At 35.8% G+C, this 115,343-nt stretch carries 100 protein-coding genes, 4 pseudogenes and 1 riboswitch (1 of these 105 running past the window's edge); of the genes and pseudogenes, 61 read left to right on the top strand and 43 right to left on the bottom strand.

Annotation, left to right across the window (positions count from 1 at the left end):
* Positions 1-246 precede the first annotated feature (246 nt).
* Positions 247-675: pseudogene (gene hpaR, locus ACG916_RS04355) on the top strand (homoprotocatechuate degradation operon regulator HpaR).
* 141 nt (positions 676-816) lie between these two features.
* Here hpaR and dsbG read toward each other — a convergent pair.
* From dsbG to ACG916_RS04375, 4 genes are all read right to left on the bottom strand, one after another.
* Positions 817-1,566: a thiol:disulfide interchange protein DsbG gene (dsbG, locus tag ACG916_RS04360; protein WP_419327315.1), complete on the bottom strand. Its 750-nt coding sequence runs from the start codon at positions 1,564-1,566 to the stop codon at positions 817-819.
* A 57-nt stretch (positions 1,567-1,623) separates the two neighbouring features.
* Positions 1,624-2,454, bottom strand: coding sequence for a prolipoprotein diacylglyceryl transferase family protein (locus ACG916_RS04365; RefSeq protein WP_336950902.1), 831 nt, complete (start codon positions 2,452-2,454; stop codon positions 1,624-1,626).
* Positions 2,455-2,464: 10 nt separating this feature from the next.
* On the bottom strand, positions 2,465-4,498 hold the full coding sequence (gene dsbD / locus ACG916_RS04370; RefSeq protein ID WP_419368150.1) for a protein-disulfide reductase DsbD: 2,034 nt from the start codon (positions 4,496-4,498) through the stop codon (positions 2,465-2,467).
* Positions 4,499-4,566: 68 nt separating this feature from the next.
* The gene (locus ACG916_RS04375) at positions 4,567-4,998 is read right to left on the bottom strand and encodes a hypothetical protein (protein ID WP_419327313.1); all 432 of its coding nucleotides are present in this window, start codon (positions 4,996-4,998) and stop codon (positions 4,567-4,569) included.
* Between the two features lie 303 nt (positions 4,999-5,301).
* Here ACG916_RS04375 and pepN point away from each other — a divergent pair, with 303 nt between their 5' ends.
* Complete coding sequence (gene pepN, locus ACG916_RS04380; protein ID WP_419330661.1) at positions 5,302-7,911, top strand: aminopeptidase N; 2,610 nt, start codon at positions 5,302-5,304, stop codon at positions 7,909-7,911.
* A 107-nt stretch (positions 7,912-8,018) separates the two neighbouring features.
* Here the strand turns inward: pepN and xseB are convergent, their stop codons facing one another.
* Positions 8,019-8,213, bottom strand: coding sequence for an exodeoxyribonuclease VII small subunit (gene xseB / locus ACG916_RS04385; protein WP_034615548.1), 195 nt, complete (start codon positions 8,211-8,213; stop codon positions 8,019-8,021).
* Positions 8,206-9,468, bottom strand: a complete 1,263-nt coding sequence (gene xseA, locus ACG916_RS04390; protein ID WP_419327311.1) for an exodeoxyribonuclease VII large subunit — start codon at positions 9,466-9,468, stop codon at positions 8,206-8,208. The genes xseB and xseA overlap by 8 nt, the downstream gene beginning before the upstream one ends.
* A 493-nt stretch (positions 9,469-9,961) precedes the next feature.
* Between xseA and ACG916_RS04395 the strand changes: the two genes are divergently transcribed.
* Entirely contained in the window at positions 9,962-10,363 is a 402-nt protein-coding gene (locus ACG916_RS04395) for a hypothetical protein (protein WP_419327310.1), read from the top strand.
* Positions 10,364-10,456: 93 nt separating this feature from the next.
* Here ACG916_RS04395 and ACG916_RS04400 read toward each other — a convergent pair whose 3' ends face one another.
* Positions 10,457-10,921, bottom strand: a complete 465-nt coding sequence (locus ACG916_RS04400; RefSeq protein ID WP_419327309.1) for a DoxX family protein — start codon at positions 10,919-10,921, stop codon at positions 10,457-10,459.
* 210 nt (positions 10,922-11,131) lie between these two features.
* Between ACG916_RS04400 and ACG916_RS04405 the strand changes: the two genes are divergently transcribed.
* The 3 genes from ACG916_RS04405 (at position 11,132) to ACG916_RS04415 (ending at position 13,747) form a co-directional block, all read left to right on the top strand.
* Positions 11,132-11,257: a hypothetical protein gene (locus ACG916_RS04405; protein WP_004821939.1), complete on the top strand. Its 126-nt coding sequence runs from the start codon at positions 11,132-11,134 to the stop codon at positions 11,255-11,257.
* Positions 11,258-11,823: 566 nt separating this feature from the next.
* Complete coding sequence (locus ACG916_RS04410; RefSeq protein ID WP_336950909.1) at positions 11,824-12,204, top strand: MliC family protein; 381 nt, start codon at positions 11,824-11,826, stop codon at positions 12,202-12,204.
* A 316-nt stretch (positions 12,205-12,520) separates the two neighbouring features.
* Complete coding sequence (locus ACG916_RS04415; RefSeq protein ID WP_336950910.1) at positions 12,521-13,747, top strand: acetamidase/formamidase family protein; 1,227 nt, start codon at positions 12,521-12,523, stop codon at positions 13,745-13,747.
* 259 nt (positions 13,748-14,006) lie between these two features.
* Here the strand turns inward: ACG916_RS04415 and ACG916_RS04420 are convergent, their stop codons facing one another.
* The gene (locus tag ACG916_RS04420) at positions 14,007-14,288 is read right to left on the bottom strand and encodes a hypothetical protein (RefSeq protein ID WP_336950911.1); all 282 of its coding nucleotides are present in this window, start codon (positions 14,286-14,288) and stop codon (positions 14,007-14,009) included.
* A 338-nt stretch (positions 14,289-14,626) separates the two neighbouring features.
* On the opposite strand from ACG916_RS04420, the gene ACG916_RS04425 reads away from it, so the two are divergent.
* From ACG916_RS04425 to ACG916_RS04445, 5 genes and pseudogenes are all read left to right on the top strand, one after another.
* Entirely contained in the window at positions 14,627-14,842 is a 216-nt protein-coding gene (locus tag ACG916_RS04425) for a hypothetical protein (protein WP_336950913.1), read from the top strand.
* A 131-nt stretch (positions 14,843-14,973) separates the two neighbouring features.
* Positions 14,974-15,907, top strand: a pseudogene (locus ACG916_RS04430) (alpha/beta hydrolase).
* Between the two features lie 128 nt (positions 15,908-16,035).
* On the top strand, positions 16,036-16,260 hold the full coding sequence (locus ACG916_RS04435) for a hypothetical protein (protein WP_004719860.1): 225 nt from the start codon (positions 16,036-16,038) through the stop codon (positions 16,258-16,260).
* 910 nt (positions 16,261-17,170) lie between these two features.
* Positions 17,171-17,515 (top strand): DMT family transporter, encoded by a 345-nt coding sequence (locus tag ACG916_RS04440; RefSeq protein ID WP_336950915.1) that lies wholly within the window; start codon positions 17,171-17,173, stop codon positions 17,513-17,515.
* Between the two features lie 29 nt (positions 17,516-17,544).
* Positions 17,545-18,111, top strand: a complete 567-nt coding sequence (locus ACG916_RS04445) for a TetR/AcrR family transcriptional regulator (protein ID WP_336950916.1) — start codon at positions 17,545-17,547, stop codon at positions 18,109-18,111.
* 126 nt (positions 18,112-18,237) lie between these two features.
* On the opposite strand, the gene putA is transcribed toward ACG916_RS04445, so the two are convergent.
* Positions 18,238-21,993 carry a trifunctional transcriptional regulator/proline dehydrogenase/L-glutamate gamma-semialdehyde dehydrogenase gene (gene putA, locus ACG916_RS04450; RefSeq protein ID WP_419327308.1) on the bottom strand — a complete coding sequence of 1,252 codons (3,756 nt, stop codon included), beginning with the start codon at positions 21,991-21,993 and terminating at the stop codon, positions 18,238-18,240.
* 120 nt (positions 21,994-22,113) lie between these two features.
* On the opposite strand from putA, the gene ACG916_RS04455 reads away from it, so the two are divergent.
* Positions 22,114-22,611 carry an Lrp/AsnC ligand binding domain-containing protein gene (locus ACG916_RS04455; RefSeq protein ID WP_336950918.1) on the top strand — a complete coding sequence of 166 codons (498 nt, stop codon included), beginning with the start codon at positions 22,114-22,116 and terminating at the stop codon, positions 22,609-22,611.
* A gap of 50 nt (positions 22,612-22,661) precedes the next feature.
* On the opposite strand, the gene putP is transcribed toward ACG916_RS04455, so the two are convergent.
* On the bottom strand, positions 22,662-24,167 hold the full coding sequence (gene putP / locus ACG916_RS04460) for a sodium/proline symporter PutP (protein WP_336950920.1): 1,506 nt from the start codon (positions 24,165-24,167) through the stop codon (positions 22,662-22,664).
* Positions 24,168-24,541: 374 nt separating this feature from the next.
* On the opposite strand from putP, the pseudogene aspA reads away from it, so the two are divergent.
* Both aspA and ACG916_RS04470 read left to right on the top strand, forming a co-directional pair.
* Positions 24,542-25,993, top strand: a pseudogene (gene aspA, locus ACG916_RS04465) (aspartate ammonia-lyase).
* Positions 25,994-26,137: 144 nt separating this feature from the next.
* Positions 26,138-27,139, top strand: a complete 1,002-nt coding sequence (locus ACG916_RS04470; protein ID WP_336950922.1) for a hypothetical protein — start codon at positions 26,138-26,140, stop codon at positions 27,137-27,139.
* 54 nt (positions 27,140-27,193) lie between these two features.
* Here ACG916_RS04470 and ACG916_RS04475 read toward each other — a convergent pair whose 3' ends face one another.
* The gene (locus tag ACG916_RS04475; protein ID WP_419327307.1) at positions 27,194-27,895 is read right to left on the bottom strand and encodes an SIR2 family NAD-dependent protein deacylase; all 702 of its coding nucleotides are present in this window, start codon (positions 27,893-27,895) and stop codon (positions 27,194-27,196) included.
* A gap of 171 nt (positions 27,896-28,066) precedes the next feature.
* Between ACG916_RS04475 and ACG916_RS04480 the strand changes: the two genes are divergently transcribed.
* On the top strand, positions 28,067-29,962 hold the full coding sequence (locus ACG916_RS04480; RefSeq protein WP_419327306.1) for a cytoplasmic protein: 1,896 nt from the start codon (positions 28,067-28,069) through the stop codon (positions 29,960-29,962).
* Positions 29,959-31,989 (top strand): DUF4034 domain-containing protein, encoded by a 2,031-nt coding sequence (locus tag ACG916_RS04485; protein ID WP_419327305.1) that lies wholly within the window; start codon positions 29,959-29,961, stop codon positions 31,987-31,989. The genes ACG916_RS04480 and ACG916_RS04485 overlap by 4 nt, the downstream gene beginning before the upstream one ends.
* Positions 31,990-32,133: 144 nt before the next feature.
* Here ACG916_RS04485 and ACG916_RS04490 read toward each other — a convergent pair whose 3' ends face one another.
* Positions 32,134-32,469, bottom strand: a complete 336-nt coding sequence (locus ACG916_RS04490) for a hypothetical protein (RefSeq protein WP_419330663.1) — start codon at positions 32,467-32,469, stop codon at positions 32,134-32,136.
* Between the two features lie 108 nt (positions 32,470-32,577).
* Positions 32,578-33,876, bottom strand: a complete 1,299-nt coding sequence (locus tag ACG916_RS04495) for an MFS transporter (RefSeq protein WP_336950927.1) — start codon at positions 33,874-33,876, stop codon at positions 32,578-32,580.
* 588 nt (positions 33,877-34,464) lie between these two features.
* On the opposite strand from ACG916_RS04495, the gene ACG916_RS04500 reads away from it, so the two are divergent.
* From ACG916_RS04500 to ACG916_RS04510, 3 genes are read left to right on the top strand one after another with little or no spacing between them, the layout of a single operon-like run.
* Entirely contained in the window at positions 34,465-37,293 is a 2,829-nt protein-coding gene (locus ACG916_RS04500) for a type VI secretion system Vgr family protein (RefSeq protein WP_419327304.1), read from the top strand.
* Positions 37,294-37,306: 13 nt separating this feature from the next.
* Positions 37,307-38,839, top strand: a complete 1,533-nt coding sequence (locus tag ACG916_RS04505) for a hypothetical protein (protein WP_419327303.1) — start codon at positions 37,307-37,309, stop codon at positions 38,837-38,839.
* Positions 38,840-38,866: 27 nt separating this feature from the next.
* Complete coding sequence (locus tag ACG916_RS04510) at positions 38,867-39,817, top strand: hypothetical protein (RefSeq protein WP_419327302.1); 951 nt, start codon at positions 38,867-38,869, stop codon at positions 39,815-39,817.
* Between the two features lie 136 nt (positions 39,818-39,953).
* On the opposite strand, the gene benE is transcribed toward ACG916_RS04510, so the two are convergent.
* From benE to catA, 6 genes are all read right to left on the bottom strand, one after another.
* Positions 39,954-41,180: a benzoate/H(+) symporter BenE gene (gene benE / locus ACG916_RS04515; protein WP_336950933.1), complete on the bottom strand. Its 1,227-nt coding sequence runs from the start codon at positions 41,178-41,180 to the stop codon at positions 39,954-39,956.
* A gap of 58 nt (positions 41,181-41,238) precedes the next feature.
* Entirely contained in the window at positions 41,239-42,024 is a 786-nt protein-coding gene (gene benD, locus ACG916_RS04520; RefSeq protein WP_419330665.1) for a benzoate diol dehydrogenase BenD, read from the bottom strand.
* A 27-nt stretch (positions 42,025-42,051) separates the two neighbouring features.
* Positions 42,052-43,068, bottom strand: a complete 1,017-nt coding sequence (gene benC, locus ACG916_RS04525) for a benzoate 1,2-dioxygenase electron transfer component BenC (protein WP_004719894.1) — start codon at positions 43,066-43,068, stop codon at positions 42,052-42,054.
* A 106-nt stretch (positions 43,069-43,174) separates the two neighbouring features.
* Positions 43,175-43,684, bottom strand: a complete 510-nt coding sequence (gene benB, locus ACG916_RS04530; RefSeq protein ID WP_336950936.1) for a benzoate 1,2-dioxygenase small subunit — start codon at positions 43,682-43,684, stop codon at positions 43,175-43,177.
* On the bottom strand, positions 43,681-45,081 hold the full coding sequence (benA, locus tag ACG916_RS04535) for a benzoate 1,2-dioxygenase large subunit (RefSeq protein ID WP_336950937.1): 1,401 nt from the start codon (positions 45,079-45,081) through the stop codon (positions 43,681-43,683). Before benA ends, benB begins: the two co-directional genes overlap by 4 nt.
* Positions 45,082-45,163: 82 nt before the next feature.
* Entirely contained in the window at positions 45,164-46,084 is a 921-nt protein-coding gene (gene catA / locus ACG916_RS04540) for a catechol 1,2-dioxygenase (RefSeq protein WP_419327300.1), read from the bottom strand.
* A 281-nt stretch (positions 46,085-46,365) separates the two neighbouring features.
* Between catA and ACG916_RS04545 the strand changes: the two genes are divergently transcribed.
* From ACG916_RS04545 to ACG916_RS04555, 3 genes are all read left to right on the top strand, one after another.
* Positions 46,366-47,292: a LysR substrate-binding domain-containing protein gene (locus ACG916_RS04545; protein WP_336950939.1), complete on the top strand. Its 927-nt coding sequence runs from the start codon at positions 46,366-46,368 to the stop codon at positions 47,290-47,292.
* Between the two features lie 461 nt (positions 47,293-47,753).
* Positions 47,754-49,127 carry an MFS transporter gene (locus ACG916_RS04550; RefSeq protein ID WP_419327299.1) on the top strand — a complete coding sequence of 458 codons (1,374 nt, stop codon included), beginning with the start codon at positions 47,754-47,756 and terminating at the stop codon, positions 49,125-49,127.
* A 108-nt stretch (positions 49,128-49,235) separates the two neighbouring features.
* On the top strand, positions 49,236-50,501 hold the full coding sequence (locus ACG916_RS04555; RefSeq protein WP_419327298.1) for a DcaP family trimeric outer membrane transporter: 1,266 nt from the start codon (positions 49,236-49,238) through the stop codon (positions 50,499-50,501).
* Positions 50,502-50,958: 457 nt separating this feature from the next.
* Here the strand turns inward: ACG916_RS04555 and ACG916_RS04560 are convergent, their stop codons facing one another.
* Positions 50,959-51,870, bottom strand: coding sequence for an alpha/beta fold hydrolase (locus tag ACG916_RS04560; RefSeq protein WP_419303713.1), 912 nt, complete (start codon positions 51,868-51,870; stop codon positions 50,959-50,961).
* Between the two features lie 8 nt (positions 51,871-51,878).
* Entirely contained in the window at positions 51,879-52,430 is a 552-nt protein-coding gene (locus ACG916_RS04565; protein ID WP_004719902.1) for a PadR family transcriptional regulator, read from the bottom strand.
* A gap of 168 nt (positions 52,431-52,598) precedes the next feature.
* Here ACG916_RS04565 and ACG916_RS04570 point away from each other — a divergent pair, with 168 nt between their 5' ends.
* From ACG916_RS04570 to ACG916_RS04580, 3 genes are all read left to right on the top strand, one after another.
* Positions 52,599-54,623 carry an NADPH-dependent 2,4-dienoyl-CoA reductase gene (locus tag ACG916_RS04570; RefSeq protein ID WP_209826061.1) on the top strand — a complete coding sequence of 675 codons (2,025 nt, stop codon included), beginning with the start codon at positions 52,599-52,601 and terminating at the stop codon, positions 54,621-54,623.
* Positions 54,624-54,766: 143 nt separating this feature from the next.
* Positions 54,767-55,177 (top strand): nuclear transport factor 2 family protein, encoded by a 411-nt coding sequence (locus tag ACG916_RS04575; RefSeq protein ID WP_336950945.1) that lies wholly within the window; start codon positions 54,767-54,769, stop codon positions 55,175-55,177.
* 90 nt (positions 55,178-55,267) lie between these two features.
* Positions 55,268-56,350, top strand: coding sequence for a YheT family hydrolase (locus ACG916_RS04580; protein ID WP_419327297.1), 1,083 nt, complete (start codon positions 55,268-55,270; stop codon positions 56,348-56,350).
* Between the two features lie 294 nt (positions 56,351-56,644).
* Here ACG916_RS04580 and ACG916_RS04585 read toward each other — a convergent pair whose 3' ends face one another.
* Positions 56,645-57,520 carry a LysR substrate-binding domain-containing protein gene (locus ACG916_RS04585; protein ID WP_419327296.1) on the bottom strand — a complete coding sequence of 292 codons (876 nt, stop codon included), beginning with the start codon at positions 57,518-57,520 and terminating at the stop codon, positions 56,645-56,647.
* Between the two features lie 145 nt (positions 57,521-57,665).
* Here ACG916_RS04585 and ACG916_RS04590 point away from each other — a divergent pair, with 145 nt between their 5' ends.
* On the top strand, positions 57,666-59,084 hold the full coding sequence (locus tag ACG916_RS04590; RefSeq protein WP_336950948.1) for an aspartate ammonia-lyase: 1,419 nt from the start codon (positions 57,666-57,668) through the stop codon (positions 59,082-59,084).
* A 142-nt stretch (positions 59,085-59,226) separates the two neighbouring features.
* Here ACG916_RS04590 and ACG916_RS04595 read toward each other — a convergent pair whose 3' ends face one another.
* On the bottom strand, positions 59,227-59,691 hold the full coding sequence (locus ACG916_RS04595) for an internalin (RefSeq protein ID WP_419327295.1): 465 nt from the start codon (positions 59,689-59,691) through the stop codon (positions 59,227-59,229).
* A 229-nt stretch (positions 59,692-59,920) separates the two neighbouring features.
* On the opposite strand from ACG916_RS04595, the gene pyrG reads away from it, so the two are divergent.
* From pyrG to ACG916_RS04640, 9 genes are all read left to right on the top strand, one after another.
* On the top strand, positions 59,921-61,561 hold the full coding sequence (pyrG, locus tag ACG916_RS04600; RefSeq protein ID WP_336950949.1) for a CTP synthase: 1,641 nt from the start codon (positions 59,921-59,923) through the stop codon (positions 61,559-61,561).
* A 30-nt stretch (positions 61,562-61,591) separates the two neighbouring features.
* Positions 61,592-62,449, top strand: coding sequence for a 3-deoxy-8-phosphooctulonate synthase (gene kdsA, locus ACG916_RS04605; protein ID WP_419327294.1), 858 nt, complete (start codon positions 61,592-61,594; stop codon positions 62,447-62,449).
* A 45-nt stretch (positions 62,450-62,494) separates the two neighbouring features.
* A complete protein-coding gene (gene eno / locus ACG916_RS04610) occupies positions 62,495-63,784 on the top strand; it encodes a phosphopyruvate hydratase (RefSeq protein WP_004719930.1) in 1,290 nt (429 codons plus the stop codon).
* 399 nt (positions 63,785-64,183) lie between these two features.
* Positions 64,184-64,570, top strand: a complete 387-nt coding sequence (ftsB, locus tag ACG916_RS04615; protein WP_336950951.1) for a cell division protein FtsB — start codon at positions 64,184-64,186, stop codon at positions 64,568-64,570.
* Positions 64,533-65,252, top strand: coding sequence for a 2-C-methyl-D-erythritol 4-phosphate cytidylyltransferase (gene ispD, locus ACG916_RS04620; protein ID WP_419327293.1), 720 nt, complete (start codon positions 64,533-64,535; stop codon positions 65,250-65,252). The genes ftsB and ispD overlap by 38 nt, the downstream gene beginning before the upstream one ends.
* Positions 65,253-65,351: 99 nt before the next feature.
* Positions 65,352-66,488 carry a rod shape-determining protein RodA gene (gene rodA / locus ACG916_RS04625; RefSeq protein WP_336950953.1) on the top strand — a complete coding sequence of 379 codons (1,137 nt, stop codon included), beginning with the start codon at positions 65,352-65,354 and terminating at the stop codon, positions 66,486-66,488.
* 723 nt (positions 66,489-67,211) lie between these two features.
* The gene (locus tag ACG916_RS04630; RefSeq protein ID WP_419327292.1) at positions 67,212-68,480 is read left to right on the top strand and encodes a D-amino acid dehydrogenase; all 1,269 of its coding nucleotides are present in this window, start codon (positions 67,212-67,214) and stop codon (positions 68,478-68,480) included.
* A 292-nt stretch (positions 68,481-68,772) separates the two neighbouring features.
* Positions 68,773-68,861: riboswitch (glycine riboswitch) on the top strand.
* A gap of 172 nt (positions 68,862-69,033) precedes the next feature.
* The gene (locus tag ACG916_RS04635) at positions 69,034-70,278 is read left to right on the top strand and encodes a D-amino acid dehydrogenase (RefSeq protein ID WP_419327362.1); all 1,245 of its coding nucleotides are present in this window, start codon (positions 69,034-69,036) and stop codon (positions 70,276-70,278) included.
* A gap of 82 nt (positions 70,279-70,360) precedes the next feature.
* Entirely contained in the window at positions 70,361-70,969 is a 609-nt protein-coding gene (locus tag ACG916_RS04640; protein WP_419327291.1) for a DUF4303 domain-containing protein, read from the top strand.
* A gap of 80 nt (positions 70,970-71,049) precedes the next feature.
* Here ACG916_RS04640 and nfsB read toward each other — a convergent pair whose 3' ends face one another.
* The 3 genes from nfsB to ACG916_RS04655 form a co-directional block, all read right to left on the bottom strand.
* Positions 71,050-71,703, bottom strand: coding sequence for an oxygen-insensitive NAD(P)H nitroreductase (gene nfsB, locus ACG916_RS04645; protein WP_336950956.1), 654 nt, complete (start codon positions 71,701-71,703; stop codon positions 71,050-71,052).
* Between the two features lie 592 nt (positions 71,704-72,295).
* Positions 72,296-73,018, bottom strand: coding sequence for a UDP-2,3-diacylglucosamine diphosphatase (locus ACG916_RS04650; protein ID WP_336950957.1), 723 nt, complete (start codon positions 73,016-73,018; stop codon positions 72,296-72,298).
* Positions 73,019-73,110: 92 nt separating this feature from the next.
* A complete protein-coding gene (locus ACG916_RS04655; RefSeq protein WP_105712525.1) occupies positions 73,111-73,620 on the bottom strand; it encodes a peptidylprolyl isomerase in 510 nt (169 codons plus the stop codon).
* Positions 73,621-73,788: 168 nt separating this feature from the next.
* Between ACG916_RS04655 and ACG916_RS04660 the strand changes: the two genes are divergently transcribed.
* Both ACG916_RS04660 and ACG916_RS04665 read left to right on the top strand, forming a co-directional pair.
* Positions 73,789-75,510, top strand: coding sequence for a glutamine--tRNA ligase/YqeY domain fusion protein (locus tag ACG916_RS04660; protein ID WP_419327290.1), 1,722 nt, complete (start codon positions 73,789-73,791; stop codon positions 75,508-75,510).
* Between the two features lie 136 nt (positions 75,511-75,646).
* The gene (locus tag ACG916_RS04665; protein ID WP_419327289.1) at positions 75,647-75,967 is read left to right on the top strand and encodes a pyrimidine/purine nucleoside phosphorylase; all 321 of its coding nucleotides are present in this window, start codon (positions 75,647-75,649) and stop codon (positions 75,965-75,967) included.
* A gap of 24 nt (positions 75,968-75,991) precedes the next feature.
* Here the strand turns inward: ACG916_RS04665 and ACG916_RS04670 are convergent, their stop codons facing one another.
* Positions 75,992-76,888, bottom strand: coding sequence for a LysR family transcriptional regulator (locus ACG916_RS04670; RefSeq protein WP_419327288.1), 897 nt, complete (start codon positions 76,886-76,888; stop codon positions 75,992-75,994).
* 104 nt (positions 76,889-76,992) lie between these two features.
* Between ACG916_RS04670 and ACG916_RS04675 the strand changes: the two genes are divergently transcribed.
* The gene (locus ACG916_RS04675) at positions 76,993-78,045 is read left to right on the top strand and encodes an aldo/keto reductase (RefSeq protein WP_419327287.1); all 1,053 of its coding nucleotides are present in this window, start codon (positions 76,993-76,995) and stop codon (positions 78,043-78,045) included.
* Positions 78,046-78,153: 108 nt separating this feature from the next.
* Positions 78,154-78,597: an SRPBCC domain-containing protein gene (locus ACG916_RS04680; RefSeq protein ID WP_336950962.1), complete on the top strand. Its 444-nt coding sequence runs from the start codon at positions 78,154-78,156 to the stop codon at positions 78,595-78,597.
* A gap of 57 nt (positions 78,598-78,654) precedes the next feature.
* Here ACG916_RS04680 and ACG916_RS04685 read toward each other — a convergent pair whose 3' ends face one another.
* Positions 78,655-79,191, bottom strand: coding sequence for a lecithin retinol acyltransferase family protein (locus tag ACG916_RS04685; RefSeq protein ID WP_209826074.1), 537 nt, complete (start codon positions 79,189-79,191; stop codon positions 78,655-78,657).
* 189 nt (positions 79,192-79,380) lie between these two features.
* On the opposite strand from ACG916_RS04685, the gene ACG916_RS04690 reads away from it, so the two are divergent.
* Entirely contained in the window at positions 79,381-80,139 is a 759-nt protein-coding gene (locus ACG916_RS04690) for a phosphodiester glycosidase family protein (protein WP_419327286.1), read from the top strand.
* An 89-nt stretch (positions 80,140-80,228) separates the two neighbouring features.
* Here ACG916_RS04690 and ACG916_RS04695 read toward each other — a convergent pair whose 3' ends face one another.
* Complete coding sequence (locus ACG916_RS04695; protein ID WP_004719975.1) at positions 80,229-80,474, bottom strand: hypothetical protein; 246 nt, start codon at positions 80,472-80,474, stop codon at positions 80,229-80,231.
* A 191-nt stretch (positions 80,475-80,665) separates the two neighbouring features.
* Entirely contained in the window at positions 80,666-81,907 is a 1,242-nt protein-coding gene (locus ACG916_RS04700) for a transporter (RefSeq protein ID WP_419327285.1), read from the bottom strand.
* A 515-nt stretch (positions 81,908-82,422) separates the two neighbouring features.
* On the opposite strand from ACG916_RS04700, the gene ACG916_RS04705 reads away from it, so the two are divergent.
* Together ACG916_RS04705 and ACG916_RS04710 are read left to right on the top strand one after the other, a co-directional pair.
* Positions 82,423-83,052, top strand: coding sequence for a TetR/AcrR family transcriptional regulator (locus tag ACG916_RS04705; RefSeq protein ID WP_056511474.1), 630 nt, complete (start codon positions 82,423-82,425; stop codon positions 83,050-83,052).
* Between the two features lie 29 nt (positions 83,053-83,081).
* Positions 83,082-83,762, top strand: a complete 681-nt coding sequence (locus ACG916_RS04710; RefSeq protein WP_419327284.1) for a class I SAM-dependent methyltransferase — start codon at positions 83,082-83,084, stop codon at positions 83,760-83,762.
* Positions 83,763-83,907: 145 nt separating this feature from the next.
* On the opposite strand, the gene plsB is transcribed toward ACG916_RS04710, so the two are convergent.
* Positions 83,908-86,109, bottom strand: coding sequence for a glycerol-3-phosphate 1-O-acyltransferase PlsB (plsB, locus tag ACG916_RS04715; RefSeq protein WP_419327283.1), 2,202 nt, complete (start codon positions 86,107-86,109; stop codon positions 83,908-83,910).
* Positions 86,110-86,341: 232 nt separating this feature from the next.
* On the opposite strand from plsB, the gene cysK reads away from it, so the two are divergent.
* On the top strand, positions 86,342-87,340 hold the full coding sequence (gene cysK, locus ACG916_RS04720) for a cysteine synthase A (RefSeq protein WP_336950968.1): 999 nt from the start codon (positions 86,342-86,344) through the stop codon (positions 87,338-87,340).
* Positions 87,341-87,461: 121 nt separating this feature from the next.
* Here the strand turns inward: cysK and ACG916_RS04725 are convergent, their stop codons facing one another.
* Complete coding sequence (locus ACG916_RS04725; RefSeq protein ID WP_336950969.1) at positions 87,462-87,998, bottom strand: lytic transglycosylase domain-containing protein; 537 nt, start codon at positions 87,996-87,998, stop codon at positions 87,462-87,464.
* A gap of 260 nt (positions 87,999-88,258) precedes the next feature.
* On the opposite strand from ACG916_RS04725, the gene ACG916_RS04730 reads away from it, so the two are divergent.
* The 11 genes from ACG916_RS04730 to ACG916_RS04780 all read left to right on the top strand — a co-directional run bounded on the left by ACG916_RS04730 (position 88,259) and on the right by ACG916_RS04780 (position 99,834).
* Positions 88,259-89,203, top strand: a complete 945-nt coding sequence (locus ACG916_RS04730) for a hypothetical protein (RefSeq protein ID WP_419330351.1) — start codon at positions 88,259-88,261, stop codon at positions 89,201-89,203.
* 83 nt (positions 89,204-89,286) lie between these two features.
* The gene (locus ACG916_RS04735) at positions 89,287-91,911 is read left to right on the top strand and encodes a type VI secretion system Vgr family protein (RefSeq protein WP_419327281.1); all 2,625 of its coding nucleotides are present in this window, start codon (positions 89,287-89,289) and stop codon (positions 91,909-91,911) included.
* Entirely contained in the window at positions 91,908-92,855 is a 948-nt protein-coding gene (locus tag ACG916_RS04740; protein ID WP_419327280.1) for a hypothetical protein, read from the top strand. Before ACG916_RS04735 ends, ACG916_RS04740 begins: the two co-directional genes overlap by 4 nt.
* A gap of 10 nt (positions 92,856-92,865) precedes the next feature.
* Entirely contained in the window at positions 92,866-93,990 is a 1,125-nt protein-coding gene (locus ACG916_RS04745) for a T6SS effector BTH_I2691 family protein (protein ID WP_419327279.1), read from the top strand.
* A 17-nt stretch (positions 93,991-94,007) separates the two neighbouring features.
* A complete protein-coding gene (locus ACG916_RS04750) occupies positions 94,008-95,723 on the top strand; it encodes a T6SS effector BTH_I2691 family protein (RefSeq protein ID WP_419327278.1) in 1,716 nt (571 codons plus the stop codon).
* 15 nt (positions 95,724-95,738) lie between these two features.
* Positions 95,739-96,560, top strand: a complete 822-nt coding sequence (locus ACG916_RS04755) for a putative type VI secretion system effector (protein ID WP_419327277.1) — start codon at positions 95,739-95,741, stop codon at positions 96,558-96,560.
* Positions 96,557-97,375 carry a putative type VI secretion system effector gene (locus ACG916_RS04760; RefSeq protein ID WP_419327276.1) on the top strand — a complete coding sequence of 273 codons (819 nt, stop codon included), beginning with the start codon at positions 96,557-96,559 and terminating at the stop codon, positions 97,373-97,375. Before ACG916_RS04755 ends, ACG916_RS04760 begins: the two co-directional genes overlap by 4 nt.
* Entirely contained in the window at positions 97,372-98,199 is an 828-nt protein-coding gene (locus ACG916_RS04765; RefSeq protein ID WP_419327275.1) for a putative type VI secretion system effector, read from the top strand. Before ACG916_RS04760 ends, ACG916_RS04765 begins: the two co-directional genes overlap by 4 nt.
* Positions 98,196-99,029, top strand: coding sequence for a putative type VI secretion system effector (locus ACG916_RS04770; RefSeq protein WP_419327274.1), 834 nt, complete (start codon positions 98,196-98,198; stop codon positions 99,027-99,029). The genes ACG916_RS04765 and ACG916_RS04770 overlap by 4 nt, the downstream gene beginning before the upstream one ends.
* Entirely contained in the window at positions 99,026-99,622 is a 597-nt protein-coding gene (locus ACG916_RS04775; protein WP_419378803.1) for a putative type VI secretion system effector, read from the top strand. Before ACG916_RS04770 ends, ACG916_RS04775 begins: the two co-directional genes overlap by 4 nt.
* 65 nt (positions 99,623-99,687) lie before the next feature.
* Positions 99,688-99,834, top strand: coding sequence for a hypothetical protein (locus ACG916_RS04780; protein WP_262775000.1), 147 nt, complete (start codon positions 99,688-99,690; stop codon positions 99,832-99,834).
* A 96-nt stretch (positions 99,835-99,930) separates the two neighbouring features.
* On the opposite strand, the gene ACG916_RS04785 is transcribed toward ACG916_RS04780, so the two are convergent.
* The 6 genes from ACG916_RS04785 to ACG916_RS04810 form a co-directional block, all read right to left on the bottom strand.
* Entirely contained in the window at positions 99,931-100,875 is a 945-nt protein-coding gene (locus ACG916_RS04785) for a phosphatidate cytidylyltransferase (protein ID WP_004719987.1), read from the bottom strand.
* Positions 100,872-101,612, bottom strand: a complete 741-nt coding sequence (locus tag ACG916_RS04790; protein ID WP_419330356.1) for a lysophospholipid acyltransferase family protein — start codon at positions 101,610-101,612, stop codon at positions 100,872-100,874. Before ACG916_RS04790 ends, ACG916_RS04785 begins: the two co-directional genes overlap by 4 nt.
* Before the next feature lie 314 nt (positions 101,613-101,926).
* Positions 101,927-102,355 carry a hypothetical protein gene (locus tag ACG916_RS04795; RefSeq protein ID WP_336950977.1) on the bottom strand — a complete coding sequence of 143 codons (429 nt, stop codon included), beginning with the start codon at positions 102,353-102,355 and terminating at the stop codon, positions 101,927-101,929.
* Entirely contained in the window at positions 102,352-103,707 is a 1,356-nt protein-coding gene (locus ACG916_RS04800; RefSeq protein WP_419327272.1) for a phosphatase PAP2/dual specificity phosphatase family protein, read from the bottom strand. The genes ACG916_RS04795 and ACG916_RS04800 overlap by 4 nt, the downstream gene beginning before the upstream one ends.
* A gap of 93 nt (positions 103,708-103,800) precedes the next feature.
* Entirely contained in the window at positions 103,801-105,549 is a 1,749-nt protein-coding gene (locus ACG916_RS04805) for a bifunctional alpha/beta hydrolase/class I SAM-dependent methyltransferase (protein ID WP_419327271.1), read from the bottom strand.
* Between the two features lie 28 nt (positions 105,550-105,577).
* Complete coding sequence (locus tag ACG916_RS04810) at positions 105,578-106,213, bottom strand: CDP-alcohol phosphatidyltransferase family protein (protein ID WP_419327270.1); 636 nt, start codon at positions 106,211-106,213, stop codon at positions 105,578-105,580.
* A 492-nt stretch (positions 106,214-106,705) separates the two neighbouring features.
* On the opposite strand from ACG916_RS04810, the gene ybaK reads away from it, so the two are divergent.
* The gene (ybaK, locus tag ACG916_RS04815; protein ID WP_419327269.1) at positions 106,706-107,173 is read left to right on the top strand and encodes a Cys-tRNA(Pro) deacylase; all 468 of its coding nucleotides are present in this window, start codon (positions 106,706-106,708) and stop codon (positions 107,171-107,173) included.
* A 57-nt stretch (positions 107,174-107,230) separates the two neighbouring features.
* Here the strand turns inward: ybaK and ACG916_RS04820 are convergent, their stop codons facing one another.
* Positions 107,231-107,524, bottom strand: coding sequence for a hypothetical protein (locus tag ACG916_RS04820; RefSeq protein WP_419327268.1), 294 nt, complete (start codon positions 107,522-107,524; stop codon positions 107,231-107,233).
* A 462-nt stretch (positions 107,525-107,986) separates the two neighbouring features.
* Between ACG916_RS04820 and ACG916_RS04825 the strand changes: the two genes are divergently transcribed.
* The 4 genes and pseudogenes from ACG916_RS04825 to ACG916_RS04835 all read left to right on the top strand — a co-directional run bounded on the left by ACG916_RS04825 (position 107,987) and on the right by ACG916_RS04835 (position 110,747).
* The gene (locus ACG916_RS04825) at positions 107,987-108,328 is read left to right on the top strand and encodes a hypothetical protein (RefSeq protein WP_419327267.1); all 342 of its coding nucleotides are present in this window, start codon (positions 107,987-107,989) and stop codon (positions 108,326-108,328) included.
* A 483-nt stretch (positions 108,329-108,811) separates the two neighbouring features.
* On the top strand, positions 108,812-109,048 hold the full coding sequence (locus ACG916_RS04830; RefSeq protein WP_419327266.1) for a hypothetical protein: 237 nt from the start codon (positions 108,812-108,814) through the stop codon (positions 109,046-109,048).
* Between the two features lie 498 nt (positions 109,049-109,546).
* Positions 109,547-109,642: pseudogene (locus ACG916_RS21760) on the top strand (DUF2280 domain-containing protein); the annotation flags it as partial.
* A gap of 712 nt (positions 109,643-110,354) precedes the next feature.
* On the top strand, positions 110,355-110,747 hold the full coding sequence (locus ACG916_RS04835; protein WP_419327265.1) for a GNAT family N-acetyltransferase: 393 nt from the start codon (positions 110,355-110,357) through the stop codon (positions 110,745-110,747).
* 140 nt (positions 110,748-110,887) lie between these two features.
* Here ACG916_RS04835 and ACG916_RS04840 read toward each other — a convergent pair whose 3' ends face one another.
* From ACG916_RS04840 to ACG916_RS04850, 3 genes are all read right to left on the bottom strand, one after another.
* A complete protein-coding gene (locus ACG916_RS04840) occupies positions 110,888-111,082 on the bottom strand; it encodes a hypothetical protein (RefSeq protein WP_336950987.1) in 195 nt (64 codons plus the stop codon).
* Positions 111,083-111,222: 140 nt separating this feature from the next.
* Positions 111,223-111,627 carry a hypothetical protein gene (locus tag ACG916_RS04845; RefSeq protein WP_419327264.1) on the bottom strand — a complete coding sequence of 135 codons (405 nt, stop codon included), beginning with the start codon at positions 111,625-111,627 and terminating at the stop codon, positions 111,223-111,225.
* Between the two features lie 315 nt (positions 111,628-111,942).
* Positions 111,943-112,332: a hypothetical protein gene (locus ACG916_RS04850; protein WP_419330358.1), complete on the bottom strand. Its 390-nt coding sequence runs from the start codon at positions 112,330-112,332 to the stop codon at positions 111,943-111,945.
* Between the two features lie 1,089 nt (positions 112,333-113,421).
* On the opposite strand from ACG916_RS04850, the gene ACG916_RS04855 reads away from it, so the two are divergent.
* Together ACG916_RS04855 and ACG916_RS04860 are read left to right on the top strand one after the other, a co-directional pair.
* Positions 113,422-114,033 carry an NAD(P)-dependent oxidoreductase gene (locus ACG916_RS04855; protein WP_419327263.1) on the top strand — a complete coding sequence of 204 codons (612 nt, stop codon included), beginning with the start codon at positions 113,422-113,424 and terminating at the stop codon, positions 114,031-114,033.
* A 349-nt stretch (positions 114,034-114,382) separates the two neighbouring features.
* On the top strand, positions 114,383-114,568 hold the full coding sequence (locus tag ACG916_RS04860) for a hypothetical protein (protein WP_419327262.1): 186 nt from the start codon (positions 114,383-114,385) through the stop codon (positions 114,566-114,568).
* 273 nt (positions 114,569-114,841) lie between these two features.
* Here the strand turns inward: ACG916_RS04860 and ACG916_RS04865 are convergent, their stop codons facing one another.
* Positions 114,842-115,343, bottom strand: the end of a protein-coding gene (locus ACG916_RS04865; protein ID WP_419327261.1) for an NAD(P)/FAD-dependent oxidoreductase. The gene runs 818 nt beyond the window's last position; only the last 502 of its 1,320 coding nucleotides appear in the window; its start codon lies off the right edge, out of view; the stop codon is at positions 114,842-114,844.

Raw genomic sequence — 115,343 nt, forward strand, 5'->3', positions numbered from 1 at the left:
GTGCCATAAAATACTCCATATATTGATGTTTATAACATCATTTGGGGAGCAAAATATCACTTATAAGTGTTGTTCAAATTTCCTGATCCACCTCTTTTTATTATCACTTTCTAGTAAAGAAAATATGGGTTTATATGTATAAATTTATCAGTAAAAGTGTGATGTCGTTGCTGATATGTATTGAATAAATTCTTTAATTAATCAAGTGATTAATCTATCTGTTAATTTTTTATTTAAAGGGTTTTTATGAAATCTATCCGTTTATCGCCATCGTTTACTTTAGCATTGTTACAAGCCCGAGAAGCAACAATGACTCCTTTTAGATCAGTATTAAATGAAATGGATTTTAACTGAGCAGAAATGGCGGGTGATTGCTGTACTTTATCAATATGATGAGCTTGAAAATAACCATTTGGCTGATTTGGTGTGTATTTCAAAGCCCAGTTTAACGGGAATCTTAAGTCGTATGCTTGATCGAAACTTGATTAAGAAATGCAAAATCTCCATGATCAACGGGTGAGTTTGATTCGGCTTAGTGAAGAGGGTAAACAATACTTTGAAACGCAAGCGAATAAAATGGAAGAAATTTATATAGATATTCAAATGCAATATGGTACAGAGAATATCCAACAACTTATGGGATTGTTAAATGATCTTTCGAAAATAAAACCATGATAAATTTTAAATTATCAGATCGCAAGTGAAACAATGGTTTAGGGATTAAAATAAAACTGCATGTCACTCAATTCATTTTAAATATGCAAAACACTTTAATCAAAAATGAGTGGGTTTTAATCACTCATTTTTTATCATTGCTTAATCAAATAACTTTTTAATGTCTTTCGGTGAGCCTTGCTGGCTTTGAATTTCACCTTTTGCATCTTTCCATACCATTGCTGGGGTAGCGTAAAAGCCGTATTTATCCATCAGTTTGGTATTTACATCTAACTTTTCAGATAATGCATTAGGAATACTTTTCATTTCCACCAATTTATTCTTACCGTTGCTTAAATTGTATTGTTTGAAAATTTCCGCAGGATTGGTGTGATTTAAAATCGTTGCGGCTTGTCCTTTACTGCTTGGACGAATTACCCCAACCATAATATGTCGTAATTGAACTTTTCCTGAATCTACAAAAGGACGCGCTTGTTGCCAAAAGGTATGACAGTAGGGGCAGTTTGGGTCGTTAAATACATAAACCACTTTAGGAGCATTGCTATCGCCGTCTTGAATCCAAGTCGATTTTTCGAGGCTCTTCCAAATTTCATCTAATACTGCACCTTTAACATGGGTATTAATTGCTTCTTCAGTTAAGTTTTTACCTGAAGCATTAAATAGATCACCAACGATATAGTGCTTTTGATCTTTTGAAATAAATATCGTAGATGGATATTCATCTTTATAACCTGTCCAACCCTCTAAACCTTCGGGTGCACTTATTTGCTTAACAAAGTTATAACCTTCTTTTTCCAATTTATTTTTAAGGAAATTTGCATCAGCAGCAAACAAAGAGCCACTTAACACCAAACCAAGCGAATAAATACCGAGTGTTTTTAAATCAATCATCAATATGACTCCTTAAGTTAAAAGCAATATTTCTTCAATCAATACCAATGAAATACATTATTCTGAAACTATCCTTTGAACTTTTTGGTGAAGCGCAGCATGGGTAAGTTCCCCCATATGTGTATCGATTAATTTGCCTTGTGCATTAAAAAATAAGGTGCTGGGTAAGCCAAACATTCCCATTTTATGTGCCGTTACACCGTCAAAGTCTAGTAGAACCCAATGCAAATTAAGTTTGTGTTGTTGCAAATACGTTTGCACTGCTTTGGCATCTTCATTTTGATTAATAAAGACAAATTGCACATTGGGATATCGTTGTTGCGCATCATTCAACACTGGCATTTCACGTCTGCATGGCGGACACCAACTGGCCCAAAGATTAATTACTGTGGGTTTGCCGAGGAATTGAGTCAGCTCAACATGCTCTTGTTGAAGACTCACTAAATTGACTTGAGGAAATTGTTGGTATTGCAATTGTACTTGTTGATAGAAATATTGACCTGAAATGAAAAACAGGGCAAAAGCCGCAAAAAATAGTGCAATAAAGCTTTTCTTCAGAGATCTGTTTTTCCAAATCATCCACAGGCCAGCACAAGCAATTCCCACATAAAGATGAAAACCTTTATCTTGAATCTTCCATATTTCAACTGGATGCTCTAAATAAACATCTAAGTTAAGTAAGACAAACCCAAGTCGTGCAGATAGCAGGCCAACCAAGAATGCAGACCAAATCGAGTCTTTAAACGCAGACCATTGTAAATTTGATACAGCAAAATATTGAAAGCAAAATTTTCCAATCACCACACTCATCAGTATCGCAAGCATGAGGATGGTTAATCCCCATGGCAACATAATCGGTCCTAAATGAATTGCCTGTGCAGTGATCATGGAAGTTTGTTTAACGTCCTGTGTGTATTTTTTCAGTTTGTTGAATAAGTTGTGGTGCTGAGAAGGTTCCAGTAAAGCGCAATTCACGGATTTCTTGCGCATTACTATTTAAAAACAACATGGTGGGTGGACCTAAAATTTCACGTTGTTTTAAAATAATATCTTGTGAGGCGTTGTATTGCGTTAAGTCTAATTGGATGAGCGTGAAGTTTTTCAATGCATCTTGTACATCTGTACGCGGGAATACTTCTTTTTCAATTGGTTGACACGCCACACACCAGTCTGCATAGACATCAATAATGATTGGTTTGTCTTGCTGTTTTGCATTGACCAATGCCAGTTCTAATTGTTCAGCGGTGGTCACTTTATTCCAAACTAAATGTTCTGCTTGGCTATGTTGAATTTGATAAGCAGAATAACTTTGTTGAATATTCCAAAAACCAGCAACTAAACTGGCTATTGCGATGATGGCTAGAATAACTTTATTGACTATTTTTTCACTGTCGCGTAGAGCAAAAAAGAGATAGATTGACAATGCGATACATAGCATGGCAAAAATTGCAGCGTACATAGTCGAAGGAAGCATTGGACGAATGAAATACAATGCAACCATCAACATAATAAAGCCGAAACTGACTTTAATCCGATCCATCCATTTACCTGGTTTTGGTAATAATTTAGAACCAAATACACTGGCAATAAATAAAGGTAAACCGATACCTAGACCTAGAATAAATAAGTACAAGCCACCTAATACAGCACTTTGAGTTTGTGAAACAAATAATAATGCGCCAGCAAGCGGGGCACTCATACATGGGCCAACAATGAGCGCTGATAATGCACCCATAACCACAGCACCGAGTACTGTCCCAGCTTTTTGATTATTTTGCAGATGACTTAATTTATTGGTAATAAATTGTGGTAAGTTTAATTGATATAAACCAAATAAATTTAAAGCCAGAACAACAAATAAAACTGCAAACAACGAAACAATCCAAGGGCTTTGGAACCAACGCTGAAAGCTATAACCAATTTCAGCCACCACAACACCCATAATCGCGTAAACTACAGCCATACTGATCACAAAGCATAAGGCAATCACAACAGCTTTATAACCTTTAGCACGTTGAATGATGATCCCTGAGAGAATAGGAATAAGCGGAAGCGAGCAGGGCAAAAAAGCCAATAAAATACCTAAACCAAAGAATACCAATAAGTTTAAAAACAGAGAGTCTTTAGATAATAGCTTAAAGAATGATTGATCATCATTCCATTGTAATGACGATGTAGTGTTTTTAGTGTCAATATTACTGTGTAAACCAGTAGAATTTTCTTTATCTGTAATGACATTACCGCTTGCAGCAGAAGCGTTGAAATTGTTTGGATTTACAGTGTTGTCTGCTTCATTAGTAGTTTTTTGTCCCAGCTCAGTGGTTTGTTCATCCAATACTTTGTCTAAACCTGTTTTTCCAACAGTTGAATTTACTTTAGTCTCAGCATTTTCTTTGATTTTTGTATCTAGAGCTGCGACTGCGGTATCAGATTGATTGAGTAATGAGCTAGTAGGATTGTTATTGAAAAGGCGTTTTGAAGATGTATTACTTTGCGGTAATAAGCCATCTGCATCAGTTGCAATGGTTTTTCTTTGTAATGGATAACATAAGCCATCTGCAGAACAACCTTGATACATCACTAAATATTGTGAATTAGGTTTAACCTGAATTTGTGTTGTCACATTTTCATAATGAACTTCAGTTTTCCCAAAAGTTGGATCATCTTTGATATGACCTTTGGGAAGACTTAAAGGTACAGCTTTATTGTTAATTGTTACTTTAAACTGATCATGATAGAGGTAATAGTGAGGTGCAACTGTCCATTTCAATTGTGCTTTATTTTCTGAAATTGATTCGGCAGAGAATTGAAAAGCTTGATCTGGTGGGAGAAACTCAGGATTGGCGTGGCTGATTGTACTTAGACTCAACAAAGTAAAACAACATACACTGAGCAATGTTCGCAACTTCATAATTCCATATCTTGATTTCATTTAAAGCCATTATCCATAATTTCAGATAAAGAAGGCATAATTCTAAGTTTTTCTTTGTAAAAATATCGTTAAAAACATTCAACTCCATTTTGCTTAAGTTTTTGAAAAATTTGTTCATCGTCATGATAGAGTCTGTCGAATTGAGTCATTTTCTTAGTTTTTTTACTGGTGTAATTGACATTGTAAAGCACAGCACCTTGATAAACGATTTCATAAGTTCCTGTTTCTTTCTGATTGATTATTTCTTTATAGAAATTGTGAAATTCACTCGGTCTACCTTGTGCTGTATCAACAGCATCATAGTGAGTAAATTTTAGCGAGATTTTTTTCATATAAGGATAATATTTTACTGTTTTGACTTTTGGAAATTCTTCCTCAGAAATAAGCAGAATATTATTGTTTTGACTTTCCTTAAAGCAAAAATATGGGGCAGTTTGCTTTGCATAAACAGACAAAGGGAGAAGACACATTACCGTTGTAAATAGCCTAAGCGATTTCATATATTTTCCCATTCTTGAATATCTTCAAGACGATCTTGTTTGAGTTTATCTAAAAATGTTAAAAAATCTTGTTTGCTTTTTATTGCATTAATTTTCATAAGCATCATTTCTGATTTACAGGATAAATTGTTGTATAAAGATAGGCCATCTCGCACGTTTTTTGCATTCTAACAATTGAAATTAATTTCAACTAGACCCATATAGAAATTAATCAACAGTACAGAACAGACACTTTGTGAAATTTGATTGATGATCAAGCTCACGATAACAAGTCGAAGCTCAACAATAGGATTAGGACATCATATGAATATCGCGGCAAACCCAGTAGTTGAAGCAGATCAAACTATATATTTAAAAGATTATCAAAAACCTTCATATGTTGTAGATTCAATCAATCTCGATATCCAAGTTTATGATGACCATACCAACGTAAACAGCAAATTAGTCATGAAACGTCAAGCAGCTGGAGATATGGTATTGCTTGGACGCGATCTTGAACTTAAATCAATTTCTATTAATGGTAAAAAACTGACTGAAAGTGAATATAGGCTTGATTCTGAGCAGTTGGTGATTGCCAATGCGCCAGATGAATCCATCGTTGAAACATCTGTAGTCATTCATCCTGAAACAAATACACAACTCGAAGGATTATATCTTGCGGGGAGTGATCTATTTGTCACTCAAAATGAGCCAGAAGGTTTCCGTAAAATCACTTTCTACCCTGATCGCCCAGATGTATTATCCGTGTTCACCACTCGTGTAGAAGCCGATAACAAATACCCTGTGCTTTTGGCAAATGGGAACTTGATTGAAGCTGGTAAAACTGGTGATGAGCGCCACTATACCATTTGGGAAGATCCAACCAAAAAACCAGCTTATTTATTTGCCTGCGTAATTGGTGATTTAGCGGTTTTAAAAGACCGTTATACCACTACAGAAGGTCGTGATGTGGCATTAGAAATTTATGCAGAAGAAAAAGATATCCCAAAATGTCATATTGCGATGGAAGCGTTAAAGCATTCTATGCGTTGGGATGAAGAACACTATGGACGTGCATATGATCTAGACAATTATATGATTGTGGCAACCAGTCAGTTCAATATGGGCGCAATGGAAAATAAAGGCTTAAATATTTTCAATACATCATGTGTGCTTGCTGATGAAGAATATACCACTGATGCAGCAATCATGCGTGTACAGTCTGTGATTGCTCATGAATATTTCCATAACTGGACAGGTAACCGTATTACTTGCCGTGATTGGTTCCAATTGTGTTTAAAAGAAGGCTTAACGGTTTTCCGTGATCAGTCTTTTTCAGAAGATCTACAATCAGCAGCAGTACAACGTATTGACGATGTTGCGGTTCTTAAAGCGCATCAATTCCCAGAAGATGCAGGCCCATTATCGCATCCGCCACGTCCAGATCATTTTGTCGAAATCAACAATTTCTATACTGCGACAGTGTATGAGAAAGGTGCGGAAATTAACCGCATGATGTCAACCTTATTGGGCAAGGAAAAATTCCGTAAGGGAACCGATGAATATTTTCAACGTCATGATGGCCAAGCTGTCACTGTTGAAGATTGGGTTGCTGCTTTAACTGCGGGTTCAGGTGTCGATTTATCTGCATTTTTAATCTGGTATAACCAACCAGGAACGCCAAAGCTTGAAGCGAAAGGTGAATATGATGAGAGTGCTCACACTTATCGTTTGAGTTTTAAACAAAGTTTAAAAACCCATCCTAAATATCCAAATTTAAAAGCTGTACCTATTCCTGTGGCTTTAGCATTGTTTAATGCAGAAACAGGTGAGCAGTACACCTTACATTCTGAGGCTTTATTTGAAAATGGGGTAAAAGATGGGGTGTATTTGTTTGATCAAACAGAAGCGACCATTGAATTTACAGGCGTGACCGAAAAGCCTGTAGCATCTTTATTACGGAATTTCTCAGCACCGGTAAATCTTGAATTTAATTATTCAGATGAAGAACTTGCCTTCTTGCTACAATATGAAACCAATGGTTTTAATCAGTGGCAAGCAACACAGACTTTACTTGAGCGTATTTTGCTTAATGGTCATGATGCTCAAATTTATGTAGAGGCAATTAAACAGACCTTACCAAGTGTAATTGAAAAAGATCCACTCTTGGCATCACGCTTATTTGATGTACCAAGTGAAGGTTATTTGGGTAGTCGTATCGACCAAGATTATAATCCTTTGATTGTAAATGAAGCACGTGAAGCTTTGTTGAATCAATTGGCAAAAGTACTGGATGACTTTGTTAAAGAAACATATTTATCACTTGATCCAGATTCACAAAATGAATTTTCACAAGCAATGGGTGTTCGTGCTCTGAAAAATATTATGTTGAGTTTTATGGCACGTCAGGGGGATACCGCAGTATTTGATTTGGCTTATGCACAGTATGAAAATTCTGTGAATATGTCTGAGCGACTTGGCGCACTTAAAGTATTGGTATGGAATGATGCTCCACAAGCAAAAGCAGCCTTAGAGGACTTCTATAAGCGCTTTAAGGATGAAGCATTGTCATTAGATCAATGGTTTATGATTCAAGCAGCGCATCCGAAAGCAACCGCTGAAACGATTCAGTATTTAACTTCACATGCTGATTATGATTTAGGTACACCTAACCGTATTCGTTCAGTAAGTGGTGGTTTAAATGCCAATCCTGTCAATGCATGGAGTTTTGGTGTTCGGCATTTTGTCGATTTGGCGAAGTATTTGGATGAGAAAAATCCAATTGTTGGGTCTCGTTTACTTCAAGTCCTCACCCGCTGGTATACATTAGCTGAGCCACAACGAAGTGAAGTAAAAGCCGCACTTGATGGATTAAAATCTCAAGTGAAATCAAAAAATGTCAGTGAAACCTTAAATAGTATGTTAAGTGTTTAATGGCTTATAATTTTTTGATTTAATTATATTTGTAATGCTATTTCTCTTATTTTTATAGGGGAAATAGCATATTTATAAGTTCTTAAACATTCAGATTTATTATTTATCTATTCCTTAAAAGTCTCATTTAAAGCTTGTTGCACCGCATCTACACGTGACTTACAGGCTTTATATGCAGACATAGATTCTTCAACAATCTTCATTAAATTATCAATATCAGGTTCTTCTTGAGATTCTAATAATTCTGCATTTTTCTTTAGAACGTCATAACCTTCTTTAAATGTTAAATCTTGTTTAGCCATTGCTTAATACCTGTGTCACATTTGCGTTGATCGTGCCATCCAGTAACTCTACTTGGATGCGATCAGTTGAAATTTGTTGAATAGAACGAATGGCTTTACCATCACTACGGACAATAGCATAACCTTTGGCCATGACATGACGTGGATTTTGCAAAAGCGTTTCACGCATGAGTGATTCAACTTGATTGGATGCCAATTTAATCAGTTGCTGTGCCAAATACTGAACAGTACCTTTCATCAAATCTAAGCTTTTATTTGCCTCATTGATCTGCCCTTGAGAAAGCGTTTTAATGACTTTGATGTATTGATCATTTTGGCTTTGGTAAGCAGTGATTTGATGTTGAGATAACAGTTTAATCTTCTGTAGAGAATCTAGCACATCTTGGGTTCGCTCTACGATTAGATTTCGAATCCCTGCAATCACTTTACTCGGTGTATCAAAAGAACGGTTCGCTACTTCATCTAAAATGGTTCTATCTTTTTCATGACCTATACCTACCCAGATTGGAACAGAGCGTTTGCAAAGTAGCGCAGCGAGATTGTAATCATTGAGATAGGCCAGATCATTGACTGCACCTCCACCACGAATAATCACAATAAGATCTGGTGGGGTGTTGAGGTCTTTCGCCCATTGTCGTAATCCATTTGCTAAAGCTTCAGAAATACTTGTAGCCGCAGTGTTCCCCTGAAACGTTGCTGTATGATAGACAAAATGACAAACGCCAGCTTGATCGAGAGCATCTGCATCTTTCTTAAAGTCACCCAAGCCAGCAGCATTTTCAGGAGCAATGACGAGCACATTCTCAATATCAAATGGGGTAGGCAGTAATTTATTTTTATTCAGTAAACCTTCGCTGGTCAGTCTCTCTAAAATTTGTTGATAACGCCGTGCAAGATCACCTAAGGTATAACTTGAATCTATTGCTTCAATATTGACTGAAAAACCATATTGGGGATTAAATACAGCTTTCACTTTAATCAGTACATTGAGATCACGAGAGAGTTCAATGCCACTTTCACGCTCAAACTTTAACACCATTTTGGCAGCAGAGAATTTCCAGATTGTTGCCTTACAACTGGCAATGACTTTATCTGAATCTTCCTCCTTTTCTGCAAGTTCTAAGTAGTAGTGGCCGCCCTTGATGCTTAGATTTCTAATCTCAGCTTTTACCCATATTGGTTCATCAAAAGTTACACGTATAACTTCTTGAACAGTTGCAAGGTATTCGCTTAAGGAAAGCTGTAAGTCAGACATACAAAGGCAATTACGGTAAATTTATCTAAAATAGTATATAACATGGTGGCTCAAGGCGGTGAAGATATATTGATCTTATACATCGGGTATGGCATATTTTTATGATGTTGATGGGCGTTATCGACATCTACTTAAACCAAATTATTTTTTAGTCTTTAAAGTAAAAACACAAGTGAAATCATTAATATTTATTAGCTTTTTTATTGGTATTTTGTACCAGCTATGATTTAGAAAGTAATCATGCGCATTGTATGGGATATGGAGCAGATGTCAGTAACGTTACATCAACAATGAGTGATTATGATCGCTTTAGATATCAGAGTCAGAATGGGATGAGTATGCTTAACAGTAATGCACTCTCACCGAAAATGCGAACCGATTGTTATAAAATTGACCCGAAACAAACCAAATAACTTCAAAGCTCATCAATAGATGGGCTTTAATTTTATGTAAACTAAACTTCTTTTATAGAGCATTCAAAAAATTATAAATTATGAAAAAAATCCTTTTTTTATTTATTTTATGGATATCACAGCTTTGTTATGCAGATCCAATAATGCCAATTTTTGATAAAAAATTAAATATAGAGAAATTCAAAGAACATTTTGATCGTGATCATACTCGGTATCCTGAAAATGATAAATTAATCGCAGAACGAGAAACAGCTTTGGATCAACCTAAATATAAAGTGATTGTGACGAGAATAATATTTGGTAGAGAATATGAGCTTCAAACTTATATCAAAATGATTGGTTATCACGACTGCGAAGCTAGAAAAATTTTCTTATATTCAGGATATTATGATTACAATGCAGATCTTACTGAAACTTATAGAACTGTGACTAAATTTCCACAGGGTAGTAAGTTGATTGAAGATGCTTGTTTAGATAAATAAATTTTAAAATTTCATTTAAAGATAAATTCTCATACATCATAATCAACTAATATATTATTTTAATAACCCATTTCCCCAAAAAGTGGGTAATTTCTAAAAGTATTTTTTGAAAAAAAGTTTATCTAGCGTGAAAGAATCTGGCTTGTTTGTAAAAATAAAAAGTAAAATGAAAATATAAAGCAAATCATGGGTATAAAAAAACCAGCTTATCCAAGTGATCAAATTAAGACCCGGTGGAATTGTATAAATACCAACGGTTACGAGTGCTACAAAGCAAATAAAGAGCAATATAAGGCTGGTTAACTGAGTAAATAATCCTAGGGTTAGCAATAGCCCGAATGCAAATTCAAATAAAGAAACAATGATAGCTGTGACTTCTGGAAAAGGTATACCAGCAGAAACAATCGTTTCCAACATGATTTGTTGATTTTTCTCTACAAATAATTTGTTATAACCCGTTGTTAAGAAAAATAAACCGATTGAAACTCTGGTTAATATTAAGGCGAACTGACTAAATTTTGGCGAATTAAATGGATTTTTAAAGAGAAAACCAAGCATGTGTCTATAATTCTGAAAATTAAAAAATATCTTAATAATCTGAGTAGACTTTTTAAATGTAAGCATTGTTGGTGAGTGTATATAATTTGTCATTTATACAGATTTAAAATTTTGCAAGTCAGTTCGAAATGTTACCTAAGTTTCATAAAATACACATTATGAAGTTCATACTTTGATATGGTATATTTTTTAAGCAAAATTGAGCGAACTATGAAAATCTTTTCAATTTTAAGTTTAGCTATGCTGATCGGTTTAACAGCGTGTCAAAAAAGAGATACAGATACACAAAAGCAAGATCAAACAACAACGCCACATTCAGTGGATAAGGACAGTTAATCCAACGCCCACTGATACAGTGGGCTGATTGATATGATGCATTGGTCGAAATCGAAATCATGTTTATGATAAGACGCTTAAAGCGTTTTTTTATTGTAAAAATAAAGTCTTGTTTGAGATTAGACAAACATTTTATAGATAGATCTTTGATTCTTTAGGCTCGATTTCACAATTAAAAGATATCGAAAAGTGGGAGGATTATTAAATTATAAAGCAAAGTTTTATTTAGATATTTTATATCTAATTCATGTAATTTTTAGGCTTTCTCTATAAGAATTCATACTAGAGGTATAAGCTATGATAGCCGAGTAATTTTCTGTAATGATATAAAACTACCTCGTCCTAATCGGCAATGACAGCACTTGTCTGAGCTCAATACATCTTGCTAATTGATTAAAAAATAAATTTAAATATATAAATTAAAAGAAATTCAAGCTTAAAATGTATAGGGTTCTAAATGATTTTTATGATTTGTGTAGATAACAAGTAGTAATTCGCAATTAGTGGTTGGATTGCTCTAAAGCGCTATGTTAGAACTTAACTTCCATATTTATTCGAGATTAAACATGAAAAAATTATTATTAATTTCATCTTTTTTAGCTGTTGTTTTTGTTGCTGGGTGTAATGCAAAAGACAAAGATAAAGCGACATCTCCTGATAATGAGGTAAGTAGCAGCGCAGTTGCTGTTGATACAAATGAGTCAGCTGAAAAAACGGTAAAGTATGAAACAGCTGATAAGAAACAATTTACGCTGAAGACCAGTGATAATTTTGTTACAGCAACATTAACTGATAATGATGGAAATAATTACTCCTTGAAAGAGGTTCCTGCTGGAAGTGGTATGCGTCTTGAGGGGGAAAATGGTGTTTCAATTCATTCTAAAGGCGATGAAGGAACCATTGAACTTGCAAAAGATAAATCTTTTACAGTGAAAGAAGTAAAATAGAGTTGTAACTTCAACAGCCTCACCATCTGGTGGGGTTTTTTATTGTCAATCAATAATGAAATTAATATGGTATGTTCAAGTGATTTGTAGAAAGTAGAGTGCAAACCATAATTTAGAATAGACATCTTTAAAATTCAATTGAAATAAGATATTTAAGCATACTTCCTCATTTATGCACTTGATTAGAACGCACAGATGAAAATAATTAGCGCACTTTTCATTGAAATGCTTAAATTAATGTAATTTTACCGTGGCATGAAATTTGCTGAAGCTCCTTTGCAATATTTTTATTTTTCAATTGTTAAAGGTATTTTTTATGTTTAAGCAGACGGTTCTTTCACTGTTTATTTGCAGTGCTATCAGTACTTCAGCAGTTAATGCTGAAAGTTTTAATGTCCTTAAGCAATTATCCAACAAGCCTGTTCAATTAAAAGACGGTGAATACAAAGGTAATTATTATGTACCATCAACTTTAAACACGATTACTTGGGGTTACTTACCGAATAAAGAAGCAAAGCCAGTGATAACTGTTCCATCGGGAAGTGTTGTGACTTTCGATACAGTTTCACATGAGGGGTTACTTGAAGATCAAGGACGAGATGCAGAAAAATTCTTTAAATCCAAAGGGGTACGGGATGAATATATTTTAGATGAAGCAAAAAATATTACCAAATCTTCGCTAAAACATGATTTTCATAAAGATGGTCCTCATATTGTGACTGGTCCAATAGCAATTCAAGGTGCGCAACCAGGTGATATTTTAAAAGTAGAAGTCATTAAAGTAGAGCCTCGTGTTCCATATGGCGTCATTTCGAATCGTCATGGTAAAGGTGCATTAGTGGGTGAGTATCCTAAAAGACCACAACAAGAAAATGCTTCGGCTGAACATCCTGAGCGATATGGGAATGTTTCAGTATTTACTCCAATAGAAAAAAATGCAAAGGGTGAATATGAGGGGGTATTAAAAACAGAATCGGGTAAATCGATTCGTTTCCCACTGAGCCCTTTCATGGGGATCATGGGAGTCGCGCCGAATACATCAGAACCAGTGCATTCAGTTCCACCCGCGATGTATGGTGGCAATATTGATATAAATGAGTTAGGTGCTGGATCAACTGCATATTACCCAGTACAAGTGCCAGGTGCATTGTTTTATACAGGTGATAGTCATTTTGCCCAAGGTGATGGCGAAGTTGCTTTAACTGCATTAGAAGCCTCAGCAAGAGCAACACTCAAGTTCACTTTATTAAAAACAGGCAAAGATAAAATCCCAGGTAAAGAAATCGTACAGCCATTAGCCGAAAATGCTGAATTTTGGATCACACCCGGATTAGATCAAGATTTAGATGAAGCAATGAAAAAATCTACACGTGAAGCGATCCGTTTTTTAAACCAAGAATATGGTATTGATGAAGCGATTGCTTATGCCTACCTCAGTGCTGCTACTGATTTTGAAGTATCGCAAGTGGTAGATAAGACCAAGGGAATTCATGCCAAAATACGTAAAGCTGACTTTAAAGAGTTTGTTGAAGACCATAAATAAAATTAAAGCTGCTTAATTAAATATCCTTGAAAGTACCGCCGTGATGTAATTTCAAGGATTTATGATTAGATCTAAAATAATATATAATCCATAAAACGATAATTTAAACGTTATGCATTCATTTCCTTCAATTCAATCATTTATGCTTTGAAACTACATTTTATTGTGATTCTGACTCTCAACAGGAAAGGCATGACTTTTGAAACATGATCAATCGGGTTGGTTTAAACTTTGGTCATGTCCATTCAGAACGCAAAATTTAAACATGAATCATACTTTTACTATTTATATCCTCTATCCAGTCATTTAAATCTAAATCATTGGTAAAAGAATGTTCACCATCGATCTTAAAGACTAACAATGAGTCATGAATACTAATAATATTCGCTAAATGCTGGCGAATGATGTTGGCTTCATAAGTTGTATTGATCAGCCAAGTGGTAGGATTTACTCGAATTGAAGCATCATAGTCACAAATGAGCTTATGCATTTCATCAAAATGGTGTGCCTGTGATGAATTTAAAATAATCAAATAATTCATATTAACAACCTCCATAAAAGAGATTTAGATAAAATAACTTTTATTATGAAATGTGATAAGTATCACGATTTTTTCAATCTAACATCAAAGTATTTTGATCAGGTGAAAAAATGTCGGACAATCTAAAGCTGATTTTTGATGATGTGTTAAATTTTTTTATTGTATTGTTCAAGAAAATTATTAGTGGATATTCCTTTTGTTACATAATAAATAATCAAAAATTTTAAATACTGGCTAAATTGAAGTATGATTAAGTTTAAAATATTTAAACAATAAGCTCATCAAAAGATGGGCTTTTTTGTCTTACTCTCTCTGTGTTATAAAGTTTGAGGCTTAAAATGCTGGTTAAAATAGAAGATGGTTTTTACCTAAATTCACTGCATATTATCGCGATACATGTTTCTAAAAATATGATTACGCAGAATTTTTCTATAAATATAGAATATACCCCGCACAATCAAAATGCCAATGGCCTATATCATAAAATGTGTCAAACCAAAGCTGAAGCGGATTTATTTTTGCAAAGTCTACATCAACAAATCGCGCAAATATAAATTAAAATTTTTAGTTGTTTTTAGCATTGAAATTAAAAGTAAAAAACTTCATTTTTTAGACTATGTTTGGGTCAAAATTGAAGTTATCGATAATGTGAAAATCACAATGATCGAACATTTTGAAGATCAAAATGTGTAAACTGAAAATTCTTATTTGTATAATTTCACTATTCACATTATCAGCTTGCCAAAATATGCAAAAAAATAACAAAATCCTTGCTAAGGTGATTGATACTTGAACACTATTTGATAGATAAACATGCACCAAAGAATGTCATTGTTAGAAATAACATTCGTTATCAAGAACAGCTAAAACTCAGTTTAGATCTCTAGCAGTCAAAAGATATTCAACACCTTGATAAAACGTCCAAGCGTGATTTGGATTCATGGTGGTGGTTGGATTTCAGGTGCTAAAGATAATGCTAAAGGATATTTTAAGCTGCTTGCAGCATAAAGTTATAATGTTGTTTTGGTGCGATAGCAATTTGCAGCACAAGCAACTTATCCAACGCAATTGTATCAAATCAATATCGCACTGCAATTTATCCAGCAAAATGCAAAAAAAACCATATAAATGCAGATCAATTATTTTTAGCAGGGGATTTAGCTGGGATTAATTCAGCCAGTCCTTATGTAGTGCTTCTCACGAGCCCTAATATCTCCATGCAATCTGGATTTATAGCTACGATAGAAGCTTCACAACTTAAGGAATTGATCTTGTAATGTGGGATCTATGATATGAATGCTTTTATCCATACAGCACCAGATGAAATCAAACTGATTGAGTGAGGGTAAATAAGCTTGTCCAAGTTTATATAGCTAATCAAAAAGATAATCCTGAATATTTAAAACTTTGATCACCTCTACAGCTTTTTACCAAAAACTATCCGCCTCTTTTTTATCAGTGGGGGAAATAAAGATTTTTTGACTGATACGAAATCCATTCCTTTTGTAAAAGCTTTGCAAGAAAAGCAAAATCCTCGTTCAAGCTATTTCCTACCCCGAATCAAAAGAATGGTTGGTCCATGAGTATCGATTTTCTTAGGTAAAAAAGCGAGTCAATAAATATTTAATCAAACTATTATGTTTTTGAAGAAAAATGTTGCTGCAAAATAAACTCAAAAAATAATGATTTAAACGGTATTGTCATAAAAGCATGTTATAAAAAATGAAATTGTAGCGAGAAATGAAAAATGGAAATTAGTGTAAAGCAAATCAACAAGCGAATAGATGAATTTCAAGAATCTAGTAAAAAAGCATCAACTTTAGAAATTGGCTATAAAACTTATGCGAAGTTAATGAATGAAGATAAATTTGCAGATGCACTGAAAAAAGATCCAAATAACACAATGGTCCGCTACTACAAAGATATAAAAATTAAATTGGTCACAGAAAAACATCATTTTGAGGTGAAGTAAGTTTTTTACTGAAAAGAATAATAAAATTATCATTTATTAAAAAATTTACAACTCAAGGAATGAGTGTGAATTTTTTATCATATTGCATGAGAAAAGTAATATATCTTTAGAGCCCTTACTTGATCCAGCAGGGATCACTCTTTGCTTTTAAAAATCTAAATTTATCACATTTAGAATATTGACATCCGCGACCATTGTTAAACACAACTTGTAACACTTTTTTATTAATTCTTCATTTTTTATCCACTTTTTTTGGATGATGTATCTAAATATTTCTTTTTTTTGATTTTTTTACCATGCGGTTAATGCATTAATAATATTATTTATTAAGAAAAACTAATGAGTTTGAATATTTTTTAAACAGCAGGGTGCTGCAATAATTATTGTGATATAGGTATCAAAACCTGCATAATAACTGAATAAAAACAAATATGTGAGAATATTTATCATTTATAATAAATCTTTTTAATATCTATTCATGCCGTAAAAGTAGCCAGTTAGACTTATTTTTAAGTGTTTTTTAATTTAATTAGGCTTAATTATCTTACAAATTGTGACAAAATATATTAAAATAAATACTGGTTTATTTTGTGACGAAAAATAATGGAAATTTTAAACTTTATAAAGAGTTTCAACACGGTAAACACGTATTTAATTTTGGCGATAATTGCCTTGTTGTTTATAATTTCATTTTTCTACTTTATCCATCCAACCTGATTAGGTGGGAAATTGAAAAAAAGAGGTGAGTATCATATTGATAACTCACCTTTTTTTATAAAACTAGTTTTTATCAAAGTGATGTTGCTTTTTATTCATAAAATTTAATGGCTGAGATTACAAATAGCTAAAGATTGTATTGTAAATTGAATTTATATAACATACCAACCAACTGGTATCTTTTGATGAATTTATGAATTCTATACTTTTTGCCTATAGTTTATTGGCTATCGCTATCCTCGCTGAAGTAACTGGTTCAACTTTCTTAGTGAAATCCCAAGGCTTCACAAAGTTAGTCCCAAGTTTACTGGTGGTGTTTTTTTATGTGATTTCTTTCTATTTACTTTCTCAAGTGATTAAAACAATTCCATTAGGTATTGCTTATGCAATTTGGGCTGGTGTTGGTATTATTCTCACTGCTTTGGTGGGTTACTTCATTTTCAAACAAAGCTTAGACTTTGCTGCAATTGCAGGTATTGGATTAATTATTTCAGGTGTATTGGTGATTAATTTATTTTCAACATCAGCAGGACATTGATAAAAGCACGAAGCGGGTAAGATTTGAGTATGGATAAAATTGTTGGAAATGCTTATCAACGTAAAAAAGATCCTGAAGGTGTTAAAAAATTAATTTTAGCCAACACGATGAATTTAGTTGCTGAACACGGTGTAAATGGTGTGTCGATTCAAAGTATTGCAACTCATTCAGGTGTAACTAAAGGTGGTATATTTCATCATTTTGCCAATAAACAAGTTTTAATTGAGGCAATGTTGGAAGAGTTAATCCAACAATTGGACCAGCAAGTCAGCCTAGCAATTGAAAAAGATCCAGTCACTTATGGCTGCTTTACTCGCGCATATATTGATGTCACCTTAAGTTCTTCATTTGGAGTCAACACTATATGGAGTGCTTTAAGCATGACATTGATGACAGATAAATCTTACAGTGAGAAGTGGGATCAATGGCTAACACGACGGTTATCTCAACATGCTGAAACTGATTATTCTGTCACATTAAAAATATTACGTTATGCTGCCGATGGGGTATGGTTTGTAGAAAGTCTATCCCCAAAAATACAGGATAATTATGAGAAAATTAAACAGGAATTATTGTTAAGGAGTTATCCTGAATAGTGATTCATTTGCTCAGATTTTTAAGCAAAATCAATATCTACAAACTAAAATAAAAATTCTAAAAAAAACCAAGCCAATTGATTTTGGCTTGGAATGGAAAAATTATTTAAATCATTGCTTTATGGTTTATTCACTCCCTAAAGTCATTAAACTTGCATTTCCGCCTGCAGCCGCAGTATTGATACTGATCGCACGCTCAATGAGTAATGGTGCAAGTGGAACAATTGTATTGGCATCCGTTAAGTGAGTTATGCCGACAATTGCACCTTGACGTTGCGCAATCTGGGTCTGTAATTCTTTTAGCCCCGCACCTTGATGTAAAACTGCATCAAATTCTCCAGCAACAACATCCTTGATCATCGAAAATTTTTGTTGCAATACTTTTGGCATCGCTTGAATCATTTTTAAAGCAATCGCATCATCACTTAAAATACAGACTTGCGTATTGAGAGACAAAATTGCATTAAATTGATTCAGCAAAGCCTGTTCTTGCTCTGCGATTGCCAATATCCGATGACGTGATACAACATGATATTGATTCAATTCACCTGTTGGGCCCGGGAGCTCATATAAGGCAATCGGTGATTGATACTGATGCAAAGTCCATTGTGAATAATGCTGTTTTGCCCAAGTGTGAAATTCTCTTTGAATCTCAGATGGTTTTAGATTGAGCTGTTCAGAGATATTTTTTACAGTACCAAAAGGATGCTTTGGTAGGGCTGTATGCTGCATTAATTTATATAAATAAATCGGACCGCCAGCTTTAGGCCCTGTTCCTGATAAGCCTTCACCACCGAAAGGTTGTACGCCAACAACAGCCCCTACAATATTACGGTTAATATATAAGTTACCCACTTCCGCATGTTCAATGGTAGTTTGAATAGTTTCATCGATACGTGTATGTAAACCCATGGTTAAGCCATATCCTTTTGCATTGATATGTTCTAACAATTGCTTTAATTCACCATATTTATAGGTAATGACATGCAATACAGGTCCAAAAACTTCACGTTTTAAATCATTAAGATTTGGAAGTTCAATCACCGTCGGAACAATAAATGTGCCTGCATTTAAATCAGATGTTGGTGTTTCATAAGCAAGTTGATGTATTGCATAACCCTTGCTACGCATCATTTCGATATGCTTTTCAATATTCTGTTGCGCTTCAGAATCAATCACTGGACCTATATCTGTTTTAAGCAAAATAGGTTGCCCAATGTTGAGCTGTTGCATGGCGCCTTTAAGCATCTTAATTAAGGTTGCTGCATTGTCTTCTTGAACGCACAATACACGCAGGGCAGAACAACGTTGACCAGCACTATCAAATGCTGAGTTTACTGCATCGATTACGACTTGTTCTGTCAGTGCAGAAGAATCTACGATCATCGCATTTTGACCACCTGTTTCAGCAATTAGCGGAATCGGTTGACCTGTTGGACTCAGACGTTGTGCTACGGTTTTTTGTAAAATCTTAGCAACTTCAGTGGAACCTGTGAACATAATGCCTTGAATACGCTCATCTTGGCTGAGTTTTGCTCCAACTGTTTCACCACGACCAGGAAGTAATTGTACAACTGATTTTGGAACTCCTGCTTCCCATAAGATTTGAATTGCTTGTGCTGCAATTAATGGGGTTTGTTCAGCAGGTTTAGCAATTACGGTATTTCCTGCAACAAGTGCTGCCGAAATTTGTCCAGTAAAAATTGCAAGTGGGAAGTTCCAAGGGCTGATGCATAAAATTGTACCCAGTGGGCTGAGTGTCCCATTTTCCTCAATGCTTTGCATTTGTGCTGCATAGTATCTGAGGAAATCAACAGCTTCACGTACTTCAGCAATACCATTACTATAGGTTTTACCACTTTCACGGCATAGTAAAACCATTAGCTCCTGAATACGCGACTCCATAATCGAAGCAGCTTTGAGCAATAACTCTGCACGAAAATCTTGAGATGCATTTTTCCAATTTTCAAAAGCTTGATGAGCGTTATCTAAGGCCAAATCCACTTGTGTTGTTTCTGCTTCGATCACATAACCAACTAGATCTGCATGATCAGCTGGATTACGGATTTCTTGCGAATTTATTTCTGATAAGTCTCGTAAATCAAGCTGATCGACAAGGCTATAACTGTTCCATTGGTGTTTTAAATAGTACTGAACAGTTTGATTTAAATCCTTTAATTTACTGTCATCGGCTAGGTCTAAACCTTGAGAGTTTTGGCGTATGCCTTGATATAAATTATGAGGAAGTGGAATAGCAGGGTGTTTTAGCCCAATTGCATGTTCTTTTTCTGCAGTATGTAAAATCTCTTGAACTGGGTTTTCAATCAAGTCTGCAATTTTAATATTTTTATCAGCAATACGGTTAACAAATGAGGTATTAGCACCATTTTCCAATAAACGTCGAACTAGATAGGCCAATAAGGTTTCGTGATTACCGACAGGCGCATAAATACGACATGGAATCCCTAATTTTTGATCTAAAACCTTGCCTACTACTTGTTCATAGAGTGGTTCACCCATGCCATGTAAGCATTGGAATTCGTATTGACCAAGATAATATTTTTGTGGATCTGCTAACTCATAAATTGTGGCAAGCGTTTGTGCATTATGTGTCGCAAATTGCGGATACACTTGATCAGGTGCAGCCAATAATTTTTTTGCACAAGCAATATAAGACAAATCTGTATGCACTTTACGGGTAAACACTGGATAGTCAGACATACCGTCAATTTGTGCTTTTTTGATTTCACTGTCCCAGTAAGCACCTTTGACCAGACGAATCATTAAACGTTTTTGACTGCGTTTTGCCAGATCAATAATATAATCCACCACATAGAAACAACGCTTTTGATAGGCTTGGATCACAAAGCCAATACCTTTCCAGTTTGCTAGTTGTGGCTCAAAGCATAAACGCTCAAGTAATTCTAAAGACAGCTCTAACCGATCCGCTTCTTCTGCATCAATATTGAGGCCAATATCATAAGTCTTTGCTAAAAGTGCTAAATTTAAAATACGAGGATAAAGTTCATGATGCACACGTTCGGTTTGAGAACGTTGATAACGTGGATGTAAAGCCGAAAGTTTAATAGAAATTCCTGGACCAGTATAAACATCTTTACCTTCAGACGCTTTACCTATGGCATGAATCGCTTGTGTATAGTCTTCGAAATAGCGATCTGCATCGTGTTCAGTCAGTGCAGCTTCACCAAGCATGTCATAAGAATAACGGAAACCTTTGTCTTCAAGGGTTTTGGCATTGTCCAAAGCCTCTTCGATGGTTTCACCAGTAACAAATTGCTCACCCATCATACGCATTGCTGCATCAACTGCTTTACGGATGATGCCTTTACCTGTACGTGCTAAAAGCGAAGTGAGGATCCCAGAAAGGCTAGTCTGTTTAGGTGTTTCCATCAGTTTGCCAGTCAGCATGAGTCCCCATGCAGCAGCATTGACAAACATGAGATTACTTTGGCCTAAATGATCTTTCCAGTTACCTTGATTAATTTTATCGCGAATCAATAAGTCTCGGGTCGCACTATCAGGAATACGCAATAAGGCTTCAGCTAGGCACATCAATGCAATGCCTTCTTGTGAAGACAATGAAAATTCTTGTAGCAGTCCTTGTACAATCCCTGCTTTGCCTGATGAACTTTTACGGTCACGTAAGCTATGCGCTAAATTAAATGCAATGTCATAGATTTTCTGATTCATCTCTTCAGAAATTTGACTGTGCTCAAGTAAGTTTTCAACACATTCCGACTCAGCAAGACGCCATGCATGATTGATTTTTTCTTCAAAATCAGTTTTGTCTTTAAATTCGGTAATGTAATCCAAACTTGGCAGTAGGTTTGCGTTTAAAACTTGAGGTGAATCCATATTCATTGTCAACGTCCTGTGACTAGCAAATATTTTTGTTGAGCAGATGGGTTTATATAATTTATGATTACAGAATATTTAGTGAATAACTCACTATAATTTGAATAATATTTAGAGAATTATTCTATGGAAAGCGCATATTTAAACTTGGATCGTATAGATATTCGAATTTTGGATATTTTGCAAAAAGATGGGAAAATTTCCAATATTAAGCTGGCTGAAAAAGTCAATTTATCGCCTACAGCTGCGCTTGCTCGAGTACAGAAATTGACAGGAGAAGGGTTTATTTTAGGCTATGAAGCAAAACTAAATCCAAAAATGTTAGGCGCTAATTTTGTTGTATTTGTTGAGATTCTTTTAGATAAAACCACACCCAATGCTTTAGATGCGTTTTCAGATGCAATCGTACAATATCCAGAAATTATGGCATGTCATATGATCAGTGGTGGTTTTGATTTTTTGGTAAAGATTCGATGTGCTGATATGGAAGAGTTTCGTCGTATTTCAGGGCAGGTGCTATGGCAATTGCCTGGGGTAAAAGAAACGCGTAGTTATCCAGTAATGGAAGTGATTAAAGACAGCTCACAATTACATTTAAATTTTAAAGCGAAAGTAAAGAAATAGAAAAGGGGCATCAATGCCCCAACTCTAATGATTTATTCAAGCACATGAATTTACATGTTTTTCATTTCACGATTATAAATTTGTTCAGCATTTTCAAAACGATCAATCACATCTTTTTCAGGCGCTTTGTCCATTAAACTAACCACAATGATACTGATGAAAGACAGGATAAAGCCTGGAACGATTTCATATAAACCGGTATGTACCATCGTGTTTTTCCAAACAATTACTGTTGCAGCACCGACAATGATACCGATTATTGCACCATTCAAAGTCATACGTTTCCAGAACACAGACAATAAAATAAGTGGACCAAATGCTGCACCAAAACCAGCCCATGCATAAGCGACTAAACCAAGTACCTTACTTTCTGGGTTAAATGCCAAAATGATAGCCAGTACTGAAATGGCTAAAACCATTAAACGACCGACCCAAACCAACTCATTTTGTGAGGCTTTTTTGCGAAGAAAAGATTTATATAAATCTTCAGTCAAGGTGCTTGAGCATACCAAAAGCTGACAGCTTAATGTACTCATTACAGCAGCTAAAATAGCGGCTAAAACAACACCTGCAACCCATGGATTAAATAAAATTTTGGTCAATTCCATAAACACTGTTTCTGGATTTTTTGCCACAATTGCAGCAGACGGAATGTCCGGATGTGCTTGGAAATAAGCAATACCAACATAACCGACAGCAACAGCACCTGCTAAACATAGAATCATCCACGCCATACCAATACGACGAGCATTGGGAATAGTTTTCACTGAATCTGCTGCCATAAAACGGACTAGAATATGTGGTTGTCCAAAATAGCCTAAGCCCCATGCCATTGATGAAATGATGGCGATAAAACTAACTCCTTGGAACATATTTGCGGCATGGGGGCGTGCGGTTTCAATCAATTGATTGACATGTTGTAAATCACCAACTGCCAAGAAAGTCATAATTGGCGCCAAAAGCAATGCAAAAATCATCAAGCCCGCTTGAAATGTATCCGTCCAACTGATCGCAAGGAAGCCACCGATACACACATAGCTGATGGTTGCAATCGCACTGACCCAAAGAGCAGTGGTGTAGTTCATAGCAAAAATACTTTCAAATAAACGTGCACCTGCCACCATGCCTGAAGCACAGTAAATACCAAAGAAGATTAAAATGACCAGTGCAGAAATGATACGTATCACTTTCTTTTTATCACCAAAACGGCTGGTGAAATAATCTGGTAATGTTAATGCATTATTTTGTATTTCAGTATGGACACGTAAACGGCCTGCGACCAAGTACCAATTGAGCCAAGCACCAATAATAAGCCCGATTGCGATCCATGATTCAGATAATCCAGTCAGGTAAATTGCACCCGGTAGTCCCATGAGTAGCCAACCACTCATATCCGATGCACCCGCTGAAAGTGCGGTGACAAAACTCCCTAAACTTCGACCTCCCAAAATATAATCTGAGAAATCGGTGGTTTTTCTATAGGCATATAAGCCAATACAAACCATTGCAATAATATAAAAGATAAACGTTACAACTGTGGGGTTGAGTGAGTCCATATTTAATTCAGTCCTTGTGGAGTAAATCTCCAAGTTTTATTTTTTATCGCATAAGTTTCACGAGCGAATTCTTTCACACAACTAAAAAATATCGCTGTGATTTTTATAAGGTGATTGTGCAAGATTTATGTATCCGATTGTAACTTTAGATACAAATGCAAATAATCAGCAATTTATATCTAAAAAATTCTACTGGGAGTGTTTAAGTGACTGTGGGATTATACTTTACGTAAAGTTACATTGTTAACATTTAATTGATAGTTACATAAAATTGTTTATCGAAATGACATCTTTTGCTAGTACAAAAGCAGATGAGAAGGAATATTATTATCACTGCACAACTATAGTGCATAAATACATAATGAGCAGATCACATGGAAACGGTTCAACTTGAAGTTACAAGAATAGAAAAAGATTTGTTAGGAAGTAAAGAAGTTCCTATAAACAGTTATTATGGCATTCACACAATCCGAGCTTTAGAAAATTTTAATATTTCTAAACATACCGTTGGAGAGCAAAACTTTTTTATTCGTGCTTTGGCTCAGGTCAAAAAGGCCTCGGCACAAACTAATTTGCAATTTAATACGATCTCTGAAGAAATCAGTGTAGCAATTCAAAAAGCCAGTGATGAACTGATTGAAAATCCGCAAAATTGGAAAGATGAATTTCCAACAGATGTATACCAAGGTGGCGCGGGTACATCGATTAATATGAATACCAATGAAGTTATTGCCAATATTGCGTTAGAGTCTTTAGGTTATGCGAAAGGACGTTATGACATCATCCATCCAAATGACCATGTTAATAAATCTCAATCGACCAATGATGTCTATCCCACAGCATTACGTTTAGCAACTTACTATTCACTGGATTTGTTATTTGAAAAAATCAATAACTTGATTAGTTCACTGACATTGAAATCTGCTGAGTTTCAATATGTGTTAAAAATGGGACGAACACAGTTACAAGATGCTGTCCCAATGACATTAGGGCAAGAGTTTCATGCCTTTGCTACATTACTCAAAGAAGATGTTCGTTTAATTAAAAAAACCCGTGAACTTTTATTAGAAATTAATTTAGGCGCTACTGCGATTGGTACAGGCGTAAATACGCCTCATGGTTATGCTACCCAGGTCAATGAAAATTTAAAAGCCTTAACAGGATTAAACTTAAGTGGTGCAGAAGATTATGTTGAAGCGACCAGTGATTGCGGTGTATTTATTATCCTTTCAAGCACCTTAAAACGTTTGGCTGTAAAACTCTCTAAAATTTGTAATGACTTACGTCTATTAAGTTCTGGCCCAAGAACAGGTTTATGGGAAATTCGCTTACCTGAATTACAAGCTGGTTCATCGATCATGCCAGCGAAAGTCAATCCAGTGATTCCCGAGGTGGTCAATCAAATTGCATTTAAAGTGATTGGTAATGATTTAACCATTACCTTTGCAGCAGAAGCAGGCCAATTACAGTTAAATGTTATGGAACCTGTGATTGCACTTACCATGAATGAGTCAATTGAGTTACTAATCCATGCAATCCAAACCTTGGATGAGAAGTGTATTCAAGGTGTGGTTGCCAATGAAAAAACCTGTTTTGATGCTGTGATGCGTAGTGTCGGAATAATTACCTTACTTGATCCAATTTTAGGTCATGCGAAGTGTGATGAAATTGGGAAGCAATGTATTGCTGAAAATAAAACCATTTAAGAGGTTGTACTTGAACAAGGTTTATTGAGCCAAGAACGTCTAGATGAAATTTTCTCTTTTGAAAATATGATTGCAGAAATTGCAGTACAGCCATATGAAGAAATCGGTAAAGCAGGCTAATTGTTTGAATTACGGCTATTGATCCGTGTAAAAAAGATCTGATAGATACAGCATTTGGGTGCTGTATTTTTATGCATGGTAAAAAAAGTAAAGTTTCTTTATAATTCAACAAAATTTAAAATCACCAACAAAAGTCAATAATCTATGAATAATAAACATTTAATTCTCGCCTTAAGCTTGGTACTTCTTTCTGGATGCGCGAAAAAATCGGAACAAGCTGCTGAAACTTCAGCAGCTGCTCAAGATGCACAAGTCGTTGCTCAGGATGCTGTTCAAGCGGCTGATGCCGCAGAAAAAAGTACTGAGCAAGCTAGTGAAAATTCTGTTGATACTACACCTCTGACTGAACAAAAACCTGAAACTATTTTAAGTACCGATGTCAGCCAAGCAGAAAAAGCACGTCGTATGGTGCGAGAAGCACAGGTTAATTTCACAGCCAAAGATGTGGTGAAAACTGCTTTAGAAATTGATAAGCTCACTTTTCAAGCGGGTGGCTTTATAGAGCAGAAAAATATCAGTTTTGATGTACTCGATGTAAAAACACAAAAAATTGCGGATGGTAAAATCCGAGTTTTTGAAAAAGTTGATCCGCATGCTGAGATCATTGTCAGAGTACCGAGTGATAAAGCTGCGATATATGTCAATCAGTTATTGCCATTGATGTACTTTTTAAATCAACAACAATATTCTGCTAAGCGTTTTGAGTTAAAGCTTTTAGAAGAAAAAATTGGACAAACTCAAAGCGTTCCAAGTGATACCAAACCATCACAGCTGAATGAAATTTCCCGTTTAACCCAACTTGAAGTTCAAGATCGTGTGCGTTTTAGCACGATTAGTATTGCCATTAAGCAACCTGCGATGGTGAGAGAAAGTCTGGATGTTGATGTTGCTGCTGTGGCACGCTTAAACGGTGATAGTTTTTGGAAGCGTGCTTGGGAAGGTGTTCAATATGGCTGGCAATTTATTTTGGATTTATTGGTTATTTTAGTCACCATTTGGCCTCTTTATTTACTGGTATTTATTGGCTTGATTATTTATCGAGTGATTAAACCTGTAATGAATAAATTATTTAATGATTCATCATCGACTAAAGCGCCTAAAGATGTAACAAAAGATCAGATGAATTCTACAGATGAAAATGAATAATTTTGCTTAGTGCTATGCTGTAATTTTTAAAACCAGTGCAATTGCACTGGTTTTTTAATGTGTTGTCAGTTTTTCAAAAAGCTGTTGCATCCCTTCAGTCGCACTCATTTTTAAACATTGATATTGTTGGGGAACACGCTCATAACTGGCTTGTGGATCAATATAATATGCATCACAGTGTTCTGGAATCTCGTGTATCAAACTTGCCACAGGGTAAACGGTTAATGTGGAGCCGATAACAATAAAAATATCAGCATCAAGGATTATCTGTACTGCTTCTTCATAAGCAGGAACTGCTTCACCAAACCAAACCACATGGGGGCGAAGTGGATATCCTTCAGGACATTTATGTTGTTCTAGATCCAATTGCCAACCATCTATAGGATAAAACTGAGTTGTGTACTGCGAATTGGGTTTAGAACTTTTAGCAAGGCGAATATTGCCATGTAAATGAATAACTTGTTGGCTTCCAGCACGTTCATGAAGATCATCAATATTTTGAGTAATTACAATGACATCAAAATGTTGTTCGAATTGAGCAATGATATTGTGTGCTTGATTAGGGTGGGCTTGGAGAATATGTTGACGTCGTTCATTATAAAAACGTTGCACCAATGCAGGATTACGCTCCCAAGCTTCAGGTGTAGCCACCTCTTGAATATCATAATTCTCCCATAAGCCATTACTATCTCGGAAAGTGCTGATTCCACTTTCCGCACTCATTCCCGCACCTGAGAAAACTACAATTTTTTTCATAGGATAAACAATTAAAATTTTTAAAATGCTAACATAAATATTGTGAAATATGACTGAAACGTTTTTTATTGGAATTAATTTGTTATAAAATAATAGTCAGTCATACTTCGATCATTTCGAATATTTTTTATAAAAATCAAATGTACTAGAAATAAGTTAAATTGGAACAGCATGGAAACACGTGATATTGTCAATGCCCCTGAAGTAAAAAAGACAATTGTAGAGCGTAGTCAACGCCGGAAAGATGATCCAGAAATTACCCAATGGTTTGAAAAGAAATTCTTTGAATATGTGATTAAACAATTTAATCCAGTTTTTCATGTAAATTCGGTCTCTGCTTGGAAAATTTGTCAACTTCCGCAGCCCATTCCTACATGGTTTTTGAACAAGCTTGAACAACAGCCAGAACATCAGATGTTGTATGTTGATCCTTTAAATGAACAGATTTTGGAGCTGGAAAAGCCCATTTTAGAGTTTTTTAATTCGCGTTTAAAAAGCAATTTAAAAGGCAAATTCATGAAAATGACCTATGAGCAAGTGTTAGAAGCTTGGCATAAAGATCATGAAGCAATGAAAAAGCGTTTAGAAAAAGGGCAATGGGACAGCAGTGAGCAGGCAATTGATGAAGTTTTAACTGTAAATACAGGCAAGTTTATTGAAATTACGGCAACAGGAATGTTGTTACGTAAGGAAATGGCATTTGAATCACGTTATATGCAGCACTGTTTAGGGCAGTTTAGCAACCTGATTGAATTGAAAGATGGCTATGGTGAATACTATGTGACGCAAAAAGAGCAGGGGATATTTCGTTATTTTAGCTTAAGGGATTCAAGCAATAAGCCCCATGTAACCATCAGTTTAGAATGGGATGGTGAAGCCTGGTGTATTGAGCAGATTAAGGGTAAGCAGAATCAAGCACCAGTTAAGAAATATGCAGATGATGTCTTATTATTTTTAAATCATATTCAACCAAATAATAATCACAATCCTGATTGTTTAAGCATGGGAATAGTCTATCAACCTGAGATAAATGAAGATTTAACCAATCATGTCAATCAAGCCTTATATTTCTATTTTCATGAATTAGATGATCCTTGTAAAATTGAAACGCTGTTGATGAAAAATCATCATCTATTGGAACAATATGATCATCAAACCAATGTGATTCAGCATCTTTTACTGGGACTAAATCGTCCAGAACATATCAGGCACCCATCAGAAAAATATATAGAAGAAATCCTTGCTTATACAAATCAAAAGCAAACTGAGAAAAAATTTGATTTAAAGGTTGAGTTAAGTCAAGCAAAGTCAAAGAAATCGCTGTGGAGCGTGATCTTTAAGCCTTATTTCTGGTTGCTTCAGACTTTATATGGTTTAAGCAAGATTCCATTGCTTGGTTGGATGATTAAAATTATCGTCTATATCATTGCTTTGCCTTGGATGCTGTTAAATTTAAAGCAGGACAATCGTAAGCAATGGATGCTTGCAACTGGTGATCTGATTTATTTTCGTAATCATATTCAATGGTATCAGGTGGATAGCTTAACGTTAGCGCATTTTGAACAGCATCCAGAAATATATAAAAACCATTTAAATCAATTGTTAAATATCAAACAGAAAAAAGCAGGTTCTAAAGAGAAACAGATTCGTTATTTTTTAAATCAATATTTTCAAATCGCTCAATTAGAAAATCTTTATTCAAGTAGTGAATTTGGTACTGCAAGTTATTTAAGAGATATTTTGGTGTTTAGCCATATTCAAAAAATATTTACTATACGGTTATTGGTGCAGTTCTATGAATTACAGGAATATGATGCATGGCAATACATTGTTGCTTCATCGAATATTATTCAAGACTGTTGTTCTAGCTGGCAGGATATGGGCGAGAAATATGTCGCAGGGCGTGAGCTGTATTTGATGTTTAAACATTCAGATTTTGAAAATTATGATCGCTCTGCAAAGCAAGACTTACACTTATATCAATCCATATATCCCAATAATTGGTCACTTTATTCATGGAATATTGATTTATTCTCAACCCATAATAAAAACAAAGTAGCTGAATGATGATTAAATCTGAATATACCCATGAAGTATTTCGTAAAGATATCCATTGTCCGCAAGGTTTATTGGAAAGTAAAAACTATGCAGAATTGGAAGATTTTTTCAATGTGTTATGGCAAAGTCGAAGTCATAAATCGCCGCAGCTTTGGGAAAATGAATGGTTTGATCAGCCCAAACAAATGTTTAAGGACATATTCTTAAATCATGGCGTAACTGCGTTAAAACATATCAATGAATGGCATTTGGCTTTTCCAGAAAGTTTTTTTCCTTATATTGTTCGTGTGCGTTATTGGGCTTTTTGGGCAGCGGAATATCGTGGGCAAGAATGGTCAAGCAATGTTACAGATGAAATGTGGGATTGTGCAAGAGAGGCGCAAAAGCAGTTGTATGCTTCCGCAATGCAAGCTTTTGCATTTAGTTCGGATACATGGACAATTGCGCTGCATCTATTAAATTCGGCAGTTCACTTGGATGAACCCGAGTGGTTTTCTGAGTGGATGCTTAGGCGTCGATATCCTTCAAATTTAGTGCATAAAATAAATGCTTCAGCCCAAGCAATGGCGCAGAAAAGTGGCTTAAATCAAGATTTAAAAATTGATCTACCCCAAGATGTACCTCAACTTTTACTAAAATATCTAAATTTGAAAGAAGAAATTGATTTACCTCAAGCTGATGCCGCTTTTTGGTTAAAAATATTTATTGAAGAATCAGGTTTTGGCTTGCTTGCGGTAAGAGATTATTGTTGGTATCTATTGCCAAGATGGGGACACGATCATCAGGCCATTATTGATTTTGCTCAGTCGGATTGGTGTCAACATTTTAGTGAAATCGAAAAAAGTGAATTAAATTATATCGTATGGTTTGATACGCTTGATACAAGTTTTGATAAAGATCAAACACTTGAAATTAAAAAATATATCCAAAAAGCCCAAGCAATATTAAAACGCCCCTTAACCGAACGTAATCGAGCAGTTATCTATTTAAAATTGGCGTATTTTTATTATCTGTTAGATGAAAATGATCCAAGAATTTTATCTTGTTATCAAAACGCCGCAGATTATCCTGTATTTGATGAGTATGATCTTGATCGTGCAATTTATTTTTGGCGACATAATGCTCAAGATTCAGATTTTCTAGGCCGAATCGCATTGTCCAATCGAAAGCGTCTTGCCAGTGCTGCTGTTCTTTATGGTTTTCTATGTCAACATGGTTGGTCTAGTGTTGAAAAAAATCCATTGGTTGCTCAATCTTGGTATGAACAGGCAAAATTATTGGAAGCACCCAAAGCTTATCCTGAAGGGCGTTACTGTTGTTTTTTTCGTGTCGCAAACAACTTTGATGATGATCACGGATATATTTTTATTATAGATTTATTACATCAAGGTGCAGATTTAGGCTTTGTGTATTGTTGCTTTAGTGCTGGTTATATTCACTCTTTGGCTGAACATGCCTTATATGATGTGAAACAAGAACTGTATTATGCAAAAAAAGCAGCAGATCAAGGTCATTATATTGCCATGTATAATATGGGTATACATTATCTAAATTTAAGTATGGATGAAAATCAATCTCAACCTAAAGAATATTTAAAAAAGAGTTTAGGGTATTTTGAACAGAGCCGATTAGGTTTAGAAAAGTCGCAACAAGACCATCGTTATATTAATTCTGATTTGCTGAATGATCTAATTGATATTTATGTCACCCGCTTATTTAATTTTAGCTATTATCCTGAAATTGCAGAGCAAATGATTGCAGTTTTAAAAACAAAAGCACATAAACGCCATATTGCTGCAATGTGTGCGATCGCAAGACTGCATTTTGACCCTAAAAATCGACCTCATTATTATGACTATGTTGAAGCAGTTACATGGTGTCAGGCGGCTTATTTACAAGCTCCAGAGCAGGAGCTTGTAAAAGAAGTTTTATATGAAATTATGGGAAAAACCAAGCGCAGTATCAAAAAGTATAATCAAACAATTGCCAGTATCGCCGCTTCAGACATACCTGGGCGTCAAGATGTTTTAATTTAGTTGGTTTCTGAGGAGTGAAATATGAAGCTAAAATATTTTAAAATTGAAAATTAAGTCCATAATATAGAACATAATGCTTTTGACCTTAAGATCATGACATTAAAAAAGAATGAAAGGCTTCTAATTTCATGATTTATTTTTAAATTATTCAATAAATTTAATTTGATTAATAAAATAAAAGGACTCATCAGCACTTGGACCCATGACTCGATCTGCATTCTTTTCAAACTGAATATCTGCTTGGATTTTTTTTTCAATATATTCCTTTTTTAAAATTTGTCCGCTTGTTTCTTCATCATGGTCAAACCATTGCCCGCACTTTTGATTGCAATTTGCATAAATAGTTTTACCTTGGATGTTTTTCAACAGTAAACCATTATCATCAATTCCACCACCATTGACCAATATATAGTTTTGAGTTTGAGCATTGGCAAAATGACTATACGAAATACAGATAAGAATAAGCAATATCTTTTTCATCTTTTCCTCAAGGTTTAATACGACTTTATTGTATATACGCGGATATTTTACAATAAAAGGCGTGTATTAAAAGAAAAGGTCTGTAAAACAGACCTTAAAATGCAGAGGCTAATGATCATGGTGTAAATATTTCGGCTGTTTAGGTAATTGCATGCTACAGAACAGACAAATAATCAGCATGACAATCACATAAACAAAAAAGCTATTTTCATGACCGAGGTCTTTTAACTTTAATGCAACTGCAGGGGCAGAACCACCAAAGATTGCATTACCGACTGCATAAGCAAAACCAACCCCAAGGGCTCGAATATGTGGTGGAAACATTTCTGCTTTAACTAAACCACTGATAGAGGTATAGAAACTGAGCAACATCATTAAGAAGATCAGTAACAAAGTCACAATAAACGCTGAACCACTAAAATATGGCATCGCAATGACCATTACAGGGTAGATAAAAATAGCACAGCTGGTACTGAAGAGCATCATTGAAGCACGACGACCAATTCGATCTGCCAGCATTCCGAACAAAGGTTGCGCACACATAAATACAAATAGGGCAATGGTCATCATATAGCCGACGGTTTTGTCTGCAAATCCAAGGCTGGTGATATAGGTTTTTGAATATACGGTGATGATGTAAAAACATAAAGAACCCGCTGAGGTATAACCAACCACCAGCAGAAAGGTATTCCAGTTCTTGCTGAGTAATTCTTTTAAACTGCCTGAACCCTCTTTCGCACTATCATTTTCAGATAAAGTTTCTTTTAAATGTCGTCGTGCAAAGAATGAAAGAATGGCAACAACACCACCAATAATAAATGGAATACGCCAGCCTCCATCCATTAACTGTTCTTTGGACATGAGTGCCAACATGATTACACCCAAAAGGCTTGCTAAAAGTTGTCCGCCAGACAACGTCACATACTGAAAAGAGGAATAAAAACCACGTTGACCTTTTAATGCAACTTCACTCATATAGGTTGCAACAGTACCATACTCACCACCTACTGAAAGTCCTTGTAGAAGTCGTACAGCCAATAATAGAAATGGTGCTGCCATACCGACTTGATCATAAGTAGGGAGTGCTGCAAATAAAAATGAACTGATTGCCATTAAGGTAATAGAAATGATCATGGATTTTTTACGTCCATAGGTATCGCCAATCCAGCCAAAGAGCCAACTGCCTATGGGCCGCATGAAAAAACTAGCAGCAAAGACACCCCACACATAAATTGCTTTTGTAGAGTCATCCATATCTGGAGCGGTTAATGCGTGGGTGAAATAGGTTGCGAATGCTGCATAAATATAGAAATCAAACCATTCCACCAAGTTACCAGAAGCAGCCCCAACGATAGCCATGACACGATTACGTTTTTCATGTGGCTGATATATATGTGTTTCAGTCATAAAATATCCTTATTATGCTGCTGCGATTTTTATGCTTTAAAATGTGAAAAATTAATTTTTTTGCATTTCAAACCATTTAGATTTTGCATTTCGATTTTAAAATTAAACGATTATACAAATACGGTATTGGTACAAAAAATACACAGCTTTATACAGCTATATCTATAAATTAATGCAAGAATGTTCTTGTTTTAATTTGCATAATATGAGAATTTATTGATTAATTGCATATTGTGAAAATGAAAAAAATAAATAATTATCAGAAAAGATTAATAGATAAATCTAGTGACTATTTAAATTAAATAGTTTTGGACGGGAAGTATATAAAAATATCACACAATAAGATCAGCTTTTTTTGAAAGGAAATAATGGATCGAACTTTTGTTTTATTAAATTTATATAAAAATAATTTTAAATTATATTATAGCATTTATGCAAAAGTTGAATTTCATAATATGTACTCTAAATTATAAAATATTATAAAAAAATCAATAAATTGAAATTCACATGAAAAGTCTCCTATGGTAGACAAAATATTATTTTTTATTATAAAGTAATATACAACTTAAAAAAACTACACAATAGATTATGTTGAATAATATTTATTTTGCTTTAGAAAAATTGGGGCTAACAGCACAGAATCGTACGATCCATGTTCTATTTTCAAATTCATCTTTAAATGATCAAGTGTTCCTGCAACGTATTGATGGGACACATGCACTTAACTTAGGCATTAACCTACAATTAACTTGTCTATCTACATCAGCAAGCATTGCTCTAAAAAGCTTTGTTGGTAGTCAAGTGGCCGTGGATATTGTTAATGACAAATCTGAGCTGAATCGAATTTCAGGGATCGTAACCAAAGCCGATGTAGGTGCCAGTGACGGTTCTCTTACAATTTATCGCCTTACAGTAGAAGACCCCACAGCGCTTTGGAAATATCGCAGAAACTCCAGAGTGTTTGTGAATAAATCTGTTGTTCAAGTTGTGGAGGTTCTATTTCAAGAATGGCGAGAGCGAAGTCCATTGTTTGCCTCAAGCCTGACTTTGGATAAAACTGGTTTAACCAAAGACTATGATGTCCGACCATTCATCATGCAGAGCAATGAGCTCGATTTTGACTTCATTCAACGGTTGTTGGCTTCTGAAGGGATAAGCATCTTAGTCGATGAAGCGCAGCATAAAGTTTCTAGTTCTTCAGAGCAGATTCAACTACAGATACTACGTCTAATCGATCATAATGCACAATACAAAGCACTAGATCGCCGTAGTATCCGTTTTCACCGTAGCAGTGCTGTAGAAAGACAAGATAGCATAACGGCATTTACTGGTTTACGTTCTATTCAGCCTACGGCTGTACATGTACAAAGATGGCAAGCGGATGCTTTAGAACAAGAAGAAGGTGCAGGTTCAGTTCTTAGCAAGCATAAGCATTCAGCCAATCAGAATGTGGCAAGTTTAGCTTTAGAACAGGCATTTCATGTCAGTCCTGCATGGATACAGGACTTAAAAGGTGAAGATGGTGTAACCAAATCTGGTCATGTCCAAATTGAAAAGCTCAATGAAAACTTGAGTAAATATTTCGATCTACAAGCCAAAAAATTTATTGCTATTTCTACAGTAAGAGATGCATATGTGGGGTATTGGTTTGAATTTAATGAACATCCTGAAATAGATCAGCATTCAGGTGCAGACAAAGAGTTTTTGATCACCTCAAAGACATTCTATAATCAGAACAACTTGCCTAAAGACCTGAATGATCAAGTGACAGCATTACTTAAACAAAGTCATTGGCAATTGAACAATATCATCACCAATAACAAAGATGAACGTCAAGCCAATCAGCTTGTATTGCAACGTCGAAACATCGACGTCGTTCCTGAATATAACCTACTGCAACAACGACCTATAACACATCCACAACGAGCAAAAGTTGTCGGGATGGATGGGGAGGAAATTCATGTCGATGAATGGGGACGTATCAAAGTACGCTTCTTGTTCACTCGAAATGAAGACCACACCCATGATGGTGGTGCAGGTTCAAATGACAATGATACAGATTCGGCTTGGGTCGATGTACTGACGCCTTGGGCAGGAGAAGGCTATGGGGCACTATTTTTACCGAGGGTTGGAGAGATCGTCATGATCTCTTTCAGTAATGGTGACATTGACAGACCCTTTGTGGTGGGACGAATTCATGAAGGGTGTCGTTATCCGACTAAGTTTGATGACAAAGGCAAGTTGCCTGACACAAAAAAATTAGCAGGGATTAAAACTAAGGAATATCAGGGCAGTGGCTACAATCAACTTCGCTTTGATGATACGACCAACCAAATAAGCAGTCAATTACAGAGTAGTCATGCGACAAGCCAACTCAACTTGGGTAATCTCAGCCACCCAAAAGAAACTGAGCCCAGTGAAGGGCGAGGAGAAGGTTTTGAGTTAAGAACTGACCAATGGGGTGCGGTGCGTGCAGGGCGAGGTTTATTGCTATCAACCTATCAACAAGTGCAGGCCAAAGGTAATCATCTTGATGCATCAGAAGCCAAATTACAGCTTGAATCTGGTTTGAATAATTCAAAAGCGTTAAGTGAAGTCGCTAAAAATCAACAAACTGACCCTTTAGAAATTCTAGATGATCTTAAGCAGTTTATTGAACAAATCGAACAGCAAAGTGAAACTAAGGCAAAAGCATTTAAACAAGCTTTGATGATTTTGACTTCATCCGATTCAATCGCTCTTGCAAGCAATGAAGATGTACATCTTTCAGCAGATGGTCAAATTAGTCACAGTGCAGGCGAAAGTATTAACCTAAGTACTCAAAAGAATTTATTAGCTCATGCGCAAAGTAAAATCAGTTTGTTTGCAGCACAGGAAGGTGCCAGATTCTATGCAGGTAAAGGCAAGGTCGAAATACAAGCTCAAGGAGATGGGGCTGATTTGATTGCACGTAAAGGGATTCAAATCATTTCAACTGAAGATGCAATCTATATTACGAGTCCTAAAGAGATTAGATTAGTTGCAGATACCTCAGAATTAAGAATCAATGGCTTAGGTGTGTTTACCACTACAGGCGGTTTGTTTGAGAGTAAGGCGGGGCAGCATAAGTTTGTGAGTGGATCGAAAGTTTCACTGAATTTACCAACTCTCCCATTATCTGATAGAAAAAACTGGATTGCTTTAGAACATTTGGATGCAGACAATCAACCATTTGCTAATTTAGGTTATAAAATATTTTTTGAAGGCAATCAAATTATAGAAGGCAAGCTAGATGATCATGGGAAAGCTCATCATGATAATGTGCCTGAAAAGGCGATTAAAGTAGAGTACGAACAATCCGATTATAAAGATGATCCTTGGGATCTATATGATTTAGTTTTAGATCAATTGAATCAATTGAATCAATTAAAAAAATAAGAGAATAAATAAAATGACAGATTTTTTACCATCTAAGCAAGACCTACTCAATGCAATGGCAGCTATAGCAGCCCCAGTGAATAAAGCACTTAAGAAAGGACAAGAAACTCTTGCTGATATTGCAGATTGGCTTTGGGTTGTTATTCAGGGGGATTTTGCTAAAGAACAGACTACTGCTCAAATTGTTACTGGAACGGTAATTTCAATGATCCCGTTTGTTGATCAAATATGTGATGTACGGGATATCTGCGCGAACTGTTCTAAAATTAAAGAAGATAATAGTAATCCATGGCATTGGATTGGTTTAATTTTAACTTTAATTGGATTGTTTCCAGTTTTGGGCTCTGTATTCAAAGGAATATTTAAAGTTATATTAGCGCCAGTACGCCGTTTTATGCTGAGACCTACAGCGAAGCTGGCACAGTTAACAGGTTCTAATATTTATAAAATAGCTGAACCAGCAATAGAAAGTGGTATAAAGGAGTTGAATAAATTTTTGGCACGTCCAGCCGTTAAAAAAGCATTAAAGGACGCTAAAATTACGAATGTCTATAAGGCCACATCTGCAAAAATTCGTGAAGTTAAAGGAGTATTAACAACCAAAGCATTGCTGGAAGTGTTTGATAAACTCGTCAAATATTTGAAAGAAACAGTTAATTTTATAGATAAGTATGCGAGTAAAGGGATTGGACTAAAAGCTAAAAATTTATTAAATATAGTAATTGAAGTTAGAAACGCGGCCAATAAAAAACTGGGAGAATTTTTAAAACCAGTCCAAGATTTTTTAGAAAAGTTGGCGGTTCGTATAGATAAAGAAGGTGATGCAGCATTTAAAGCAACAACCAATGTAAAAAATTTAACTCAATTAAGACGAATTTCAGATGCAGAAGAATTAGAAGCCTTTAGAAAGAACAAGCCTAATTGGGTTCATGTAATTCCAAAAAATAAAGTATTACCTTTTCCTGAAGCTATAGTTGATCCAAAAACATCAAAAACACCCTTACATCCAAGTTTAGGAGGAACTCAATTAGCAATGAAAAGTGGATATGGCCATCCTCTAAGAGATGCTTACAAGACATTTGCTAGGGTGGGAATAAAAGCTCAGACTTTTAATGAAGGTGAAGTATTGGTTCGCGTTTTAGCACCAGGAAGTTTGGACAATAGTATTTGTTGGATGCGTAAGGTGGAATTTGATAAACTTAAAAATCGTGAGGATTGGCGTGATAAATTTGCTGTATGGGCAAGTTGGAATAGTAATGGTGAATATTTGGAATACACTGTTCCAAAAGGTAAAAAATTATACGCTTGGGAAGGCCCAGCAGCATCTCAGAAACGTGGCGAATTTTATTTAAAGGGTGGTGGTATACAAGTTGTAGTAGACCCTAAAGATTTAATTCCATCGGGTCTAAGTAAGCGTAAGTTAACAGGTTGGGGCTATGGGACTGATACAACAATAGGGGAATTTTCCGTGGTAGGTGTTCCAACTTTAAAAACTCAAACGGGTGATTTTTCTTTGGCTCCTCGTTTGGAACATAAATCAAAATAAAATTATTGACGATATATTGAGAATGACATGAATTATAAAATTAATCCTAAAGCCGCTTATTTATTGGAACAATTCAGTTCTTTGAGTTTTTTTGAAATTATGATGGAAAACTATAAGAAATTCTTAAATGAATTAGAAGAGTTATTTGAAATATATATGCATAATCCTCCTTATAATCTAAGAGATTTACCTTTGCCAGAACAGGCTGATATTAATTGGGGGGGCACTGTTTTACCTAATTTAAGAGAAACAATGGATCGCATAGATTATGCTTATGCAAAAATAAAATCAGGAGAGTTTACTTATCTTAATTATGTTGGTGAAATTAGTTCTGATCAGAAAGGTATAAGCGAGTTTTCCCCTCATTGGATGGATGATTTACCCTATGATAAAGTTAAAAAATGTTGGGATTATCATTCAATAGCAACAAGTTATGCTTCAGTTATAGGACAAACATATCCAACCTATTGGGATATGGATACGCTTATTTATGATTTTAAAAAAATCGATATATTTAATAATATTATCCTTGATTTGCCAAACAGTTATCCAATTTATCGTATAAATCCAGAAATAATGGTTAAGTCTAATGAAAAGTTAGAAAAAACAGGCATCTATTTGTGTGAAGAAATAGGGGATCGGATCGAATTTATGGCAGCAAGCGAAGAAGAAGATAATGGTGTAGCAAGCGTTCTTGCTGTTGGGCACGATCCAGACACATATGAAACATTGTATGCTGAAGCGAATTGGATATTAATTGAAAGAATTGCAGATGATGGTGGTTCTGCAGAAATGATACAAACTGACAGTTTAAAAGGCTTTGCAGAACAAAGTTGCCCAAGATCAGGATATTGGTGGAGTCCAGCAAACAAATCTCAATCTCGTTATTTTGAACAAGGAGAAATTTTTCCAAAAATTGAAAATAGTGATTGGGGTGAAACGATTTGGTATTTAGAAATCACTAATGAACTACAGTGAAATATTTAAAGATTAAACTGCAAGAAATGGCGCTTTCATAAAGCGAAACTTGGTTATATTCCAGAACGCGTTATTACATAAAAATCCCATCGAACTGCGTGGGATTTTATGTTGATTGTTAAGTGAATATGCTGGTTTATTGACTTTGCGTTGAGTCTTGTACTGGAGTTGGAATGGTAGCCTTTGATTGTTGTTGAGTTAAAATCAAGTGTGCGATCATGCCAATACAAATTCCCCAGAAAACCGAACTAAATCCTAAAAAATGCATACCCGAAACAGTGGCGAGAAAAGTAATAATGGCAGCATCTCGTTGTGTTTCATCTTTCATTGCAATACCAAGATTGGTGGTAATTGCTCCGAGTAAGGCCAATCCAGCAAGCGCTGCAATCAGCTCTTTGGGAAGTATGCTAAATAGCATCACCAAACTCCCTGCAAACAATCCTCCTAAAATATAGAAAATACCATTGGCAATACCTGCGATGTAGCGTTTTTCTTTCAGTTCATGTGAATCTTTACCCGTGCAAAGTGCAGCAGTAATCGCTGCTAACACAATCGTGATTCCACCAGTAAAAGCCACAGCAATTGAAGTGATACTGGCTATGCTTAAAATCGGTTTAGCAGGTGTGTCGTAATGATTAATTTTGAGAATTGCCATACCTGGCAAGAACTGACCCGTTAAACTGACAATTGTAAGTGGAATTGCAAGGTTTAGTGTAGAAGACCATGTCCATTCTGGACTGATCAGAACAGGAACTGCCAATGAAAAATCCATTGGTACTGGATTGATTTTTCCAAAGATAAAACTGAGCGCAATACCTGAAAATAATACCCAAATTATGGCATAGCGAGGTGAAAAGCGTTTTGCCAGTAAAAAACAGATCAGCATACCAAAAACCACATAGGGCATTGTGTCAGTAGCTTTAAACAGACCTAAACCAAACTGGAACAGAATTCCAGCCATCATTCCTGCTGCCAGCCCTTGTGGTATCCATTTTAAAAGTTTGTCAAAAGAACCAGTAATCCCAATGATAAAAATAATGATTGCAGAAGTAATATAGGCTGCAACAACTTCATGGAGAGAAATATGCGGAAATAGAGCCACCAAGAGCGCCGTTCCCGGTGCTGACCATGCAGTAATAATCGGCGTTTTAAACTTAATGGATAAAATTATTCCAGTGATTGCCGCACCAATAGAGCTCCCCCAGATCCATGATGCCATCATGGTTGAGGAAACATTGGCTTGTTGAGCGGCCTGAAAAAAAATGATCATTGGCCCTGCATAAGAAATCAGTACAGCTAAAAATCCTGCAACTGTCGCTGATAAAGACCAATCTTGTTTTAACGTTTTGAACAGGGATGCCATTGGGCAAAGCCTCCATGCATTGAATTTCAATGATCCTGCTATATAAAAAAGACCAGCTTTAACCCTGATCGCCACCACCTACAGGAACGATTGAACCTGTCATATAAGAGGATTCATCAGACGCAAGAAATAATATTGCATTGACCTGTTCCTGAATCGAACCATAACGGCCCATAAAAGTGCGATCAATGGTTTGATCTACCACATCTTGCATCCATTGTTTTTCATTTTCGGTCAATGCCGTAGTATTGCGTAGGACTTTACGTGGAGGTGCTTCTGTACCACCAGTCGCAACAGCATTAACCCGGATACCATCTTTGGCATGTTCAAATGCAAGTGCTGTGGTTAGACCATTTACACCACCTTTTGAGGCTGAATAGGGCACTCGATGAATACCGCATGTTGCAATAGAGGATACATTAACAATGGTACCTTTTTGATTTTTGATCATTTCGGGCAGGACTGCTCGACAACACCATAGAGTTGGAAATAACGAGCGATGCACTTCTTTGATAATTTCCTCTTCAGAAAACTCTTGAAACGGTTTCATCCAAATTGCACCACCGACATTGTTAATCAGAATGTCAACACGGTTATAGCTTTCAATAGCATTAGCAACGACAGCTTGAGCACCCGCTAAAGTTTCCAAATCTGCATGGACGGTGATTGCATCACCGCCATTTTTGTTAATTTCAACAAGCACGTCTTCGACATATTCTGAACGATCGGCCATAACCACATGCGCACCTTCCGCTGCCACTTGTAAGGCGACACCACGTCCAATACCTTGTGCTGCACCAGTAACAATGACAACTTTATTTTTGAATCTTAGGCGATCTGACATTCTTCTCAGCTCCTGAACAGTACGATTTTAGTTTGCAGAGAATTTCTCAAATAAGAAGTTTGCAGGTTTAATCCCTTCAGTATCCAACCAGCCTCGAACAGCTTCCACCATAGGTACAGGACCACATAAATAAACATCGACGTCACCGCCATTTAACCAGTCATTGTCAATATGACCTGTCACATAACCTTTGCGTTCATGTGTTGATTCAGCATGTGCAACGACTGTACGGTATTCAAACCATGGCAGTTTATTTTGCAGTTCATTGAGCTTTTCAAGTGCCACAAGGTCAAAGTCATTGGTTACTCCAAATACTAAGCGTACAGGGTGTTGTGAGCCTTTGTCTTCAAGCACTTGTAACATCGACATAAACGGTGCAATACCTGTCCCGCCTGCCAACATAACGACAGGACGAACTACATTACGAAGGTAAAAACTTCCAAATGGACCAGTAAAGGTCATTTTGTCACCCGCTTTGGCATTGGCACTTAAAAAGTCACTCATCTTTCCATTTGGAACATTACGTACCACAAAGCCTGTTAAGCGATTTCCGGGTTTAGAACTGAAGGAATAAGAACGCGTTTCAGTAGTTTGTGGAATTGCCACATTGACATACTGACCTGCAAGAAAATGAATATCGGGCTGACCTTCATCTAATTGAATATCGAAAGTGATGGTGGAATCAGAGAGTTTTTCCACACGAGATAATGTGCCTTGAAATGCATGAATTTCGGTTTTGCATACTTCAGATGAAGCTTGAATCTGGAATACTGCGTCAGAAGAAGGTCTGCATTGGCAGGCCAAGATATAGCCTTGTTCAGCCTCTTCTGGTGTTAAAGCATCTTCAATATAACTTTCTTCAGGCATGTCAAACGAACCCGATTCACAAAAAGCACGACATGTACCGCAAGCACCATCACGGCAATCTAAAGGAATATTGATTTTCTGGCGATATGCTGCATCAGATAAAGTTTCACCTTGTGTAACTGAGATAAAACGCGTTACGCCATCTTCAAATTGAAGAGCAACATTGTGGTTTGACATGGCTGAAAATCCTATAAAAATCTTTAAAACTTTTGAGTGCTTTAGCCAACTTTCCATTTGACTAAAGCAAACACCTCATATTTTTTACATCATTCGAGATAAAAAATTAGAGGTGGTAAATATCGATGACTTGATTGATGTAGTCATTTTTTAACACCACATATTTATTGAGAATCTGTGGTTGTGTAGCAGAAAAGTCGATGACATAACGAGACATACCAAAGTAGCTATAACTGTTTTTGTAACGAAAGCTCAGCGTATTCCAGTTAAAGCGGACTGTGACTTTGTCACCATCTCTTTCGATAATTTCAATATTGCTAATATTGTGGCAAGTGCGTGTATCAGGCATGGTTGCTGAAGAACGCTCAGTTTTAATCCGGAAAACACGGTCTTCCAAACCTTGACGGTCTGGGTAATAAATCAAGGAAATTTCAGACTGAGGATCTTCGGTTAAACGATCATCATCATCCCACGCAGGCATCCAAAAACATGCCGAGGGTGAGTAGCAGGCCAGCCATTGATCCCATTGTTCATCATCTAAAAAACGAGCTTCGCGGTAGAGAAATTGCGCAATATTTTCTAAAGAAATTTGATCGATGTTTGCAGTTGCATTCATGCTGTTGCTCCTTGCTGAGATGTTTCTTGTTGAGCAAGATTTTTTTCAGATTGAATGGCATGTTTCATCATTTCTAACCAGTATTGATGTTGGGCGAGATATAAGCCTTCATCTTCTGTTTTAATACCACTCAGTTTAGGTTTTAAACCAATTTCATTGGCCGCATCATCTGGGCCTTGAATCCAGTGTTTTGACCCACGACACATGTCATTCCATTCAAGCTCAATACCAGCATAACCCGCTTGACAAGCACGGAATTCTTCAAGGTCATCAGGAGTTGCCATGCCCGAAGCATTAAAGAAATCTTCGTATTGGCGAATACGGCGTGCACGTGCTTCAGGGCTTTCACCGACGGGTGCAATACAGTAAATCGTCACTTCAGTTTTATTGACTGAAATTGGACGTAATACACGAATTTGTGAACCAAATTGATCCATGAAATAGACATTTGGGTAAAGGCATAAGTTACGTGAACGTTCGATCATCCATTTCGACATTGGCGCACCGAATTTTTCAGTATACTCATCTGCTTTTGGATAATTAGGACGATCTTCAGGATTTGCCCATTGAGTCCATAACAGCATATGTCCATGTTCGAAACCGTATGAGCCACCCCCTTGTTTGCCCCAAGCACCTGCACTCATTGCACGTACATTGTCATTTTCTTGCTGTTTTTCTTTACGTTGCTGAGTGGTCGCAGCGTAGTTCCAATGTACAGCTGAAACATGATAACCATCTGCACCATTTTCAGCAGTCAGTTTCCAGTTGCCTTCATAGGTATAGGTTGAAGCACCACGTAAAACCTCTAAGCCTTGCTCAGATTGATCTACAATCATGTCAATGATTTTGGTTGTTTCACCTAAAAATTCTTCTAAACTTGGCACATCTGGATTTAAACTGCCAAATAAAAAACCTTTATAGCTTTCAAAACGTGCTACTTTTTTCAGGTCGTGTGAACCTTCTTTATTGAAGCAGTCCGAATACCCTGCATCACTTGGATCTTTAACCTTGAGTAATTTCCCAGAGTTATTAAATGTCCATCCATGGAATGGGCATGTATAAGTCGCTTTATTACCACGCTTATGCCGGCAAAGCTGTGCGCCACGGTGTGAACACGCATTGATCATGGCATTTAATTCACCATTGCGATTACGCGCAATCATAATGGGCTGACGACCCATATTCGTGGTGTAATAATCGTTGTTATTTGGAATTTGGCTTTCATGTGCCAAGTAAACCCAGTTGCCTTCAAAGATGTATTTCATTTCTAGGTCAAAAAGGGCTTGGTCTGTGAAAACAGAACGATGAAGTTTAAATTCACCCGTTTCAAAATTATCGACTAAGAGTTCGTCAATCCGATCAAGATGGCTGGTGTTTATAACAGGAATACGTGGCATATGGGTTCTCCGACTTTCCAAATGAGAGGAAGTCCCCGAAGTGCTGCAATAGTGCAAACATTTCGGTTCCGTGCGTGTGGGTTTAAGCGCTTGCGCGACGACGATCTACTTCTGTAGATGGTGCTTTAGATTGTTCTTTTACTAGTACTACATTGAATAAAATGCGTTTAAAGGGTTTGTTGAGACCACGATGGGCAATTTCAGCTTCATCACTGATATCAATAGCTGTCGCCACTAAGCCATCACGTGTTGCAAAAGCAAAATCATCCCAAAGGTATTGATCACCTTCGATGTTGAATTGTGTGGTTAATTTACGATAGCCGGGTGCAGATACGAAATAATGCACATGAGATGGACGGTTACCATGGCGACCTAATTTGTTCAGTACAAACTGAGTCGTCCCTTGCGGTGGACAACCATAGCCAACGGGCATAGTTGTTTCTGCAACATACTGACCATTGCTATCAGTCAATATGCTACGGCGGAGATTAAAATCTGACTGTGATTTATCGAAGAAAGAATAATTACCTAAACTGTTGGCATGCCAAATTTCAACTTTAGCATTTGGAATAATATTGCCATCTGTATCAGTTACCGTACCTTCAATAAATAGGGTCTCGATTTTATCGCTTTCTGATCCATCATCCATACGAGAAAAGCCGACAGATTCAGGCGCACCAGCGACATATAATGGACCTTCAATAGTACGGGGTGTACCACTTGTAATTCCAGCTTTAGCATCTGCTTCATCAGCACGTAAATCTAGATAATGTTCCAAACCTAAACCCGCTGCTAAAAGACCAAGTTCATTGGCTTGACCTGCATCGGTAAAATATTCTAGGCCTTTCCATAATTCGCTTTGTGAAATGTCTAAATCTTCAATGGCCTGGAATAAGTCAGCTAATAAACGTACCACCACTTGTTGTACGCGTGTATCAACTGAACCTATTGCAGTGTCTACATTCATTTGTTTGACCAAAGTGTCGATTTCTTGACGGTTCATACCAGATCTCCTGCAGTATGCGTGGTTTGGCATTGCATACGAAAAATTCGCTTGAAACTTTGCTGTCCACTTTCCATGTTCTTCATGCGCGAAACTTAAAGCTTAAACTGTTGAAAGTGATTCATTGGGCTAACAGAATGTGATTCTTTGGCTGGCTGTGAATATCAAAAGTTTTACAGTCTTGCTTTACATCTTGCTTTTGATATACCTTAAAAGAATGGATGATCGCTGTCTAAGATCAAATTTGCATTTTTTTATATCTTAAAGGTATGGAGTTTGAGATGGAACTCAGGCATTTGCGCTATTTTGTTGCTGTTGTAGAAGAACAAAGTTTTACTAAAGCAGCAGAGAAGCTTTATATTGCTCAGCCCCCACTGAGTAGACAGATTCAAAACCTTGAAGGTGAATTGGGTATAGCGCTTTTTGAACGAGGAAGCCGTCCTTTAAAAACCACAGAAGCTGGGCATTTTTTTTATCAACACGCTGTTAAACTTTTGTCTAATGCCGAAGAAGTAAAGTCCATGACTAAGCGAATTGGCTTAATTGAAAAAACGGTGACTATGGGTTTTGTGGGTTCTTTACTGTATGGATTATTACCCAAAATCGTTTATATGTTTCGCCAACAGCAACCACATTTAAAAATTGAGCTGATTGAAATGAGTACCAAAGACCAAATTCAGGCGCTTAAAGAGGGACGTATTGATGTTGGATTTGGACGTTTAAGAATTTCTGATCCTGCCATTAGGCGAGTTTTATTACGAGAGGAGCCGTTAATGTTGGCTGTTCATATCAGTCACCATCTCGCTACAGATTCTAAAGGCACTTATTTTGCCGATATTGCAGATGAGAACTTATTTCTTTACCCAAGTCATCCTAAGCCCAATTTTTCCACTCAAGTTCGTCATTTATTTTCTGAACATGGGCTAGATCCTAAAAATTTAAAAGAAGTTCGAGAAATTCAACTGGCTTTGGGATTGGTCGCTGCGGGTGAAGGCGTTTGTATTGTGCCTGAGAGTGCAAAAACCATTCAATTGCCGAATTTAATCTATATCCCATTGTTAGATAGCTCTGCAAAAAGTCCAATTTTTATGGCAATACGCTGTATGGATGAAAGCGAAAATATTCGGTCTTTATTTGATTGTATTTATCAGGTTTATGATTTAGAGGGTTTTCAATATGATCGTGCGAGCTTTACGACGATATATTAGGCTTCTTTCCTAAGTTCTTTTTTAAATCATAAATCAACATAAAATCCCCCTCATCCTAGCCTTCTCCCCCAAGGGAGAGGGGACTTTCAATACCAATTTTATTCACACCATATGATCATTTTTTCGATTTATGAAAAATCCATTCAGTCCAATCATTGAATGAAAAGTCATTTATAGATGTTATTTTACGTGAAAAGTAACATATTGAAAAATCAGAAAAAGTCGATTGATTTGTTCTAATACTCTAAAAATATCGAGATAATCATTAAAATAAAAAATAAATCATTGAAAATATAAAGCCCGATTTCTTTATTAATTCTTTTTAATCACTTGTTTATTCAATAAAAAATATTAAACCGACTTTTAAGGTATGGATATATATGCAATCGGTTTTGGACAAAAAATAACAGCTGCCTCATTGTTTGAAAAAATTTCATAGCGTTTCACCGCAGGAGGCAAAAGTGCAAACGAACAAACTAAATATTAATCGCATCGTGGATGAAGCAAAATTCAGCCCTTTTCATTGGGGTGTTCTATTATGGTGTTTATTAATTATTATTTTTGATGGTTATGATTTGGTTATTTATGGCGTAGCTTTACCTTTATTGATGCAGGAGTGGAGCTTAACTGCTGTACAAGCAGGCTTGCTGGCCAGCACAGCACTTTTTGGCATGATGTTTGGTGCAATGAGTTTTGGGACTTTATCTGATAAATTGGGCCGTAAAAAAACCATCATGATTTGTGTGGCTATTTTTAGTGGATTTACTTTTCTTGGTGCATTTGCATCAACCCCCGTTGAATTTGGGATTCTCAGATTTTTAGCAGGACTTGGTATTGGTGGTGTGATGCCGAACGTGGTGGCTTTAATGACTGAGTATGCGCCTAAACGTATACGTAGCACACTGGTCGCTGTTATGTTTAGTGGCTATGCCATTGGTGGTATGACCTCTGCCTTGCTGGGTGCTTGGCTGGTGGTCGATTATGGTTGGAAAATCATGTTTTATATCGCGATTATCCCATTCTTGGCTTTACCACTTATTTGGAAGTTTTTACCTGAATCATTGATGTTTCTAACTCACCAAGGCAAGACCGATCAAGTACGAGAAGTGGTACAGAAAATTGCACCACAGCAACAGATTCATGCATCGACTCAATTTGAATTAAATGAAGTCACTGCTGGTGATGAAGCACCGTTACGTGCATTGTTTCAGCAAGGTCGTCGATCAAGCACAGTAATGTTCTGGATTGCTTTCTTTATGTGTTTATTGATGGTTTATGCACTCGGAAGTTGGTTGCCTAAATTAATGATCCAAGCAGGCTATTCACTAGGTGCAAGTATGATCTTCTTATTTGCATTAAATATTGGTGGCATGGTTGGTGCAATTGGTGGTGGTGCTTTGGCGGATAAATTTCATATTAAACCCGTATTGACCATCATGTTTACAGTTGGTGCGATTGCGCTCATTTTCCTTGGTTTTAAAAGCCCACAATTCATTCTCTATACCTTGATTGCAATTGCTGGTGCAGCAACCATTGGTTCACAAATTTTACTCTATACCTTTGTTGCACAATTTTATCCTGCAACAGTACGTTCTACAGGTATGGGGTGGGCATCAGGCATTGGACGAATTGGTGCCATTGTTGGACCAGTCTTAACAGGTGCATTGCTGACCTTAGAGTTACCTCACCAAATGAATTTTCTTGTTATCGCTGTTCCTGGATTTATTGCAGCACTGGCAATATTCTTTGTGAATTTAAATGCTTCAGTGGAAAAAACTCAAACGGCCGAAGCACCAACAACTCAACAAAATATTGTTGGAAATACAATTAACTAAGTTAGTAAACCAAACTCACGCACAAACTGACTTGGTATTTCAGCCTGAATCATGAGGATTAAGGCTGGTTCAAAATAATCAATCGTAGAGAATAGGATGCTTTCTACAATGAAAAAATTTAACTACAACATTATTTTGGTGTCAATGGGATTACTTAGCCTAAATATGGCACATGCAGATTCGATGACAGAAGTTGAACAGTTACGTAATGAAGTTAAACAATTACGTGAAATGATTGAACAACAGCAACAGGTGCAAAATAAGCAAATTGTGGCATTGGAAAATAATGTTAAAGCAGCACAGGTTGTATCGCAGGCAAAGGATCAAAGCTTTGCACGAACAAAAGCAGGTGCAGAAGTAACACTATATGGGAATATACGTGCGGATCTATTGTATCAGTCGGAAGGTGGAAGTGCCGATCGACTGTATAATCAGATCAATACCGTACCGCTTAAAGGCCATAATGAAAGTAGTGATCAATTAAAATCGACACTTGCCGCGACTCGTTTAGGTTTAGATTTTAAAACTGCTGACAAAGATATTTCTGGAAAAATAGAAGTTGATTTCTTGGGCGCGAATGATGGACTTAGAATTCGCCATGCCTATTTTAATTATGGTCAGTGGTTGATTGGTCAAACATGGTCTAACTTTGCAGTGCCTGATTATATGCCAGAAACAATTGATGCTTTGGGTTATGTGGGGGGCGCTGTTAAACGTGATGCACAAATTCGTTATACCCATAAATTTAATGCAGAAACACAGCTGGTAACGGCTTTGGAAGATTCCAAAGATGCCTTATCGAATATGCGGATCCCGGTTTTATCAACTCGATTAAATCAATCATTTGCTGATCGAGCGGGTGCATTGAGTTTGCGAGGCATGGTTAGTGAAAAGAGAACAGTTGCTGATAATGAACTCGCTTGGGGTGTTGGACTTGGAGCAAAATACGATATTTCTGCAAAAACCACACTTAAAGCAGATTATTATCATGTTAAAGGTGACTCCAGTTTAGTGTCATGGACGAACCAAGGCTTTACCATAGATGCCAATAAAAACATCATGGCGCTGAATCAATTTGACTCAATCACTGTTGGAGTGACGCAACAGTTTAACTCACAATGGCGAGGAACATTGGGATATGGCTATATGAAAGCGGATGAAAATCAGGAGTATATTCGATATTTAAGTGATCCAACCAAAGCCAATAAAACACTTTGGCAAGCTTGGGCCAATGTATTTTATAGCCCGAAAAAGCCATTAAGTTTTGGTCTGGAGTATGTTTATGGTGAGCGTAAAGCCTTTGTTGCAGCGCCTAATGGACAGGATACAGGTGAGGACAATCGTTTTAATGCGGTTGCGATGTATAATTTTTGATAAACATTTCTATTAGTCTTCTTACGAAAATAGGCTTTTAGAGGATATTAAAATGAGGTTAAGTCTTTAAAAAATATCAAACTTATATCATTCTATAAATGTTAATTCATATGGTGATAAAGTTTGTACGGCCATACCTTGCATTTAAAGTTTAAATATATTTGCGTAGGCGATGCCTCCCTTTTCAGGGATGAAAAGGGACAAAAATTCTATGTTGGGTGAGAGGTACGTCCTGTACCCCCACCCAACAGCGACATCCATGTCGCCTCACGATAGAATGACCATGTATGATTCAATAATGTAAAAAGTTGTTTAATTTATATGATGATCAATTTATGGATTGGTATTAAATAACGACTTTAAAAGCATTTTTTAAAAATAACATGAGTAATTTGATGAAAAACCTCTTTTAATTTGATTTAAATGAGGTTTTTATATTGTTCGTTATTCGTTTAAATTAAGCGGATTCTTTTAAAAATAAACGGATTGCCTGACTAAATTTCACAGGTTCTGTAATAAGCGGCGTATGCCCTGAACGTTTAAAAATAATATTTTTTGCATTGGCTAAACTGTCGGAAATTTGCATTTGACCTTCAGCAGGATAGAGTGATGACTTTTCCCCAATAAAGAATGTAGTTGGACATTCCAATTGTGAAATTGCCTGACGATAATCTTCATCATGGTTTAGATAATTATCGATATACCATGTTAAATAATCCATTCGACGGATAGGCAATAAATGTTTTTGTAATTGTGGATGTTTAAGCGCCAAATTAAACATAAATGGGCTTAATTTATTACTGCCTTGAATTTTAATAAAATTTAACCAAATTTGAATCAGTTCAGTTCGTGGTTCAATCGGTAATTCATCGACAAAGCGATAGTTTGAATATTGATGTAAAAAATCAGAGAAGTCTTTTAGCAATCTTTTAATTTTAAAATACTTTTTCCCAAATAAACCAAATTCCCATGTTTCATCCGTTGGAATTTTAGGGGTTTGGTCAATGTGTAGATAAGCTTTGAGTTTTTCAGCCAAATTGCCATATTGCATCCCATGCATGGCAGTGGTTGCTCCCATGGAATAACCCATAAGAATAAAATTATTTAAATTCAGTTGATCAATTAAGCTGTCAAGGTCACGCCAATGGTTGCTAATCGCATCGATTTCTTGAGGGATCTTACAGGTTCTAGAGCCACCAAATCCGCGCCAGTCTGGGATATAAAATTTATAATGTTTAATATTAGGCAGTAAAAAGGGAAGCCATTGCCAACTATGCATACCTAAACCAGACAGAACCAGTACAGGTTCACCCTGACCAATTTCACGAACAAATAATTTTTCGCCATCTGGCATTGTATAGTGTGGCATGCAGTTTCCTATGAATTCTCTTTATTCTCAAACGCTTTAAGCTGTGGAATGACTTGGTCGAGCCAATTGATCCAGCCCATTTCTAAGTCTATACCCAATTGTAAAATCATTTTGTGAATATATAAAGTTCGATCCAGTTGCTCGATTTGTTCAAAATCTTTGGAAAAAATCTGGCGGTATAGTTTTAAATTTTCACGATGTAATTCTAAATGACGCTCAAGTTCAGGTAAAACAGTATTTCCACCAAATTGTGCTTCTGCCCGTAAGCGAACCATAATTTCTTCGCGAAGCTGGGCAGGTTGGCCTTGTTTGACCATCCAGTCTGCCAGTTCGACGCGTCCAAGTTGCTCAACTTGATAGGTTTTTTTACGGCCATGGTCAGACTGATCTTCAAGCGTGGAAATCCAGCCTTTCTTTTGCATGCCGTTAAGTTCACGGTAGATTTGTTGATGCGTTGCATTCCAGAAGAATCCCATAGATCGGTCAAAGCGTCGCGCCAATTCAAAACCTGTACTTGGCTTCTCTATCAGACTGGTCAATAAAACATGGGCTAATGACATTGTGTAATATCACATCAACAAAATGAATATAAAGTCATTATGCAACATGTTGCATAAAAATCAAATCTCGATTATAAATACTCAAACTATGCAACTTGTTGCATTAAACAGATATGAAGTGTCATTTAACAGATTGATAGCTAGCGAGAGCACGCCAAGGGAGTTCACATGTCTAATTATCCGCATTTACTTGCGCCTTTAGATTTAGGCTTTACCACATTAAAAAACCGTGTATTGATGGGTTCAATGCATGTTGGACTAGAAGAAGTCCAAGGTGGATATGAACGTATGGCTGCATTTTATGCAGAACGTGCAGCAGGTGGTGTTGGCTTAATTGTGACGGGTGGTATCTCGCCCAATGATCATGGGGTAACATTCTTTGGTGGTTCAAAACTGGATCATTTAGAAGAAGCAGAAAAACATAAGGTCATTACCAAAGCTGTGCATGATGCTGGCGGTAAAATAGCACTGCAAATTTTACATACAGGTCGTTACTCATATCAGCCTGAAAATGTTGCACCATCTGCGATACAAGCGCCAATCAATCCAACTAAACCGCATGCTTTAACTTCAGCAGAAGTTCATCAAACCATTGCAGACTTTGCCAATTGTGCAAAATTGTCACAAATCGCAGGTTATGATGGTGTGGAAATCATGGGATCAGAAGGTTATCTGATCAATGAGTTTATTGCTGCACGTACCAATCATCGTGATGATGAATGGGGCGGAAGTTATGAAAATCGTATCCGTTTCCCGATTGAAATTGTCAGAAGAACACGTCAGGAAGTCGGCGAAAACTTCATCATTATCTATCGTTTATCTATGCTGGATTTGGTTGAAGGCGGCTCTACACTTGAGGAAGTGATTCAACTTGCGAAAGAAATTGAAAAAGCCGGTGCAACCATTATCAATACTGGAATTGGCTGGCATGAAGCACGTATTCCAACCATTGCCACCAAAGTACCGCGTGCCGCATTTACTTGGGTGACTAAAAAATTAAAAGGTTCCGTCAAAGTTCCTTTAATTACCTCGAACCGTATCAATACGCCTGAAATGGCTGAGCATGTCTTGGCTCAAGGCGATGCTGATATTATTTCGATGGCGCGCCCAATGCTTGCAGATTCGCATTTTGTATTGAAAGCTGAACAAGGTCGTGCTGATGAGATCAATACCTGTATCGGTTGTAACCAAGCTTGCTTAGATCATATTTTTTCAATGAAAATTGCAACGTGTTTGGTCAATCCACGTGCATGTTATGAAACTGAACTTATTTTTAAAGAATCGCCAGTAGCTAAAAATATTGCTGTGATTGGGGCAGGTCCAGCAGGACTTAGTTTTGCAACATATGCAGCTGATCGTGGACACAAAGTCACAATCTTTGAAGCATCTAATCAGATTGGTGGTCAGTTTAATATTGCAAAAACCATTCCTGGCAAAGAAGAGTTCTATGAAACTTTACGTTATTTTAAACGTAAAATTGAATTACAACCGAATATCAAACTGGTACTTAACCACACTGCAAGCTATGAAGAATTAGCGACAGGTGACTTTGATGATGTTGTGGTTGCTACAGGTGTAACGCCTCGTCATTTAAATATTGAAGGTATTGATCATCCAAAAGTTTTGTCATATATCGAGGTTTTACGTGAGCGTAAACCTGTCGGTAAAAAAGTAGCAATTATTGGTGCAGGCGGTATTGGTTTTGATACTGCTGAATATCTTTCTCATGAAGGTGAAAGTGGCAGCTTAAATCCACAAAAATTCTATGATGAATGGGGAATTGATACATCATATGAACATGTGGGTGGCTTGAAACAACCTGAGATCGAACAATCTCCTCGTGAAATATATTTACTGCAACGTAAAGCCAAATCTGTTGGTGCTGGTTTAGGCAAAACAACAGGTTGGATTCATCGTACAGGTTTAAAACATCGTCATGTCAATATGATTCCTGGCGCAAGTTACGACAAGATTGATGATCAGGGCTTACATATTACGGTTGGCGACAAAACCATGATTTTAGATGTCGACAATGTGGTGATTTGTGCAGGCCAAGAACCTTATACAGCGATGTTTGATCAACTCCAAGCTGATGGAAAATCTGTACATTTGATTGGTGGTGCAAAAGAAGCGGGCGAGTTAGATGCGAAGCGTGCAATTCGCCAAGGTGCTGAATTGGCAGCTGTGATTTAAAAGAATAAACCCTGTTTGAACTCCTTCTCTTTAAATCATGTGTAGTGTGAAGCATGCTGCGAGAGAAGGGACTTCATGACTGGATTTTTAAGAAAATGACTGGAAACGAATTCAAATTATTTCAAATCAAAGGGATATAAAAAATGAGTTATACAAATACCAAGCCTGCAATCAAAAAATGGCACAACATGCTGGAAAGTCGAGACATGAGTCTTTTAAATGAATTACTGGCAGACGATGTGGTTTTTCGTTCACCTGTGGCTTATAACCCCTATGAAGGTAAGCAAGTGGTCTTTTTCATTTTAAGTAATGTGATTCAAATTTTTGAAAACTTTACATATCATCGAGAATTTTTTACAGAAGATGAGCAAAGTGTAGTTTTAGAATTTTCTGCCAATGTGGGTGAAAAAAAATTAAAAGGGATTGATATGATTCGTTTTAATGAACAAGGTCAAATTGTTGATTTTGAAGTGATGATTCGACCAAAAAGTGGTTTGGAAGCATTGGCAGCTCAAATGGGGCAACGTATGGCCAGCTTTATACCTAAAGCCTAATTACGTATATACTGCAATAAATAAAATTAAGCGTGAAAAATTTCTTAATTTTTAAAATGATGATGAGTGATAAAAGAGTTGAGGTGGAAAATGTCTGTATTACATAAGTTTACTGAGATTAGCCAAGATTTATTGGATCAAGTGACAGGTGCTGAATTACCAAAGCTTTATTTTAATCAGCAAGGAAAAATGTCTGAGATCATTAAGAAACTCCCTCAACTACAAAATAAATATCGTCCTACACCATGGCTCAGCAATACCCATGCTCACCTGTTATATTTTGATTTAATTAAGAAAAAATCCGTTAAGCTGGACTATGATCGAATTGATCAGCTGACCATGCAAGATGGCGGTATCACGGCTATTGCTTGGTATGGCTACGATTTACCACAAGAAACCCCAACTATCGTGATTATGCATACGATTACAGGCACACCTGACAGTATGCGTGAATTGGTCAAAGATCTCCATGAGTATACGGGATGGCGTATTGCATTATGTCTACGCCGTGGGCATGCGGGCTTACCCATGCCTGTTCCTCGCATGTCAATTTTTGGTTCAACTTCTGATTTAAAAGAACAATTGGCTTCGATTCAAAACACATTTCCACAATCTGATCTTTATGCAGTAGGTTCTTCCGCTGGTACAGGCCTACTTGTGCGTTATCTTGGTGAACAAGGCCTAGATACACCTTTTAAAGCTGCTTTTGCCATGTGCCCTGGTTATGATACCGAGCTTGGGTTTCAAAATGTCCATCCTTTCTATACCAAAGTCATGACCAAAAAATTGTTTAAGGCATTTATTAAGCCTTATGAGCAAACATGGACACCATTACATTCAGTACAAAATGTTCTACAAACGAAAACCCTACAAGAGTTTCAGACTGAATATTTTGAAATGGCTGGTTTTTCAGATTATGAAAGCTACTCAAAAGCCACCAATCCAATTTATGTATTTGAAAATGTTAAAATTCCATTAATGATTCTAAACTCAGAAGATGATCCTGTATGTTCAATCAAGAATTTAGAACCGTTTAAAGAAACCATTCAAAATATGGATAATGTTGTGGTAGTGACAACTAAAAAGGGCAGTCATTGTGGTTTTTATGAAGGACTCAATACAAAATCTTGGGCTTCTCGTTTAATGGCTGATTTTTTAAAACAGTATTCATGATATGCAATACCAATAAATATCTATTCAAGTTAAAAAACTGACAGATCAAACTATTATTATTATTATTTGATCCGTCAGTTTTAATTGCTCAACTATGGTGTTTGATCGATGCTAAGTTCTAAGCTAAGGTAAATATTAGACTTCTTTTATAAGTCGATGTTAAAACATAGATCAACATAAAATCACACCCATCCTAGCCTTCTTCCAGTGAGAAAAAGCACTTTTCAATATCAATAGATTCACGTTATATGATCATTTTTTGAAGTAAGAAAGATCTTTATTTAAAATAAAGGCCTATTTAAGTGCTAAATAATTCCAAACAAAATTTATCTTTTGTGAGTAAATAATATTGCTACGAACGATATAAATATCTTGAAAGAAACTATAACCATCAAGTATTTTTAATTTATTTTCATTTATTTCTTCTTCAATCAGTAAGCGAGGTAACCAAGCTACGCCTAAGCCTTGTAAAGCCAAGGCTTTTAAGTCACTGGCATTATCTGTTTCATATAATGTTCGATAATTGAGTTTACTTTCTATAATTTTATCTACACATTTTCTCAGATAGGCTTGTTTACTATAGGCCAAAAGGGGGAATGTCTGGTTAAGTTGGTATTTAGGTAATCCATTTTTGCTTGCTGTAACTGGCACAATTTGCATATTTACAATTTTATGATAGGTAAAAAGTGTGAGATCCAATTGTTGTAAAGTGAGTTGATCACAATAACAAATGAGAAAATCACAAGAACCTTCTTTTAATAAATGTATGCCTTGTTGCAGATTTGCAGCAATAATTTCCAACTTTAGATCATTATAGTCTGAGTATAGTTTTTGAATAAACTTAGGAAAAAACTGCGTGATGAGAGAATGGGATACTGCAAATTTAATTGAGAGTTCATTATCCTTAATATTTTTTTCTAAATATTTTATTGTTGTATCCATTTGGTTTTTAATATTTTTTGCTGTGGAGAGTAAGACTTGACCAGCATCTGTAAAATCAATGTTTTTACTATAACGCTTTAAAATTTGAAACCCTAATGACTCTTCAATATTTTGTATTCTACGTGTAAAAGCCGATTGAGTGACATGACGTATAGCTGCAGCTTTAGAAATGGATTTTTCTTGGTCTAATGCAAGAAGATCCTCTATCCACCGAATTTCAAGCGTCATGTTCAATCACCAATAAAGATTTAACTCAAGCAAAGTATAACAAGTGATATGCAAAAAATGCATACAGATATATTTTTTTACATTGGTCAAGTTTAGATTGTTTCACCTAAGATGAATTGATTATCTTCGTAGAGTTACATTGCAAATGAACATTGAAATTAAAACGAGAACTGAGAAAGATTTATTGGGAATGAAAGAAGTCCCATTTCATTGCTATTACGGTGTACAAACATTAAGAGCGGTTGAGAACTTTAACCTAAGTGCGCATAAATTAAGTCATTTCCCTATTTTTATTCAAGCGCTTGCTATGGTGAAGTCTGCTTGTGTAGAGGCTAATTTTAAATTAAATAAAATTGAAGAAAATAAATATAAAGCGATTCAACATTCATGTCAGCAATTGATAAATGGTTCATACCATAATCAATTCCCTATTGATATGATTCAGGGTGGAGCAGGAACTTCTACAAATATGAATGCAAATGAAGTTATTGCAAACATTGGATTAGAGTTTCTGGGTCATGCAAAAGGCGAATATCAATATCTACATCCCAATAACGATGTAAATATGTCTCAATCGACCAATGATGTATACCCAAGTGCAATAAAAATAGGTCTATTGTTTGCATTGGATCATCTCAATATTCCGTTTCAAAAACTAATTGAAAGCTTAGGTCGCAAAGCTGAAGAGTTCTCTGATATCTTGAAAATGGGACGTACTCAGTTACAAGATGCAGTACCGATGACATTAGGGCAAGAATTTAGTGCTTTTGCGCATACCTTACAAAATGATTTGCAAAAGTTAAATCATATTATGCCAGATTCACTCAGTGTGATTAACTTAGGTGGAACAGCAATCGGTACGGGAATTAATACCGAGCTTGAGTATCGCTTAAATGCGATTCAAGCTTTATCAGAAATCACTGGTAAAAACATTTCAAGCTCACCTGATTTGATTGAAGCGACTACAGATATGGGTGACTTTGTACTTTTATCAAGTTTACTCAAACGTACTGCAACCAAGTTGTCTAAAATCTCTAATGATTTACGTTTGTTATCGAGTGGGCCACGTACTGGTATCGGCGAGATACAATTGGAACCACGCCAGCCTGGTAGTTCAATCATGCCAGGAAAAGTAAATCCAGTGATTCCTGAAGCGATGAATTTGGCGTGTTATCAAATTATTGCAAATGATTTAGCAATTACTTTGGCTGCAGAAGGTGGACAACTACAATTAAATGCGTTTGAGCCATTAATTGCGCTTAAACTATTTGAATCTATTGAACTATTAGGTAAAGCAATGCAAATGCTGAATGAAAAGTGCATCCAAAATATTCGTGCCAATGCGGCACATTGTCAGCATTTAGTGGATAACTCAATTGGTATCATTACGGTGTTAAACCCATATTTAGGTTATGAAACTACTACACGAATTGCAAAGATGGCAAATGAATCTGGGGAGAGTGTTTTGGCTTTGATTAAAGCTGAGGGATTACTTTCAGATGAAATTTTGGCGGATGTACTTGCTGTTCATAACATGGTTCAGCCAAAACAACACGCAGCTTAGTTTTTTAAACTTATTGTGCAATTTAAGCAATTCATGACTTACATTAGAAATTAAGTTTCATATGACAGATAAAGCTTAATATTTAAACGGATTTATAAAAAAAGGGAAATTATAATTTCCCTTTTTTTAGTGATGAAAAATCTTAGTTTTTCAAAGCTGGTGTAGCAGCAGCGATGGCTGCGGCAACAGCATCATCTTCAGATTGGGCTGAACCAGAGCTTGCTTTTGGTGCTGGAGTTTTAGTTTGTGCTGTTTCAGTTTTTACTGACTCTGCTTTTGCAGGCTTTGCCTCAGTCGCAACAGGTTTACTTTCTGCTTGTGCACTTGGCATTGTTGCATGAGCTTCATGCGTTGGCTCGCGTCGAATTTCTGTGGTTGTATTTGCTGTTTCAGTGCGTTCAACTTCTACATGTGCCGGAATTTCGACTTGTTGTGCATTATTCTGTTCAACGCTTGGTAAGCTTTCAAACTGTGTCGGTTCAGAAGTCGCAGGCTGAGCAGTTTCAACTTTCTCTTGCTCAGCTTCTTTAGGCTCTTCTTTTTTTACACAAGCAGATACCAAAAGCGCTGTCGCAATTGCACCACAAATTAAAAATTTCTTATTCATAATGACTCAAAACAAAACGTATTAAAGAGATGTTACTTAGTATAACAGCAAAATGATATTTAAAAATCACCTTATCAAGTGCTAATTTTTTATTGGAAATGCTGATAGAATAGCCAATTGTTTATTGTTCTATGAATTGATGTGAATTGACTTTGCTTTCTTGGTACAAGGTAAAGTAAAATCGCACAACATTGTAGGCCAATTTAGGCTCCATTGTACGAGAAACTTAATGACCCATTTTATATTCGTAACTGGTGGTGTTGTATCATCACTAGGTAAAGGTATTTCAGCTGCTTCAGTTGCTGCACTTTTAGAAGCCCGTGGTTTAAAAGTAACCATGGTCAAAATGGATCCATACATTAATGTCGATCCTGGGACTATGAGCCCATTCCAGCACGGTGAAGTATTTGTCACAGAAGATGGTGCTGAAACTGACTTAGATTTGGGTTATTACGAGCGTTTCTTACGTCGTGCCAAAATGACCAAATTGAATAACTTTACTTCAGGTCGTGTTTATCAAGACGTTTTAAATAAAGAACGTCGTGGTGATTACCTCGGCGGTACAGTACAAGTTATTCCGCATATTACGGATAATATTAAAGAACGTGTTCTTCGCGCAGGCGAAGGTTATGACGTTGCCATTGTGGAAATCGGTGGGACAGTAGGTGACATTGAATCTCTCCCATTCATGGAATCTGTACGTCAGTTGATGGTTGAGCTTGGTCATAAACGTACCATGTTGATGCATTTGACTTTATTGCCATATATCAAGTCTGCTGCTGAACTTAAAACCAAACCAACTCAACATTCTGTTAAAGAATTATTGTCGATTGGTATTCAACCCGACATTCTGATTTGTCGTACTGAACATGATGTTGACGCAGATACTACCCGTAAAATCGCACTCTTTACAAACGTTGAAGCACGTGCCGTTGTGGTGTGTAAAGATGCGCGTTCAATTTATCAAATTCCTCGTACATTTTATGAACAAAATGTTGATGATTTAATCTGTGAACGTTTTGGTTATGACAGCTTGCCTGAAGCTGATCTTTCGGATTGGGATCATGTTGTTGAAGCATTATTGAACCCAGAATACACAGTTCGAGTTGCGATGGTAGGTAAATATGTTGAATTGCCTGATGCATATAAGTCTGTTAATGAAGCACTATTACATGCAGGTATTCAAAATCGTGTCAAAGTTCAAATTGAGTATATCAATGCAGAAGAACTTGAAGGCCAAAATCCTGCTGAAGTATTAAAAGGTATTGATGCAATATTAGTTCCTGGCGGTTTTGGTGAGCGCGGTACTGAAGGTAAAATGCAGGCGATTCAATATGCCCGTGAAAACAAAGTACCTTTCTTGGGTATTTGTTTAGGTATGCAATTGGCCGTAATTGAATTTGCTCGTCATGTTGCTGCTATGCCAGAAGCGACTTCTACTGAGTTTAATCGTTCAACAAAATTCCCATTGATTGGTTTAATTACGGAATGGCTAGATGAACGTGGTGAAATCCAGCATCGTAGTACTGAGTCAAACCTTGGTGGCACAATGCGTTTAGGTGCCCAAAAATCAGAATTGGTTGAAGGTACTAAAACACGTGAAGTTTACGGCAAAGCTGAAATTACTGAACGTCATCGTCACCGTTATGAAATGAATGATCGCTTCATTCCTGCAATTGAACAAGCAGGTATGAAAATTTCAGGTTATTCTACTGCGCAACATCTTGTTGAAACTGTAGAAATTCCTGAACATCCTTGGTTTATTGCTGTACAATTCCACCCAGAATTTACAAGTTCACCACGTGATGGACATCCATTATTTGCTAGTTTTATCGATGCTGCTAAAAAGCAGCACCAAAACAGCAAGTAAGTATGTAAGAACTTAAACTAGGAAGTTTAAATGTCACAATTAAAACCACAAGAAATTGTACGTTTAGGCGATATACAAATGGCAAATCACTTGCCATTTGTATTATTCGGCGGCATGAACGTACTTGAGTCGAAAGACTTAGCTTTTGAAATTGCAGAAACTTATGTCGATATCTGTACGCGTTTAGAAATACCATATGTATTTAAAGCCAGTTTTGATAAAGCCAATCGTTCAAGCTTACATTCGTTCCGTGGCCCTGGTTTGGAAAAAGGTATCGAATGGTTAGGTGACATTAAAAAGCATTTTAATGTTCCGATTATTACCGATGTCCATGAACCTCACCAAGCTGCCGCTGTCGCTGAAGTTGCAGATATTATCCAGCTTCCAGCATTTCTCAGTCGTCAGACTGATTTGGTTGAAGCAATGGCGAAAACTCAAGCCATTATTAATATCAAAAAAGCGCAATTCCTTTCTCCTCGTGAAATGAGCCATATTCTAAATAAGTGTTTAGAAGCGGGTAATAACAAACTCATTTTGTGTGAACGTGGTACGTCATTTGGCTATAACAACTTAGTCGTTGATATGCTGGGTTTCGACACCATGAAAGAAATGAATGTACCAGTATTTTTTGATGTAACGCATGCATTGCAAACACCGGGCGGTCGTGCAGATTCAGCAGGCGGACGTCGTGCTCAAATCACAACCTTAGCTCGTGCAGGTATGGCGACTGGGCTTGCAGGTTTGTTTTTAGAAAGTCATCCAAACCCTGAAAATGCAAAATGTGATGGACCTTGTGCATTACGTATGTCGCAGCTTGAGCCGTTTTTAGCGCAGTTAAAAGAATTGGATACCTTAGTTAAAGGTTTCAAAAAGTTAGATACACATTGATGCGCTTAGAAAGCATCTTATTTTTAATCAACTGAGGAATTATTCATGAGCCAAATCGTTGACATTCGTGCACGTGAAATTTTGGACTCTCGTGGTAACCCAACCATCGAAGCAGACGTAATCCTAGACTCTGGCGTTGTTGGCCGTGCATGTGCACCATCTGGTGCTTCAACTGGTTCTCGTGAAGCTTTAGAACTTCGTGACGGTGATCAATCACGTTACTTAGGTAAAGGTGTTCGCACTGCTGTTCAAAACGTAAATGGTCAAATCAAAGACTTATTAAAAGGTCAAAACGTATTTGAACAAAAAGCACTTGATGACAAAATGATTGCGCTTGATGGCACTGAAAACAAAGAAAAATTAGGTGCAAACGCAACTTTAGCTGTATCTTTAGCTGCTGCGCGTGCTGCTGCTGTTGAGAAGAAAACTGAACTATTCCAATATATTGCAGATCTTCGTGGCCAAACAACTTTGTCTATGCCTGTTCCAATGATGAACATCTTGAACGGTGGCGCACATGCAGACAACACTGTTGATATTCAAGAATTCATGATTGAACCTGTAGGTTTCACATCTTTTGCTGAATCTTTACGTGCTGGTGCTGAAATTTTCCATGCTTTGAAATCTGTATTGAAAAAGCAAGGTTTAAATACAGCAGTTGGTGATGAAGGTGGTTTTGCGCCTAACTTACGTTCAAATGAAGAAGCAATTACTGTTATTCTTTCTGCAATTGAAACAACTGGCTATAAAGCAGGTTCTGATATTATGCTTGCACTTGATTGTGCATCTTCAGAATTCTACAAAAATGGTCAATATATTCTTGCAGGTGAAGGCAACAAAGCATTCACAAGTAACCAATTTGCTGACTATCTTGCTGGTCTTGTTAAACAATATCCAATTATCTCAATCGAAGATGGTTTAGATGAGTCTGATTGGGAAGGCTGGAGCTATTTGACTTCTATCCTAGGCGATAAAATCCAATTGGTCGGTGATGATTTGTTCGTTACAAATCCTAAGATTTTACAACGTGGTATTGATGAGAAAGTAGGTAACTCTATCTTAATTAAATACAATCAAATTGGTACTTTGTCTGAAACTTTAGATGCAATCTATCTTGCTAAAGCAAATGGCTACAGCACTGTGATTTCACACCGTTCTGGTGAAACTGAAGATTCTACAATTGCAGATCTTGCTGTAGGTACAGCAGCAGGTCAAATTAAGACTGGTTCACTTTGCCGTTCTGACCGCGTTGCAAAATATAACCAATTGCTTCGTATTGAAGAATTGACTCATGCTGCTTATCGCGGTAAAGCTGAGTTTAAAGGTTTAAATTAATATCTTTTATTGATTTAATTTAAAAAAGGCCATTCCTTTATTTGATATAGGGAATGGCTTTTTATTCGCTAACAATAATCAAGAATAGTATGTGTTAATTGAGATTTAATATGATGTAATTGATAAATAATGAAATTTAGAGGTGGAGTTTAATTAGCATAGTTTGTGGAAAAAAAATTTATAATAAATAATATCGCGATATATGAGTTTTTAGCATAAAGATAATTCTTAAATTTTTAATTACCAAGTAGATTATTGAGCACATAATTATTTTTTTATAAAAAAGAGAATTTATTTTGTTCTAGTTTTGCAGTTTTCGCATAGTTTAGTGTTCTTCATACAAAATATTTGATGTATATTAGCATCTTAATTTAATGCTGTTACTCAAGACGCAAATACATGTTAGAAGTCTTTAAAACAACTTCAAGTAAAGTGATTGCAATACTCGCGATTTTAATTGTTGTGGTATTACAATATCGCTTTTGGTTTGGTGAGGGTGGTCATTTCCCTCATCAAGCTTTACTACAGCAAATTGAACAGCAAGCTGAAGTCAATGCTGAGTTAAAAGAACGCAACCGAATTCTTGCTGCTGAAGTGTATGATTTAAAAAATGGTGCTGAAGCCATAGAAGAACATGCACGTTTAGACCTTGGCTTAGTAAAGCCACATGAAACTTTTGTACAAATGAGTACCATTAGTACCCATTACAAACCTATTTATACCGATCCAAGTGTAGATTTAAGAACCAATGAAGATGACAACGAACCTGCGCCAGAACAACCGTAAAATTTGGGCAATTGTTCCTGCGGCTGGCTCAGGTCGTCGTTTTTCAAAAACTGAACTAAAACAATACCAAGTCATCCAAAATCAAACAGTTTTAGCGCATACCATAGCACGTTTAAACGATTTACCACTTGCGGGTTATGTACTCGCTGTGGGTGAGCAAGATCATTATGCTCAAACATTGCCATTAAAAAATAAACATTTGAGTCATTTTTGTTTGGGTGGTGCAGAACGTGTTGATTCAGTTTTAAATGCCTTGCGTTATTTAGAACAATTTGCACAAGCCGATGATTTGGTTTTTGTACATGATGCTGCTCGTCCTTGTGTGACACAGCAATGTCTTGAAAACTTAGTCGATACCGCAATAAACCTGAACAGCAGTGCAATTCTTGCAATTCCTGTACGAGATACTTTGAAGTGTGTTGAAAATCAGCAAGATATAAATAAAACAGTCAGTCGTGATCAATTGTGGCAAGCACAAACACCACAAATTTCTACCTTTTCAAAGCTTAAAACGGCAATCGAAAAAGCTTTAGCGAATAATATTGTCATTACAGACGAGGCGAGTGCATTGGAATATATCAATGAACCTGTCAAAGTAGTGATGGGGCGTTCTGATAATATTAAAATTACTTATCCAGATGATTTGGAGTTGGCCAAGTTAATTTTGCAATCGCAGCAATAAAACAAAGAAAATAAAAATAATTATGCATTGATTGATTTTCTCAACCGCTATTTATCTCTATAATTTGACCAGATTAAACTAGGTTTAAGATTTGTATTCATGACACCATCGCCACAGTATAAGTTTTTACGTCAATCAGTCAGAGATGGTTTAAGTATTAATCAAAAAGTTTCAAGGTGGGACAAACTACACCTTGATCCTTGGTTATTGGGCTTTTTAATTATCAATGCAATTTTGGGTTTATTGATGGTCTATAGCGCATCTTCTGAAGATATGTCTATGGTCATTCGACAAGCCGTGAGTTTCGGTGTTGGTTTTATTTTGCTTTTTATTTGTGCACAAATTCCACCAAAAGTATATCAAGCGATTAGCCCTTGGTTTTATTTGTTTGCAATTTTGTTGTTGATACTGGTTTTATTGGTCGGTGATGTTCGATTAGGTGCAAAGCGCTGGTTGACCATTCCAGGGATTGGCAGTATGCAACCTAGCGAATTTATGAAGTTTGCCATGCCACTGATGATGGCATGGTATTTTGCACGTAACCCGTTGCCGCCAAAGTTTAAACATATTGTAATTGCCTTGATTATTATGATGGTGCCTTTCGTATTAGCATTATTACAACCAGACTTGGCAATTGGTATCGTGATTGGTGGCGTGTTTGCTTTGTTTTTAAGTGGCATGTCGTGGACTTTAATTATTGGGACTTTAGCAGCATTGGCACTGGCGTTCCCTTTAATTTGGACTTTTGTATTACAAGCTTATCAAAAGAAAAGGATTATGACCTTATTTGATCCTGAGTCAGATGCGCTTGGGGCAGGATGGAATATTATCCAATCTAAAATTGCGATTGGTTCAGGCGGAATGACAGGGCGTGGATTCTTAGAAGGAACACAGTCTCAGTTGGGCTATTTACCTGAACATCATACTGATTTTATTATGTCGACCTATGCAGAAGAATTTGGCTTTATTGGGGTATTCTTCTTATTTGCACTTTATACCGCAATGATTTTTAGATGTATGATCATTAGCTTAAGCAGTTTCCATAATTATGGTCGTTTATTGGCAGGTACGATTGGTTTGTCTTTGTTTTTCTATGTATTTGTAAACTCTGGTATGGTCAGTGGGATTTTACCTGTGACTGGTGATCCATTACCACTTATGAGTTATGGTGGATCGGCGGTAATTGCGTTGTTAGCGAGTTTTGGTATCGTTATGTCTATCCATACGCATAAATAAATAGAATCTTCAAAATTTAAAATTTCTTAAACTAAAGCTATTCCTTCTCTTTTTTAGAGGAGGATAGTATCAAATATAAATAAAAAAAAAGTTTTTCTTAAATTTAAGTTCCTTAGATTGTCAAACTACCTAATTATTCATACAAGTGCAATGCATCAAATTATTGATCATAAATAATAATTATTTTTTTGGATGAACTTTTAGATACTGTTGGTTTTAAATTCGTCTGGCGTACTTTTGAATCATAGATGGTTGTTCTATTGTGTGGCGACATGGATGTCGCCGTTGGGCGGCGCTCATGAGTAAAGAAAAAGCACTGCTTTGTTTGCATCGCAAGGTTTGGCATCTCCTACGAAAAGTGAGGTATCGCCAACGCAAAGGTATTGAAACTTTGAATGTAAAGTGTGGCATTGCAAGTTTTTTTATAACGGAACAATTTCTTTTTTTATGCAATTAATTTAACTAAAAATATTAATTAGGAGAAATTGTATTCTTATGTCTGAGTTTTTTGACTAGGCAGCTATAATTTGCTGATGGTTTAAAAATCATGTGATATTGTGAATGATTTATCTATTTGAAATCGAATTTAAGCTGACACTTCAACATCAAATCAGTATTGCTAAATCTGTTCTAAGTGCTAAATTAAAATAGTCATATAAATTATTTCTCTAACTACATTATTCTTATTATAAGACGATTAAATCGTATAAGGTTCGGTTCAATATGCATATCATCATCATGGGAGCTGGTGTTATTGGTACAACATCCGCCTACTATCTAAAACAAGCAGGTCATGAAGTCACTGTGATCGATCGGCAACCCAATGTGGCTTTAGAAACCAGTTTTGCCAACGCTGGGCAGATTTCGCCGGGTTATGCGTCGCCTTGGGCTGCACCAGGTATTCCATTAAAAGCGTTTAAATGGATGTTTCAACCACATTCACCATTGGCAATTAAGCTAACGGGTGATATGCATCAGTATCAGTGGATGATCCGTATGTTGGCTGAATGTAATATCAATCGCTACCAAATCAATAAAGAGCGAATGGTACGGATTTCTGAATATAGCCGTGACTGTCTAGATGAATTACGTGCGGAGACTAAGATTCATTTTGATGAGCGCCAATTAGGCACATTACAACTTTTTCGAAAACAACATCAATTGGATGTGGCAGGCAAAGATACCGAAGTTTTAAAACATGAAGGCGTGCCATTTGAGTTGTTGGATAAAGCTGGCGTAATCAAGGCTGAACCTGCTTTAGCCCACGCAACTGTTGATTTTGTTGGTGGTTTGCGTTTACCGAATGACCAGACAGGCGATTGCCAAAAATTTACAACAGAGTTGGCGGAGCTTGCAGCCAAACAAGGGGTCAATTTTTTATTTAATACGGTAATAGAATCAATCGAAAAAGATGCTGATCGGATTACCGCAATTCATTTAAAAGATGGTCGTAAAATCAAGGGAGATGTTTATGTCATGGCACTGGGCAGCTATAGTCATGAAATGCTCAAACAATTGGAAATTGATGCGCCTGTATATCCATTAAAAGGCTATTCGATTACCACCAAAATTGTTGATCCAGCACTTTCACCAGTGTCTACAATCTTAGATGAGTCTTATAAAATTGCCTTAACCCGTTTTGATGATCGAATTCGTGTAGGGGGGATGGCTGAAATTAATGGGTTTGATCGCTCGTTAAAATCTAGTCGTGAAGACACTTTGCTTATGGTTTTACAACAATTATTTCCAAATGCAAGTGACTTATCAGATGCACATTTCTGGACGGGTTTAAGACCTGCGACACCAGATGGTACCCCGATTGTTGGTCAAACAAGGTATCAAAATCTATATACCAATACAGGGCACGGTACCTTGGGTTGGACTATGTCATGTGGTTCTGCAAAATTATTATCAGACATTATTTCTGGAACCACGCCACAAATTGAATATGATGATTTGAATGTGTTTCGATATGACTCAGTGAATCACTAAGATGTTTGTGAAACTGATATGAACCAAAGTTAGCAAGTCACAGAATTGGCAATTTCATTTTCCAATGTGCATTTTTGGCATTGGTTTATGCTTTCACTTCGTGGTTTTGATGAAGAAATTCAGATTAAGCGATTTAGGCTAATTTCAATCAAGCTACAACAAAGCCAGAGTCAGTGATCAAGTTATTGACTAAGCTATTTAATTCTTAAGCGATTTAAAAATTAGATAATAATTGAACATATTTTACTTGTATTCGAGCAAATTCATGGCATATTAATTGCTAATACAAGGAAAGATGATTGCAGGAGAGAAGTCTCTTGCGGACTCGCCGAAGGAGCAACGACCCCGGAAACTCTCAGGCAAAAGGACTGTAATCATTGTAAAACCTCTGGAGAGAAGTCATTCTATTGAAAACAAAAAAGAAATGACTCACCGAAGGGGATGGTAAAGCCTAAATAGTTTAGGTTTTTATCGAAGCTCTCAGGTACACATGACAGATGGGGCATACATTGACAATGTAATTAAAAATATTGCATTTCAACGGAGTGTGCGTATGTGTCATGTCGTCATTATTGGTTCTGGTATTACAGGTGTTACTTCTGCCTATGAACTTGCTCAATTAGGTTATCAAGTCACTGTTATTGATAAACATTTATTTCCCGCAATGGAAACATCATTTGCCAATGGTGGACAGCTGTCTGCGTGTAATGCTGAAGTGTGGAATCAAAAATCCACTGTGTTAAAAGGTATTAAATGGATGGCGAAGAAAGATGCACCATTATTGCTCAATCCATCTTTTGATTTGCACAAATATGCATGGCTGGTCGAATTCCTTGGCAATATCAAACACTATGAAGCAAATACTCAAAATACAGTGAAAATGGCACTTTTAGCGCGTCAAAGGCTATTTAATATTGCTGAACAAGAAGGGATTGATTTTGATTTAGAAAAACGTGGCATCTTGCATTTCTACCATTCTGAATATGATTATAAAGTGGCAACCAACGTCAATGCGCTGTTATGTAAAGGTGGTTTAGAACGCCATGCAGTGACCAATGAAGAAATTAAATCTATCGAACCGAGTTTGACGGGTGAGTACTATGGAGGCTTTTATTGTCCAGGTGATGCAACGGGGGATATTCATAAATTTACCACTGGACTTGCCAAAGCGACTGAAAAATATGGGGTAAAATATTTATTTGGTATGGAAGTTATTAATGTAGAACACACTGCCAATGGGGTGAATATTCAATATCATTCGAGTGTTGAAAACATGGAAGGTGGTTCAGTAGCAGTTGAACAACTCAGTGCAGATGCCGTGGTGATTTGTGGCGGTGTTGGTAGTTATCAATTGGCCAATCAATTGGGCGATCGTGTGAATGTTTATCCTGTAAAAGGCTATTCGATCACCGTACAATTGAATGATGAAGAAAGTATTAATGGTGCACCTTGGGTCAGCTTGCTCGATGAAAGCGCGAAAATCGTCACGTCACGATTAGGCGCTAATCGTTTACGTATTGCTGGAACTGCTGAATTTAATGGCTATAATCGAGATATCCGCTCAGATCGTATCCAACCTTTAACAGATTGGGTCAATAAGAACTTCGATATTTCAACCGAGCATTGTATCCCGTGGGCGGGTTTACGACCAATGATGCCGAATATGATGCCTGTGGTAAAACGTGGAAAACGTGAACGGGTATTTTATAATACAGGGCATGGACATTTAGGCTGGACGTTGTCTGCTGCAACAGCTGTGATGATTAGTCAGGAAATTGCAAGCTCGCATCCGATTTAATCGTATAGGCAATATTTTTGTATTTGCACTCTGGTGAATGTCCATATTCACCAGAGTGCTGGTAAAAATAATTAGGTGTGTTATGAATATAGAATCAACAACTCAAAAGCACTGGCATGAAACGAGCTATGTAAAGTTAGTTGAATCGATTCAATATATTGCACAAAATTATCACGATGTGTACGCCTTGGCCTTGTACTATTATTGTGATGATGATGAACCTTGTTTTCCCAAAGTTGAGCTGAACTTTAATACCATTGAACAGTTTGAGTCGCAAATTTCTGAATCTTCGAGTCAAGCTGAAGCGAAATGGAATTATGCCTATTGGTTACAACAACCGTCTTGGGATATTGGGGGAGAGAATGATCAGCTTTTGGCACAATGGTTTGAGCAAACACCATTTTATTATTCTCAAAAACAGATGGAATATGCTGAACAAGAAGATGATGCACTATTTAATGAACTTTTAGAAAAAGGCGAGCAGTTTGCTCAATTGTTTATTACACAAATAATCAAAATAGTTCAGCAATTATTTTCTGAAAATATTCTTCAAGATACATTTGGGAAAAATCTTCCAGTCATTATTCATGAGCTTGAATATTATGAAGAACCCATTTCGTGGACCAAAAGAGCCAATCCAAGTGCATTAATCAATGAATTTATGGATGCCTGTGAAAGTGATTTCTCTTAACAAAATATGCTTATGATTCAATGCTGAGGGACGTGATGTGCCCCACAGCACTTATTGAGTGGAAGCAAGCACTTTAAACGTTATAGACGAGTAAAGACATCTTCTTGGGTTAAACGAGACTTGGGCAATTTTGCATTAAAGTCAGTATCACTACGATAACCGAGTGTCATAATCACAGACGGGACCAAATTCTTTTCAATTAAGCCTAATTCTTCAGTCAGAATATCTTCGTCAAAACCACCGATTGGCGTTGCATCGATACCTTCAATACCTGCAGCTAATAGCATTTGACCCAGTGCGATAAAGGTTTGATTTTCCGCCCAGCGCTGAATATCACCTTTTTCATTGCGATAATAAGAGACATAGCCTGTACGACTGTCTTTTTGACCTTGCTTAGCCTTGTCATCTTTAAAGCGGCCACTGAGATCATCCTGCTGAAGTAAATTACTCAGGTGCTGTTCTGTAATATCTGCTTTGGTACAGAATAAAATCGTATGTGATGAATCTAAAACCTTTGGTGCGTTGTAGCTATATTTTCCGACTAAGGCTTTAGCAATACGTTGTTTAGCTGCATCATTGTCAGCAATAAAAAAATGCCAAGGCTGGATATTGATTGACGATGGGGTTAAACGCAGGATTTCAAGTAAACGTGCAAATTGTGCTTGAGGAATCTTTTTAGAAGAATCATAAGCTTTTGTGGTGTAACGTGTTTTTGCTACATTTAATACATCCATAAGGCGATCTCATATATCGTAAATTTTCGATATATTGTATGCTAAAATGGCGAAATGTGAATCTTCAAAACGTAAATAAAGGTGAAAAATCTTTTTTAGCTGTGATAAATATTTGTAAATTTTATCAATGGATTAAATTTGAACCAATATACCCCTGCAAAAAAGCATAAATTAATTGATTAATTCTTAATATTTTATTTCGTGTTTTTATTAAACTCTTAAATCCGCTATTTATCTGGTATTACAATAGACTGGATTCGTTAATTACAGCAGAAAAATCATTGGTTTTAGAATGATCAGAAACTCATTTAACAGTATTAACTTAAGAGAAATTTGATAGAGTAGTGTAGAGGAAAAGACATTTTTTAATAATTAAGTATTAAAATTCTTTTATCATTTTTTACTCCATGAAAAAGTGGAATAAATTGAAAGACATAATATTATTTATAGGCTCAATTTTTGCTCTCTGCTGGATAATATACTAATAAGCATTCTCGTCTATTTTTACTATTAAGCTTTCTGTGATATTGATTCATGTTTGGATGGTTTTAATTTTATGGAATTATTAAATCTGTTTAGTTTAAGGGGGGAGTTATTGAATAATCCACTTAATAAATTTCCAATCCGCATTTTCATCCACTTCTAAAATCATTGCTTCAGATGTTTTTTCACGCCAATCTCCTAAAACAATTCTAGCTTTACCATTTACATCATGAATTTCAGGGCGATGAGTGTGACCATGAACCAACAGATCGACATTATTAATTGCTTTTTCTACTGCTTGTTGGTTAACATCCATAATTTCATAGGACTTATTTTGTTGAGACTCACGGCTTTTTTTACGAAAACCATTAGCAAGTTTTTGTCTAAAACCAAGTGGAGTACTTTTTAAAAGTCCCAATACAATCGGATTGCGAATAATTTTCTTAAATCGTTGATAAGAGATATCATCGGTACATAAAGCATCGCCGTGTTCAAGTCGAAATTGTTTATCAGCTATGGTAAATGTATAAAATTCGGGAAGTAGTTTGCCATCAAACTGATTTAAAAATTTTTCCCCTAAAGCAAAGTCACGATTACCCACTTGAAAATAAATTTGATTACCAGCTTGCAAGGAAAATTGTTTTAGATGCTCAATAATTTCATCTAACCAAGGCGCAGTATAATCATCCCCAATCCAAGCATTAAACCAGTCACCGAGAATAAACAGTTGTGTATGTTGATATTTATAGTGTTCTAATAAATCAAAAAACCCTCGAACCAGTCGAGGGTGTTCTGGTGACAAATGTAAATCAGCGATAAACAGATAGGTCACTTATTTTTCCTATTTAATAACTCCTCCTAACCTTGCTTAGTAAAGGGAACAATATCCCTTTATTTAAAAGAAGCTCCGGGAGGATTTATAAATTATTCAGAGATAATTTTTGCAGATTCAATCACAATGTTTTCTAAAGGAACATCAGCATGATAACCACGGTTACCTGTACGAACACCTTTGATTGCTTCAACGATGTCTAAGCCTTCAGTCACTTTACCAAATACTGCATAACCCCAACCTTGAGCAGTTTTACCTGTATGGTTAAGGAAAGAGTTATTTTTTACATTGATGAAAAATTGTGCAGAAGCAGAGTGAGGTGCTTGAGTACGTGCCATTGCAACTGTACCCTCATCATTGCTTAAACCATTGTCCGCTTCATTTTCAATTGAATCACGTGTGGTTTTTTCTTTGAAGTTTTCATCCATGCCACCGCCTTGGATCATGAAACCGTCAATAACACGATGGAAGATTACGCCATCATAAAAACCATCACGAACATATTCTAAAAAGTTAGCAACAGTTTTTGGTGCTTTTTCAGAGTTAAGTTCAAGAACAATGCGTCCTTTGTTGGTGTTTAATTCGACTTGAGGAAAACTCATTCTATAATCTCCTAATCATGACTAAAAATGTCATGGGTTTTTGGTTGAGAGAAGCATAAGCAAACTGTAAACTACATAGCAAGTAAAAATGTGAAATTCTTTTGTTAAAAAAGGATAAAATCACATTTTATATATTCAATTTTAACTTTTAGAAGTGATTTATCAACTATGAAGCCAAATGATGTTGTTTCAGAACTGCCGAAAACTCCGACAAATAGTCCAAGCCCTGTCGATAATGCGCAGCAAGAACAACAAGCGGGCTTAGATTTTGTACGCCAAGTCATTACAGAAGATTTGGCAGCGGGCCGTACACAAAAAGTTGTTACGCGTTTTCCACCTGAGCCAAATGGTTATCTACATATTGGCCATGTAAAGGCTATTTGCTTAAATTTTGGTATCGCTCAAGAATACGATGGTTTATGTAACTTGCGTTTTGATGACACCAACCCAGATGCTGAAGAACAAGAATATGTTGACGGTATTGCCAATGATGTAAAATGGTTAGGTTTTGAATGGAATGGCGAACCTCGCTATGCATCAAGTTATTTTGACCAATTACATGCTTGGGCAGTTCAGTTGATCAAACAGGGCGATGCTTATGTAGATCTACAAAGCCCAGAAGAAATTAGAATTAACCGTGGTAATTTTGTCGAGCCAGGTAAAAACTCACCTTATCGTGATGCATCTATTGAAGAAAACCTTGCTCGTTTTGAAAAAATGAACAATGGTGAATTGGCCGAAGGTGAAGCAGTATTACGTGCCAAAATTGATATGACATCACCAAATGTACATATGCGAGATCCAATTCTATATCGTGTACTTCATTCAGAACATCACCAAACTGGTGATAAATGGAAAATGTACCCAATGTATGACTATGCTCATCCATTGTCAGATGCGATTGAAGGGATTACACATTCATTATGTACCTTAGAGTTTCAAGACCATCGCCCATTTTATGATTGGGTTGTTGAGAAAGTGCACTCACAATCGGTTCCACGTCAGTATGAATCTAGCCGTTTAAATGTAGATTATACGATTACCTCTAAACGTAAATTACGTAAATTAGTAGAAGGTAACTATGTTCATGGTTGGGATGACCCGCGTATGCCAACTGTGGTGGGCATGCGTCGTCGTGGTTTTACTCCTGAAGGGTTACGTGAGTTTTGTAAGCGTGTAGGTGTATCTAAAACAGACGGTATCGTTGATGTGGCTATGCTTGAATTCTGTATTCGCCAATCCCTTGAAAATACAGCAGCACGTGGTATGGCTGTTTTAAATCCGCTGAAAGTGACTTTGACCAACTTGCCAGCAGATTTGAATTTAAGCCATTCACGTCATCCAAATGTAGATATGGGCGATCGTATTATTCCTTTAACCTCTGAAATTTTTATTGATCGTAAAGACTTTGAAGAAGTTCCGCCAAAAGGTTTTAAACGTTTAGTTCCTGAGGGTGAAGTGCGTTTACGTCATGCGTATGTGATCAAGTGTGATGAAGTGATTAAAGATGCCAATGGCGAAGTGATCGAGTTGAAATGTTCTATTGATCCGGAAACTTTAGGTAAAAACCCAGAAGGTCGTAAAGTGAAAGGCGTTGTACATTGGGTTTCTGCGTCGAAAGGGATTCCTGCTGAGGTTCGAGTTTACGATCGTTTATTCACCGAAGCTGCACCAGATGCGGATGATGATTTCTTAGCAAATTTAAATCCAGAATCTTTAACAGTACTTCAAGCGGTAATTGAGCCTGCTTTGGCACAAGCGCAGCCAGAAGATCGTTTCCAGTTTGAACGCGAGGGTTATTTTGTTGCGGATCAATATGATCATACAGCAGATAAACCTGTGTTCAATCGTGTCTTAGATTTGAAAGATAGCTTTAAACCGGGTAAATAATTTTATTCAATCCTGAATGAAATCATGAATTAAGACCTAGCTTTGGCTAGGTTTTTTTCATGTTGTTTAAAATTGATTGAGTAATACTATAGAAAAAAGATATAGTAAATGCACAAATAATAATCAGGACAAATATATGTCTTCCCAATTTGATTTTGTTACGGTCCATATTAAACCTAATGTCCATTATAAAGGACGATCAATAAGTTATCTTATCGAATGTAAAGATGGTTCGAAGAAAACATTGGGGGTAATTTTACCCACAGAGAAACCTTTAACTTTTGAAACTCATGTGACTGAGCGCATTGAAATTGTTTCTGGAAGATGCTTGGTTCGGATAGCAGATCAAGAAGAAATGGAGGTCTACAGTTGTGGAGAATCTTTTACTGTACCTGCAAATAGTCGTTTTAGTCTGCAATCTAGCGAAGTTGTAGATTATGTTTGTCATTTAGAATAACGAATAATGTTAGGCAAATCATCATTAGAATTCTTTAAAGTAATCCTGTAAATACTCAATAAAAACTTTTACTTTATCAGAGATTAATTTTTTATCTGGAATAACAGCATAAATAGCAGTGGGTTCTACCATAAAATTAGGAAGCACATGAACCAGTTTTCCTGAATCTAAATCGTTTTTGACATGCCAAAGTGAGTGATTGGATATGCCGAGCCCTGCCAAAGACGCCTGACGAATCCCTTCGCCTGAGTTGCTAATAAAATAGCCATTTACGTGGATATTTAATCTTTGATTGGATTTAGCATGATCCAGAAAGTTCCATGTATTGGTGATGCCTTGTTGATGACGCTGCACGATACAACGATGTCGCTGTAAATCCTCTAAACGTTTGGGGATACCAAATTTAGCTAGATATTCAGGTGCAGCACAAAGTAAGCGTTTATTGATAGATAAAGGTTTTGCAATTAAAGAAGAGTCTTGTAGTTTGCCTATGCGAATTGCGATATCCATACCTTGGGTAATAAGATCTACATTTTGGTCATTTAAATCTAGATTGATTAATAATTCAGGGTGGTGTTTTAAAAACTCAGCAATAACTTGAACTAGTATCTGGGTTCCAAAGGTTGCGGAAGCCGTGATATTAATGCTCCCTGAAAGTTTTTGATCTTGAAGCTTTAAATTTTCGGTCAATGTTTGAAAACTATCGAGAAGTGGACGTCCTTGCTTAATCAATATTTTGGCTTCTTCAGTCAGACTCAGTTTACGTGTCGTGCGATAAAAAAGTTTAAGGCTAAGCTGATTTTCAAGCCTTTGCACTCGTTGACTTGCCACTGAAACTGCAATATTGGCTTCTTTTGCGGCTTGGCTGATTGAACCCAAATCTGCGACACGTAAGAAGAAATGAAAGTCTTGTGTATTCATTTTCCATAAAATCGAAAAAGTAATTTCTTATTATCCTGATTTTTTAAACAATACCAAGTTGTTATTTTGTGATGAGACACATTATTCAATCAAGGTGAATGATCATGAAATATAATTTTTTAGGCGAATCTGGTTTAAAAGTATCTGAGCTGGGGTTTGGTGCTGGAACCTTTGGAGGAAAAGGTCCTCTATTTTCTGCATGGGGACAAACAGGGCAGATCGAAGCGAATCAAATGATTAGCACATGTATAGATGCAGGAATTAATTTCTTTGATACTGCCGATGTGTATTCAGACGGTGAATCTGAAAAAATGCTTGGAATTGCATTAGCGCCTTATCGGCACAGTACGATTATTTCAACTAAAGTTGCGCTTCGTAGCAATGAGCAAGTGAATCAGGTCGGATTTAGTCGTCATTATTTAATTCATGCAGTAGAGCAATCGTTAAAACGATTAAATACAGACTATATCGATGTTCTACAGTTACATCAGTTTGATAGCTTTACTTCACTCGATCAGCTTATGAAAACTTTAGATGAATTGGTCCGAAGCGGAAAAGTTCGTTATATCGGGGCATCTAATTTTTCAGGCTGGCAATTGATGAAAGCACAGTCGATTGCAGATCGTTATGGTTATGAAAAAATGGTAGCACATCAGGTGTATTATTCATTGATAGGTCGGGATTATGAATGGGAATTGATGCCTTTAAATCATGATCAGCATATTGGTGCTGTTGTGTGGAGTCCTTTAGGATGGGGACGTTTGACGGGTAAGTTTGATCGTGAGCGTCCTATGCCTGAAAATAGTCGCTTACATGAAACAGCACAATTTGCACCACCCGTAAACAAAGAATATCTTTATCAAGTGATCGATACTTTAAAACAGATTGCATTAGAAACGGGATATTCAGTCCCACAAATTGCTTTAAAATGGCTGTTAACACGAGCTACCGTTTCGACTGTATTGATTGGTGCTCGAAATCAACAACAACTGCAAGATAATCTCATTGCAAAAGATCTAGTACTTATGGATTCACAATTACAGCGTTTAAATCAAGCCAGTGCGGTTTATCCAGCATATCCATATTATCCATATTGGAATGGTCAATTTTCAGAGCGCTATCAGAGCATCGTTGAATCATCACTTATTCAAAACTAATTGGTTAAATTTATTAACAAAAACATGATACTGATTACATAGCACTTATGTTATCAGTATCACTTTGTTATCTATATAATTCAATATAAGTTTAGAAGAGTAATAAGAATGAATCCAACCATTGAAACTCAAATGTTAATTCGTAAACCCGTGTCTGCGGTTTTTAATGCATTTATTGATCCTGACATTACTTCAAAATTCTGGTTTAGTCGATCTACAGGACCACTAAAAGAAGGCAAAATTGTGCAATGGAGTTGGGATAAGTATCAAGTCAGCTCAAAGGTTATGGTATTTAACATTATTGAAAATAAATTGATTCAAATTACTTGGGGTGAACCCAAAACATCGGTAGATTTTATATTTGAAGAAATCAGCTCAGAGCAAACTTATTTAAAAATTAGAAATTATGATATTTCGCTTCAAGGCTCTGAACTAATTCAATTTATTATAGATGCAACTGGAGGATTCACCACAGTGCTGGATGGTTTAAAAGCTTATTTGGAATACGGATTAGAACTCAAATTGGTTGAAGACAAATTTCCACCATTTTAATGGTATTTTAAAATCAGGGCTTTACTTAAGGTCATGTGAAGAACCTCGTTGAGTATTTTACTTTTTAGGCTGTTGTTCTTTAAGAGATAAATAGGTTGGAAGTTTTAATTTTGACTGAGCCCTGAGTTTCATTTTTATATATAAAACTAAAGCAAAACAGGTGGTTGCAACTGTTAAAAATAAGCCATTCATATAGGTCATGATTGAACTGATATAGCCAATCGTGGTTAAACGGTTCATCATTTTTACCACTTGAGGACTACTTTCAACCCCTGTAATTGCCCAACTACACAGATGTTCACAATTATTGATAATTAAATGATAGCTATTTTCGTGCATGCGTGTACGCATACGTCGAACCACATGACGACCAGAAAACTTAGGTTGATCATAGTAACGGACACGGATCACTTTACCATGTGAAAATTTTTCAAGTGAAGTGATTTCGATTGGGCGTTTTTTTACAAAATGTGCCAGTCCAGAATAATGTATAACACGACCTTTTCCAGCATAGATTCCATGATGGCTATAGCCAAAATGTTTGACGATTAAATGCGCACCTAACGGGTATTTAGCTATTTGTTTTGTCTGCATATTCCCACTCAGTTCAAATAAAGTGTACACATGTATTTAATTGAAAGGATAGTTTGATTATAACGATGCAAAATGAATTTGATAGCCCTTAAAGTGATAATTACGTAAAAAAATGCATTAAAAATGCTAATTAGCCTTCATTATTCAATAGATCACACGATAAAATATAACACTTTGAATGGGGTTGTTATGAATTTGAAAACTGGAGTATATGCGCTGATAAGCATGATGGGATTGAGTGCACTTTCCTTTCAAGTCAATGCCAATACCGACTATATCAAAATAATCAAAGACAAGAAGGTGATCGCAGATGCTGTACGTATCGACGATCTTGATCAGCTACAACTATTTTTAAAAAACCAACAAGGACAAACTTATAAAAAGTTCGCAGCTGTACAAAAAGAGCATAAAAAATGCCAGATCAGTTTTGCCATGAATGCAGGAATGTATCATCCAAATTTTGCACCAGTGGGTTTATACATTGAACAAGGTAAACAACAAACAGAATTAAACCAGCAAAAAAATAAATTTGGTAATTTTTTTATGCAACCCAATGGCGTGGTTGCTTGGAACAATAAGCAAGCTGTGATTAAAACCACAGAGCAATATCTTAAATCTAATTTTAAAGCTCGCTATGCTACCCAATCTGGTCCAATGTTGTTGATCAATGGTGAGATCAATCCAATTTTCGTTAAAAACTCAGATTCATTAAAAGTTCGCAATGGGGTGGGAATTAAAAATAATCAACTGTATTTCGTGATAAGTCGTGGAAAAATTAATTTTTATAATTTTGCTGATATTTTTAAGTCGCAGCTTAAAACAGATCAAGCTTTATATTTAGATGGCTCAATTTCAAGTGCATTTATTCCACAAGTGAAAAGGCATGATCAGACTTATGATTTAGGTCCAATGTTTATTTATAGTGAAGCAAAAAATTGTGACGATTAAAATGTGAAAATTAAAGTTTTAGTTTTTATTTACAGGAAAAAAAAGGATGCCTGCAAATTGAAGCATCCATTTTGTAGATTAATGATAAATTACTTAACCATGCCAATGATTGAAGACTGTGCTTTACAGGCTTGAATAGCATCTTCTTTAGATAACTTTTTAATTTCTTCTTCAAAGGCTTTTTTCTGTTCTTTTAGTGAATCTTCAGGAATGCCACTTTGTTTTGCCAAGTCTTCCATATGCTTCCAAGATTCTTCACATTCCTTTGGCATACCACCACATGCGGTTAAGATAGTGCCTAAAGCGAGAATTGGAATTAAACGTAATAATTTCATATTTAGATCCTTTAATTAAGTTGGTTTTTTACTGAGGTTTATTCATATTGATCATTAAAATTTATAGCGTATACAAATGACGGAAAAATGAATTTGTCTTTGAATAAAAAGAAAAAGACTTCATTCTCAAGTATATACACTAGAATGAAGTCTACGCTAAAAACAATTTTAACAAGATCATGCATTGAGCATTAGAAACGGTAACCTATTTTTAAACCATAGCCTATGGCATTGTTGTCACGATAATCACCTTGTTGGGCAATTTCTGAAGCACCGGGTACCGGAATGTAATAGGTACCATCTTGTGCCGTGGCATCCCCAATCCAAATATATTTGATGCCTCCTGCGATAAAATAATTTTCAGCAGGATTGTATTGAACACCCAACCCTAAGCCCCAACCGCCTTTGGTAGGATTCAATACAGAAGCAGGATTTCCAGTACCAGAATCCCATGAAACATCAGCCGACGCAGCCCATTTTTGTGTAAATTGATGTCCTAAACCAATAGTGATGCTGTATTGGTCTTTTTGATAGTCATCGAGATTGAATCCACCAGCATACAGGCCTTGGCTTAACTCAGCTGTTGCCAGTTCAGTGAGTGCACCAAACTGTGTTGGACGGATTCTAAAATCTTTCCAATTTACCCAACGTGCATTTAAATATGCCAGCGTGTCTTTATAGATGCCTGTTTGAAAATCTAAATTTACCGATTGTGGCGTTTTGATTTCTGTATCTTTATCAGTGGTGAATGCTAAAGGTTGTCCAAAAATCGTTTCTTGAGCATCTATTTTATGCTTGATTTCAGAACGATAAGTTACCGCTGCTTTTAAAGCAATTTCAGGAATCTGAAAAGCAGCACCAGCAAGCCATCCAACAGCATTATCTTGTTTAAAATTAGCATCATAGCCATTAAACACACTCATCGAATTACCACGCAAAGACACTTTGCCTTTGACTGTCTGGTATACCGCACCGCCGTAAAGGTTAAAATGGGCATCTGGCTGAAAACCAAATAACATCGCAATATTTTGAGTATCAACATCCGCAATGGTACCTTTCATACTGATTTCGGTATCAGAGAAGGTATTATTACTACGTAAAGGATATTCGATTGCAGCACCATAAGGTTGATCATAGATGAGCCCAAAGGAAACTTTTGGCGCAATTTGCAGTTTTAAAGCAGCATTATAGTATTGATATGATTGTGCCATATCACCTGTAGTTAAATCATTGCTCCCTGTATTGACTAAATCAGGTCGATTTCGGACTTTGCCTGATACTTCTGGGTCAACTGTGGCAATACTGGCTTCGAAATAATTCTTGTCTTCAAGAAACGCCAGTATCGATTGACCAGATTGATCCATCGCAGCTGCATGAGTATATGCAGTGGGTAAAATGCTGAGGACACTGAGAATCAGTGATTGAGTTTTCATGCTTTTCTTTCCTTGAATGTTTTTTTTATTTAGCATATAAAATTCAGATAAACAAAGTGAACAATAGAGGTTAAGCTATTAGTTTATTTAATTTTTATCTGAAATCTTTATGATTTTAGTGAATCATTTTTAGTGGGTTTAATAAAGGGGGCTAATGACCAATTTAAGGGGGGATTATCGGACAACTCATGTTTGCATTGTCTTAAGAAGTTGCCTCAGATCATTTAAGAATATTGTAGAATCAATTAATGATTTAAAAAGGTTCATTTTCTAAAAAGGAGTAATTTAAAATGACTGTTTTGATCGATCAGGAATTGATAAATCAGCAAGGGTACAAAATAGCCTCAACAAGATCTGTAAGCTCATCAATGATTTATTAAATATTGAATGAAGCGATCAGGGTGGATAGCTTATTGCGGCAAAATTTATTAGTATTTAATCTGAATTACCTTGTGGTATCAGCAAGGACAAACTATTCATTGCCAGTTTATTTGGAAAGGAATTTACGTATCGCTATGAACTATAAAAGATCCTCTGTCATGGAAGAGAAAATGCAACAGAACCGCGAGATGATTTTATTGTCTGCACGAGAGCTGGTTGCACAAGGAGGATTTAAAGATGCACAAATTCAAGCGATTGCAGATCGGGCAGGCGTTTCAAGTGGACTGGTCTATCGTTATTTTGAAAATAAAAATCAGGTACTGATTGAAGTTTTAAATGCAGCGATTCATATCGAAGTCAATATTCTCAATGATATTGCACATACCCAACTCAGCGCGCTAGAAAAACTAGATCGAGCTGTCACAACCTTTGTAAAAAGGGCAATGAACAGCCCTCGACTTTCTTATTCGTTATTGTTTGAACCTGTCGATCCTCAATTTGAGTTAGAACGTTTTCAAAGCAAGCAATTGATTAAAGAAAGTATTATTAAAATTTTGACCGAAGGGCGTCATTCAGGTGAGTTTATTTTTGAGGATTTAAACACCACCGCATTGTGCATCGTGGGTGCAATGACTTTTGTTGTGATTGAACCTTTAAGTATCGCCAAGACCAAGCGTTTTGATAAAAGCTATAAAGAGTATTTTGTAAAACAAATCGCTGATTTTTGTTTGCAGGCAGTGAAAGTTAAACATCCTCAGGAATAATATTAATCATCATTGCAAGGGTTAAAGGAATGGCAAAGGACTTTAATAATCCAGTTGTAGTTGAAGGATATGATGCGCATATTCGTAGATTAATTCCCGGCTATGAACTGATACATTTACAAGTCCATGCTGTATTAAAGAGCTATGTATTGACTCAAGCGAAGATTTTAGTCGTGGGATGTGGTACAGGTTATGAACTGCAATATTTGGCTGAGCAATTTCCTCACTGGAATTTTACAGCAATCGATCCTGCAGCAAATATGATTGATAAAGCCAAACAACATATAGCTGGTTTAGGGCTTTGTTCTCGAATTCAGTTTGTACAAGGTGATACATCTGTTCTTAAACGAGTCCATGAGAGTTTTGATGTGGCTTTGGCTATCTTGGTTTCACATTTTGTTCCAGTTGATGCAAAAGCACAATTCTTAAAAGATATTGCAAATCACCTAAGCAGTACTGGTCTATGTTTAAGTTATGAATTGATGGAAATTTCGAATGCCAAACAATTACAAGCTTTAAAAAATCTGAGTTTAGCAACAGGATTAACAGAAAAACAGGCGCAACTTATGGCAGAACGTATTGAACAAGATTTTGCTTTAATTTCTGTTGATGAAATGAGCGCTTTGTATTTACAAGCAGGTTTTAAGCGTGTGGAAAGTTTTGCTCAAGTATTGAATTATCATGGTTTTATTGCATTTAAAACGGACTAAGAAAAACGTCTAAGTAATAACTAAAAATCATTTTTTGCTTTAAAGTAAATCAATTAGTCATATTGCTATACGCTTACAAAAAAGTTCCTTATCCAAATGGTTGAAGGAACTTTTTTATTGCAGATCATCGTCAAAGCTTAAAAGATTATTTCTCTTTGCTTTCTTTTTCAGGTTCTTTCACAACATTGACATCATACAAATGAGCAAAGGCTGAAAGTAAACGAATTTTAGGATCTGCATTTGAAATCTTAATGCTTTGATCCGCTTCAAGTGTGATTAATTTCTCCGCAACAAAATAATCGATAATTTGTGTGATTTCACTCTCAATCTCAGACTCATCCCATTTTAAAAAGAAGGCTTTTTGTATAAGTGGGTATTGTTTGATGACTTGGGTATATAAATCAGATTTTGGAATCTCAAATTGCTGCTGCTCTGTTTCAACACGTAATACTTTGGCAATCAGTGCAGGCAGGATAAACGTGTGCAGAATGTTATTACTGAAATACTTAAGCAATCCCACCTGTATATCACTGACTTTCACCCAGCGCTCATTATCATGCTCAATCAATTCAACTTGTTTTAGCTTCATGGCATATTGAATGATTTCTGTGTTGGAAAGCTCGGTAATTTGCATACGATCATCATAACGATGCTGTTTGAGTAGATTACGGAATTGTTCTAAACGTACCAATACTTCACGCTCTGCCAAAGCATGCGTTGGTGCATTTAACAAGACCAGAGAAATCAAACTAACAGGATTAATCACGACCGCTTTATTGATATTTTCCAAAATATCAAACGCCACATCATTGACCGTGGCTTTAACCGACTCAGGCATCTCTTCATGCAAAGCAACATGTTGTGGAACATTGTTCTTTTTTAAGATCTCTTCAAGGAAAACCGGTTCACCTAAATTGACATGGACAACACCAAAGACTTTTTCAATTTTTTGAATAGATTTAAGTAGTCCAAATAGTGATTCAGCTTGTTTTTTCTGCCCACCCAGCTCTTTTATGTATGAACTGCCTTCGATCAGTTTTTCATATCCAAAGTAAGTCGGAATAAAGGCAATCGGTTTGCTATTCCCACGTAAATAACTTTGGATGGTCATTGCGAGCATCCCTTTTTTAGGCGGCAATAAAAGTCCAGTACGAGAACGACCACCTTCAATAAAGTATTCCATAGGGGTATTTCGATTGAGCATACTGTAGATATATTCTTTGAAAACAGCCGTATAAAGCGCATTACCATTAAAGCTACGTCGAATAAAGTATGCGCCTGCACCACGCATCAGTTGCCCAACCACAGGCATATTTAAATTAATACCTGCTGCAATATGGGGAACCATCAAGCCACGGTTATAAATCACATAAGACAATAATAAATAGTCAATGTGGCTACGATGACAAGGGGTATAGACAATTTCATAATCTTTGGCAAGTTCACGAACCGTATCGAAATTATGTACTTCGATACCGTCATAGAGTTGGGTCCATAATTTAGTTAAAGCAATTTCAGCAAAGCGTAAGGTTGAATAAGAAAAATCAGAGACGATTTCATCGAGGTATTTATGCGCGAGTGCTTCGGCTTCATTGATGCTGATTTTTTTATGAATGCTTTCATTGAGAATGGCTTCTTTGACCGCATCACTCAGCATGAGTTTGTTAATCACATTGCGACGATCTGAAATATCAGGACCAAGAATTGCTTCTTTATAGCCATTAAATTGTTTATTGAGCTCAGTCACCACATAGTGCGCTGGTGAAAAATTGGGTGTGAGTTCAATGGCTGAGTCAATTAACTGGCGTAAAGAAACTGCTTGATGGAATTCAATATAATTGTTACGGCCATAGAGGGTAATGTTGAGTGCTTGTTTAATGCCCGTTGGCTTCGCCCAAGCATCGGTCATCAATGCTTTATACCAACTGTCCTCATTTTCCGGCGCACGCCCCCATAAAATCGTTGTTGGTACTAAAAGCACATCTTGTTCAGGGTGTTTTAATAAATATTCGACCAAACGAATAATTTTGTCTGGGTAGTATGCAGAGGCGTTGCTTTTGGTCGGTTCTAAAGTGATAAAACGATCATCTTCCTGATAATCTGACCCTAGGTTAAGTGGCGCAAAAGCAGGGCTGAGTTTTCTTTTTTCTGTTTCATTGTCGATCAAGACTTTATTTGAAGTTGAGTCATCTTGAATGACATAGCAAATCGGAAAATTGGCTGTGTTTGGATCATTAACTGTATTTTCAAGAGTTTTTGTATCGCCTAATACTTGTGGGCTGACGATTTTATCTAAGATTTTTTTTGTAAATTGACGATAAAATTTTTGATAAGCATTGCTTGCCATAATATTCTCTAAATATGAGTCATATCGTTATTATGCTTGAAATAATATACAAATATATAGTTTGATTTGACGACAAATCGGTCAAACACTTTGCCTAAAAACTAAACTTATGATTTTTATCAATAAACTATTTCGATATTGGTATAATTAAATTCAGTTACTCAATATCAAAGTTTCATAGAAAAGCATTATGATAGATTGATATAAATTCATTTAAATTCAAGGAAAGGTCATGTCTACAGATCCAAATTTTCCAGCAACTGAAAACTTAGGTATCGCTGTTTATTCTAATAACGCTGAGGCAATTGGGAATACACCACTGATTCGTATCAACCGTCTTATTACAGGTGGTGCAACGGTCTTAGCAAAAATTGAAAGTCGTAATCCTGCTTTTTCTGTTAAAGATCGAATTGGTGCTGCACTTATTGCTGATGCAGAAGCGAAGGGGCTTTTGAAAAAAGGTATGCATATTGTAGAACCAACCAGCGGGAATACTGGTATTGCATTGGCATTTGTAGCAGCGGCAAAAGGTTATGCTATTACTTTAACTATGCCTGCAAGTATGAGTATAGAGCGCCGTAAAGTATTAAAAGCGTTGGGTGCAAATTTAATTTTAACTGAACCCGCAAAAGGTATGAAAGGCGCAGTTGACGAGGCGGTACGTTTAGCGACTGAACAACCTGAAACTTATTATTTACCACAACAATTTGAAAACCCGGCCAATCCTAAAATACACGAGACAACAACAGGTCCTGAAATATGGGCAGCAACAGGCGGTAAAGTCGATATCCTTGTTGCTGGTGTCGGAACTGGCGGTACTATTTCAGGTATTTCAAATTATTTTGAAAAGGTCAAGCAGCAAGCGATTTACTCCGTTGCTGTAGAACCCGCAGATTCACCAATTATTGGACAAACCAAACGTGGTGAAACGTTAACGCCTGGGCCACATAAGATCCAAGGGATAGGTGCAAACTTTATTCCTAAAAACTTGGATTTAGATTTAGTAGATGAAGTTATTGCTATCGACAACCAAGAAGCGATTGATTTTGCCCGTCAAAGTGCCACTCAAGAAGGTATTTTTGTCGGTATTTCTAGTGGTGCGGCTTTAGCTGCTGCAGCAAAATTAGCTGCCCGTCCTGAAAATACAGGCAAAACTATTGTGGTGATTCTTCCTGATGCGGGTGAACGTTATTTGTCTTCCGTTTTGTTTGAAGATATTTCAGCAGATTAAGATTGAATTAAATCATTTATGTTTATGCTGTTTATTGTTGCTATGGACTAAAAAATAAACCCGCTCAAGTATCAGCAAGAGTGGGTTTATTTTATTGATATTCAGTTTCTATTCTTAAACTTTATAATGAAGACTTTAACTGTTTTTCATGTTGTTTGACTTGTTTCGCGTATCGTTTACCTTGGCGTTTCATTTTACGATTTGTTTGGTAATTTGTGGGTCCAACATTATAGTAGGCTAAGGCCTTTTTCCAGCTTCCTGCACTTTGATTGTATTTAGCCAAGATCATGGTGCCACAGCGTACATTGGTATATTCATCAAACAAATCACCAGGGCAGGCTTGTTGCCAATAACGCGGCATGATTTGGGTAAGCCCAACAGCACCAGATGGAGAGGTAACATAACTACGGTAGCTCGATTCTTGACGTATAGTCGCTGCAATCAGTAAAGGATCTACATCATATTGATCTGCGCTTTGTACAATGATTGGGGATACGCGATTAGCAACATCTGGAGAGACAGAATAGGCTTTTTGGATTCCAGTCGAAAGTTTAGCAGCACGTTTTTGCACAGAGCCACCACCCAAAGACGAGCATGCTGTGATCGCAAGTGTTAAGCCTACTGTAGAAATTATTTTTAACTGATACTGAAAATTCAAAATAAAACCAATGTTATGTATCCAAGATTGCCCTGATGTTATGTAGCTGATTTAAACCTGTCAATCTATGAAAATTGGTAGATTTATTCGTGATTTGTATCTTAAGCTGTTGGTTGCTTGCTATTTAGGCGTTATTGCTTGAAAAATTAATTTGTTCAATGCATTGAAAGATAATTTTTGTTTTTTAAGTTATTCTTGATAAATCTCTTTAAGTTGTAAGTAAAATTTGATAAAAGAATAATTGTTGACGAATACAAAAAATGTTAATGGTTATGGTTAAAAGATATAAAATTTATCCAATAAAGACAATTAAGGATTGGCAAGGTGAAGACTGGGATGTATATGAAGAGCGAAATACACAAGCTGGGATTATGATCTACAAAGGTTGGATGTACGAGCAAATTGCAAAGAGTCAATATGTTTACATTTTGACCAATGATTTAGCTGAGTTTTTAAAGAAACATGATCGAGTTAAATCTATGAAATTACTCGGATTATCGGTTAAAATAATCACTAGATTTAGACGTGCATTGGGTCTTCAAAAAAAATATGACTATACTTTATCTACTTTAAGAGATTGGATGTTTGAACATCAAGATGAGTTGTTTACTCAAAGCTTTCAGATGTTAAAAGAAAAATATGGATTAACTCAAACTGAAGTTACAAAGTATTGCACCTTTTTAAGAAAGGAAGGAGTTCAGCGTAGTAACAAACTACGTAAGAATAAAATTGGTTATGCAAATCGTAAAATTGTACAAAACAACAAAGACGCACTAGCTAAATCTGAAAATATTTTTGAAGTACAATCGTTATTGAATAAAAAAAATCTTAAAGCTGCAAGGCGAGCGCATAATCTGGTATGTAAAGAACTTGGTATACCTACATTAAATGACATACGTGTACAACGTTTGAATGAAAAAAAAGAGTGGCGATTAGAACATAAAGAGATCATTTTGAGTACACAGTATTCAATCAAAGAGATTGCGATACGACTCAATAAAACTGAACAGGAGATTTTAACTTCTCGTTCTTATTTAAAAGAATTATTAGGTGAAAAAAAACGAGTTTCTCTTCTAAATTGGGTAAGAGAGCATCAACAGGAATTAAATACACTTTCTATAAAAGAATTATGCGAAAAATTTAATTTAACTGTGGGGGCGGTAATGTATCGGAGAAAACTATCGAAACGAAATGAAATACAATAAATTATGTAGATAAAATTAAATGTGGACAAAATATGATCTTTTTTGTAGAGTGTGCTTAATTTAGAACAACTATACAATAACTCATGTTTAATAATATTTATTTTGCTTTGGAAAAATTGGGTCTTACTGCTCAAAAGCGTGCCATGCATGCGTCTTTTTCAAACACTGATCTTAATCAACTGGTATTTTTACAACGTATTGATGGGATGCATGAATTAAACAAAGGCATTCATTTACAATTGATTTGCTTGTCTACGTCAATGAATATTCCATTAAAGCAATTTATCGGTAGCCAAGTGGCTGTCGATATTGTGAATGATAAATCAGAACTCAATCGAATTTCAGGGATTGTGACCCAAGCAGATGTGGGCGCGAGCGATGGTGCGCTGACGATTTACCGCCTGACAGTTGAAGATCCAACCGCACTTTGGAAGCATCGTAGAAATTCCAGAGTGTTTATGAATATGTCTGCGCCTCAAGCAGTTGAAGTTATATTTCAGGAATGGCGCGAGCGAAGTCCATTGTTTGCTTCAAGTCTAACATTGGATAAAAGTGGCTTAACCAAAGACTACGATGTTCGCCCATTTATTATGCAGAATAATGAACGGGATATAGACTTTGTTCAACGTCTGCTTTTTTCTGAAGGGATTAATACTTTAATTGATGAAGCCCAACTTAAAGTATCGAGTTTCAGTGAACAAATTCAACCTCAAAAGCTTCGTTTGATTGACAACAATACTCAATACACCAGCTTAGAACGCAAGAATATTCGCTTTCATCGTAGCAGTCCCACCGAAAGGCAGGACAGCATTATCTCATTTATTGGACAGCGTTCTATTCAGCCTACATCAGTACATATTCAACGTTGGCAAGCCGATGTACTGGAAATAGAAGAAGGTGCAGGCAGTGTTCTAAGCAAACACAAGCATAGTGAAAACTACGACAATGCTAGTTTAGCTCTTGAGCAAGTTTGGCACTTTAGCCCAGCATGGATCCAAGACTTGAATGGAGAAGATGGTGCAACAGCATCAGGTAATCGTCAAATTGAACGTTTTAATGAAAATCTGAGTAACTACTATGACTCACAAGCCAAACAATTTACCGCAATATCTACAGTACGTGATGCACATGTGGGTTATATCTTTGAATTAAATGGGCATCCCGAAATTGATCAACACGATTTTTCCGATAAGCAATTCCTAATCATATCGAAGCACTTTTATAATCAAAATAATCTACCAAAAGAGTTGACCCATCAGGTTGAAAATTTGCTTAAGCAAAGCAATTGGCAAATAACCAATATCACGACAAACAATAGTGATGAACGCCAAGCCAATCAGTTGGTGCTACAACGTCGCAATATCACCACTGTTCCAGAATACAATCCATTAAAACATCGTCCGATTGCGTCACCCCAACGTGCCAGAGTGGTTGGTCCAAGTGGAGAAGAAATCCATGTGGATGAGTGGGGAAGGATCAAAGTACGTTTTCTGTTTACCCGCAATCAAGATCATAGCCACGATGGTGGTGCTGGTTCCAATGATAACGACACCGATTCAGCTTGGGTGGATGTACTGACGCCGTGGGCTGGTGAAGGCTATGGTGCACGATTCTTACCGAGAGTTGGAGAGGTCGTCGTTATAGATTTCTTCGATGGCAACATTGACAGGCCGTTTGTGGTGGGGCGTATTCATGAAGCGCATCGTCATCCAAGCAAGTTTGATGAAAAAGGTAAACTGCCTGATACCAAAAAACTGTCAGGAATAAAAAGTCGAGAGTATCAAGGCAGTGGCTATAACCAACTTAGATTTGATGATAGTACTGAGCAAATCAGCAGTCAGTTACAGAGCAGTCATGGGGTGAGTCAACTTAACCTCGGTAATTTAAGTCATCCCAAAGAGACAGACACTAGCGAAGGACGAGGTGAAGGCTTTGAACTGAGAACTGACCAGTGGGGTGCATTAAGAGCAGGACAAGGTTTATTACTGAGTACTTATGCTCAGGATTCAGCCTCGGGCAATCACCTTGATGTGACCGCGGGCATAAATCAGTTAGAAAGTAGTCTCAATAACTCTAAAGCATTAAGTGAGGTTGCCAAGAATCAGCAGACTGATCCTTTAGAAGTTTTAGATAATATCAAAGGCTTTATCGACGTATTGGCTCAACAAGATCCGAAAAAAGCAGATGAATTTAAGTCTGCGGTGATGATGTTGGCTTCACCAAACTCAATTGCGCTTACCAGTAATGAAGATATTCATCTTTCAGCAGATGGGCAAATTAGCCACACATCAGGCGACAGCATTAACCTAAGTACACAAAAGGCTTTGATTGGACATGCCAGCGCTAAAATTAGCCTTTTTGCGGCACAAGAAGGTGCAAAGTTATTTGCTGGAAAAGGTAAAGTTGAGATCCAAGCGCAGGGTGATGGGTTGGATATGATCGCACGTAAAGGCATTCAAATCATTTCAACCGAAGACGCAGTTTATATCATCAGTCCGAAGGAAATTAAGTTGGTCAGTGATGGTTCTGAACTCAAGATTAATGGTTCAGGTGTGTTTTCAACCACAGGTGGCTTATTTGAGGTGAAATCTGGGCAACAGAAACTGACTTCCCCAGCTTCTATAAATCCGCCAGCTTTAGACTTGCCTGATTGCTCTGCGAAACAAGGACAGGCAGCTCAAAATGGATCAGCGAAGGTGATCTTATGATGAGTGAGAACTTTCTACAACAAACGGCGATATCCTCTGAACTTCATTCCGTAGAAGCAATTTATCAAAAAATGCAAGCAGTCTTTAGCCAGCATCATCGGCTGTTAGTATTGCTTGATGAAACATTAGCGCCCGATGTTTTTGATGATTTAAAGAAGTGTTTAAGAGAACACAATATTATTTATATTCCCTTGGCAAAAGGCAATCGCTATAAAGACACACATCTGTTTTTTATAGAAATATTAGATGAAAAGATATTAAAAGAGATCGGACCACAGCTAGCAGAACATTTACTTAATAATTTTGAAATTTCCAATGATCAGTATTTAGTACATGGTTTTGGGGCTTCTCATTATGAAAATGATCAGTTGAACCAAAAGTTTAAAACCAGTTTGGTGTTGCAAGATATTGAATCCAAAATTTTATTTCGATGGTATGACCCACGAGTAATGATTTATTTAGATCATATATTCAATGAACAACAAATGAATAGTTTATTGGGAAATTTTACTCAATGGGAATTTATCCATCCTAGTGGATATTTTCACTGGGAAAATATCCAACAGAAAAAATTGCTGAAAAAAGCCATTACGCAAGTGAATGAACAACAATCCTTAGCTTTAGATTTGATTGAAATAAGTAATATTGTTTTTCGAAAAGCGCATGAATTAGAACAAGTTGATATCAATCATTTGAAATCACAACAGATTCTTAAAAATTTATATCAAGGACATGAACAATACCACATTACCAGATATGTCGACTTAGTCAGTTATGGCTTATATGCAGAGGTACTTGGGCACAGCTTTATGAAGCATCCTTATATTGTAAAAGTACTTCAACAATACTGGAACACTGAACCTGAAAATTATAATTTTACTGAAGCGATGAATTTTGTTGCTGAAGATTCTTGGGCATTGATTAAAACAGAAACATTGGAATAAGGAAAATAAAATGGGCGGTGATAAAGAAGCTTTTGCAAGAAGAGAAAACAAAAAAGCCGAACAACGTAGACAGGGAGAAGAGATTTTAGCTGCTCCAAATGCGATAACAAAAGCTGCTAATGCAGCAATACAAGTCAATCAACAAACTTCAGATGCAAAAGGCAGTAAAGACCAATGTAATTTTTGCCGAAAACTTGGTTTGCAGATTTTGCCTTTACGTTATACGGTAACTCAAGAAAAAGCTCCACAACTTTCATCACAACTTGGGAAAAATGTAAAAAACATAGCACTGTCATACTCCAAATATACAACTGAAATGATTGATTCTAGTTATATTTATGCAATGGTGAAGCGAAAAAAAGGTTATCAATGGATCGGGTACATCGTCACACCGCAAGGCTATTTATCATCTTTTCCATTAGACAAACCTGCACCCGTATCTGTGCTTGAGTTTGCATGTAAAGGAAATGAACATGCGTTATTTGCCTCATTTGTCACCATTGAATATATTGCAACGAATTTGGCCGAGAAGGCATATTTGATATACACCCACGCCCCCATGACTGATGAAAAAAGAAAAGAATACCAAGCGAAAGCGGATGAATATGTCAGTTCAGGCAAATGGCAATCTATAGATGTTGCAGGATGGGCTAAAGGATCATCACAACAAGAACATTGTTTAAACAATTCAACTTTAAAGGACGGCGTGAGTTTCCCTTTGTCATTTGGCTCTGACCGCTGGAGTAAACTGCTGACTAAATTTGCTGAGAAACCTAAAGCCTTTGCATCTATAGTGCTGTATGACCCAATTGGCATCACTGTAAAGCTAAATGAATATCGAAATGAAGCTTATGCCCCTGTAGATGATTATTTAGAAGCAAAAGATAAATACGGTGTCACCAATCAGCGTAAACTGGACTCAGTGCAACGTGTGGAAAGCATCGAAGGATCATTGCTTAAAAATAAGGCAAAAATCGTACAGCGCGAAAATGAAATTCATGAACAAACAGCACCAGCAATCGAGACAAGGTATCAATGGACGTTAAATATTATTGAACAGCAACTTGCAGATGCAAGGAGAAGAAATGATACAGCAGATATTGAGCAACTAGAACGAAGCAAAAAACTCATATAGAAGATCATGAACGTAAAATGAAAAAACGTGCTGGTTATGGTGAAGAGGTTGGGGAAGCCAACTACCAAGCTGACCGCAAAGTTCTACTCGATAACTTAAACTATAAAGAAATAGAAGCGTTTAAGCAGGAAGCAGCACAAAAATATGACACAGCCTTGAAGGTTGCAAACCAACGTGCTCAAGAGCATTTGAACTGGGTTGTTTCTGAAAGTTTATTAGATGCTTTAGATGCCTATGATCAGAAAAATTTACGAAGTGGTTGTGCATTTAAAGCTCATGTAGCGTCTATGTTATTTGGAATGGAAGGTGCAGAAGTAGGTGCAAAACAGTTAGATGACTGGGTTAAAAAGCCAGAATTTGAACGTAAAAATTTATTTATTCGTGGCTTGTATAGTAATCAGTTAGAGGCCAAGGCAAAGCATGATGAACTGAAAAAAGCTGCAACTGATTTTACCGCTGTTGGTCTAAAAGCCATGAAAGGCACAATAGACTTTTTAAAGAAAACTGATTCTGCATGGGATGAATGGGCAAGGAATCAGGGAATAGACAAAAATAAAGGCAATATCGGATTTTTTAAAACAGAAAAGAAAGTGATGCTTTATGTTTCTAACTTTTCTCGAGTGGTCTTTAGAGCAGGTATGGGGACAACCGCAGAAAGTCGATTTGTAAGTGCAATTTCTCAAAAGTTACTTTTTGCTCAGATGGGGGATTTGGCTGAAAAATTAAGATTTGATCAAATTGTACATAATATAAATCCTGAAAAACAAAATTATGGAAATATCAAACTCAGTCCAGAACTCAGTGAAAGAGCAGCTAGTCAGCTTTCAAAAAATGCAAAAGAAGCAACAATGCGTTCTTTGGATGTATTGATCGATGATGCGATGGCAAAAAAACAACAAGTGGCATTGACCTTAGAAGAAATTGAAAAAGCGGGTAGTAAAGGTATGGCGAACAATACCAACAATTATCATCAGGTGAGGGCATCAGGCATTCTTGTATTTATAGAGGCGATTAATTTAGCGCATATGCTTAACTCTGGAAAATATAAAGACTCGGTACAAATTGCTGCTTTGGTGGCATCTGTATCCGCATTGATGGCTTTTGCTTTGGATATCTTTTATGGTCTAGCAAAAGGTGCAAGAGAAGTGGCGACTCAAACATCTTATGCAGGTGCTGGCGCAGCAGCCACACGAGGCGCAGCAAATATTCAAAGAGCAGGTATTAAATGGGCAGCAGGTAGTTTAAGTACTATTGCAGGGGGAATTACTGCTTGGTTAGATTACAACAAAGTTGAAAATTTGACTGGAAAGGAAGGAATACCTACCTCCTTAATTATATTATATTCAGCTCGTGTAGTTACAGGAGCTGCTGCTGCTCTTTTGGGATTATGCGCAACTTTAACCTATATAGGACCTTTAATGACATATTTAAACCGTGTTGGAGGTAGTCCATTGATTCAAAAGATGGGCGCTAAAGTTTTTGGTGAAACTATGGCTAAATATAGTGTTAAAAAGCTTACTCGAGAGATAGTACGGAATGCTTTACTGCGTTGGATTGCTTGGGCAAGTGGTATAGGTTTAATTTTAACTTTAGTTGAAGTCGCCTTTTTAATATATATGGAGGCAACAAAGCTTCAACGTTGGTGTCAGTATTCTACTTTTAGAGCTTTAAAAACCAATAAGCTAATGTCGGAACAACAAGAAGTCGAAGATTTTCAGACACTATTTGCATAATAGAGTAGTCATAGTATGAGTTTAAAAAAAACAGACCGAATGATTGATGAATTGTCAAATAGGCTTTTTATCGTAGAAGGCGAAGTAACTGATCTGTTGACCAGTGAAACCATGCAGAACTTAAATACCAATATACAAACGGGTACAGGTGCAATGGCTGTAGGCTCAGCACTTGTCGGACAGATCGGTACAGCTGCTTTAGCCAGTTTTGCTGCCAGTGATGAAGGAATAGAAGTCAGTGATTTTGCTTTAGAACTCACAGATAAAAATAATCAAAAGCATTACTTTAAGGGATGTTTTCCTGTAGTGATGTTTAAAAAGGGAGATATGGTTAAAGTGATTGCAGAATCGCTTTCGGGTCAAAATAAATATGCTTATGCAGCAACTATTATTGATATAAAGAATAATTATATATGGACTGGGCAAGAAGTTGTAAAAGGAAGAATGCAACATAGAATCACATCTATGAAGTTTGGACTGATTGTTGGGTTCCTATCAGTATTAACTTTCTGTTTATTTGCAATATTTGGTAAATATGGGATTTCACTTATATTTAATCCTCCTATAGGCGGTACTCTGTTCATTTGTTTATTTTTTTTCTTATTTATAGGCTGGCGTGTTGGTGCAAGTTTTGATGAGCAAAGTATTGAATTAGAATCTATTTTAAAAAAACTTGGGTTTAATAAGCCAAGTCGAATGAATTTACAAATTTTTGCATTGAGTGATTTAAGTTGGAAAAATCAAGAAAAAGATTTTATCCATGAGCGTTGGAAAGATTATACCTACCGTATTGATTTAGCCAAACAATATGATGAAGAAAAATATGGAAAAAAATGAGCTTAAAAAAAACAGACCAAATGATTAATGAATTGGCAGATAGACTTTTTATCGTTGAAGGAGAAGTCACAGACTTATTGACCAGCGAAACCATGCAAAACTTAAATGCCAGTATGCAACCGGCTACAGGTGCAATAGCTGTCGGTTCAGTACTAGTCGGACAAATTGGGAATGCTGCCTTAGCTAGTTTTGCAGCTAGTGATGAAGGTATTGATGTTAGTGATTTTGCTTTAGAAATCACAGATAGAAATAATCAAAAGCATTATTTTAAAGGATGTTTTCCAGAAGTTAATTTTAGAATTGGTGACAATATTAAAGTTATGGCTGAGCCTTTTACAACAAAATATTCAATAGTAAAAGCAGTTATTGAACCAAAAAATCAATATATATGGACAAGTCAACAAATTATAAAAGGACGAATAAGATATAGGATTTTTGGGATAAAATTAATAGGTGGTGTAGGAATATTTGTCATGATAATTTTTATTTTATTTTCGATATTTGAGGATAATGGTATCTCATTTCTTTTAAGTCAGCCTATATTTATTTCTTTTTTCATTTGTTTATTTATTTGTTTATTTATTGGATGGAAAGTGGGTGCAAGCTTTGATGAGCAAAGTGTTGAATTAGAGGCAATATTAAAAAAGTTGGATTTTAATAAACCAAGTATGGCAAGTTTAAATGATTTTTCAGTTTTCTCAATAAATATAAAGAATAAAATAAAAATGGATGAGCATCCTGATCGTTGGGAGCAATATACTTATCGTTTAGACTTAGCTAAACAATATGATGAAGAAAAATATGGGAAAAAATGAGTTTTAAAAAAACAGACCGAATGATTGATGAATTGTCAAATAGGCTTTTTATCGTAGAAGGCGAAGTAACTGATCTGTTGACCAGTGAAACCATGCAAAACCTAAATGCCAATTTGCAAACGGCTACAGGTGCAATAGCTGTGGGTTCAGCACTTGTCGGTCAAATTGGGAATGCGGCTTTAGCCAGTTTTACAGCCAGTGATGAAGGGATAGAAGTCAGTGATTTTGCAATAGAAGTCACGGATAAAAACAATCAAAAGCATTACTTTAAAGGATGTTTCCCTGTAGTGATATTTAAAAAGGGAGATATGGTTAAAGTAATTGCAGAACTACTTTCGGGACAAAATAAATATGCTCGTGCAGTAGCTGTTATTGATCAACAGAACAATTATACATGGACTGGGCAAGAGGTTGTTAAAGGAAGGATTCGCTATAGGGTTTTTGTAATGAAATTATTTGGAGTCATTAGTATTATTGTAGTAATTTTTGCTTTGCTTTTTGATTTTTTTATAACAAATTCAATAAAGCAAATGTTAATTAATAATATTGGTATTCAAATAATTTCTTTTTCATTTATATTAGTTTTTATATTCATTGGTTGGCGAGTAGGTGCTAGCTTTGATGATCAAAGTATAGAATTAGAATCTATTTTAAAAAAACTTGGGTTTAATAAGCCAAGTCGAATGAATTTACAAAATTTTGCATTGAGTGATTTAAGTTGGAAAAATCAAGAAAAAGATTTTATCCATGAGCGTTGGAAAGATTATACCTACCGTATTGATTTAGCCAAACAATATGATGAAGAAAAATATGGGAAAAAATGAGTTTAAAAAAAACAGACCGAATGATTGACGAATTGACAAATAGGATTTTTATTGTTGAAGGTGAAGTAACTGATCTATTGACCAGTGAAACCATGCAGAATTTAAATTCCAATATGCAAACAGGTACAGGTGCAATGGCTGTAGGCTCAGCACTTGTCGGTCAAATTGGGAATGCGGCTTTAGCTAGTTTTGCTGCTAGTGATGAAGGTATTGAAGTTAGTGATTTTGCTCTAGAAATCACAGATAAAAATAATCAAAAGCATTATTTCACTGGATGTTTTCCAGTAGTAATGTTTAAAAAAAGAGATATGGTTAAAGTGATCGCAGAACCACTTTCTGGTCAAAATAAATATGCTCGTGTAGCAGCTGTTATTGATCAAAAAAACAGTTATACATGGACAGGCCAAGAAGTAGTTAAAGGTCGATTTCGATATAGAATATTTGGGATGAAATTAATGGGGGGAGTTTGCTTATTTGTAATGTTTATACAGCTAATCATAGATTATTTTATATCAGATTCGATAAATCAAATGTTATTTAGTGATACAGAAATTCAAATAACATCCTTAATGGCCCTTATTGTTTTCACTGGTATTGGTTGGCGTATAGGAGCAAGTTTTGATGGTCAAAGCATTGAATTAGAGGCAATATTAAAAAAATTAGGATTTAACAAACCAAGTCGAATAGATTTGCAAAATTATGCTCTCAATGATTTAAGTTGGAAAAACAAAGAAGACAACAAAGGATATGGGCATGAACGTTGGAAAGATTATACCTACCGTATTGATTTAGCTAAACAATATGATGAAGAAAAATATGGGAAAAAATGAGTTTTAAAAAAACAGATCAAATTATTGATGAATTTTCAAAAAGGCTTTTTATCGTAGAAGGCGAAGTAACTGATCTGTTAACCAGTGAAACCATGCAAAACTTAAATGCCAATATGCAAGCAGCTACAGGAGCAATAGCTGTAGGTTCAGCACTCGTTGGGCAAATTGGGAATGCTGCTTTAGCCAGTTTTGCAGCCAGTGATGAAGGAATAGAAGTCAGTGATTTTGCCTTAGAAATTACAGATAAAAATAATCAAAAGCATTATTTCACTGGATGTTTTCCAGTGGTAATGTTTAAAAAACGAGATATGGTAAAAGTAATTGCAGAACCGCTTTCGGGTCAAAATAAATATGCTTGTGCAGTAGCGGTTATTGATCAACAAAACAATTATATATGGACAAGTCAAGAAGTCGTTAAAGGGAGAGTAGGGTACAGATTTTCTACTATAAAATTATTTTTGAGTATAGGTATCATAGGTCTTTTTATATTCATACCTTTGTTAATGTTAATAGGAGATGGAATAGCTACATTAAAACATGAAGTTACTAGGCTCATTTTATTTATTTATTTGTTGGTTGGGTTGTTGGAGTAAGTTTTGATGAACAAAGTATTGAGTTAGAGGCAATATTAAAAAAACTCGGATTTAATAAACCCAGTATGGCAAATTTAAATGATTTCTCAGTTTTCTCAATGAACATAAAGAACAAAATAAAAAGGGACGAATATCCTGATCGTTGGGAGCAATACACTTATCGTTTAGATTTGGCTAAACAATATGATGAAGAAAAATATGGGAAAAAATGAGTTTAAAAAAATAAATCAAAATTTAAGGATATAACCAATATTCGTTACTTCCATTGATTTCACCCCAAATTTTGCTGATTAACTGATATTGGCAGATTAACTCCACCAATATCTCAAAATATGAAAGAAGATGGGTGCAGAAAAGCAGATAGAATCAATCCGATCTAACATCCCGCCATGACCATGAATCAACTGCCCCCAATCTTTTACACCACGGTCACGTTTGATAGCTGACATCACCAAACCACCGAAAAAGCCAAAGATACACACAACTAGTCCTATCAATGCAGCTTGTAGATAGCTAAATGGAGTAAGCCATGCCATAGCAACACCTAAAGCTGTGGCTAAAACGATCCCACCCACTAAGCCTTCAACTGTTTTTGATGGTGACAAGACGGGTGCAACCTTGTGCTTTCCAAAAAGCTTACCACAGACATATTGCAAAACATCGGATGCCTGAACGACCATAATCAGCCAGATTGCTAACCAAATCGGTTCACCTTTAAAACCATTAAGTTTTAAATTGAGTAATGCAGGCACATGGGAAATACAGAAAACACAGACCATGAGTCCCCATTGAATTTTAGAACTACGTTCAAGGAAGTGTTTGGTATCTTCTTGTTTTAAACTGGCAATCGGAATCAGTAAAAATACATAAAGTGGAATAAAAATTGAATATAAGCCGTACCAGTCGATATAGATCAAATAATATTGATAGGGAATAACAAAATAAAAGGCGATAAGTAAAGGAAAATAATCACCACGCCTTGTCGGCAATAGACTGGTAAATTCTCGTAGAGCGAACAGGGAAATAATCCCAAATAAGATAATAAATGCAGTTTGACCCAATAGAATTGCTGCGCCAATGACGATCAACATCACCCACCAAGCATTGATCCGTGCATTTAAATTATCAATCACTGATGAGGGTTTTTGCCCAGCTTTTTGTTTGAGAATAAAGCCTACACTAGATGCAAAAACTAAAATTCCCGCAAAAATACCAAATAAAAGATAGGTTTTATTCAGATTATCTAAAATCATTGATTCTCAACCTCTTTTAATAGTACTAGCTGCTTCTGTGCATAATCTATAAATGTGGCTTTATCCATTTCTAAATGTTGTTCTAAAGGAAAGCCAAAGCATACGGTAGACAGTAAAGGCAAAGGAACAAAAGAACCTTTTGGCATGACACGTCTTAGATTTGAAATCCAAACAGGGACAATCTCAATCTCAGGAAATTGTTTATGTAAGTTATAGAGGCCACTTTTAAAAGGTAATAGCTCAAGATCATCATCAAGATTTCGAGTACCTTCAGGAAAGAAAATAATGGAATACCCCTGAGCAAGAGCGTCTTTTACAGGTTGTAAAGGGTCTGCATTATCTTCGCGATTACGTTGAATCGTGACACCATTAAAGGTGTATTTAATTAAAAATTGTCTAAAACCATCTTTCAGCCAATAATCTGAAGCAGCAACAGGTTTAGTTTTTCGACGCATCAGTTTGGGAAGTGAGGACCATAGTAAGATAAAGTCGATATGACTATTGTGATTGGCATAGTAAATACGTTGTTTCATCTCAGGCTGACAACCAACCCATAAGCTACGAGCACCAGTTAACAGTCGTGCGCCACGGCGTGTCAAAAATGCGATAAAGCGAGCAATAGAGTGTGATGCTAAATTTCCATTAGAAGAATCTAAGTGTTGAGTCTTTTGCTCTAAAGACTGTTTATTGTATGACTCTTTATCTTGTTCGGAACGTGGTTCAGGTAGTTGATTCATTCTTTAAGCCGATTGATATTGAAGCATTTTATTGTGGGGCAAGCTGTATAATAAGATGACTAAAGTACAAAATTCTACTTTTTAAGTGATTAAAATAAAATATAACCAAACTTAGTTTTGAATAAAAAGTAAAAAGCTTGGTCTCCTTTTACAAATTTATCATTTCTATTTTTTGAATCATAGAAGAATTTTATAGCATTTCAAGATCTTCACTGCTGAGAAGCTGATAATTTTCTTGATTTAAGATCATTAAAACTATCATACGATAACAATTGAATATATCAGCAACTGTATCAGTTGAGGTTAAAATCGCTTTAAATCATTCTAGAAATCAAAATCATTAAAACCAGATATTGTACTAATAATAAAGCAATTTGTAGTTTTAAAAGTTTAAAGCATCCTACAAAACGCTGTGACCAATCACGTCCTGCTTTGGATGCGGGCATCAATTTCATACTCATTAGGGTTTGATCAAATTGTAGGGTTAAGTTTTCAATAGATTCAGTTTGGGATTCTCGTGCAATCATTTTAATGATTTGAGCATCAAACTTAACTCTAAATGAGAGATAGTGATGAAGCCCAGATAATAACAATGTAATGACAATGAACGTCCAAAACTCAAAGGATTGCCAACCTTTGAACAGGATGGCAAAAATAGATAACGCAAAAGCCAAATAACCTGAAAGTAATATAGCTGTGGTTGCAGACAACAGTTGCGCAACCACATAAAAATTCATTTTCATGGCGCTAAACCTTTCAGTTTTAGATGGTAAATTTCTAATTCTTCCAGTTGGGCTTGTTTTAATACCACCCAAGGGCGAGCTTTACGAATAATGTTTACCATTTCATCAATATTAGCATCTTGGTTTTGTTGAATCAGCCAAGCGGTGAGTACAGCGCTACTTCTTGAATAACCTAAGGCACAAAAAATCAGAATATTTTGGATAGAGCTTGCTTCAAGCTTTGACATCAAATCATTTAATCGTGCTACGGCTAACTCAAGCTGATTGGCTTGTAATGGAATCAGATCTAGACTGAGATATTGCTGATATGCCGTTACTTGGTTTAAGGGTAACTCAGCAACACAATCAAATATTGCATTGTATTGGAGGTGATCTTGTTGTGTTGGAACTCTTCCAATATAGATTTTTTTAAGTTCATGTTGAATGATAAAAGAATCTTCGTGATGTTTTTTGGTCCAAACACGACTATTAAGCCAAGCAAAGATTAAATAAGGCGCAAGCAGTATTTGTGCTGCAACCGTCATTTTGCCATTTTCTTGTTTTTGAAAAAAATGTGGACGTACAAAACTATAGCTATGTGCAACGATAAATAGACTCACAGCAGGGTAAATTAGCCACAATCCCCAAGCTCTAAACTCATAAGCTAAGATAAAGAAAATCACTGAGCCACAAAGGTAATAACTACCAAGCTTTAAATGTTTTGCTGTTAACAGTTGCAGCCCATCTTTTCTAAATGGGGATTTTACTGAAATTGGAAATAACCATAAGCATAAAGCGCCAACAAGTATTCCTGTAGGAAGATCAATAAAATGATGTTGCCATGTCGTGAGTACAGAAATTCCAATCAGCACACACCAAAAATCGACCACATATTTCCATGCCCCAGATACATGGCGACGATAGAAATCCCAAAGGATAATCAGCAAAACAATATGTAATGAGGGCGCTTGATTAAAGGGCTTATCGAAGCCCATCAGGGCATCAAACCATAGACCGAAAAAACCATCTAAAGGTGGACGTTCAAAACTAAACTTTAAAGGGAGCACTAAGAAGCAACTAATCGAAATGACTTGCGCTAAAAATAGCCTAAGCGCTTGTTGTTTAAGCTCAAATTTGTTCCAACAAAGCAATAAGGAGAGGCCGTAAAACAGGTCAATTGACCAATACGGCACAATCGTCCAAGCCCAAAGTGGAATATGCTTTTCCCAAGCAAAGACAATACTTGGAACATCACTAAGACCTGACGCATATTGATTTGCAAAGCCATAAGTGAGGAAAAAGAAAGGCGCAAGAAAAACTAAGCAAAGTAGGCCCCATTTCCAAGTCCCAGTTTCTTTGATGAGTGTTCGCATAAAACATCCGTAGATTATTATTCTATTAAAATTAAAAAATTGGTGACTTAAAATGATTTATATCAAGTCACCAACTGTGTGATAGCAGAAATTTTATAGCTTTTGTGCGACTGAGACGGTAAATATTCCAAACTCATCAATACATTGGTCGACCTTTTTAAAGCCAGCAGCTTCAACAAGTGCATCCATTTCCGCTTGTGAGCGTAAACGCATTACCCATGCATCACCTTCACGATGTGAGGTTAGTGCGCGCGCAATAAACTCTTGCTGCGGGTGCCAAATTTGACCAGTATAAATCAAATAACCATCTTTAAGGATTGCTTTACTTAAGCCCTCAAGTGATTGACGTAGCAAATCATTGTCTGCAAATAACTCATATAAACCCGAAACCACAGCAAGTGAAGGTTTTGGTTTAACAGAGGCCAAAGACTGTGTATCAAATGCATCTGCTTGAACAAATTCAGCAATGTCATTGAGTCCACGTGTTGCAATCATTTGCTGACCAGCTTGTACATTGATATCACTATAATCACGCAATAAGATTGAATCTGGTCGTTTTGGTAGTTGAACCACAGCATCTAAAATATAACGCCCATGACCAGAAGCAATATCCATAATGCTCAATGGTTTACGGTTTTTAATCAGAATATCCGCATATTTCTGAACCAAAAGTTCAATATTCTGTTTACGAACACGGATTCCACGCCAACCAATCGCATTTAAATATTGGCGGTCTATGATATTGCCAATAGGATTAGAACTTTCAGGTTGGTTACGATAAACAAAATCTAAAGTGCTTCCAGAGTCATAGCCAGTGTCTTCACCAATTTTTAAGCCTTTTGATAAATGACTACCAATTTTTAGATTCTTTTTGGTAATTTCCCAAAATGCATTCTTTATTGATTTAGCGGGTAATGGTGAACTGAGTTCTTCAGCTATAGCGCAACTTGGACCAATTTTGTCCGCATTTAAAACATCTGGAGCTTGATATTCAACCGCAAAACATTGCTGGATAAATCTGCGTATTTTTTCTGTTGCAATATGGCGATCTTTTTCGCCTAAAGTATCGTGAAAGAAACCCTCTAAAATATGTAATTCTTTTTTAGGATGTGGAAGCTTTTGGTAAAATTCACGTTGCGGTTTTTGAAAAACTACAAAATCTGAACCTGAACATAACACCTGAGTCGGCACAAAGATATTTTGTGAGTCAGCAACAATACGCTTAGAGGCATCATAGAGTCCAAGCAACATTCTCACCGAAATTGCTTTAGCAATTTTAGGATCGGTATCATAGCTTTGAGCACGTTCTTCATCATGGGTCAGCATTTTGGCTTTAACATAACTTTGAATGAAAAAATTACCACGAATTTTTTCCATGACTCTTAAACTTGGTTCGGCAAATGGCACATAAAGCTTAATATCAAAAGCAGGGGAAGCGAGACACAAGGCGCGAATTTTTGGCGCATAATCATGTACCCATGTTGCAGCTAATACAGCACCTACACTTTGTGCAACCACAGCAATGTTTTTGGCGTCGATGCCATAGTTTTCTTCAATATGCTGTACAAAATATTGAATATCTTTTACACATGTGGAGAAGCTAGGTGCATCACCACGTTCACCTGGTGAATCGCCGTGCCCACGGGCATCCCATGCAAAGAAATCAAATTCACTTAAATTGAGTTCATTAACTAAATGCGCCATACGTCCTGAATGTTCATGGCCGCGATGAAACAGAAGAATGGCTTTTTTTGTTTCGCTTGGAGTGTCGGTCGACCAATGTTGATAAAACAATTCTGTTCCATCATGACTCGCAAAGGTGTGATGACTGTTGTTATACATACGAATTTACCCTAAATATGAAACTGTTTTATAACGCTGTTTTTAAACTATTTTTAATTCGGTTATAGATGGTTAAACTAAGTAGTAGACCAATTAAAATGAGTATGCCATTACAGATTAAGCTGAGAAGTTGTAAATTTGTAGTGAATAATGGCAAGATGACAATCACGACAGTGATTAAACTAAACCAAAATGCGCGATCACTTTTCCCCATTGGGCCGTCATAACGACGTTCTTGACCAATCAGTGGGGCCATAACGCCCGTGTATTCACTTAAAATTGCAAGAAAAGCGACTAATAAGAGTAATTTTGCATTAATAAAGCCAAAAGCAATCAAGCATAGATAGAGTGCTGTGTCCGAAATAACATCACACAACTCATTGTAAAACGCACCTAAGTTGGATTGTTGTTTAAATTCACGGGCAAGCATTCCATCGATGGCGTTGAAAGCCATTCGTAGCAGCATCCACAAAGGAAAGAGCAATAACCATCCATTTACAGCATGATTCAGATAATACTGGTATAGAAAAAAGCTTAAACCGAGCGATATAAACATCGCTAATAACGTGACTTGATTTGCCGTGATTCCGATATTAAAAAGCTTTTTAACAAAAGGGCGCAGTAAGTTTTGAAATGCTGGTTTTAATTGATAGATTGATGGCATTGTTCTAGTAATATAAGGTATATGATAGGATTTTAATCAAGTTTTCCATGATTTTACAAGTATTAATTTTCATCATTTAAATTCGTGATGTTGGGAGCTACTGACATTTCATAAAAGGTTAGCGTTGTGGGCTAAAATTGCATATGAGACGTATACATCGTAGTGTATTGAGTGAGATTGATTAGAGAAACTATTGGCGAGTTTTACTGCTCAAGCTGAGATAATTTAGCCATCACCTGAGCAAGAACCAAGAAATATTTTGTTTATAGAGAGGGTGTGCGGGGACTAGAATATTTTTTCAGCAACGTCGTTAGCTTGTGAAATGATGTTGCTCATCTTTTAGAGTGTCTAAATTCAATATTTCATGCCTCGTATCATCTAAAATCATTTGTAGCCGCAAACGCAGACAAATTATCAACAGACCCTAATTTAAAATTTCTATGAATGGTCCTATAATTCAAATATCATCTTAATTTTGATCTTGTTTATGCTATGACACCTGCTTGTAAAGTTTTAAAATCAAATAAAATTGAATTTTCTGTTCATGAATATGAACATGATGTAAATGCAAAAAGTTTTGGCTTAGAGGCTGCTGAAAAATTAGGTTTAAATGTCGAAGAAGTTTTTAAAACCCTGATGGTAACAGATGATAAAAACTATTTTGTTGCCATCCTTCCAGTGAATCATCAATTAAATTTAAAGAAAGTAGCGAGTGCCTTTGCTTGTAAAAAACTACATATGGCTGATCCTAAAGATGCAGAGCGTTTAACTGGATATTTAGTTGGTGGAATCAGTCCTGTAGGTCAAAAAAAGCGTTTAAAAACGGTAATTTGTGAAAGTGCACAGCCGTTAAGTAAAATGTATGTGAGTGGTGGGAAAAGGGGCTTGGATATTGGGGTTAATCCACTAGATTTAGCGAAGGTTTTGAGTGCGAATTTTGCTGATATTGTTGATGAATAATCCATCCTTTTATTGATGAATTTTAATTAAAAATAATAATGTTACTCACTATGTTACTCACAAAAAGATTTGCTCAAAAAATAAAGCCACTGAAGTGGCTTTATTTTTTGAATCTATGTCTAATATTACAGACTGGACATATGAACTAAACCAATAACTCTTCCGACCATCCTTAAATGGCTTCATGTAGCGTCCTTCTCTAATTCTGGCATCTAGAGTTTCTGGTTCTATATTCAGCAAGTGAGCAAATTCGGCTCGCCCAATTCTGCGTTCTTCTTTTTGGCTTACCGGTTGCTCAACAAGTCTTGTTAAATGTTTGAGAGATTCAGATTCAATTTTTAATACACCCATTCATCACCTCAACAAGCTTTCTTTCTAGTGCGCTTCATATCAGCAGCAATAGATTGAGTAGAATTAATAATTAATTGTTCAGCCTGATTAATATTATCAGAACTGTTCATGTAACAAGCAATCGCATTACTAGCTATGCAATAACCAAATTTAACTGCTATTAAGGTTTACTACAGAACAAGTGAAGTCAGTTTTAGTGGTTCAACAGCTAGAGATGATACTAGGGGATTTATTACACTGGGAACTGTAGATGCAACGCGACATATTTTACAAGCAGTTGGTTGATCCCGTTTTGACTTAATAGTTAAACTGAAGTTTTTTCTAAGAATGTTACTTGATCTGGATCAAGGCGTATGGCATATTTTAGCTATAGTGGACGAATTTATGGTAATCCACACAGTTTAATAGATTTGTATACCCACTGATTCCATCAAGTGGGTATTTTTTTGAGATATACAGCTAATGAAATGGATTTTATCGCTAACTCTTATAATCGTATCTACGACAAGTTTTGCTTATCAAATTACAGATTATTCAGGGAAATGTTTTACACAAAATGAGAAAAAAACTTATTCCTGTTCAATTCAAAAAGGTATAAGTGCTGGTGGAAAGTTTGTATACATAGAATTTGATCAAAAAGAATATTTAATTGAGCAATCAACAACATGTGGTGGTAAATGTAAACCTTATTTGGGTACAACTCCAGAAAATGTATTGTCTGCTAAAAATTATAAAAAAGATCAATGGAGTTGTTACAAGCAAGAGCAAGGCAATATGAATATTTGTTATATGCTAACCAAATAAATTAATTTTTAAGGAGCTCATCGAAAGGTGAGTTTTTTTTTCATAAAAAACAAATCTGTAATGATTAGGTGCTAAGATACTATTGAAGAATAGGAAAAAACATGAACATTTGTATTGGTGGTCCTTGGCATGGAAGTAAGTTGCTTGGGAATGTAAGCCATGAGAAATTTTTCAAAATTAAAGGTTCTACATCAAAATCAATTACAACCTATTATAAAAAATAGTTAAGATTAAAAATCAAGAGTATGTATTTTGGGTATCTGATGAGTTATTAGATATGCAGGCTGATGAAATAATTAGAGATTATTTTGTAAAAAATTTTCAAATTCAATAGAGAAAACATATAGTCGTTAAAAGATATAGATTGATAGTGATTGTTTAGAAAATTATAGAATGTTACGTATTTCATTGAGATAGAGATTATCTGGCATTGCATATTTATATATTTAATGGATAATTATGTTTTCTTCCATGGTTTTTTACATGCCAATCGTTAATGTTAAAAAGCTTGATAATATTCTTAGTAAATTATTTGAAAGTAAAAGAATTCCAAAAATAATTTTAATTGGCTATAAATCATATAGTGATCTTATGAATGACCGAAAATTTTTTGAAGATGTAGTGGGCTCATCAATGAAACCCAGCAAACGAACTTATAAAAATATTAAAATAAAAGTAACCCAAGATGATAATCAGCTTGAGGTTAGATGTTTTTCTTGAATTTTTGAAGATCCTATTAGCATGAAAATTAAAATTGGTTTACTTATTTTGAAAATTGAGTGCAATATTAGATTAAAATATTATATTAGTATCCTACGCTAATGAATAAAAATAAATTTTTATAATAGTTTTTACTTCTGCATTAATAGTTAGCATATTTTTACTAGGTTTTTCCGTTTATAAGATTTCTCAAGCACGAAATAAAAATAACATCTTGAAACTTTCTAGCGATGCTAAAAATTCATTAGTCGATATTGCTAAATAGAATTACTTATTCGATATAGATCGAACCAATGAAAATACCATAATGATTTTTTTAAATTTTATCGGCTACTTAGTGATTGATTTTTTGATCCTGTTACTCTTGATTATGAGCTTTTTCATCATCTTTAGCTGAATTTTGTGCTTTAATTGAGCATGAGTTGAATCACAATTAAACAGTTTAAGGATGAAATGCAGGTTATGAAATTCAAATTATGAGATGAGCATCTTAAATAGCTTGAAATAGACAGAATTAAAAGCGGTGATAGTGAAGGTACTGATGATCTTACATCAGTAAAAATAACTATTCAGGTTGTTGATGCAAGTAAGTAAGCCCTCCTCGATAAGGGATTACATCCTAAAAAAGGACAAAATTAAAATCTTAAATTTATCAGTTTTATAATTATGTTATTGAATTGACTGATTTAAAACTAAGTTGTAAATTACCATGTTACATCTTAGATGATTAAACAGTGACCTTATTTTTTCGTTTTTTTATTTCGGTGCTCCTAATATTAATAATCTTCATGTTTATGTATATTGTTATAAAGGGTATTTGAGTCTGACATATTTTTTAAGCAATAAGAAACCCGCATTAAGCAGGTAAATACTCAGTTTCTTTTTTGGAGTAAACCATTGTCTAAGTATGAGGTGCTTTGTTTATAGCATCAATAGAATTTCTCTTTTTTAGTTTTATAAAATTAACATGATATAGCTATCCAGAACTCTAGATAAGCTTCACACATCAAATAATAGAATGACACCTTGCCCTAAACTTTTAAAATTAGCGTCAGGGCAGGGTAAACAAATCACACGATGTATCATTTACTATTGCTAATTACAATGAGTGTAATACATTGAAAGATGCAAAGAATAAGGCTTTTAAGTGAGGGTTAAACTTTTAATTTTGTATAATCTTTTAAAATATTGGGATGAAAAGTAATTGTCAGATATTAAATTATATTCGCTAAATAAGAGCGTTGTTACACTTGTTAAGACTCAATCTAGTGACTTTGAAGCGCTTGTTGCTATTCGAATTGAAGCAATGTTTGAAAGCCTTAAGCGTCTTGGTCGTTTTGATCGCATACGTGTAAGAGAGCGATTTCGAGAAGGCTTTAATCCTGAGTTTACTCGCTATATAGAAGTTTCTGGTGAACGAGTAGGTTTCGTGGTTGTTAAACCTTATATCGATGGAATGTTACTTGACCATCTCTATATTAAACCAGGTGCACAAGGTATAGGCATAGGTTCTGTAGTTCTTCGTCATATCTTCATGGAGGTGGATGAACTTGGTTTGTCATTGAAAGTAGGAGCTTTAAAAGAGAGTGCTTCAAATCGATTTTATAGTCGTCATGGTTTTCAATTCGTGGAAAGTAGTGAATTTGATAACTACTATGTTCGTCATAATGGACAAAGTGGTTTGGGGGTGGATATTTGACTTAAACTTATTTGTTATTTAGGAAAATAAATAATTTAGAACGAGCGAATGCAGTGCGAATTGATAATGAAAAATTAGATGAAGCATGACCCTTAGATTGAGAGTAGTTCCCTTAAAGACCATTAGGTTTAATGAGAATGTTATTCTTTTGAATTTTCACAATTTAGTAGAATACATTTGCCATCAATTTTACCAACCGAACTTATTGGTTTCGATGTATCTCCATCGTCTAGAGAGATCTCAACAAATAAGTTTTGATCCTCGAAAGATTCCAACTCTTTAATTAATTGTTTGATAGTTTTTCCACGTGTTATCCATTCTGGCTGTTTAGACATATTTTTTCCTGTTATAGATCATTGATACTGTCGCCAAATACAATGAATGTAGTGCTTTAAATGATGCGAAAAACAATGTGTTAGAATGAGACTAAATAAGCTAGAAACTCATTTGAAATTATAGGCTTTAAGCTACACTTTCACTTCTTCTTATTACAGCCGATCACACTGGCATCTGTGATGATATTCTTTTTATCGGTGTACAGAGTGATATTGCAAAAATAATCGATAACAGTCCGATTCTCTGTATATCCAGTTTTCCGATATACAGGTTCGCTACCAACTGGCATTTGGCCAATCACGCCACCACCTCCGACTCCAACCATTGTCGTCTTTTGGCCAATATACTCAACACCTGTCTGCACGAAAACTTTTTCTGGTGTTACATGGGTCTGCACTCGATTCCACCCATAGAAGCCACCACTACCATACGACGATGGACCCAGACCATGATCAGGTTTACCAAATAATTTAAATGCATTACTGGCTGGTTGCCCTACTAGTTTTTGTGCAGCCACTTCGACTTGATTGGGTTTGGAGACCAAGGTAGCGCAAGCGGTGATGGTAAACACCATAAGGGTTACACAACTATATTTGAATAAAGGCATGGAAATGATTCCCGAAATAATGAATGTTATACGCATAATGCAGATTGAGAAATTAATCAATAATGACTAAGTATATAATTTATTCGATTATATCGCTTAATTATAGATAACCTCAACATAGCCTAGTCCTAACTCATAGAATCAGGACTAGCAAAAAATATCGATTTACGATGTTTAGACTATTCAAAAGTACACTCAGTGTATTTCTTCAAGTGTTTCGAAGAAAACGCATTTAAGCCTCTGAGCTTTGGGTTATTGATTTTGAATATTACGCTGATTTAATAAAGGTGTATTTAGATTATTGAATTTTCTCTGATACTCATCATTTGAAATAAGCCCTCGATCTATTGCTTTTTGTAAATACTGAATGTTTTGTTGATTTTGTAGAGACTCTACTGCATTCATATCATTTTTCTTTAAGTAGTATTGAGTCTTTTCATACGTATTCATAGTAGATGTGTTTAATGAGTCTTCTTGAATTTTTACCGCCTTTTCATATCTTTGTTTTTTTGATAATTCTTCTTGTTGTTTTTTAAAATCAAAAAAATCAACTGAAGGAGTGCTTTCAAGTGAAATTTCATTTTGTTCAGAACTAAACATTAATGATCTTTCTTTTGAGTTTTGCTCAGAAAATGCTGGCATAGAATACGATTGCCCACAAAGTATAAAAAGATAAAGGCATTTTTTAATCATTACTAAATTTCTCAGAAAAGATTTTACGTTAAAATAACTAGCAAAGCTTTTGTAGAATATCTTAAAAATGAAAATATAACTATTTAAATTTTGTATAGATGACACATTGGTAAGCATACAGTTGAGTCTAATAAGATCAATCAAAGCAACACAACCATTTCAATGGATAATTGTCTACGCATTAAGGTAGCTCAACTTAACCATATGAAACCCTAGAGGAGTTCGATGAACTACTTTTCTAGATTTATTCAATCTTTTAAGATGTTTTTTCAATTTGTTTTTCTCATAAATTTTACATAATTATAATAAATATTTTGTTGGATTATATTTATGGGATGTATTTTTAATAGAGGTAATTTAAATAAATATTATTTTAAAGATTTCATTTTTTATTGAAAATTCAGTGTTTTTTTATAAATAAGGCTTATATTAGGTTGCAATATGAAATATTTAATCCGTGATGTTTTATTGTATTAAGAATGTGTGATTAACATTGTGATAAATAGATTATTAGAATTTTTATTTTTTAATCAAGTTTTAAAGTTTTAAAGTTTTAAAGTTTTAAAGTTTTAAAGTTTTAAAGTTTTAAAGTTTTAAGGTTTTAAGGTTTTAAGGTTTTAAGGTTTTAAGGTTTTAAGGTTTTAAGGTTTTAAGGTTTTAAGGTTTTAAGGTTTTAAGGTTTTAAGGTTTTAAAGTGGTTTTGATGGTGGGGTGTATTTTATATTTCGCTTAAAAGGTGTAATTGGGTCTTTGTTAAGATTAAAATCACATTAAAAAATTACAAAAATAATAATGCTGTAAACAAATATTAATATATAGTTTTATTATATAAGACATTACTTACATAACTTTGACATAAAGTTAACTTAAATTGTAATGTAAAATTTAAGGATATAAATGATTATAAATTATCGGAAATAACTAGCTTATAAATTATTGATTATTTTGTTGTTGAAATTTTGAGCTTTAAAAATTTTATATCTGATAATTTATAGATCTTTTTTATTTGAAATTATCTTAAACACTTGAGGAATTATTATGAAAATTGCTTTGATTGGTGCAACAGGTATGGCAGGTTCACGTATTTTAGAAGAACTTGTTTCACGTGGTCATTATGTTAAAGCTATTGCACGTGATACACATAAAATACCAGATACGGAACGTGTTTTATCTTTAGATGTTGACTTAAATGATCATGATGCACTCGTAGAAGTACTAAAAGGTCAGGATGCTGTTATAAGCTCAGTTCCTTTCCAAGGATTAGATGCTAATGCATTGATCAATACAATTAGGGATTCAAAAGTTAAACGTTACCTCGTCGTAGGCGGCGCTGGTGGATTAACGCTTCCTAATAAAAATGTACGTTTATTGGATACCGATGATTTTCCTGCTGCTTATAAACCTGAAGCAGAAGCAGCTACAAATTTTCTTGAAAAACTCAAACAAGTTGATGATATCGACTGGACTTTCATATCACCTTCTGCTGAGTTTGCACCTGGCAAACGAACAGGGGAGTTTCGTTTAGGAAAAGATGAACTTATAATAGGTAAAGATGGTAGCAAAATTTCAGCTGAAGATTTTGCAATAGCATTGTCTGATGAAATTGAAAGTAATAACCATATTCATCAACGTTTTACTGTTGGTTATTAAGAAGTGAATGAAAGCCCTCAATTGAGGGCTTTTTTTTATATAAAATCATTAAAATTAATAGTATTAATAAGATTTATAGTTTCTTGAATGAATATTATTTAAATATTTTAAGTGGATTATAAGTGTTTGCAAATTTTATTTTGATTGATTTTTAAATGTTTATATTGAATTGATCTAAATAAATATTATTAAAAAATAATGAAATAATATTTCAATCAAATCAATGCTTTTGAATTTATTTTTATAATTTTAATATATGTTGATACATATAAAGAGTAGCTATTAATAAAGCAAAGGATCATGCTTGATTTTGTCATTAATGTTAATGATAAAAAAAAGGATAATTATTATGTCTAACTCCACTAATCAACCTGGTTCAAATCAAAATAACCAAACATCTAAACAACCTGATAGCGATAAAGGTAATCAACCTCAAAAACAGCAACAAGGAAATCAAGATCAGCAAAATTCTGGTGTTAATCCTAAACAAGATAATAATGCAAAAGAACAGCAGCAAGCTCCTAACACGAAGTAATAATGTCAAAGTATTATCTTATAATTAAAGGGGCGTAAGCCCCTTTAATACATGGAAAATAATTAAATGGGCTCCAAAACAACATTATGATATATGTGAAATATTGTATCAGTATATGAGCTTGCTCATACCAATGATGATGAAATAATAAATAGAGATCTAGATATTAATTATTTTTAGATGTTGATATAGACATGAAGCTGCTACTTTTGAATATTTACACGCATATCTATTTGGTTGAGTAAGTTTTACTGTTGTATAACAGCCACTATTTTAAATAGGTGAAACTATTCCCAATATCTTTTCAGCTATTTCATTACCATTTAAATATGCTCCATGAACAGTACCTGCATATTTCAAACTACAATGCTCGCCAGCGAAGAAAATTTGTTCTCGAATGGGTTTGTGTAATACTTTAACCAGATCATCTGTGTGCTTCAGTGATGGAAAACTAAAGGAACCATAACTATAAGCATCAGAACCCCAACGTGTAATGATGAGCTTCTTAGGCTTATGGGGAATACTGCCGAATTGTTTTTTTAAGCTATTATAAATAAACTGGTATATTTGATTATTCGTTGAATTATCGATAAATTCTGATTGTTTTCCTCCAAACAGCATCAAATAAACTGGTTTTTTATAAATTTCAGATAAGTCTAAAATATTAAAACAGCCAATATCATTCCAATAGAAATCACTTATATGTCTGGCAGGTAGTTTTAATCTAAAAGAAAGCGGTTGTTCTAATTCAAAAAATACTTTATTGAATGAACCA

This window comes from Acinetobacter legionensis, from assembly GCF_048552295.1.
Classification (GTDB): domain Bacteria; phylum Pseudomonadota; class Gammaproteobacteria; order Pseudomonadales; family Moraxellaceae; genus Acinetobacter.

What these genes read in the sequence shown, in the direction of transcription:
- ftsB (WP_336950951.1), top strand. Translation starts at nt 64,184, where the DNA reads ATGTTAGAAGTCTTTAAAACAACTTCAAGTAAAGTGATTGCAATACTC.
- cysK (WP_336950968.1), top strand. Translation starts at nt 86,342, where the DNA reads ATGTCTACAGATCCAAATTTTCCAGCAACTGAAAACTTAGGTATCGCT.
- ACG916_RS04395 (WP_419327310.1), top strand. Translation starts at nt 9,962, where the DNA reads ATGAAAAAAATCCTTTTTTTATTTATTTTATGGATATCACAGCTTTGT.
- ACG916_RS04485 (WP_419327305.1), top strand. Translation starts at nt 29,959, where the DNA reads ATGATGATTAAATCTGAATATACCCATGAAGTATTTCGTAAAGATATC.
- xseB (WP_034615548.1), bottom strand. Translation starts at nt 8,213, where the DNA reads ATGGCTAAACAAGATTTAACATTTAAAGAAGGTTATGACGTTCTAAAG.
- ACG916_RS04765 (WP_419327275.1), top strand. Translation starts at nt 97,372, where the DNA reads ATGAGTTTTAAAAAAACAGACCGAATGATTGATGAATTGTCAAATAGG.
- ACG916_RS04635 (WP_419327362.1), top strand. Translation starts at nt 69,034, where the DNA reads ATGTGTCATGTCGTCATTATTGGTTCTGGTATTACAGGTGTTACTTCT.
- ACG916_RS04750 (WP_419327278.1), top strand. Translation starts at nt 94,008, where the DNA reads ATGAAAAAACGTGCTGGTTATGGTGAAGAGGTTGGGGAAGCCAACTAC.
- ACG916_RS04560 (WP_419303713.1), bottom strand. Translation starts at nt 51,870, where the DNA reads ATGCCACACTATACAATGCCAGATGGCGAAAAATTATTTGTTCGTGAA.
- rodA (WP_336950953.1), top strand. Translation starts at nt 65,352, where the DNA reads ATGACACCATCGCCACAGTATAAGTTTTTACGTCAATCAGTCAGAGAT.
- ACG916_RS04445 (WP_336950916.1), top strand. Translation starts at nt 17,545, where the DNA reads ATGGATAAAATTGTTGGAAATGCTTATCAACGTAAAAAAGATCCTGAA.
- ACG916_RS04735 (WP_419327281.1), top strand. Translation starts at nt 89,287, where the DNA reads ATGTTTAATAATATTTATTTTGCTTTGGAAAAATTGGGTCTTACTGCT.
- ACG916_RS04730 (WP_419330351.1), top strand. Translation starts at nt 88,259, where the DNA reads ATGTTAATGGTTATGGTTAAAAGATATAAAATTTATCCAATAAAGACA.
- putA (WP_419327308.1), bottom strand. Translation starts at nt 21,993, where the DNA reads ATGAATATGGATTCACCTCAAGTTTTAAACGCAAACCTACTGCCAAGT.
- ACG916_RS04405 (WP_004821939.1), top strand. Translation starts at nt 11,132, where the DNA reads ATGAAAATCTTTTCAATTTTAAGTTTAGCTATGCTGATCGGTTTAACA.
- ACG916_RS04760 (WP_419327276.1), top strand. Translation starts at nt 96,557, where the DNA reads ATGAGCTTAAAAAAAACAGACCAAATGATTAATGAATTGGCAGATAGA.
- ACG916_RS04740 (WP_419327280.1), top strand. Translation starts at nt 91,908, where the DNA reads ATGATGAGTGAGAACTTTCTACAACAAACGGCGATATCCTCTGAACTT.
- ACG916_RS04575 (WP_336950945.1), top strand. Translation starts at nt 54,767, where the DNA reads ATGAGTTATACAAATACCAAGCCTGCAATCAAAAAATGGCACAACATG.
- ACG916_RS04435 (WP_004719860.1), top strand. Translation starts at nt 16,036, where the DNA reads ATGGAAATTAGTGTAAAGCAAATCAACAAGCGAATAGATGAATTTCAA.
- ACG916_RS04470 (WP_336950922.1), top strand. Translation starts at nt 26,138, where the DNA reads ATGAATAATAAACATTTAATTCTCGCCTTAAGCTTGGTACTTCTTTCT.
- ACG916_RS04745 (WP_419327279.1), top strand. Translation starts at nt 92,866, where the DNA reads ATGGGCGGTGATAAAGAAGCTTTTGCAAGAAGAGAAAACAAAAAAGCC.
- ACG916_RS04680 (WP_336950962.1), top strand. Translation starts at nt 78,154, where the DNA reads ATGAATCCAACCATTGAAACTCAAATGTTAATTCGTAAACCCGTGTCT.
- ACG916_RS04800 (WP_419327272.1), bottom strand. Translation starts at nt 103,707, where the DNA reads ATGCGAACACTCATCAAAGAAACTGGGACTTGGAAATGGGGCCTACTT.
- ACG916_RS04675 (WP_419327287.1), top strand. Translation starts at nt 76,993, where the DNA reads ATGAAATATAATTTTTTAGGCGAATCTGGTTTAAAAGTATCTGAGCTG.
- ACG916_RS04710 (WP_419327284.1), top strand. Translation starts at nt 83,082, where the DNA reads ATGGCAAAGGACTTTAATAATCCAGTTGTAGTTGAAGGATATGATGCG.
- benE (WP_336950933.1), bottom strand. Translation starts at nt 41,180, where the DNA reads ATGGCATCCCTGTTCAAAACGTTAAAACAAGATTGGTCTTTATCAGCG.
- ispD (WP_419327293.1), top strand. Translation starts at nt 64,533, where the DNA reads ATGAAGATGACAACGAACCTGCGCCAGAACAACCGTAAAATTTGGGCA.
- ACG916_RS04755 (WP_419327277.1), top strand. Translation starts at nt 95,739, where the DNA reads ATGAGTTTAAAAAAAACAGACCGAATGATTGATGAATTGTCAAATAGG.
- ACG916_RS04830 (WP_419327266.1), top strand. Translation starts at nt 108,812, where the DNA reads ATGCCAATCGTTAATGTTAAAAAGCTTGATAATATTCTTAGTAAATTA.
- ACG916_RS04415 (WP_336950910.1), top strand. Translation starts at nt 12,521, where the DNA reads ATGTTTAAGCAGACGGTTCTTTCACTGTTTATTTGCAGTGCTATCAGT.
- ACG916_RS04565 (WP_004719902.1), bottom strand. Translation starts at nt 52,430, where the DNA reads ATGTCATTAGCCCATGTTTTATTGACCAGTCTGATAGAGAAGCCAAGT.
- ACG916_RS04790 (WP_419330356.1), bottom strand. Translation starts at nt 101,612, where the DNA reads ATGAATCAACTACCTGAACCACGTTCCGAACAAGATAAAGAGTCATAC.
- nfsB (WP_336950956.1), bottom strand. Translation starts at nt 71,703, where the DNA reads ATGGATGTATTAAATGTAGCAAAAACACGTTACACCACAAAAGCTTAT.
- ACG916_RS04770 (WP_419327274.1), top strand. Translation starts at nt 98,196, where the DNA reads ATGAGTTTAAAAAAAACAGACCGAATGATTGACGAATTGACAAATAGG.
- ybaK (WP_419327269.1), top strand. Translation starts at nt 106,706, where the DNA reads ATGACACCTGCTTGTAAAGTTTTAAAATCAAATAAAATTGAATTTTCT.
- xseA (WP_419327311.1), bottom strand. Translation starts at nt 9,468, where the DNA reads ATGTCTGACTTACAGCTTTCCTTAAGCGAATACCTTGCAACTGTTCAA.
- ACG916_RS04795 (WP_336950977.1), bottom strand. Translation starts at nt 102,355, where the DNA reads ATGAAAATGAATTTTTATGTGGTTGCGCAACTGTTGTCTGCAACCACA.
- benD (WP_419330665.1), bottom strand. Translation starts at nt 42,024, where the DNA reads ATGTCAGATCGCCTAAGATTCAAAAATAAAGTTGTCATTGTTACTGGT.
- ACG916_RS04775 (WP_419378803.1), top strand. Translation starts at nt 99,026, where the DNA reads ATGAGTTTTAAAAAAACAGATCAAATTATTGATGAATTTTCAAAAAGG.
- ACG916_RS04705 (WP_056511474.1), top strand. Translation starts at nt 82,423, where the DNA reads ATGAACTATAAAAGATCCTCTGTCATGGAAGAGAAAATGCAACAGAAC.
- ACG916_RS04690 (WP_419327286.1), top strand. Translation starts at nt 79,381, where the DNA reads ATGAATTTGAAAACTGGAGTATATGCGCTGATAAGCATGATGGGATTG.
- ACG916_RS04780 (WP_262775000.1), top strand. Translation starts at nt 99,688, where the DNA reads ATGGCAAATTTAAATGATTTCTCAGTTTTCTCAATGAACATAAAGAAC.
- ACG916_RS04505 (WP_419327303.1), top strand. Translation starts at nt 37,307, where the DNA reads ATGACAGATTTTTTACCATCTAAGCAAGACCTACTCAATGCAATGGCA.
- ACG916_RS04670 (WP_419327288.1), bottom strand. Translation starts at nt 76,888, where the DNA reads ATGAATACACAAGACTTTCATTTCTTCTTACGTGTCGCAGATTTGGGT.
- ACG916_RS04555 (WP_419327298.1), top strand. Translation starts at nt 49,236, where the DNA reads ATGAAAAAATTTAACTACAACATTATTTTGGTGTCAATGGGATTACTT.
- ACG916_RS04660 (WP_419327290.1), top strand. Translation starts at nt 73,789, where the DNA reads ATGAAGCCAAATGATGTTGTTTCAGAACTGCCGAAAACTCCGACAAAT.
- ACG916_RS04855 (WP_419327263.1), top strand. Translation starts at nt 113,422, where the DNA reads ATGAAAATTGCTTTGATTGGTGCAACAGGTATGGCAGGTTCACGTATT.
- dsbG (WP_419327315.1), bottom strand. Translation starts at nt 1,566, where the DNA reads ATGATTGATTTAAAAACACTCGGTATTTATTCGCTTGGTTTGGTGTTA.
- ACG916_RS04805 (WP_419327271.1), bottom strand. Translation starts at nt 105,549, where the DNA reads ATGTATAACAACAGTCATCACACCTTTGCGAGTCATGATGGAACAGAA.
- ACG916_RS04595 (WP_419327295.1), bottom strand. Translation starts at nt 59,691, where the DNA reads ATGAATAAGAAATTTTTAATTTGTGGTGCAATTGCGACAGCGCTTTTG.
- ACG916_RS04425 (WP_336950913.1), top strand. Translation starts at nt 14,627, where the DNA reads ATGCTGGTTAAAATAGAAGATGGTTTTTACCTAAATTCACTGCATATT.
- ACG916_RS04825 (WP_419327267.1), top strand. Translation starts at nt 107,987, where the DNA reads ATGAAATGGATTTTATCGCTAACTCTTATAATCGTATCTACGACAAGT.
- ACG916_RS04545 (WP_336950939.1), top strand. Translation starts at nt 46,366, where the DNA reads ATGGAACTCAGGCATTTGCGCTATTTTGTTGCTGTTGTAGAAGAACAA.
- ACG916_RS04400 (WP_419327309.1), bottom strand. Translation starts at nt 10,921, where the DNA reads ATGCTTGGTTTTCTCTTTAAAAATCCATTTAATTCGCCAAAATTTAGT.
- ACG916_RS04480 (WP_419327306.1), top strand. Translation starts at nt 28,067, where the DNA reads ATGGAAACACGTGATATTGTCAATGCCCCTGAAGTAAAAAAGACAATT.
- ACG916_RS04455 (WP_336950918.1), top strand. Translation starts at nt 22,114, where the DNA reads ATGGAAAGCGCATATTTAAACTTGGATCGTATAGATATTCGAATTTTG.
- ACG916_RS04695 (WP_004719975.1), bottom strand. Translation starts at nt 80,474, where the DNA reads ATGAAATTATTACGTTTAATTCCAATTCTCGCTTTAGGCACTATCTTA.
- ACG916_RS04835 (WP_419327265.1), top strand. Translation starts at nt 110,355, where the DNA reads ATGTTTGAAAGCCTTAAGCGTCTTGGTCGTTTTGATCGCATACGTGTA.
- ACG916_RS04475 (WP_419327307.1), bottom strand. Translation starts at nt 27,895, where the DNA reads ATGAAAAAAATTGTAGTTTTCTCAGGTGCGGGAATGAGTGCGGAAAGT.
- benA (WP_336950937.1), bottom strand. Translation starts at nt 45,081, where the DNA reads ATGCCACGTATTCCTGTTATAAACACCAGCCATCTTGATCGGATTGAC.
- ACG916_RS04840 (WP_336950987.1), bottom strand. Translation starts at nt 111,082, where the DNA reads ATGTCTAAACAGCCAGAATGGATAACACGTGGAAAAACTATCAAACAA.
- ACG916_RS04420 (WP_336950911.1), bottom strand. Translation starts at nt 14,288, where the DNA reads ATGAATTATTTGATTATTTTAAATTCATCACAGGCACACCATTTTGAT.
- ACG916_RS04810 (WP_419327270.1), bottom strand. Translation starts at nt 106,213, where the DNA reads ATGCCATCAATCTATCAATTAAAACCAGCATTTCAAAACTTACTGCGC.
- ACG916_RS04510 (WP_419327302.1), top strand. Translation starts at nt 38,867, where the DNA reads ATGAATTATAAAATTAATCCTAAAGCCGCTTATTTATTGGAACAATTC.
- ACG916_RS04375 (WP_419327313.1), bottom strand. Translation starts at nt 4,998, where the DNA reads ATGAAATCGCTTAGGCTATTTACAACGGTAATGTGTCTTCTCCCTTTG.
- ACG916_RS04700 (WP_419327285.1), bottom strand. Translation starts at nt 81,907, where the DNA reads ATGAAAACTCAATCACTGATTCTCAGTGTCCTCAGCATTTTACCCACT.
- ACG916_RS04410 (WP_336950909.1), top strand. Translation starts at nt 11,824, where the DNA reads ATGAAAAAATTATTATTAATTTCATCTTTTTTAGCTGTTGTTTTTGTT.
- ACG916_RS04495 (WP_336950927.1), bottom strand. Translation starts at nt 33,876, where the DNA reads ATGACTGAAACACATATATATCAGCCACATGAAAAACGTAATCGTGTC.
- ACG916_RS04820 (WP_419327268.1), bottom strand. Translation starts at nt 107,524, where the DNA reads ATGGGTGTATTAAAAATTGAATCTGAATCTCTCAAACATTTAACAAGA.
- eno (WP_004719930.1), top strand. Translation starts at nt 62,495, where the DNA reads ATGAGCCAAATCGTTGACATTCGTGCACGTGAAATTTTGGACTCTCGT.
- ACG916_RS04590 (WP_336950948.1), top strand. Translation starts at nt 57,666, where the DNA reads ATGAACATTGAAATTAAAACGAGAACTGAGAAAGATTTATTGGGAATG.
- pyrG (WP_336950949.1), top strand. Translation starts at nt 59,921, where the DNA reads ATGACCCATTTTATATTCGTAACTGGTGGTGTTGTATCATCACTAGGT.
- benC (WP_004719894.1), bottom strand. Translation starts at nt 43,068, where the DNA reads ATGTCAAACCACAATGTTGCTCTTCAATTTGAAGATGGCGTAACGCGT.
- putP (WP_336950920.1), bottom strand. Translation starts at nt 24,167, where the DNA reads ATGGACTCACTCAACCCCACAGTTGTAACGTTTATCTTTTATATTATT.
- plsB (WP_419327283.1), bottom strand. Translation starts at nt 86,109, where the DNA reads ATGGCAAGCAATGCTTATCAAAAATTTTATCGTCAATTTACAAAAAAA.
- ACG916_RS04640 (WP_419327291.1), top strand. Translation starts at nt 70,361, where the DNA reads ATGAATATAGAATCAACAACTCAAAAGCACTGGCATGAAACGAGCTAT.
- catA (WP_419327300.1), bottom strand. Translation starts at nt 46,084, where the DNA reads ATGAACCGTCAAGAAATCGACACTTTGGTCAAACAAATGAATGTAGAC.
- ACG916_RS04785 (WP_004719987.1), bottom strand. Translation starts at nt 100,875, where the DNA reads ATGATTTTAGATAATCTGAATAAAACCTATCTTTTATTTGGTATTTTT.
- ACG916_RS04630 (WP_419327292.1), top strand. Translation starts at nt 67,212, where the DNA reads ATGCATATCATCATCATGGGAGCTGGTGTTATTGGTACAACATCCGCC.
- ACG916_RS04655 (WP_105712525.1), bottom strand. Translation starts at nt 73,620, where the DNA reads ATGAGTTTTCCTCAAGTCGAATTAAACACCAACAAAGGACGCATTGTT.
- ACG916_RS04440 (WP_336950915.1), top strand. Translation starts at nt 17,171, where the DNA reads ATGAATTCTATACTTTTTGCCTATAGTTTATTGGCTATCGCTATCCTC.
- pepN (WP_419330661.1), top strand. Translation starts at nt 5,302, where the DNA reads ATGAATATCGCGGCAAACCCAGTAGTTGAAGCAGATCAAACTATATAT.
- ACG916_RS04580 (WP_419327297.1), top strand. Translation starts at nt 55,268, where the DNA reads ATGTCTGTATTACATAAGTTTACTGAGATTAGCCAAGATTTATTGGAT.
- ACG916_RS04570 (WP_209826061.1), top strand. Translation starts at nt 52,599, where the DNA reads ATGTCTAATTATCCGCATTTACTTGCGCCTTTAGATTTAGGCTTTACC.
- benB (WP_336950936.1), bottom strand. Translation starts at nt 43,684, where the DNA reads ATGAATGCAACTGCAAACATCGATCAAATTTCTTTAGAAAATATTGCG.
- ACG916_RS04585 (WP_419327296.1), bottom strand. Translation starts at nt 57,520, where the DNA reads ATGACGCTTGAAATTCGGTGGATAGAGGATCTTCTTGCATTAGACCAA.
- ACG916_RS04365 (WP_336950902.1), bottom strand. Translation starts at nt 2,454, where the DNA reads ATGATCACTGCACAGGCAATTCATTTAGGACCGATTATGTTGCCATGG.
- ACG916_RS04490 (WP_419330663.1), bottom strand. Translation starts at nt 32,469, where the DNA reads ATGAAAAAGATATTGCTTATTCTTATCTGTATTTCGTATAGTCATTTT.
- dsbD (WP_419368150.1), bottom strand. Translation starts at nt 4,498, where the DNA reads ATGAAATCAAGATATGGAATTATGAAGTTGCGAACATTGCTCAGTGTA.
- ACG916_RS04685 (WP_209826074.1), bottom strand. Translation starts at nt 79,191, where the DNA reads ATGCAGACAAAACAAATAGCTAAATACCCGTTAGGTGCGCATTTAATC.
- ACG916_RS04665 (WP_419327289.1), top strand. Translation starts at nt 75,647, where the DNA reads ATGTCTTCCCAATTTGATTTTGTTACGGTCCATATTAAACCTAATGTC.
- ACG916_RS04850 (WP_419330358.1), bottom strand. Translation starts at nt 112,332, where the DNA reads ATGCCAGCATTTTCTGAGCAAAACTCAAAAGAAAGATCATTAATGTTT.
- kdsA (WP_419327294.1), top strand. Translation starts at nt 61,592, where the DNA reads ATGTCACAATTAAAACCACAAGAAATTGTACGTTTAGGCGATATACAA.
- ACG916_RS04500 (WP_419327304.1), top strand. Translation starts at nt 34,465, where the DNA reads ATGTTGAATAATATTTATTTTGCTTTAGAAAAATTGGGGCTAACAGCA.
- ACG916_RS04860 (WP_419327262.1), top strand. Translation starts at nt 114,383, where the DNA reads ATGTCTAACTCCACTAATCAACCTGGTTCAAATCAAAATAACCAAACA.